Here is a 115,343-nt window from a genome sequence, read left to right as displayed (position 1 = left end):
GCCACGGGTCGCATTCGGTCCCGCCAGTCGCGGGGAGGCGGGTTCGATCCCGGCGGTGCGAGGGAGTTCCACGGGGTGCGATGCACTCCCGAGGCCCATTGGTCGGTGTCTGTGGCGGCGACGATCGCGGCTCGGGCATCGCGTATGCGCTGTGGGTCGGTCGGGTCTGCCAGCAGTCGGTCGACGTGCTGCTGGACCCGCATCGCGTGGTCGTTGCCGATCCAGGTCAACATCCGGGCGGCGCCGTTCTGGTCGATCCCGCCGAGACCCGATCCGGTCGGTGCTGGATCTCCGCTGGCCAATGCCTGCAACGCTTGGATTTTGCGTTGTGCTGGATTGGTCATGTAGTCATCGACCCATGCTCGCTGCGGGCCGCCAGGTGTGCCGCCGTCCAGCGTGACCCCGCCGGGATTGGCTCGGCGATATCGGAAGGTCGACGCTTGCAGTGTTGCCAGGTCGGCGGCTGTTTCGGTCGCGTCGCCCCGTCCGCGTGCGACCAGGTTGGCCGAATGCTGTGCGCGCTGCATTGCCGCGACGACGTGACCGAGGTGTTTGTCAGCCAGTGTTTCGTCCTCGGCGTTGGCGTCGACGATGCCCCAGGAACGCACGCCGTATCGGATGAGCCTCTGGTCGGTGAAACCGGCTCCCAGCAGTGCGCCCTGGGCGTCGGCGAGTGTCCCGCCGCGGTCTTGGACGCCTTGCAGCGCCGCGGCCACGCCTTTGATGGTGTTGAGGCCGCCATATTGTGTCGCGCCCTCGCGTGCGGCTTCGGCGAACTGCTGGCGGTTGAGGTAGGACTGGCGATACCAGCCCTGTGTACCGCCGAAGCCTGGACTGTTCCACACGTCCCAGCTGGCGAGTTGCGCTTTTCGTTCGGTCCTCGCGAATGGTCGCAGCGGTGAGCGTGTCCGTCCGGCCAGCCATTCGGTGGCCGGTGAATTGCTTATCGTGCTGAACGCGCCGAGCCCGGCCAGCAGGCCGGTCGTGAGTGATCCGTTCGCGCGTGTGGTCCCCATTCCCATGACGGCGCCGGTCATGCCGCCGCCGGGCTTATCCCCGAGTGCGGCCCCTGCCAATCGCTGCGACATCCAGTCGTGACCGCGATCCATGCCCTTGCTCAGCCGTGCCAATTGGAAGATCGCGACGACCATGACGACGGCCGCTATGAACATCACCGAGGTGACCTGTCCCGGCGCCTGCCGGAAAAGATTGCCGATGAACAACGTGTAGATGCCGACGAACACGATATAGGCGAACATTCGCACCGCACCGATCAGTGCGTCGGTCACGTCACGAATCAGGGCGATCTGGGTCGGGCCGTAGACGAAACCACCGAACGCGAATCCGAAGATGGCGCGGAATAGGTGATAAATGGTGCGCATCGTCGAGCTGAAGACCTTCCCGGCCAGATACACCGAGAACCCGAGCAGGACGACCGCGGAAACCAGCAGGATCAGTCCCGCTCCGACCTGGCCCATTCCGGGGTTCTTCGCGTGCACGTAGGCCTCCTGGTCACCGCACGCGCGCATGGCCTCCAGGACTCTGTCGCCGCTGCCCGACCGCAGTCCCGCGGTCCACCCGACGCTGCAGGCCGGCCGCTCGTCGATGACGTGCCCGAAGTTCCACACCTGCACCGGTCTACGCGCGAAATTGTCGGCGAGCGTCTCCTGCATCGTCGCCACCACCTGGTCGGGATCCGGGTTGCTGTTGCCGTTCACCCCGGCGGCGACCGCGATCCCCACATCGCGGGCCTGCGCGAAGAACCCGTCGGCCGACAGCACCTCGCCCAGCGGATCCGCGAGGAACACCGGGCCCAGCACCGCGACGATGAACATCGTCACCACCTGCACCTTCGCTTTCGCGAAAAGGCCACGGATGAGGAAGATCCCCACGACGAGGGCGCCCATGGTGACCCCGGTGAACAGCGCGGCCGTCGTCGCGACCTGGCCTGTCATCCCTTCGGCCACGCCCTGCAGCGCCACGCCCACCGTGCTCAACCAGCCGAGCCCGAGAACGAAGCCGATCATCCAGATCGCGGAGGTCACGATCGCCATATAGCCCACGAACTCCAGCTCGAGCAGGGCTGACACAACCGTTTTGCCCGGATTGAAAAGGCTGTAATCGGTCACGATCGAATAATTCGACAGGGAGACGCCCGAAGAATCGCGCACATCCATCCATGCAAGTTCCTGGTTCGCGGACGCCCCGGACTGAGCGGTGGCAACCGCCCCGACGATTCCCGGGAATACGAACAGGGCGATGAAGACGATATAGACCTTGACAGCCCGCCGACTCGTCAACGAGACCGAGAAACTGATGCCGCCGATTTTGCGTGCCTTTGGTGCGCGCTCTGATTCCGTTCGACTCCGTGAGAACCGGAGTGTCGATCTCATCACCTTATCGAACCTTGCTCGCTCGAAAGCGCTCAAACTGTGATCATGGTTTGCTCAAACATCGATGGATGGCAGAAAGTACCGGCTGGAATTATCGTCGTCGATTCAGCCGTACCGAGCGGTTCGCCATGGGTCGGATGGCGAAAAATAGCTAACGTGACCGTAGTCGCCTGGGTGGTATGCCGGAAAGCTCACGTTCCGCGCAATGCTCTACCAGTGCGGGAAGGTAGTCGCGTACTGCTGCCTTCGATAAACGATCATGAATTCGTGTCACAGTTGCTGCTACGGTCTCGAAAGGCGTTTCGGGATGACTCGCGGCGAGTCGTGTGACAACGAAATTGATCTTTGCGTGTTCGTCGTTCCGCATGGCCGTCCTCGTGCCGGGATGGAAGCACTATACCGCTGTCTAGCGGCCCGGTGGGCGACGGACCATTAAATTGTGCAAGACCGGGTCCGATACTGGTGATTTCGCCCATCCGGCGCTTCCTCCCGGCCGAAGACTGGCGATTCGCGCGGTGCGCGTGGGCGGCAGGACCTTCGACAATGTGGACGTGAGCGGGGTGATGTGGGTCGATCCGGAGCCACTGCGGGCGCGGGGTGCGGCGTTCCAGGAGGTCGGCGATCACCGCGCTGCACGATCTCGCCGCCGCGCTACAAGGTTTCGGCACACAGGTGTCCGGTGCCGCCGACAGGGTGGCGACCGTCGACTCTCACCACCGATTACCCCGCTGGTTCAGCGGATCCCGCTGCCAGTCCGGTTCCGTCGGCCGGTTCGGGAGGTGCCGACGGAGGCCGCGTGCCGGCAGACGGTAACCCGTCCGACCCCGAACCTATGACAGAGGGCGATCGGCCCGACCCCGCGGGAGAGGGGCTGGACGGTGGGCGCGGGAACGCGGCGGACGAACCGACGGACTCGGACGAGGCGCAGGGTGGTGGCGCCGGACCGAGCGGCAGAATCTACCGGGAATTTTTCGCATAGCTGGGCCGACCACTGGGATCGCTGGGTGGCGTTGCGTTTCGGGGGGCCGCGGCCGCGGGTAGGCGAAGACCGGCGGTTCCACTGATACCGCGGTGAGGCTCAGCGGCGCACACTGAGCACGCCGGATACCGACTGATCGGTTGCTCGAGTCGGATTACGGGTCCGGGCAGATTCATTCAGAGTTAGATGAGGAATTCCGAAATGGAATGTGCGCATCCGAAATCCGCTCTCGTGGCGCGTCCCTTCGATTCCGCGGCCGTGATCGGGCGCCAGGGACAGATTCTCACCCCGTGTATCACGCACAGCCGGTGTGGCACGACCAATATCTCCGCTGGGCTGGTGAACATGCCGCCGGGAAAATCGTCCAAGGCGCATTATCATGCGCGTTCGGAAATCATTGTCGTATGCACCGAGGGTCATGCGGCAACATTGATCGGACCTGACCTGGTTCCGTACTTCCACGGCCCCGGTGAATTCATGTACATCCCGGAAGGCGTGGTCCACGTCGCCGTGAACCTCAGCGCGACGCATACGCTGATCGCCGTGGAGATGAGGACGGATCCGGAATTCGATGACGACGTCGTGCTGTCGCCGGAATATGATATCCGTGCGCAGGCGATGGCTGCTGAGCTCCGTCACTCCCGTTTCGCGGCGGTGTAGGAATGGCACATCGGAGATACAGCCGGGCCGCGGCCGCGGCCCGGAGTGGACCGATCGACGAGATCTTCGCCGTGCTGGCCCGTCAGCCCGACGTTGTCTCCTTCGCGGTCGGGTCTCCGGATACGGACTTGCTGCCGGTCGACCTGATGCCCGAACTCGTGCGGAGAGCCGCCGCGAAGTTCGGGCCCGCGATCCTCCAATACGGTATGACACAGGGATTCGGCCCGCTGCTCGGGCATGCCCGAGAACTCCTCCGGAAACGCGGTATTTCCTGCTCCGGCAGAGCAATCCATATCGCAACGGGCGGGTCGGGCGCCCTGCACAACCTCTGCATGGCACTGCTCGACGAAGGTGATGTCGTCTTGGTGGAATCGCCGACCTACGGGCCCGCCGTCAAGAGCTTCCGAAGCCACGGCGCGACCGTGCGCGAGGTAGCGTGCGATGAGTTCGGCATTGTGCCCGAAGCGCTCGCGGAGGCGCTGTCGCCCGAGGTCGCCTTCCTCTATACCTTGCCGACCTTTCAGAATCCGACCGGTCGCACCGTGCCGGCCGTGCGCCGGCAGCAGATCGCGGAGATCGTTCTCCGCCGCGGCGCCCTGGTGATCGAAGACGACGTGTACGCCGACCTGCGATACCACGGTGATCCGGTTCCCGCACTGTGGTCGTACGCGCCGGAGAACGTCGTCTACCTCACCTCGTTGTCGAAGACCTTCGCGCCGGCCGTGCGGATCGGGATCGTCGTGATCCCGGAGCGGCTGTCGGACGGCACGCTGGCGCTCAAACAGAACATCGATATGCAGACCTCGACACTCTGTCAGGCCGTGGCGACGGAGTTTCTCGAGAGCGGGTACGCCGAAGCGCATCTCCGGCGAATCATCGGCACCTACTCGGCACGGCTCGATACGCTCGTCGCCGCGCTCGATCGTCATTTCTCGCCCGAGTTCCGCTGGCAGAAGCCGGACGGTGGCATGTTTCTCTGGCTGGAGGGGCCGCCGGAATTCGACGCGGATACCGCCGTGGATTCCACGCTCGAACAAGGCGTCGCCTATCTTCCCGGCAGCGTGTTCTATGCCGAGGACGGCCACCGCCATCGCCACACGATCCGTTTGAGCTTCGCCAACGTGGCCGACCGTGATATCGACCGTGGAATCAAGCAGTTGATGACGGTGTTCGAGGAGCGCGGATGATCGTGGACGAGATCATCGACCTTCGATCGGACACCGTGACCAGACCGACCGACGCCATGCGCCGGGCGATGGCCCGCGCCGACGTCGGAGACGATTGGTACGGGGACGACCCGACAGTGAACCGGTTACAGGATCGGGTCGCCGAACTCACCGGCAAGCCGGCGGCGGCCTTCCTGCCCACTGGGACCTTGTGTAATCAGATTGCCATGCACGCCTTCGTCCGATCGGGGCATTTCGTCGTCTGCGAGGCGCGGTCCCACGTCTGCGGTATGGAATCGCATTCGTCCGCGGCGCTTTCCGGTATCGCCTTCCGGCGGGTCCAGGCCCGCAGTCACGGGCAGCTCGCCCCGGAGGATCTCGACCGGTCGCTGGCGCCGGATCCCTACGACGTGGGGCATGTCGACCTGGTAGTTCTCGAGAACACACACCAACTCGGCGGTGGCTGGCCCATGCCGGTGGACTCGGTGGCCGAACTCGCCTCGGTGGCCGCCGCTCATCGCGTTCCGCTCTACCTCGATGGCGCTCGCCTGTTCAACGCGTGCGCGGCGACCGGCGCGACGGTGGCGGAGTACGCCGCACATTCCGATGCGTTGATGCTCAGCCTTTCCAAAGGCATGGGTGCCCCGATCGGTTCGATTCTCGCCGGAGACGCCGAATTCATTCGCGAGGTCCGCAGGCTGAAGATCCTGTTCGGGGCGGCTTGGCGGCAGGCGGGATCGGTCGCGGCCGCCGGGCTCGTCGCGCTGGACGAGGGCCACGACAGATTGATTTCCGATCACGAGAACGCCCAGCGGTTGGCGGCGGGTATCGCCGAGATGCTGCCCGGCGCGGTCGATCCGTCGGAGGTTCCGACGAATATCGTGTTCGCCGAGGTTTCCGGTACCGGTTGGACGCCGCGGCAGTGGGTGGCACGCCTCGAATCCCACGGAATACTGGCGACCTCGGTGCCAGGCCGTGTGCGCATGCTCACCCACCGCGACGTCACCACCGCACAGATCGACTTCGTGCTCGCCGCATGGAAGCGGCTCATTGTGGAGAACGGCTCATCGTTCGCATCACCTCGGCCGTATGGTCGTCCGCAGGGTTGAGCACATGGAGAAGGTGCAGGGGTGCGTCGACCGGCCGAAATCGCACCGAATCGAACTCCAGTGTCGCGTAATTCGGCAATTTCATTCGTACTCCAGGAGTTGCGGCCGGTTCGACGGTGTCGTGACGTTCCCAGAATGTCCGGAACTCGGGGCTCGAAGTCAGCAGCGCATCCAAGAGGCTTTCGAAATATGGATCGCCCATAAGTTTGACATGCGCGACCCTCAGGACCGCCGGCCACACCGGAGCCAAATCGTCCCAATCGGGATATTTGCTACGGCGAACGGGATCCATGAAGAAGCGCCATATGTGGTTCCGGGCAAACCGGCCCTCGTAGGCGTCGAATTCGAATACGATTTCTGCCAGATAGTTGTATGCCTCGACATCCCACGAGGGATCGACGAGGATCGCGGGGCCGGCCCGAAAGCCGCTCACGGTTTCGCGTATGGTCCGGTCGGCGACACCCGATGTTCCGGTCTCCACGCTCGTCGGCAAGTCGGCGAGGGAGAAAAGATAAGCCGTGTCGCTCGGTGTGAGACGCAGCGCCTTGGCGATCCGTCGCAAAGTTCCCGGCGACACCCGAATATCACGTCCTTGTTCGAGCCATGTGTACCAGGTAACTCCGACTCCGGCCAGCGCGGCTAATTCTTCGCGCCGCAACCCGGCAGTGCGTCGGCGCTGCCCTCCCGGCAGTCCCACCTCTTCGGGTGAAATCGCACCACGACGCGCCATGAGAAATCGGCGAATCTCCCGACGTCTGGCGAGACCGTCGTCTTCCGTGGCCTTCAACCGCACCTCTCCGCTCGGCAATACATCGATTACCTGAGCAGGGTAACGCCTACGTAAGCCGAGGTCGGGCCGCGCCGGTCGCCTGAGACCGCGCCGGTGTGATCGACGGAGGGAATGCAACCGCCTTTCTCCTCGGAGTTTGCCCGAAACGTCGCAGACTTCGGTGCGGAACCTGGAGCGAAGAAGACTAGTGATCTTACTGATTCGGCCACTGGACAACGGGATCGTCGCCGGCATCATAATTTATACGTAACCATAGGCATCATTAACCTGTGGGTAACTTATCCTGGTGTTTTTACTACCAGCATAAGTTACTGACTTGTTCCACCGGCTGGCGTTCCGCGAGTATTGGCTCGAGTATGAATCCCGAGCGCCGGAATAGCCCTTCGTCGAACTACCGATCACGACCTACGCCGAAAACCGCCGGTTCGTCTTCCGGCACACTGTACGGCCGCGACCGGGAGCGTGCGGCGTTGGCGGCCTTGATCGACCGTGCCCGGGCGGGCGAGGGCGGGGCGGCGGTGGTCTCGGGAGAACCGGGAATCGGCAAGAGCGCGCTGCTCTCCGTCGCCGCGGACAATGCGACGGACATGCGGGTACTTCGGGTGCACTGTGCCGAATCCGAAGCCGATATGGCATTCGCGACGCTCCACCAGCTACTGCTGCCCGGACTACACCTCCTGCACGAGCCGCAGTCAGAGGCGCTACGCGCCGTATTCGGACTGTGGGACGGTCCGGCCTCGGACTCGGCCTCGGTCGGTTCGGCGACACTGGCACTGCTGTCGAGAATGGCGAGTGAGCAGCCGCTGCTCTGTCTGGTGGATGACGCGCACTGGGCCGACAGCGCCTCGATCGAGGTTCTCGAATTCGTGGCACGCCGTGTGGGGGCCGCGCCCGTCGCCGTCGTGTTCGCCCTGTGTCCGGAGGAAGGCCGTCGAGCCGTCAGCAGCGCCGACGTGGAGGTGCGGCTGACCGGGTTGGACCGACGATCGGCGCGGGAACTGCTCGTGGACCATGTCGGCCAGTGGTTGACCTCGGCGCAACAGAACCGGATTGTGGCGGCCGCGGGAGGAAACCCGCTGGCGATCCGGGGACTTCCGGCGGCGATGCCACACGCGGGTCTGCCGCCGAACCCACTGCCGATCGCAGAAAGGTTGCGACAGGCATTCTTTCGCCGAGTTCGACACCACCGCGAACCGCTGCGGCAGCTGTTGCTGTTGATTGCCGCGGAAGGAAGATGCCGCTGGGACGTATTATCTTGCGCGGCAACCCTGTTCGAGCCGAATCTCCGACCGGCACGGGACTTGCTCGTGGCGCTCGACGATCTGGTTGTGACGGACGGCTCGACGGTGGCTTTCCGCCACCCGCTCGTTCGCTCGGCCGTCTACTACGGTGCCGCGTCGTCGGCTCGGAAGCGTGCGCATCGAGCTCTCGCGGATGCCGGCGGTCGCGATGCCGTGCGTCGCGCGTGGCATCTGGGGCAGGCCGCAGACGAACGGGACGAGGCTGCCGCCGAGGAATTCGAGCGAGCGGCTCCCCTCGCCGCCTGTTCGAGTTCCGCTACCGCTGCGGTGCTGCTGGCCCGCGCGGTGGATCTCGGCGAACTCCGGGCGGCCCGGCCACGGCGACTGTTCGAATCGGCGACCGCGTGGTGGCGCGTCGGAGACTTCGACCGGGCGCAGTCGGCGCTGGCGTGCGTCGACATCGCCGATCCTCTCGACGGGACGATGCGCATTCAGGTGACATGGTTGCGCGCGGCGATGGAACTGCGGCTCGGCCGACCGGCTGATGCCGTCGCGATGATACGCGCTGTTCTCGACACGGCGGTGAAAGCTCCTGTGCAGCACTCGGTTCCACTGTTGATGCTGCTGTGGGAGGCGAGTTCCGCGGTGCCTGCGGCGGTCGTATGGGACGAGTTGTCCGAAGTGGCGGAGCGGCTGTCGTTTGCCGGTTCCGGCGAAGCCGATCTCCTCGGCCGGATGGTGCGTGGCTGTTGTCGAGTCCGGGAGGGCAAAGATGCCGGATTGCATCCTGGTGATTTGGCGGCGGTCGAACGATCGACCGATCCCGGTCTGTTGTCCTGGGCGACCGGGGCGGTGTGGGAGCTGGGTGATCGTGCGCGTTCGCGGCGCCTGAGCCGGTTGGCGATTCGGCACGCACGACGCCTCGGCACGCCGGTCTACCTGGTATCGGCGTTGCGACAGGCGGCCGACAACGAGTCGGCGAGCGGGCATTTCGACTCCGCGGAGGCACTCGCCGAGGAAGGCCTTCAGGTGGCCGAGGCCACCGGACAGCGCAACGCGATTCTCGGCTTTCGTGGTTGCCTTGTCGTCCTCGCGGCGCTGCGCGGCCGAGAGCAGCAGGCCCGGTTATCGGCGCGCGAGCTGATCGCCGATGCACTCGGTCAAGGCGCGATGGATGCTGTCATCGCCGCCCGGCGGGCCCTGGGCCTGCTCGACCTGGCCGCCGGCAGGCCGGAGCAGGCGCTGGTGCATTTCGGACCTCTCTTCGACGGTTCCTCCTGTGTTTCGGCCATGGTGAATGTGCCCGATCTGGTGGAGGCGGCGGTGCAACTGGATCGGCCCGCCCTGGCCGCCGAGCCGCTGGCGCTGTTCAGCCGCTGGGCGAAGGCGATCGATGCGCAGGAGTCGAATGCCCTGGTCGGCCGGTGCCGCGCCCTGCTCAGCCCTCCCGATGACGCGACGACCGAGTTCCTTCAGGCTGTGGAACTGCACGAACGTGGAGACCAGCCGCTGGAGACGGCCAGAACACTGTTGTTGTTCGGGAGACATCTGCGGCGTAGACGCCGCCGGTCGCAGGCCCGCGCGCCGCTGTGGGCGGCACTGGAAGCGTTTCACGGCCTGGGCGCGGAGGTCTGGGCGGAGCGCGCCCGAGACGAATTGTGTGCCATGGGGGAAACCGTGCACTTCCGCGTTGCCGGACGCCTTTCGGCGCTCACTCCGCAGGAGTCACGAATTGCCACCGCCGTCTCGCAGGGGAGTACCAACCGGGATATCGCGGCGCAGCTGTTTCTGAGCCCTCGCACGGTCGATCACCATCTGCGGAAGATCTTCCGGAAGACCGGCGTCGGATCTCGCGCCGAACTCACCCGGCTCGTGCTGACCGAAAATGGAGGCGATATGCGGGGGCCGCCGGGGCTTCCTCAGCCAGGTTAATGTGCAGGTATGGAGGCGCTGGACCCGGCTCGTGGCGGGGAGGTCGAACGGGGCATCGCGGCGTCTTTGCTGGTGAATGTGTCCGGCCTCGCTGACGACATGCTGGAGTATTTGGTCGAGCGGATACCGGAGATCGGTGGGGATGCGGAGCTGCGCGGCCTGACCTTGGGATCGTGCTCGTCGAACCTCGAAGCGGTGCTTTCGATGGTTCGTCATGGGATCGATATAGCGGCTGTGGAGGCGCCGGTGACGGCGCTCGAGCACGCTCGGGCAATGGCGTCACGGGGGCACAGCGTGGATGTGATGCTGCGGTTCTACCGGTTGGGTCATGAATTCTTCACCGAAAAGCTTTCCGAATCGCTGACCGATTCGATCGCTGATCCCGCTGTCGCGTTGCGGACGTTTGTCGATCTCGAGCGGTTCGGGTTCAGATACATCGACCGCATCTCCAGTCTTGTGGCCGCCGAGTACGTAGCCGAGCTCGAGCGGCGTCAGAACCAGGCGAGGGCCGAGCGGGCCGATGTCGTGCGCGCGCTGTTGGCGGGGGAAGGTGTCGATATCGCGCGGGCCGAACGTGTGCTCGGTCATCGGCTCACTGGTCGCCAGATCGGCTTCGTGTGCTGGACCGACGACCGGGGCGTCGACCTCGAGGGATGCGCCGGGCAGGTGGGACGGTTCCTCGGGGCGGCCTACTCGCTCGTCGTGGCGGACGGTCCACTCGCGGTGTGGGGATGGGCATCGGTCACGGTGGAGCCGCGGACTTCGCTCACGGAGATGGCGTCGGAGTTCCGCGGTGACAGCAGAAACGTTCACGTCGCGGTGGGCTCGCCCCATCCGGGGGCCGCGGGATTTCGCATCTCCCACCTCGAAGCTGTCCGCACTCGCCGCGTCATCGAACTGTCCGGTCGCGCGGCGCCGACGATCACCGAGTTCGGCGATGTCGCGTTGGTGGATGCCATTTCCCGCGACCTGGATGCGGCGCGGGCCTTCGTCGCCGCTCAGCTCGGCGCACTGGCGCGCGACGACGCGAAAGAGCGCGGCGAGCGCGCCGCACTCCTGGCCGTGCTCGATGCGCAAGGGAGTCTGGCGACCGCGGCGCGCGCCTTGGGAATCCACCGGAACACGGTCCTGCAGAGGGTGCGTCGTGCCGAAGAACGCAGGGGCCGGCCCGCCACCGTCAAGACTGTCGAGCTGCACGCCGCCCTACTTGTGTGCGACGTGCTGGGGGCCTCGGTTCTGCGCGGGTCATAGCCGCGTCGACCGGAGGCTGAGCGCACGGAGATGTGCTCGCAGCACATCTAAGAGGGCTGGGAACGCCTTGTTGACCGGTCCCGGCCGCTCGTAGTTTGTGGGTATCTCATCCTGCAGCGCGAAAGAGCAGTCCGATGTCGACGACGACTCATCACTCCCCATCTCCAGCATCGGCCCCGCAGCATGCCTTGCCTGATCCGGGTGAGCGAATTCCCACGCTGTCGTGGCCGATAGTCGGCATCTGCGCAGGCGCGCTGGCGGTCTTCGGCGTCTCGACCTGGGCCGCGCTCACCGGCACCGCGCCTGCGATCGTCACCATCGCGGCGAGTTCCGCGGCAATCTTCGTCCTGTTCACGGTGTTGCACGACGCCTCGCATTACTCGATCAGCTCCCATCGCTGGGTCAACGTCGCCTTCGGCCGGGTGGCGATGTTCTTTGTCTCGCCGCTGATTTCATTCAAGTCGTTCGCGTTCATTCATATCGAGCACCACCGCAATACCAATGATGGTGAGTTCGATCCCGATCACTTCGTCAGCGCCGCGCCGTGGTGGCAGTTGCCCGTTCGTTTCCCGGCCATGGACCTGCCGTATATCAGTTTCCTGGTGCGTAACGTGCGTCGGCGACCGCGCGCCGAGGTCTTGGAAACGGCGGCGTTGATGACTTTCTCGCTGACGGTGATCGTGGCGGCCGCCTGCACCGGATACCTGTGGACGCTCGCCGTGGTCTGCCTGATTCCCGGGCGGGTGGCGATGTTCGTGCTCGCGTGGTGGTTCGACTGGCTACCCCACCACGATTTGGAGGACACCCAACGCGAGAACCGCTACCGCGCGACCCGCAACCGTGTCGGCTCCGAATGGATCCTGACTCCTCTGCTGTTGTCGCAGAACTACCACCTGGTCCACCACCTGCACCCCTCCATTCCCTTCTACCGCTATGTCGCGGCCTGGCGACGCAACGAGGCCGCCTACCTCGAACGCGACTCGGCGATAAGCACCGTCTTCGGGCAGCAGCTCGACGCTGCGCAATACCGCGAATGGAAACGCCTCAACGGCACACTCGCTGCACTGCTCGCGACCCGTATGCCACGTTCCTCTGCGGCCCGCTATATCGGTACCCACCCGATCCCCGTCAAAAGCGTCGAGCCGCTGACTCCGGACAGCGTCGAAGTTACCTTCGACGTTCCCGATCATCTGAGCGACCGATTCCGGTTCCGGGCGGGCCAGCACCTGACCGTTCGACACCGCATCGGTGGGCGGGAGGTGCGGCGAAACTACTCGATCTGCACCTCGGCCACCTCGGGAGAACTGGCGATCGGAGTGCGGCGGGTGGCGGGCGGGCTGTTCTCGAACTTCGCGGTCGACACGCTGCGGGCGGGCGACATCTTGGAGCTGATGACGCCCACGGGCAGCTTCGGCGCACCGCTCGATCCACTCGCCCGGCGCGATTATGTCGCGGTCGCGGCGGGCAGCGGGATCACGCCCATTCTGTCGATTGTTCGCACCACGATGGAGATCGAGACCGAGAGCCGCTTCACCCTCTTCTATGGCAACAGAACCGCGGAGTCGACCATGTTCGCCGCCGAAGTCGATGAACTCGAATCTCGATATGCCGACCGGTTGCGCGATGGGCTCGCGGTCGAAGCAGTGCCGGCCGAGCGGATACATCTCGAATTGTTCCGCGGCACACGACAATCCACACACGTCGACGACTACGCCGACGCCGAAGTGACCATCACCCTGGCCGGCGCGGGCCACACCGTGGACCTCGCCGCCGGTGAGACCGTGCTCGAGTCCGCGCTGAAAAACGATATCAATGCGCCGTACGCCTGCCTCGGCGGCGCATGTGGCACATGCAAAGCCAGAATCATCACGGGAGCGGTATCGATGGAGCAGAACCTCGCGCTCACCGCAGCCGAGGTCGACGCCGGTTTCATCCTGACCTGCCAATCTCACCCCAGCACCCCAACGGTCGCGATCGCCTACGACAGCTGACTCGATGGTCCACCAACGACACAGGAATGGTGGGTGTGTGAGTCAGCCCTTGCTGCCGGATGAAGTGTTCGAAGAGGGCTTCTTGAACAGCGCAATGCCGAAGCCCAGCACCGTGATCCCGAAGAAGCACAGCAGCAGGCCGCTGAACTGTGCCTCGGCGTCGGTGTCCGGGCTGCGCGCGGAGTTCGAGGAACTGGCGACGACGTCCGCCGGATCGACAATCGCCTGGATCCCGGCGGTCAACAAGACGAGCGCGACAAGGATCAAGGCGATGCTGCCGGCGACGCGCCCGGCGGTCCGGCGGGGCGGGGTGGTGTCCTGGACATGCTCCGGGACATTGGATTCGGACATGGCTTCCCAAAGTATCAGTACATGTCGTGTTCCCAGCTGCCGCGCGTGTCGACGTCGGCGGCGTCCGCCAGCGCCTCCAACTCCGAGATCTCCTCCTCGGCGAGTTGGATGCCCTGGGCTCGGATCAGCCCGTCGATGTAATTCGCCTTCGTGACCCCGATGATCGGCGTGGTCCCTTTGGCGATGGCCCAGGCGATGGCGACGTCTGCGGCGGACGCGCCTCGGTCCGCGCCGATCGCCCTCATCCTGTCGGTCAGCGCCTGCAGTTGGGGCAGGATGCCGTTGTACACCGCCGCCCGGCTGCTGCCCTCCGGCAATGGATGGGCCGGACTGTACCTGCCGGTCAGCGCCCCTTGCTCGAGGACCATGTAGGAGAAGAACCGCACGTCGTGCGCGCGGCAGTGCTCGAGAATGCCCGCGCGCTCGGAACTCCGGTACAGGAGGCTGTAGTGGTTCTGGACTGCCTCCACCCGGAAGCCGGCCTCGCCGAGTATCTGATCGGCGAGAGCGATTTCCTTCAGGTTGTGGTTCGAGACGCCGACATGCTTGATCCTGCCGCTGTGCAGCAGCGATATCAGATGCGGCGTCCAACGGGTCACGTCGGCGGGGTTGTGAATCCAATACAGATCCACATAGTCGGTGCCGATTCGGTCGAGGCTTTGTTCCAGCATGTCCGCGACCGGATCATCGCCGTCGCCCGCGATCTGCGGGGTGAACTTCGTCGACAGCTGGAACTCGTTGCGCGCGTAGCCTTTCAGCGCCCGAGCGAGGACCGTCTCCGAATGGCCCATGCCGTACACCGCCGCGGTGTCCCATAGGGTGAACCCGTTCGATTGGGCCTTCTCGACGACCTCTCGCAGGCCGGACCGGGTCAGCTGACTGCCGAAATACCCGTCGCCCACCTCGCCGCTGTCTCCCCAGGCCCATGTGCCCAGCGCCACCGCCGGCGCCGTCAGCGTCTCGCTCGTCATATCGCCTACCTCCGGTCTCAGTTTCTTGTCACCATCGTGTCGGAACGTTCCATCTCCAGGAGACCGCGATGGCCGCCGCTGGAGAAGGTCGCGTTTATAGGGGGTATGACCTCAACCCCCCTCGCGCTGTGACCAGCGGTTACCGTGAATGACATGGACCAGCAGCCCGGAAGTCGCGGCGAAATCCGGCACTTCCTTGCCAGCCGGCGCGCCAAGATCACCCCGGCGCAGGTCGGACTGCCGACCAACGCCCGTCGCCGGGTCGCCGGGCTGCGGCGCGAGGAAGTCGCCGTCCTCGCCGGCGTGAGCACGGAGTGGTACACGCGGCTGGAGAAAGGGCACATCGGCGGCGTGTCCGAAGACGTCCTCGACGCGGTCGCTCGCGCCCTGCAACTGGACGACGACGAACGCACGTACCTGTTCGACCTGGCCCGGTCGGCGCGGCTCGCGAGTCGCACGCCGTCGCGTCGGCGGGACGTCGAGGTCCCGCCCCCGGTCCAGTGGCTGCTCGATTCCATGACCATGTCCTCGGCGTTCATCCGAAACGGCCGCACGGACGTCGTCGCCGGCAACGCCCTGGCCCGAGCCCTGCACGCGCCGATGTTCGACAGCGCCACCATCGACCAGCGCGGCCGACCCAACATCGCCCGCTACGTCTTCCTCGACCCCGGCGCACGCGACTTCTTCGTCGACTGGGACGCCGCCGGCAATGCCACCGCCGCCCTGCTGCGCGCCGAGGCCGGCCGCGAGCCCCGCGACCGGGCACTGCGCGAACTCATCGGCGACCTGTCCACCCTCAGCCCCGAATTCCGCGACCTCTGGGCCGCCCACGACGTCGTGATCCGCCACGGCGGCATCAAACGGCTCCAGCACCCCGACGTCGGCGACCTCGAACTGACCTTCCGCGACCTCGAACTACCCCTGTCCGGCCGCGCCGTCCACAACCTGATCACCTACACCGCCGAGCCCGGCACCGCCTCCGAAGACCGGCTCAAACTCCTTGCCAGCTGGGCAGCTACGAAATCTCAGGCGGTAGAGCCCACCCGCCACTCTCCTCAACCCGGGCCGCCCTGATCCGTCGCGGTTCGTCGGGTCGAGGATCCGGGATCCGAACTCGACCGGCCGACGTCACCACCCAAAGTCTCTGCTGCGCAAGAAGATTCATACTGTGGACTTCGAGGTGCCGGTGGGTAGACGGCGTGGAGTTCGAAGTGGCCTGAAGCCTCTTGAAATGACGGGCCGACGCACGTGTGGGCGTCGGCCCGGCACTACTACCGCTCACACGGCCCGTCGTGGAACGAGCACCAACTGCCGCTGCCGATGGGGGCGTTCGCGATGAACTGGTGCAGGAAGCTCTCCACGCTCACCTGCCCCTGAACCGGGCTCGGCGCCGGTTCGGTTTCGGCCGCGGCCGCACCCGCGCCGGCGAGCAGCGCCGCGGCCGCCGCGACAGTCGATACGGCAATTCTGATCTGCACCACGTGCGTCCTCACTTCGTCTGGACCGAACGATCAACGATCCGGAAGACGCCACCCATCACACGGCCTCCGGGGCGCGCCTCGAAAGCGCCATACGAACGTATAGCACACAGCGCGTCGGCGGAAAGTCATTTGCCGGAACGTCGCCCGAGGTGTCACCGTCGATCGGTAGCATGCGACAGTGTTCTGCCAGGCGCACAGATCACTCGTTGGAGGTTCGGATGCCCGCTCGCTCATTCCTTTTCGCGGTACCGGTTGTGACGCTGCTGGCCGCCGTCGCGGGGCTCGCTACCGGCCGAGCGGTCGCCGAATCCGACCTCGATCGGCTGACACCTGTCGATATCGGCGAATACCGCACGGACAGTACGGAATTCGGTGGCGTGTTCTTCCGCACACCGGACGGGCGTGCGTGCGCCATCCACGGCGACAACGGACCGGCCGGGTGCGACGCTGTGCCGATGGATGCCCCCGAGGGGACGAATCAAGTCCGCGTCACCAGCACCGAGGTTGCCCGGTACGTGGTCTCCGCGGCACCGATCTTCACCTCTCCCGGCGGCGCGAAAGTGCTGCCGGAAGGACATCGCCTCACGCTGGAGAACACCACGTGCGGCGTCGGATTCCAGGGCACGGTCAGCTGCGAGGCCGGAGCGCACGGCTTCACCATCGCGGCGACCTACGGAGTGCTGCACTGAGCGTCTGATTGCGGGCGCCGCCCTGTCAGGTGATTGCGGAGCAGCACCGCGCCGGACAGCGCCGTCTCGGCGAGGGCGGCCAGGAAGGCCGCGTGCATCAGTGCGCCCGGCATCGGGGCGAGGTAGTGCAGCGTCAGCATGGCGGTGCTCATCGCCGCGGTCATGGCCCAGGCCGCGGGGGAGGGGCGGGTCCACAGATGCCAGGCGCACCACAAACAACCCAGCGACATCAACGCGGGCAGGGCGACCGACCACACTGTGGCGCAATGGGTTCCGTCGCAGGCCGCGTGCAGTGTCGCCGAGAGCAGCGCCAGCGCCGCTCCGGTCCGGCTCGTCCAGGACGTGGCCGGAGCGGGCGGGTTGATCACTGGGCCGGGTGTGCGCAGCAGTCGTGTGGCGCTTGCGTCCGCTGGCTGCCGGCTTCACCCCGGTCGATGGCGGCGGCTACCTTGTCCATCCACTCCGGCGCGGCGTCATCGACACGGGCGGCGTACTCGTCGTGCCAGTTCCACCAGGTGTACGCGGGCGTCCGCGGGTAGCCCTCGGGCGAATCCTCCCAGTCCTCCTGGCGGCCGAGGGCCGTCATATCCAGGTAGCTCCAGGTATTCCCGAAGTATTCGTCGCCCCGGCGGTTGATGAAGTAGGTGCGATACACCCGGTCGCCGTCCCGGATGAAGGCGTTGGTGCCGTGCCATTCATCGACGCCGAAGTCCTTGTCGAACTCGTCGGTGAGGGTGTACCACGGGATTCCCGACCAGCCCATCCGCGCCTGTACCCGGGCGATCTCGGGTTGCGGTGCGCGCGAGACGAAGGCGAGCGTGGTATCACGGGCGTTGAGGTGCGCGAGATTGCCGACATGGTCGGCGATCATGGAACAGCCGCGGCAGGCGTGCTCGGGCCAGCCGAGCACACCTGGCTCGAAGAACGCGCGGTAAATGATCAGCTGACGGCGGCCTCGGAAGAGGTCGAGCAGGCTCATCGGGCCGTCGGGTCCCTGGAACGAGTACTCCTTCTCGACTGCGACCCAGGGCATCCGGCGTCGTTGCGCCGCCAGCGCGTCGTGGGCCCGCATCACTTCCTTCTCTTTCGTCAGCAGCCGCAGGCGCGCTGCCTCCCAGTCGTGCTGCGAGACGATCGGCGGTGTCTTCATGGTGAAACTCCTGGTTCGGATCCGTGGATCAGGATCGGTCGAGGCTGTTCTTCAACGCGTCGAGTGGGCCGTCCCAGTCGCGCGCGAGCGCAGCGAGAAATTGTTGCGCCACCCGCATCGGCGCGGAACGCAATCGGTAGCGCACCCGGCGGCGCTCGCCCGGTTCGGCGGTCACCAGACCGGCCTCGGACAGCAGCGTCAGATGTTTGGCGATCGCCTGCCGGGTGATCGGCAGCCGGGCGGCCAGGTCGGTCGCCGTGGCGGGCCCGGCGGTCGCCAGTGCGGCGAGGATCGTGCGCCGGCTCTGGTCTGCCAGCGCCACGAAGACCTGTTCGGCAATCGCCTCCTGGTCAGGCCGCATCGAGGTAGTCGGCCAGCTCGCCGAGTTCGTTCTGCCAGCCGCGCGTATTGCCCTCGAACGCCGACTTGTAGGCATCGTCCGCGAGCTGTGCGAAACCGGACTCGACCACGGTCAGCCGGGTACCGGTCGCTACCGGCTCGAGCGTGAACTCCACGTACGTGCGGCGCGGGTCGTCGTCGGGAAGTCCGAAGATATGCCAGGTGAACCCGAACACGTGCGGTTCCTCCACCCGCTCCACCCGCAGATTCGCGGAGTGGCCCCCCTCGTTCCAGCGCATCCACGCCTTACCGCCGGGGCGCAACTCGATACCGGCCTCGTTGCCGAACCACGTGCCCAGTCCCTCGGCCGTGGTCAGCGCCGCCCAGACCTTCGCCGGCGGGTGTGCCAGCTCGATCGTCCGCTCGATGCGATCGGGAAATCCCATACCCACCTCCATTAGTAGCAACCCATTGGTTGCGATAGTATTGCAACCAATGGGTTGCGTCAATGGCTTGCGGGATTCAGAGGAACAGCCCGAGGACGACGCCGCTGACGACGAGCTTGAGGACCAGTCGGTCATGTGCACCAGGGCGGTCGGGATCGGAACGTTCTCGTGGACGATGGCGCCGGAGAGGATGGTCACGGGGATGATCGCCACGATCGCGCCCAGTGCCGCTCCGGCCCCGAGGCCGTGTCGGTCACCGGCGACGAGCAGTGCCGCCAGCACCGCGGCCGTCACCAGGCCGCGCAGCAGCACCGACGCCATCTGCACCGGCACCCCGATTCCTGGACGCGGAGTGCTCGTCCGCGACACGAGCGCGGCGACCGGCGGCGCCGCGTACAGCACCGCGCTGAGGGCGAACGAGACGATCGCCGCGACGACGACACCTGCAACAATCATGGCCGGCTCCTTAAGTACGATATAGTACTAAATTAGGCCGCATGTTCGGTACTGTCAAGTACTAAAGTGGGGCCATGAACTCCGCAGGTGGACGTCGCGGCCGACCGTCCGGGAAGACGGGCGCCGAACTGCTGGCCGTCGCCCGAGAGGTGTTCCTGGAGCGCGGTTTCGCGGGCACGACGATGGACGAGATCGCTTCGCGCGCAGGGATTTCCAAGACCTCGCTCTATCGCGAACACCCGTCGAAGGCCGGGCTGTTCGCCGCCGTCGTGGAGCACTGGACGGCCGCGGGCCGTCATGCCCTGCGGCCCGCGCTCGCGCATCTCGAGGCCGCCGAGGACATCCGCGAAGGGCTGATCGCCTGGGCGCGAACCCTTTCGGCCGGTGTTCTCTCCCCGCCCGTGGTGGAGATGCGCCGACTGGTCACCGCCGAGGCGGCCCGACAGCCCGAAGTCGGGGCGGCCTATCTCCACAAGAGCTGGATCAGGAACATCGGCGACCTCGCCACGACCCTGCGAACCCTCGACGCCCGCGGCGTACTGCGAATCCCCGACCCCGGCACTGCCGCCGAGCAACTCACCTGGCTGGTCGTCGGCGCACCACTGAACGCCCGAATGCTCGACGCCACAGCACCTCTCGCCGACACGCCCGACGCGGCGATCGACCTGTTCCTGGCCGCCTACGGCCGGGCGTAACCCCTCACCGGTTGACGACAGCCGCTCCGAGTCCATGCCGGACGCGCATCGACCAAGTGATGGGTGCGAGGCAGGTCGTCGCCGAGTAGACGGTGTCGGTGGTTGTCAGTGCGTGTGACCGTGTCGCCGGAGGAAGTCGGTGACGGTGGCGGCGTAGTCCTCGGAGCGGGTGAGTAGTAGCGAGTGTCCGCCGTCGGGGAAGGCGCGCCATTCCGCGCCGGGGTGTAGATCCTGCAGGCGCCGGGTGTGCTGGGCGGTGATGAGCGGGTCGTCGTCGGCCTTGATGAACAAAACCGGTCCCTGCCAGGCCGGGCCGGACTGCCACTCCGGGAGGCGCCGGGCGGCGTCGAGCAGCCGGAGGTAGGAATTTATTGCGCCCTGGTGACCGCCGGTGCGGGTGGCTGCGTCGACCCGGTCGATCCAGAACTCGGCCTCGGTCGCGTCGCTCCACGTGGCGCGCAGCGATTCGCGGATCGCGGCCGATGTCTTGTCCCAGGGCGTGTCCCGGGTGCGGGTGAGCGTGGCTTCCAGGCGGGTGATGTCTTCGGGGCCGTAGAGACCGGTGCCGGTGAAGGTCAGCGACCGCACCCGGTGCGGTGCGCGCCGGGAGAACACCTCGGCGAGCATGCCGCCGGCGGATTGGCCGATCACGTGCGCGGAGTCGATGTGCTCGGTGTCGAGGATCGCGAGGACACCGGCCGCGAGTTCGTCGAGAGTGACCGGTCCGGGCGGGTAGTCCACGGCGAGGGTGCGGAAGCCCGGCCGCAGGGCGGGGGTGAGGTCGAGCCAGCTGATCGCGATCCCGGCGCCCCCGGCCAGCAGCAATACCGGTGTGCCGTCACCACCGACGTAGTAGGTCCAGTCCTCGCCGCCGGTGTGCAGGGTCCGGGTGTCGTGATCGCGGTCGATCGCGGCGGCGCGCTCGAGGATGGAGGTCATCGCGGGCTCCAGAGGTCGAGTCGGTGTGTCGGATCGCGCCTGCGGGGGCACAGCCTCGAACCATATGCACACATTGCTATAAACGCAATGAATTGGCGGGTGCGGTCCGATCTTCCGGATGCTGGTCGGTCAGTGGTCGCAGCAGTCGCAGTCGTGCCCGGCCCGCTCCTGCTCGCCGGGCGCGGCGAGTGCGCCGGGCGCGGGGCAACAGGTGTCGCCTCTCCAGGCGTTGATGACCTCGCGGACGGCGATGGCGGCGATGACCAGCGCGGCGATCGGGTCGGCCCAAGTCCATCCGAACAGGCTGTTGAGTAGCAGCCCGATGAGCAGCACCGCGGAGAGATAGGTGCAGAGCAGAGTCTGTTTCGAGTCGGCGACCGCGGAGCGGGATCCGAGTTCGCGCCCGGCCCGGCGTTGCGCGGCCGAGAGTACCGGCATGATCACCAGACTTGCTGCGGCCAAACCGATTCCGATCGCCGAGTGCCGGGCTTCGCCGACGCCGAGCAGCCCGCGGATCGAGTCGACGGTGACATACAGGGCGAGGGCGAAGAAGGAGAACGCGATGACCCGCAGCGCCACCTTTTCCCGCTTTTCGGGGTCGCGACCGGCGAACTGCCACGCCACCGCCGCCGCCGAGGACACCTCGATCACCGAGTCCAGACCGAAACCGACCAGCGCGGTCGACGACACCCGCGCGCCCTCGGTCAGCGCGATGACGGCCTCGACGACGTTGTAGGAGATGGTCGCGGCGACAAACCAGCGGATTCGCCTCGCCAGCAACGCCTTTCGCGGCAGGGACGGCGGCCCCAGCAGCGCCGACATCAGCAGCACCCCGCGCTGTCCGAGTCCGGGCAGCACGCCGGATCGACCGCCAGCACCAGCCCGAGCAGATCCTCCAACGCGGCCGCGATACGCCGATCGGCCAGTTCGTAACGGCTGCGCCGCCCTTCGGGAACCGCGACGACCAGCCCGCACCCCCGCAGGCAGGCCAGATGATTCGACAGAATCTGCCGCGACACCCCGATCCGCTCGGCCATCTCCGCCGGATAGGCCGGACCGGTGCGCAGACTCAACAAGATCTGGGTGCGGGTCGGGTCCGATAACGCGTGCCCGAACCGAGCCAGCGCGTCGCGCTGCATTACTGCTTCCATAACCCCCATAATACAGATTCACGTGTATTCATCGTTATGTGAACTATCCGTCGGCTTCGCCGTAACCGATCGGCTCCGGCGGCCGATCACTGGATGACCCCTTCGAAAGGACAACGAATGAGAAAAGCGACGATCGCCGCCACGCGAGTCGCGGCCGGCGCCATGTCGGTCGTGGGATTCGCCGCCGTCATCGGGACCGGTACGGCGCACGCCGCACCGCAGGACTGCGCCGTCACGCGGGACCTGTTCGGCGCGACAGCGACATGTTCCGACGCCGACGCGCCCGCGGGCCGGGAGTACACGCTGGTCGTCGAGTGCTTCGGCCTGCACGGCGTGCCGAACGCGTTCCCGCTCATGGCCATCGGTCCGTACCGGGGCTCCTGGGGTGGTTCCTTCGCCCCCACCGGCCAGGGCGCGGCCACGTGCCTGGGACCCACCAGCCTCGGGACGACCACCAACGCGTACGTAGCGATATACCGCGACTGACCTAGCCGAAGTACATATTGCCCTGGACCCAATGGAACCCGCGGCTGCGGAGTGTGAAGCTGTCCGGATCCACTCGCTGCAAGGTGATTTCGATCGGGTGGTCGTTCAGCGTCCCGCGGAGTAGCAGCCGGTCCCGGGTGGGTCGCTCGACGGACAGTGTCGCGAATACCGGTTGCTGCCCGGCGTTTTCGCCGGTGGTGCCCGTCCCCGAGGCGAGTTCTAGTTGCCGATCGGGGCCGAACTCGGCGCGCACCGGCACCAGCTCGCCGTTCATCGCCTGATAGGCCGCTTGCTCCGGATCGTCGAAAACCAGTCGCTGCCAACGGTTCTCGTCGGTCGTCAGGGGCGGCACCGGTTGCCCGTCGAGGGCGAAGTCCCGCACGTCCCAGATGCCGTACAGCTCGGATTTGGGGCTGGCGGGGCCGTACTGCTCCTGCCAGACCACCCACCGGTCATAGCCGCTGCCGAACGCCACCCAGAGACCGAGGGTGACCTGAAACCACAGCGCGGCACGGTTTTTCCGGTTGTCGGTGAACAGCGCGGGTTGGGTCAGCGGGGCACAGGCGCGTTGCCGCACGAACACATCGGCCAGCCGCCGCAGATACGGCGCGAGCAGCACCAGGCTGATCAGCAGCAGATGCCCCGCGAGCAGCTTCTCCGGAATATCGAACGTCATGTTCAGCAGGAGGACCTGAGCCATGCTCGCCAGGCTCACCGCCGCGCCCAGCACCGCGGTCCGGGGCACGAACAACAGCAGCCCCGCCACGACTTCCGCCCCGCCGAGGGCCATCTCGTACGGATAGGAGCTGCCGACCTGCAACCACAGCACCGAGGCCGGGCTCATCTCGCCGTACGGCCGCAACAGTTGCGCCAGCGAGGGCGCGGGCATCTGCGTGGGGATCAGCTTGGCCATCCCGAACCCCAGCATCTGCCCACCCAGGCACAGCCGCAGAAACAAGGCGAACCAGGCCCGCAGGCGAGGATGGGCGGAGCGGCGGTCCACGATCGTCCACACGGCGGTGACCACCACGGCGACGACCAGAACGCAGAACACCAGCACCCAGATGGCCGCCTGATCCCCGGCTCCGGAATTCTCGTTCAGCACCGCGTCGACCCCGAACACTGTCCTGCCCACCCAGCCGGTGACGGGATCGATCGGGAGCATGGGCCACGGCCCGACGTATCGGCGGATCCAGCGACCGAGAATGCCCAGCAGCGTGAACGGGATCAGCGTGAGCAGTAGGCAGAACAGGCCGAAGTAGACGACGCAGAAGCGAAACGCGATCTGCGACAGCGGATTCCGGACGGACGGCGGGGTGACGATTCCGGCGGCGGGTGCGTCGGTGCTCACTGCTGCATCCTCGGGTCCTCGGTGGGATCGGCGTACTCGGCGGGGCAACCGCGCTCATCGGCTCGGGGCCGCAGTTCGAAATGCCAGGGTTCGTTGGCGTAGACCTGGCACAGCCCGTACCCGGCGCCGTGCCTGGCCAACCAGGCCGCGGCCTCGGTAGGCCCGATGTCGACCGCCTCGCCCGAGACGTGCGCGGACTTGTCGGGCGCGGCCACCCAGCGCGCGGCTTCCTCCGCCGAGCCGTACTTCGAGACCGCCTCGCGCAACAGGCGTCCCTGGGCTTGCGCGGAACGCCAGCCGCTGTTGACGACGAACGTGACCCCGTCGTCCGCGGCATCGGTTGCGGCCCAGCGCAGCGCGGCGAGCAGATCGGCGTCGAGGTTGGCCACGGCAGGGTCTTCGTCGTCGAAGACCGACACGCCCGGAGAACTGTCGCCCGATCCCGCGGTCGAGAAGGGTAGGTACTGATAGACGAGGACACCGGCAAGCACCGCGCCGACGGCCACCAGGGTGGCGAAGGTGGCCGATCCGGTCCGCCGAGCCACCGTTCGTGCTGGTCCACTGTGGTTCATGGCTTCAGTCAAGACAGCGTGGCGTTGCCGGCACGTATGTGGTTTTCGATACGCCGGCGATATTCCCCGGCTGGAAGAATCGAGAGGCTATGCGCGTACTGATCGTCGAGGACGAACCCTATCTGGCCGAAGCGGTCCGCGACGGCCTGCGCCTGGAGGCGATCGCGGCCGACATCGCCGGTGACGGCGACACCGCTCTGGAGCTGTTGAGCGTCAACGCTTACGACATCGCGATCCTCGACCGTGACATCCCGGGGCCTTCCGGCGACGAGATCGCGAAACGTATCGTCGCCTCCGGCAGCGGCATGCCGATTCTCATGCTCACCGCCGCCGACCGGCTCGACGACAAGGCGACCGGGTTCGGGCTCGGCGCCGACGACTACCTCACCAAACCCTTCGAACTCCGAGAACTCGTGCTCCGGCTCCGAGCGCTCGACCGCAGGCGAGCGCACAACAGACCACCCGTGCGGGAGATCGCGGGCCTGCGCCTGGATCCGTTCCGCCGCGAGGTCTACCGCGACGGCCGCTACATCGCGCTGACCCGCAAGCAATTCGCGGTACTCGAAGTTCTCGTCGCTGCCGAAGGCGGCGTCGTCAGCGCCGAGGAACTACTGGAACGGGCGTGGGACGAGAATGCCGACCCGTTCACCAATGCCGTGCGCATCACGGTCTCGGCGCTGCGCAAACGTCTCGGCGAACCGTGGGTCATCGCGACCGTGCCCGGCGTCGGCTACCACATCGGCATTCGGCCGGATACCGGGCGGGACGGAGGCGACCGTGGATAGAGCGCCCGGGGTGAGCGTTCGGCTGAAACTCACTCTCAGCTATGCCGGATTCCTCATGCTCGCAGGCACTTTGCTGCTCGCGGCCGTGTTGGTCTTCTATCTGTACTTCTTGCCCGTCGGTTGGATCCACACCACCGGCAATTTCTGGATCAACCGCTCGCTCCTGATCCGCGCCTTCGCTCCGTTCATGGCTTTCGTGCTCGCCTGCCTGCTGATCTTCGGCCTCGTCGGCGGGTGGGTGCTCGCCGGGCGGATGCTCACCCCGCTGGCCCGCATCACCGACGCCACCCGCATGGCCACGGACGGATCGCTCTCCCACCGCATCCGGCTACCGGGCCGCCAAGACGAGTTCCGCGAACTCGCCGACGCCTTCGACACCATGCTCGCGCGGCTCGAAGCACACGTCGCCGAACAGCAGAGGTTCGCCGCCAACGCCTCTCACGAACTGCGCACGCCGCTGGCGATCACGCAGACGCTGCTCGATGTGGCCCGCAACGATCCGCAGCGCGACACCGGCGAACTGGTGGCGTTGCTCCACGCGGTCAACACCCGCGCGATCAACCTCACCGAGGCCCTGCTCCTGCTCAGCCGCGCCGACCGGATGACCTTCGCCCGAGATCGCGTCGACCTGTCCCTCATCGCGGAAGAAGCCACCGAGACACTGCTTCCGCTCGCGGAGAAACGCGGCCTCACCATCGAGACCTCCGGCGACATCACGCCCGCGATCGGCTCACACGCACTCCTGCTGCAGATGACGACGAACCTGGTGCACAACGCGATCGTCCACAATCTGCCCGAACACGGCACCGTGTGGGTCACCACCGGCGCTCACCGTGAGACCGCGGTGCTGACCGTCGAGAACACCGGCGACACGCTCACCCCCCACATCGTTTCCACACTGGTCGAGCCGTTTCAGCGCGGCACCCAACGCGTCCGCACCGATCACGCGGGCGTCGGCCTCGGCCTGGCGATCGTCAAGAGCATCATCCGTGCGCATTCCGGCACCCTCACCCTCACCCCCCGACCTGCCGGAGGTCTTCGTGTCACCGTGCAACTACCGGCCCACGCCTGAGCGATCGCTGCCGACACATGCGCCAGAATGTTGGGTCGTGTTGTGCGGGAATCGTTTTCGTAGACCCAGGGAGACGTAGACGAGGGCGACGAGGACGGGTACTTCGATGAGGGGGCCGACGACTCCGGCGAGGGCTTGGCCGGAGGTGGCGCCGTAGGTGGCGATCGCGACGGCGATCGCGAGTTCGAAGTTGTTGCCCGCCGCGGTGAACGCCATCGTGGTCGTGCGCTCGTAGCCCAGGCGCAGCACGGCGCCGAGAAGGTAGCCGCCGCCCCACATGACCGCGAAATAGATCAGCAGCGGGACCGCGATACGCACGACGTCGAGGGGCCGGGCGGTGATCTGATCGCCTTGCAGGGCGAACAGGACGACGATGGTGAATAGCAGCCCGTACAGCGCCCACGGGCCGAGCCGGGGCAGCACCGCCGTCTCGTACCAGGTTCGGCCCCTTGCCTTTTCGCCGATGCGGCGGGTGGCGTACCCGGCCAGCAGCGGGATACCGAGGAAGACCAGCACCGATCGGGCGATCTGCCAGGGCGAGGCGTCGACGGTGGTCTGCGGCAGGCCCAGCAGGCCGGGCAGCACCGAGAGGTAGAACCAGCCCAGCACCGCGAACATGACGACCTGGAACAGCGAGTTGAGCGCGACGAGCACGGCGGCGGCTTCGCGGTCACCGCACGCGAGGTCGTTCCAGATGATCACCATCGCGATGCAGCGGGCCAGGCCGACGATGATCAGCCCGGTCCGGTATTCGGGCAGGTCCGGGAGCAGCAGCCAGGCCAGGGCGAACATCAGCGCCGGTCCGAGGATCCAGTTCGATACCAGCGATCCGGCCAGCAGACGGCGGTCGCGGGTGACCGAGCCGAGCCGGTCGTAGCGGACCTTCGCCAATACCGGGTACATCATCACCAGCAGTCCGGCGGCGATCGGCAGCGAGATCCCATCGACATGCACCGCCGACAAGCCGTCGCCCAGGCCGGGAATCAGACGGCCCAGCAGCAAACCGGCGACCATGGCCACGCCGATCCACACCGGCAACAACCTGTCGAGCGTGGAAAGCTTTCCGGCCACCGGTTCGGGGGCGGTCGTTGTCACGCGATCACCGACCCGGCCTCGATCGCCAGCAGATCCGAAACCCGTTGCAGCGCTTCGGGAACAACGCGGTAGTACACCCAGGACGCGCGACGCTCACTGGTGAGCAGTCCCGCTTCGCGCAGCACCTTCAGGTGGTGGGAGACGGTGGGCTGGGAGACGTCGAGACCGTCGGACACGTCGCATACGCACGCCTCCTGCCCGGCCCGGGAGGCGATCGCCGACAGCAGCCGCAGCCGCACCGGATCCGACAACGCCTTGAACACTGCTGCCACCCGAACCGCGGTCTGCGCGTCCAGCGGTGGACGGGTGTACGGCGTGCCCGAGCATTTCGACATCCATCGATATTGATGGATGTCGAAATGAAAGGCAAATCCGGTGCCTGCTCACCTCACGATGCAGCCCGACGACGAGTCGCCCGAACTGGAGTAGTCAGGCCAGTGCCTTGTGCTTGAGCCGGTCGAATTCCTGCGGGGAAATCGCGCCGTCGTCGAGGAGTTTCTTGGCGTCGGCGATCTGTGCCGCGGAATTGGTGCCCGCGGCCGACCGGATGTAGTCCTTCTCCGCGGCCCGGGTGGACTCGATGGCGGCCGCGCTGCGCTCCGCCATGCCACGGCCTCGGACCAGGAGATACACGAGCGAGGTGAGAAGCGGCACGACGAACAGGAACACGATCCAGACGGCCTTGACCCAGCCCGAGGTTTCCCGGTCTCGGAACAGGTCGCCGATGATGTAGAACAGCATGAGCAGGTAGGCCACGAAGGCGAAACTCATCACCAACAGCCACAGCACTTCCCACACCGACATGGTTCACCTCGCGTACTCGGTCGAAATCCGCCGCAGAGTTGCGACGATGGCGGCAACGCTAGGGACCGAAGCACTGCCGAGGATCACCCGGCGAGGGTGAAATGTGTCGTGCCGGCCGATGTCACCGCAGCAGTTGCGCCTTCGCGACGGCGAATTCCTCGTCGGACAGCGCTCCCGACGCGTGTAACTCGCCGAGGCGTTGCAGCTTGCCGACCAAATCGTCATCGGGCGGCGGGACATCCGGCGCCTGTTGCTGCGGGTATGGCTGCTGTTCGGCGGCGCGCTGCTGGGCGCGGCGGTTGACGGCGTTGGCGGTGGCGCTGGCGGTTCCGGTCACGACGGCGGTTCGCGCGACGGCCCCGAGCAGACCGGGACGGCCGATGCGTCCGGCTCGAAACACCATGGGGTGGTTCCTTTCTCAGGAGGCGGCGAGCGCCGCGTCGACGGCGTCGCGGGGAATCTGGACCTGCAGCACGAGTTCGCCGCCGACGTCGGCGATGGTGGTGGCCAGCCGCCGAGCCCAGGTTTGCTCGTACACGACGACGAGCGCCGAGGTGGCCGGTTCCATGGTGTCCCGGATCAGTGCGAGGTCCTCGTCGCTCACCAGACCGCGGGGTTCGACGGCCAGGTCCGCGAGCCCGGTGTCGTGCAGCGGTTCGTCCACTTCGATCTGGTCGACGCGGCCGCTGTCGTCCTTCGTCAGATAGACCAGGTCGATGATGGTCGCGTCGCCGCGATCGACCACCGCGCGCAGCGCATCGACGACCGGGGGCGCCGCCCGCCTGCCGGGGAAGGTGAGGACCGCCAGTTCCACGGGACCGAGACCGTTGTCTGCCATGCCACGATCGTGCGGCGCGGCGGCGATGCTCGCCTCATCCGATTCGGGTGAACCGCGCCGCGTCACGGCGGGGCATGGGGCGGTTTCACCCTGACGGTGTGACGAGCCGCGGCGCCTGCGCTCATAGCGTGTCGCGCATGGGCACAGTCATCGGTGGACCGCGACGACCGGCGGCGGGTGTGGTGATTTCGCCCGGCAAGTCCGTGTCGGCGGCGTGTAAGTCGTTGGGCGGGTGGTGAAGTCGATGGCGGCGCGCTGGCCGGTGTTCCTTTCCCTGCAGGGTTATCAGCGCGGTTGGTTGCGTTCCGATGTCCTTGCGGGGCTGACGGTTTGGGCGGTGCTGGTGCCGGAGGCGCTCGCCTACGCCTCGATCGCCGGGGTGCCGCCGGTCACCGGGCTCTACGCGGCCGTCCCGGCGCTGATCCTGTACGCGCTGGCGGGCAGTTCGCGGCATCTGGTGGTGGGGCCGATGTCGGCCACGGCGGCGTTGTCGGCGGCGATCGTGACGCCGCTGGCCGGCGCCGACGGCGGCCGCTACCTCGGGTTGTCGACCGTGCTCGCGCTCGCGACCGGAGTGGCCGGGTTGCTGGCAGGGCTGGCCCGGCTCGGGTTCGTGGCCGCCTTCATCTCCGAGCCGGTGCTCAAAGGGTTCATCGTCGGGCTGGCGTTCACGATCATCATCGGGCAGGTTCCCAAGCTGCTCGGCATCGACAAACATGCGGGCAATTTCTTCGAGCAAGCCTGGGGTGTGCTGTCCGGACTGGGTGAAACACAATGGCGCACGGCAGTTTTGGGTGTATCGAGTCTGGCGGTGGTGCTGGGGTTGAAAAGGTGGCTGCCCCTGGTGCCGGGTTCCCTGCTGGCCGTGCTGCTGGGCATTGTCGCGGTGGGCGTGTTCGGGCTGGACGACAAGGGGGTCGATATCGTCGGGCACATCGATGCGGGGCTGCCGTCGGTCGGGCTGCCCGGCGGTGTCGACTTCCACGACTATCTCGATCTGCTCGGGCCGGCGGTCGGCGTGCTGCTGATCGGGTTCGCCGAGGGCCTCGGTGCGGCGAAAACCTATGCGGCCAAGGCCGGTTACCGCGTGGACGCCAACCGGGAACTGCTCGGGCTCGGCGCCGCCAACCTCGGGTCCGGGCTGGCGTCCGGCATGGTCGTCAACGGCAGTCTGTCCAAGACCGCCGTCAACGGCTCGGCTGGAGCGAAGACGCAGGTCAGTGGGCTGGTGGTGGCGGCGTTGACGGTACTGACGCTGCTGTTGCTCACCGGACTGTTCGAGCGGCTGCCCGAGGCGACGCTCGCGGGCGTGGTCATCGCCGCGGTCATCGAGCTGGTCGACATCGCCGCGTTGCGACGGCTGTACCGGGTGTGGACCGATCGGCTGGGCGCCATCTACGGGCGGTCGGCGCGCGCCGATTTCCTGGCCGCGCTGGCGGCCATGGCCGGGGTGCTGCTGTTCGACACGCTGCCCGGCCTGTTGATCGGCATCGGCGTCTCGATGCTGCTGCTGGTCTATCGCACGTCCCGGCCGCACGTCGCCCCGCTGGTGAAGCAGGGCACGCTGTGGCTCGACGCCGACCGGCATCCGCAGCCGGGGCAACGTCCCGACCTGCTCGTGGTCCGCGTCGAGTCCGGGCTGTACTTCGCCAACGCCGACCACGTCCGCGACCGCATCGAGCACCTGTGCACCGCGCGCACCACCCTGGTCGTCCTCGACGCCGAGACCTCGCCGACCATCGACGTCACCGCCGCGGCCATGCTCACCGACCTGCGCGACACCCTCGCCCGCCGCCGCGTCGACTTCCGCATCGCCCGCTCCATCGGCCAATTCGGCGACGAACTGGGCGCGGCGAAATCAGGCACCCCCCCCGGCGTATATCCCACCGTCACCGCGGCCGTCGCCGACCTACCAGGCGATCCGGCGCAAGGCAACTGACCCCAGCGCCTCACCCACCCGGTATGAGCTTTGGCGATCCTGGCTCTTCACCCTCGAAAGCTCTGCGCTTCTACCCCGGCCGCTGATATCCGTCGGACCGGCGGGGCGCGCGATGCCGTATCGCGTTGTCGACAGCTCGGTTACTCGATGAGTTTGTCGGTCAGGAGGAGGAGGGAGACTATGCCGGCGGCTATCAGGATTCCGTAGTGGCCTGCGGATTGGCTGTAGTCGAGGGTTGACAGGGCGATGATGATGGCGATCAGTAGGAACAGTAGGCGCTTCATCGAGGCTCCTCGGACTTGATCCTTCACCGTATGAGGCATGGGTTCGGTTGCGCCACAGAGGGTTAGGGCACTGGCAGCGGAGGGGCGACGGCAGGGCGGGGGTGGGGCCGGTGAGCTGTGGGCAGTTTCAGGGATGGGGTGCGAGGTCGATGCGTAGTTCGTCGCTCGCGTTGATGACGAATACGCGGTCGCCGTGTCGTGCGCTCCAATTGTGTGGCACGAGAATGTATTTGTCGTTGGAGCGGGCGAGCAGGAGCAGGCCGCTGTACTGGAAGCGGTACTTGTCGCCCGGGGTGGTGATCGCGTCGACCCGGGCGTCGCCGCCTCCGATGGCGAGCCGGTCGACGCTGAATATCACCGCGACCGGCTGGCCGGGCAGGCCGCCTTCCTCCGCCGCCCGTGCGTCTCGCCCGGCCTGCTCGGCGGCGTACGACCCGATAGCCCAGAAGGTTCCGAGGAAGCCGAGGATCAGCAACGCCAGAATGAGGACCCAGGACGTCGGTGGCGGTCGGCGGCGGCGACCGCGATGCAGCAGGGCGCGGTAACCGGTCTCCAGATGCAGGCGATACCCGATCAACCCCACGCTCATGAGCAGCATCACCGGCAGACCGAGGCTCATGCCGTGCGGCAGGTGGCTGCGGACGAGCACTCCGACCGCCACCGCCGCACCGAGCGCGGTTCCGGCGACGGCGACGCTGCCCGCCCAGATTCGCAATACCCGCCGCGGCCGCCGGACCCGGGCGGCGACCACGATCGGCACCCGCTGTGCCGCGACGAGACCCGAGACGATCAGCAGCGCGACAACGACGGGAAAGAACGCGCCGTTGAGGCTTCTGACCACGTAGTCCTGCGCGCTGAGATCCAGGAATCGCGCGTCGACACCGAAATGCGCGTACCACGACCGGGTGTAGGTGAGCCCGAAGAAGTACAGGACGGTGGCGGTCAGCGTGGCCTGCGAGACCGCGACCGCAACCGAGACGGCCCGTTGAAAAGGCGCCGAATCGCCCGGTCGCTCGGAGATCATGGCGACGGTGTGGTTCCCGTGCCGGGCGCCGGTCGCGGAATGCTGGACGGTGGCGGCTCGGCGCTGCGCGGCCGCGGGGGTAGCGGCGTCACGGAGGTCGGAATGCCCGCGCCGGTAACGGGTTTGCCCGGCGAGATAACCGCCGTGGGCGGCAGCTCGTCACCGCCGCCGGGCGCGGGCCGCTCGGCGGGCACGCCCGATCCGGACGCGGGCGGACCGAAACCCGGACTGTTCGGCCGGGCCGGTCGTGAACTCTGCACTGTCGCAAGGGGACTGGCCGGGACCACCGTCGCCACGGAATTCGTCGTCGGCACCGTTGTCACACCGGGCCCACTATCGCCCGACTTGCAGGCGACCAGACAGCACACCGAGATCGCAAGCAGGACCGGCACGATGCGCATAGTTACCCCTCGGGCAAGAGAACCCTGGACGGTAAGTGTGACACAACTGGCCGGCGCTCATGGGGTCCACACCGGAAGGATGATGTGCGAGGCGTGCGGCCCCTCGTGGGAGATCTCCTGGCGAGCGGCGCGGATGGTGGCGGCCGTGTCCGCGGGTTCGCCGGTGCCCGGATTGCGCGCGTAGCGCGGATGCGCTCCGGAACTCACCTGCACCCCGATGCGGTGACCGGCCGCGAAGCGATGGAACGCCGGCCACAGCGCGACCTCGACCACTCGGAACCCGTCGTCGTCGGGCGGCGGATCGGTGGCGGCGGAACCGATCGAGCCGATGCGGCGGATGCCGTCGCAGACGGTGACCGAGCGGCCGTCGGGATGGACGTCGGTGAGGCGGACGAAGACGTCGAAGCTCGGCGCGGAGGAACGTATTCGGATGGCGGCGAGCGGTTCTCCGGCGATGTCGAGCGGTGCGCCGAACGGCTCCGACCGGAACACCGCGACGTCCGGGCGGCGCTCGTGCGCGGCGTTGTCCATCGGCAGCGTCTGCGGAGTCAGGCTCGGCCCGCCCACGGCGGGTGTGGGATCGGCGGGATCGTAGGTGTAGCGAGTGACACCGGCGGGCCCGGCGGCCGTCGCCAGTCCACCGCCGGTGTGCAGCAGCCAGTCTCGCGCGGCCGAGCCCGCCGGGGGCCACACCTCGAGATCGTGCCACTGCCGCGCGCCGGTCTGGTAGGCGCGCACCGGCGCCGCCCGCCCGGAGGGCGTACCGGCGAACACCTCCTTCAAGAAGGCGACCGAATCCCGGTGCGCGGGACCGGCTTTGCCGCGAGACAGGTGCCCCCACGGACCGATGGTCAGCCGCGGCGGATTGCCCGCCTCGACCAGACGCCGGTAGGTTCGTAGCTGCCAGGGGGTGAAGATGTCGTACCAGCCGGTGACCATCAGCACCGGCGCGGTGACATCGGAGACCGACTCGGTGTGGGACTGCCGGGTCCAGTACTCGTCGGTGAGCCGCTCGTGCCGGACCCAGTCTTGATACCAGTGGATGGGATGCCCGACCGCGGCGGTGTCGCCTGCGCTCAACGGCAGCACGTCGAACGCCTTGTGCAACTGACGATCAGCGAACGGGATGGTGATCAGACCGCGCGGCCCGCGGCCCATGCGGTCCATGAGGTTGCTCCAGCCGAGGGCGTTGCGCAGCGCGAAAGCCCCGTTGTCCCAGGTGATCTCGCCGAAATCGGGCATCGTGATCTGCAGGATCAGGGCCTCGGGCGCGATGTCCGGATCCTCGCGGCACATCTTTCCGGCGACGGCCCACTGGGTGTAGCCCATGTAGCTTTCGCCGAAGGTCGCCAGCCGCCCGGTGAACCACGGCTGGCGGCGGACCCAGCGGTGGGTGGCGATGCCGTCGCGCTGTTCATCGATCTGCGGGGTGAACCGGCCGCCCGAACCCCAAGTGCCGCGGGAACTCTGGAAGAACACCGGGAAACCCTCGTAGGCGAGGGCGCGTGCGGCCCCGCCGATGATGCCGCGCCGGCCGTAGGGGCCGCGGATGACGACGGTCGGCAACGCGGGGTCGGCGCCGAGGGGACGGTAGAGATCGCCGAGCAGTTCCACCCCGTCGTCCATGGGCACGCGCAGATCCCGGTCGACGGTCACGTGATAGGGACCGAGTGCGGTGTTCCCGCGAGCGCGGGCATCGAGCGCGCGGGTCAGCCGCTGTCGCAGCGTGGTCATTCCGCCTCCTCGCGGGACTGGGACAGGTGCGGGCGGAACTAGTTTTGTCACAAACATATCTCGGGTCAAGGCCCGGCTCCGGCTCGAGGGGATCGTGATCATCCGGTGATCGGCGGCGAGAGACGAGATCGCTTGTCCCCCAGTATGGTTTTCAGATGGGCATCGGCGCCCGCATTCTTGCTGACCCCCGGGGAGCGAGGGGCGACCGCACCGCGTGTGGTGAGCCCTGGATCGCGCAATGGGTTGGAAAGGTCGGGAAGAATGCTTCGATACACCTTGGTCAAGGCGAGCTGCGTGGTGTCGGTCGTGGCCGCGCCGTTGATCGCGGCGACCGTATTCGCCGGTGGCGCCGCCGCGGACACGGGCCGGACCGCCGGTCCCATCGCCGGAATTCCGCTGCAGAGCGAGGATGTCGCGACCAACCCCGACGCCATGATCCCCGATCCGGTGCTGAACGGCGCCTCCGCGGGCGGCTCGATCGGCTCGGCCGTCGGCTCGGCGGTCGGCCTGGCTACCGGCTCGGTGACCGGTTCCGCCGGTTCCCTGATCGGCACGGTGATCGGCGCCTTGGTCGGCGCGACGAACCCGGGCGTGGTTCCGCAAGTGCTGCCCTGACGCCGGTCACACGGCGGTATCGCCGCACAGGTGCACCTCGACGCCCAGCCGGTCGAACATCGCCGCCTTCGCCAGCAGGGCGTCGTCGGCGGTGACGGCGTCGGGGGCATAGGCGATCTGGACGTGGTTGGCCTTGTGGCGGGCCATGAACTGATCGCGGGTGATGCCGTGCAGCACGACGTGCGCGATGGGCCACTCCGGGTTCGTCGCGGCACGGCGACGCGCGGTCTCCGCGGCGGGCAGCGACACCACGGTGGCGCGCCCGATGTCCAGATGCAGTGCGGCACCGGCGATGTAGAGCCTCGACCAGACGATCTCACCGGGCTTGGACACGCCGGACAGGGTGCCGCCGCCCGCGGGGAAGAACACCGGGCCCTGCCGCAGGCTGGTCGCCCCGGCGTACCCGCCGTCGAGGTGCGAGGCGGGTACCGAGCCGGAGATCTCGTACACCCACACGAACTCCTCTCTGCCGTCCACGACGTACGTGTCGCCCCAGCGGACGTCGTGCAGGGTCGTGGCCGGGTCCAGATTCATGGCCGTCCAGATCCGGTTGGTGACGAGTGCGTCGACCGCGACGCCCTCGTCGGCCTCGTTGAAATGCGGCAGCGGCGCACCGGCGTAGAGTTCGCGGCTGCCGTCGCGGCTGCGCACCGGCGGGCGCGCCACATTGTTGAGCAGGCCCTCGGGGAGATCGGACGCGGGGGTGAGGTCCTTGAGACCCTGCTGGTACTGGATTCCTATTGCGGCACAGCCGAAGTCGTCGGCGATACGCAGCGCCGCGATGTACATCTTCAGCTGCTCGTGCACCTGCCGCTCGGTCAGTTCGGTGGCCTCGTCGGTACCGAACTCGAAGCGCAGGCCCGCGTCGTCGAGCCAGCGACGCACGGCCGCGGCCTCCGCGTCGGGCACCTTCAGCATCTCGGCGTACAACGCACTCTGCGACAGCCTTTCCTTGTACACGCCGAGGGGATTGAGCAATTCGTCATCGATGATCGCGTTGTACATGCCCATGCAGCCCTCGTCGAACACGCCGATGACGGCCTTGTCCGCGCGCAGCTGATCCGCCAGCGCCACACCGAGATCGCGGGCGGGACCGGCGGGCAGCGGCGGCAGCGGGCGCACATGCGAGTCGTCGTGGGTGATCGTGCCGGTCTCGACCCAGCTCCCGATCCCGTCGAGGAAGAACTCGTCGGTGAACTCCGCGGACCAGATCGTCGAGTACGCCCGCCCCATCTTCGTCAGCCCGGCGTTGAGACCGAGCAGGCCCACCAGACCGGGCCAGGTGCCGTCGAAATTCGCGACGGTGAGGATCGGCCCCCGATGCGAGCGCAACCCGGCCAGCACGTGATGGCTGTACTGCCACACCGCTTCCGCCACCACGACGGGCGCGTCCTTGGGCACCGCCCGGAAGACCTCGATGCCGTAGCGCTGACTGTCGATGAACCCGTGTCCCTTCACCGGATCCACCTCGTGCGCGCGCACCAGCGTCCAGCCGAGCCCGGCGAACGCGTCGTGCAGCGACTTCTCCAGGAGCTGCTGGGTCGGCCAGCCCGCGAGATTGGCGGAGGGGCGCAGGTCGCCGCTCGCCACGAGATACGCGGTCTGTGGCGGCGCGACGGGTTCCGGGGCGAGGGTCGGGATCCGGTAGTCGGTCATGTCGGCTCCAGTACGTCGTCGGGCAGCGGTCGGGGTGCGGCGGGACGACTTTCAGGATGAGGCATGCGAGCGCCGGAGCGGCCCATTTCGGGCAGCTACAGGTCGATCGTGCCCCCGCCGCCCAGCGGCGGCATCGGGGTGCGCCACAGGGTGCCGATGAACTCGAGCATGCGATTGCGCACATCGTTGCCGTAGGACGGGTTGTTGCCCGCGATGGCGACGGCGACGAAATAGGCCGAGCCGCGGGCGGTTCCGCGCAGCACGGCCGGGCTGCTCGACATCGGCAGGTAGTGCTTGCCCGCGATGTTGTTGTGCCCGCGGATGGCGACCGCCTGGATGGTGACGGACTGGAACAGCTCGTTCCAGTCGGCGTTGGTGGACGCGGTGGCGAAATCGTCGTCGGTGGCGAGGGTGACGCCCTGGACGGCGAGGGTGGTCGCGAGGTTCTGCCACCGCTGCTTGACGGTGGTGATGTGGGTGTCGTCGCCGGTGTAGGCCCGCACGAACTGCACGATCGGCAGATAGGCCACGCGGCCGGTGGATTGGATCGCACCGCGCCCGCGGAACTTGTAGAAGTCGGCCTCCTGGAGGAACGCGGTCGCGGCGCCGTCGGGGTCCGTCGACACGCCCGCGGGCCAGGTGGTGCCCTTCCATTCGTTGCGGTCGCGCACGGCCTGCGCGGTCGGCTGTAGCGTGCCGAACGCGGCCAGGTAGATCGGGTCGTGGAAGCAGGTGAAGGCGGTGTGGTTGCCGCTCAGCGTGTTGTAGGAACCCTTGGTGAACGCGTTCTCACCGGGCCGCTGGATGACGAACGAGTCGAACGCGTACGACAGACCCGGATGGCCGTAACCACCGACGCCCTCCGCGCCGCGGAATTGCAGCCGCCCGCCGGTCTCGTGCAGGAATTTGGCCATCAGGGTGGCGAATTCGGGCAGCGAGATGCCGGGCAGGCCCGCGCCGCGATCGGTGCCCAGGATGGGCGGGAAGGCGTTCCAGGTCTCTGCGAACCGGATCAGGGTGTCGGTGTCCATCGACATCGACAGTGGCCCCCAGCTGCCGCGCCCGGCCAGCGTGGCGCTGAACCAGCCCGCGAAGGTCTTGCCGGTGACATCGAGGAGGTAGTTGTCGACGTCGGTGGCGTTGAAGAACTCCACGGCGGCGGCCTGGGCGAGCTGGGTGTCGGTGGCCGGGGTGACCGCGACCGTCGTTCCGCCCGGCCGCTGCGTGCCGACCTGGACGAACTCGGGATCGTAGGCGCCCTGCAAGGCCTTGGTGTAGGCCGACTTCGCGTCCTCCGGCGAGATCAGGTTCTTGGCCTGCGCGTTACCGAGCACGTGCTGCAGGTCCTGCAGATCCTGGTTGGTGGTGGAGGAACGATCGCTGGGCGAGGTGCGGCCCGCACCCAGTCCGGTGGACGGTGTGGCGGCGCCCGTCCCGCCGCCCGCGCTCGCCGACCCGCCGTACTTCGCCTGGATCTCGCGGGCCCGGTTGGCGGCCTCGGCGATCGAGATGGTGTTGTCCGACAGCTTCTTCAGCAGATCGGCGACCTCGGCGCGGCCGGACATATCGCGGAAGATGTTCGGCGTGCCGAGCAGTTGCAGCGCCGCGGCCAGGCCCGCGGGATCGGGTGCGGGACTGGGGGATACGACGTTGACCAGCGATTGCGGGAACGCCGTCGGCGTCGGGTTGGTCGGTGTCGGGTTCGGGGTGGTGGGCGTGGTGGGCGCGATCTCCGGCGCCTGGATCGGGATGGGATGCTCCTCCCACTTCCAGAACCGGGTGTTGTCGATCTCCTCCGCGACATTGCAGTGGCCCAGCTTGCCCTCGGCGAACACGCCGCGGGTGGGCATGGTGATCAGCCGCTCGGTCTGCGCCTCCGGCGGCGGATCGCTCACTGCCACACCGGCGCCCGTGAGCGGATAGGCGACGTGGTTGCCGAACACCTCGAGCGGGTTCGGCGTCGCGACATCGGCCAGCACCTTGCCGTCGGCCCAGGGCAGCGTCTCGAAGGCGACGCTGATGTCGGCGGTCCGGGTGGCCAGCATGATCGCCCGGTTGTAGTAGGCCTTGTTGCTGTTGACGTGGTCGATCAGGCGCTGTGCGGACTGATACTCCTCGGGGGCAAGGGATTTCGCGGGCGACCAGGTCGGCGGGAGGTCGGCCGGGCGCGGGCCGGGCTTGCGGATGAAGGTGACGGTGTTGGACGCGCCGTTGAGCGGGAAATAGTAGTCGACGTCGGTGTCGTCGAGCAGGGCCACCGCGCCGCCGGCGTGGAAGCCGCGGATGGCCAGGCGGTCCATGCGCCACTCGTCGTCATCGTGCAGGACGAATTCGAAACCCACCAGGTCATGCCAGGGTACCGGCCCGACCGGCGCCTTGGGCTTGGCGATGAACCAGCCCATCGCCGTATCGTTGAAACGCTCACCGACATCGGCGTTGTCGGTCTCTCCGCCCTTCTCCCACTCCACCAGCAGCGGCCGGGAGATGGTCGAATTGCCGTCCACCACAATCAGATTGATCATGACCAGCTCGTCGGTCTTGTCGCGCAGGCCCTCGGCGGTCTTGATGCCGAACTCGAACAGCGCGAAGCGGAGATCGCCCTCCCAGAACTGCGGGATCGGCTTGTCCAGCGCGCCGGCCGGAATGTTGTGCAGCGCTTGATTCTTGGCCACTTGATCCTGTTCGGCCAGGGCCGCGAAGCCGGGCGCGAGGGCCGGATCGAGCAGGACCGGCTCCAGTACCGCCCGGTGGCGCAGCAGCTCGGCCAAGTCGAACGTGTTGAGCGGCGGCGGGTACTGCACCAGCACCGCGGGACGGCGGCGGAGGAACCGCACCGTGACCCGATAGTGCCGCAGCACCTCGTAGTACAGGATGGTCAGCGTGTGGGCGTGGTTGTAGTTGGAGAAGGTGCGGGTCTGGATGGCCTCCTTCTCCTCTTGGCGTGCCTGGATGACGACGGTCGAATTGAGTTCGCGCGCAGCGGAACTGGCCTGGGTGAAGCTGTCGCTGAGCACCTGTACGTTCTCTGCGGTGAGATCGCGGCTGCCGTCGCTGGTCGCGGTGGACCCGCCCATGCTCCAGGCGTTGCCGACCGCCGCCCCGAGGCCGACCACGCCGACATTGCCGCTGCCGCTGCCGCCCGCCGAAGACGCGACGCCGCCCATGAAGGTGGAGCCGTGCTGCAGTTCGCGGAGTCCGGCCTGCACGGTTTCGGTGATGGTGCGATCACGGTGGGTCTGATGCAAGATCTCCTCGGTGAGCTTGGTGTTCTCGTCGCGCCGTACGAGGCTGTCCCAGGACCAGTCGAGCACCGCCAGCTTCACCGACTCGCCCGGCGCCAGCGGCAGGCTGTAGAGGATCTCGCCGAGCGAGTGCCCCAGCGCGCTCCAGGTGACCTTGTACTCATCGACGTAGGCGGGCCGGTACGGCGCCGGGATGGGCGGTCCGGGCGGGCTGTCGCTGAGCCGGACCACCTGCCGGGTGACGAACTCGTGCAGGGAAAGCGTTGCGGGATAGAGGTTTTCACACCCGTCCTCGCCGACCAGCTGCGTGGGGTTGGTGGCGAAGGACGACGGTGACAGCTGCCAGTCGGTGAGGCTGGGATTCTGCATCGAGGCCATGCCCGCCTCGTAGTGCGGCGGGTGCACGTCCGGTCGCGGCACGACGAGGCGTCCGACCACCGCGCCGTCGGTGAAGCGGGCCTGCACCAGCACATTGATCCAGGAGGTCGCGCCATAGGGCAGGGCCCGGATGGTGATGCGCTCCGGCGAGCCGCCGTCACCGTCCTCGCCGTCCTCGGCCGCGCGGCGGACCGCCTGCCCGAACCGCCGCACCGCGACCTCGGCGTCGAGCCGGTGGCTCACCGGCGCGGGCATGCGGGTCAGATCGTAGGAGACGTAGCCGACGTGATCGGTCCAGAGCACGCCCAGCGGTGCGGCCCACTTCACCGACCGTTCGCAGTCGGCCGCGTCGTCGTCGCCGTCGCGTTCCCCGTCCTGCTCGCAGCCGGGGTCGTAGTGGACCACGACCTCGGCGAAGACGGGATGCCGGACGATCGGTCCGCCGGTGTCCTTGTCGATCAGGTACAGGCCGAGATGGGTGAAGGAGTCCAGGGCGTCCATGGTCGGATCCGTTCGCGTGGGCGATGGGGGGTTTCGAACGGTAGCCGCCTGCTATATCTGCACGCCCGCGTAGTGCGCTACGCGCAATTCGGGATGCGGGCCACGCACTGCGGGCTGCACCACTCGTACCGGAACGACCCTGATCGGCCGTTGCCGAACCCCCGCGGTTTTGCGAGACTCGTCCCATTGAGAGAGTGTCTCTCACTTATAGAGTTCCTATCTTCGAGGAGGGCCCATGTTGCGGGTTGTCCAGTGGGCCACCGGTGGGGTCGGCAAGGCGGCGATTCAGGCCGTGCGCTCGCATCCCGAGCTGGAGTTGGTGGGGTGCTACGTGCATTCGGAAGCCAAGCGCGGCAAGGATGTCGGCGACCTCCTCGGGTCCGAGAAGCTGGGTGTGATCGCGACCGACGACGTCGAGGAGATCCTGGCGTTGTCCGCGGACGCGGTGGTGTACGCGCCGCTGATCCCGAATTCCGGTGAGGTGGAACGCATTCTGCGGTCGGGCAAGAATGTGGTCACGCCGGTCGGCTGGTTCTATCCGGGCGAACGCGATGCCGCCCTGGCGCGCGCCTGCCTCGACGGCGGCGTCACCCTGCACGGCATCGGCATAAACCCCGGCGGGACAACCGATGTGCATCCGCTGGTGCTCTCGGCGATGACGTCGGCGGTCACCTTCGTGCGTACCGAGGAATTCTCCGATATGCGGACCTACGACGCGCCCGACGTGCTGCGCTGGGTGATGGGCTTCGGCGGCACCCCCGAGCAGGCGCGCGAGTCCCCGATGCTCGGCCTGCTGACCGGCGGGTTCACCCAGTCGGCGCGAATGTGTGTGGACACACTGGGTTTCGCCGAGGCCACGATGCGCACGACGCACGAGATCGCGGTCGCGACGGCGCCCATCGAGTCGCCGATGGGGATCATCGAGCCGGGACAGGTCGCCGGGCAGCGCTTCCAGTGGGATGCCGTCGTGGGCGATCGGCCGGTGGTCCGGATCGCGGTCAATTGGCTGATGGGAGAGGAGCATCTGGCACCGGCCTGGGAATTCGGGCCCGAGGGGGAGCGCTACGAGATCGAGATCAAGGGCGATCCCGACACCTTCGTGGTCATCCGGGGCTGGCAACCGGCGAGCATCGCGGAAGGGCTGAAACGCAATCCCGGCATCGTGGCGACCGCGAACCACTGCGTCAATTCCGTGCCGTACGTCTGCGCGGCCGCGCCCGGCATCAAATCCGCCGTGGACCTGCCCGTCGTCGCCGGGCGCGCACATCCGGACCTGGGGCCCGCGGGTGGCTGAGTCGCTGCGCGACCGGCAGAAGGCGCTGGTCCGGCAGGAGATCCAGCGAGCCGCGCTGCGGTTGTTCGCCGAGCGCGGTTTCGACGCCGTCACGACCGAGGAGATCGCGGCGGCCGCGGGCATCGGGCACAGCACCTACTTCCGCTACGTCGCCACCAAGGAGGATCTGCTGCTCGGGACGCTGCGCAGGGCGGGCGCGGCGATTGTCGACAATCTGCGGGCGCGGCCCGCCGACGAATCGGCCGAAGACGCGCTCTGCCGGGCGAGCCTGCGGTGGAGCCGAGCCTTCCGCGCCGACGAGGAGGCACTCGGCAACTGGCGCACCGCGATTCGGGCCGCACCGCACCTGCTCGACCGCGTCGCCCTGATCGGACCCGACGACCGGGCGCGGCTGGTCGACCTCCTCGCCGACCGGATGGGTGCGCGGTCGGCCGACGACATCCGGCCCGGCCTGCTCGTCCACACGATAATGGCCGCCGCCGAATTCGCCTTCCTGCGCTGGCTCGAGCACGACGACCCGCGCGGTCCCACGCTGCACCGGCTCACCGAGCAGGCCTTCGAGGGGACCCGCACCCAATGCTGGAAGGAGCCGCGCCGCGGATGAGTACCGGGCATGAGTAATCCGGCGGACGCGGCCCGCGCCCGCCCGCTCCTACGCTGAGCCGATCACCCGCCGGCACGAGGAGACAGGAACCGCTCATGCCCTACATCCACATCACCCGCAGTCCCGGCGTCGGACTGCGGGAGTACCGGACCGTGCACCAGGCGCTCGGTCCCGAGCCGATCGCCGGGAACCTGCTCAGCATCGTCGGCGAGAGCGACGGCGCGCTGCACGTGGTCGACCTGTGGGAATCCGCCGCGGCCGCAGATCGTTTCGCGGCCGAGCGGCTGTTCCCGGCATTCGCCCGGACCGGCATCCGGCCCGGCCCGGGGGAGACCGTGACCGCTTTCGACGCGGAGGTCGTCATCGAGCACCGACGCGGGTAGCGTCTAGCGTCGGCGAGACGGAGGTGACCGGTGCCGGCGGCGTTGATCGGGCGCGAACGCGAACTCGCCGACCTGCTGGGCCGGTTGGAGCCGGCGCTCGGCGGGTCGGCGCAGCTGGTCGTGTGCGCGGGCGAAGCGGGCATCGGAAAGACCAGGCTGGCAGCGGAACTCGCCGAGCGGGCGCGCGTGCGGGGTGTGCGCTCGCTGTGGGCGCGGGCCTCCGAGCTGCCGGATGTGCCGCCGTTCTGGCTGTGGCGGCAACTCGTCGACATCGACGACCTCGACACCGGCGACCAGATCTCGGGCCGGGTGGCGCTGTTCGATCGTTTCGCCGATCGGCTCGACCCGTCCGGCGCCGGCGTGCTGCTCGTCGTCGACGACATCCACTGGGCCGACGAACCCTCGCTGCTGGCGCTGCTGCACGTGGTGCGACACCTGCGCGATCGCCCGATCATGGTGTGCGCCACCGCCCGTGACACGCCCATCGATGCCGCGCCCGGCTGGCGGTCGATCGAACCGAAACTGCTGAGCGAGCCGAATGCCCGCCTGCTCACCCTGACCGGGCTGTCGCCCCGGGACTCGGCGGCGTGCCTGCGCGGCGCGGCCGACCGCCCGATCCCCGACTCGCTCGCGGCCCAGGCACACGCGATGACCTCCGGAAATCCTTTCTATCTGCGGGAATTGGGTCGTTCGCTGGGCACCGCGGTCACCGCCGAGCTGGTGGTGCCCGCCACGCTGCGTGCGGTGGTCGACGGCCGGATGGCGATGCTGTCGCCCCGCGCGCGCGAACTGCTGCGCGCGGCGTCGATACTGGGCGGCGAATTCGCGATCGCGGTGGCCGCCCGGCTGGTGGATCGCCCCGCCTCGGACTGCTTGGCCGCCGTCGACGAGGCCGTGAGCGCGGGGCTGCTCGAACTCGCCGCCGCGGCGGGCGCCGTGCGGTTCGGGCACTCCCTGGTGCGGGCGGCGCTGCAGGACGGAATGCCACTGCGGCAGCGAATCCTGTTGCACACCAAGGCCGCCCACGCGATCGAGGAACTGTATCCCGAGGCGCCGGCGGCGCATGCCGCCGCCCTGGCCCGCCATTACGCGCAGGCGGCGGTGGTCGGGCAGCGCGAGCCGGCGGTGCGGTGGGCGCGACGGGCCGCGGAGACCGCGCTGCGCGAGTCGGCGTTCGAGGAGGCCGTACGGCTCTACGGCCTGGCTCTGGACAACGCCGCCGACCTGGGCCCGGCCGAGCGCGGCCGACTCCGGCTGGCCCGAGCGGACGCGCTGCTGCGCGCGGGCGACCGCACGGCGGCGCGGGCCGACTGTCTCGCCGCTGCCGCTCTCGCGCGGCGGTCGGGAGACGCCGGGCTGCTGGCCGAGAGCGCGCTGGTGCTCGAACCGGTCGGAGATCTGGTGTGGGACCGTGACATTCACGAAGAGTGTGCCGAGGCGCTGGCCGCACCGGGCCTGTCCGACGGGCTGCGGGCGCGACTGCTGGCCCGCTCGACGGAGGCCGCGCTGTACCTGGGCCGCCTCGACGGCATCGAGCAGAGCAGCGCGCGGGCGCTGGAACTGGCCGAGCGGGCCGCCGAACCGCACATCGTGGTCGCCGCGCTGCGAGCCCGCCAATTGGCCTGCACCGCACCGGAACACCGACAGACGCGCGCCGAACTGGCGGCTACCATGATCGCGACCGGAGCCCGGACGCACAGCCCGGCCACCGAGATGTGGGGCCGGCTCTGGGCCATCGACAGCCTGTTCGAGCACGGGCGGCTCGGCGCGGTGGCCGCGGAGCTTTCGCGGCTACGCTGGTGTGTCGAGCGCACCGGCGGACCGGTCCCGAAATGGCACCTGCTGGTCGCCGAGGCCGCTCGCGCCCAGGCGGTCGGAGAATTCCACGAGTCGTTGCGGCTGGCCGGGCTGGCGCGGGAGATCGCCGAGGGACTGTCGATGCCCGCCGGATTCGGCGCCTACCGGTCGCTGCTGACCATGGTGGGCCACCACGTCGGCCATTTTCCGGAGACCCTGGTGCTGCCGCCCGCCCACACTCGCGGCGAGGTGCGTAACCGGCTGTTCTCCGGGCTGGGCACCGCGATGCCGCTGGCCGAATCGGGGCGCCGGGACGAAGCGGCGGCCGTGTACCGCGGCCTCGGGCCGCCCGCGCAGTGGGACGTCCCACCGTATTTCGCCACCATCGTGCTCGCGACGGGCGCCATGATCGCGACCCGGGTCGGGGCGATCGAGGATGTGCGCTATTTCGCCGATCGGCTCGCCGAGCGCCGCGGTGAGCACGTGTCGGGCAGCGGCGGAACCGCCCACTACCATGGACCGGCCGTGCTGTGGCTGGGGAAATGCTCTGCGGCACTGGGTGATTCGAAGGCGGCGCGGACGCAGTTGGCCGAGGCGGCGGCCGTCTGTGACGACGTCGGGGCGGCGGGATTCGCCGTCGAGGCCCGTTGCGAACTGGCGGAGGTGCTGCTCGCCGACGGTGACCTGGACGGGGCCGCGGCGTCGGCGAAGTCCGCGCTGCCGAATGCGCGAGCGCTGGGGATGCGGCCGTGGGTGGAGCGGCTCGAGCGGGTCACGGGCGCCACGGACACGCGCGGCGTGCTGTCGCCGCGCGAACGGGAGGTCGCCGACCTGGTGGCCGAGGGGCTGAGCAACCGCGAGATCGCCGCCGCGCTGGTGCTTTCCGAGCGCACCGCGCAGAACCACGTGCAGCACATCCTCACCAAACTCGGCTTCGCCAAGCGTGCTCAGATCGCTGCCTGGGTGCAGCGCACCCGCACCTGAGTAACGCCGATGAGTAGTTCGGCGGATTCGGCGGTCACCGGTCGCCCGATACCGTGATCTCGTCGGCCGAACTTGTCGAACTCGCAGTGCGACAACACATTCGGTGCTCGGCCGGAATCCGATCTGCCGAAAGGAACTACCATGTCGCTCGTTTCTCGCGCCCGGACGCCGTTCGTCACCGCCGCGCTCGCGGTGGGCACGGCCGCCGCCGTCACGCTCCTGCCCGCCGCCACCGCCTCGGCGTATCCCGGGTACGCCTGCCCGGGTGGGACGTTCTGCGGCTGGGACGGCCCGAACGGAACCGGTCCCATGATCGTGCAGGTGGAGTCGGACTGCGCGCTGTACGACATCGGCAACGGCGGTGTCGGCGACCGGCTGACCTCGTACTGGAATCGCACGGGCGGATCCGTCGGGATCTACAACTGGACCGGCCAGGAGTGGCAGTTGCTCGCCGCCACCGCGGACAACGATCGCGGCACGTTGCCGCCCGAGGCCGACAACCTCGCCGACGCGGTGTGGGTCTGCCGCTGAGGCCGATCTCGGGGCGGCCCTACCCAAAGTAGAACGTGTTCCTATAACGTCGGGCGTGTGCAGAAAGAACAACGCCCCGCCGTGGCCGACTGGTTCACTGCGGACGACGGCACGGTGCGCCTGCAGGGAAGCCGCTGTACCGCCTGCGGCACGCCGTACTTCCCGCGGAACACGCTCGCCTGCCGCAACCCGCAGTGCACGGCCCCGAAAGACGGCTCCGAGCTGGCCGAGTATTTGTTTTCCACGCGCGGCCGGATCTGGTCCTACGCGGACGCACGCTACAAACCACCCCCGCCGTACATCTCGCCCGATCCGTTCGAGCCGTACATCGTCGCGGCGGTGGAACTCGAGGTCGAGCAGATGGTGATCCTCGGGCAGGTCGTGCGCGGTCTCACCGTGGACGACCTGTCCGTCGGCATGCCGGTCGAACTGACCGTCGGCGTGCTGTACGAGGACGAGGACGCGGAGCACACCGTGTGGATGTGGAGGCCGGTCGATGCCTGACACGAACGAGCGCGATATCGCCGTCCTCGGTGCGGGCATGCACCAGTGGGGCAAATGGGGCCGCAATTTCGTCGAATACGGACTGGTCGCGGCGCGTGCGGCGCTGGCCGACGCGGGGGTGGACCATCGCGACGTCGGCTATATCGCCGGCGCGGACACGATCCGCAACGGCTATCCGGGTTTCGTCTCGGGCGCGACGTTCGCCCAGGCGCTGGGCTGGTCCGGTGCGCGGATCTCGAGCAGTTACGCCGCCTGCGCCTCCGGCGCCCAGGCCATTGCCAACGCGCGCGCCCAGATTCTGGCCGGGCTGACCGATGTGGCGCTGGTGATCGGCGCGGACGCCGCGCCGAAGGGCTTCTTCCAGCCGGTCGGCGGGGAACGCCGCGATGATCCGGACTGGTTGCGGTTCCATCTGCTCGGCGCGACCAATCCGATCTATTTCGCGCTGTACGCCCGCCGCCGGATGGCGCTGCACGGGGCCACGCTGGACGATTTCGCCGCGGTCAAGGTGAAGAACGCCAGGCACGGACTGAACAACCCGTATGCCCGGTATCGCAAGGAGGTGTCGGCCGCGGAGGTCGCCGCGTCGGCGGTGGTCTCGGATCCGTTGCGGCTGCTGGACATCTGCGCGACCAGTGACGGCGGCGCGGCCCTGGTGCTGACGTCGATGGAGTACGCGCGCCGGCACGGCACCGTCGATCCCGTTCGTATCCGGGCGCTGTCGACGGTCACGCCGACCTTCCCGAAGACGGTGCTCGATCTGCCGGATTTCGCGACCGACTCCGCCGTGGCCGTCGAGGCGCCGTCGCGCACGTTCCGCTCCGCCATCGCGCACGCCGCGTACGAGGAGGCCGGGCTCGGACCCGCCGATCTGTCCTTCGCGGAGGTCTACGATCTGTCCACCGCGCTCGAACTGGACTGGTACGAGGACATCGGGCTCTGCGAGACCGGCGGCGCAGAGGCGCTGTTGCGCAGCGGCGCAACGACATTGGGTGGCCGCGTGCCGGTGAATCCGAGCGGCGGGCTGGCCTGCTTCGGTGAGGCGATCCCCGCACAGGCGATCGCCCAGGTCTGCGAGCTGACGTGGCAGTTGCGGGGTCAGGCCGAGGGCCGTCAGGTGGATGACCCGCTCGCCGGAATCGCGGTGAACCAGGGCCTGTTCGGGCACGGCTCGGCGATCATCGCCACGCGCTGACCCGGTCCGACGCGGGCGGGGCACGGATCCGGCCGCAAGCCTGAACTCGCGGTTGCCGTCTCGCGCCACGGCGCGCGGTAGCCGGTCCCGGGCCGCCCGCATTGGTAGAGTCGGGACGCTGATCGGTCGGCAATACATGAGGAGACTTAGGGATGGCTGAGGTCGTGGTCGCCGAGGTTCGGTCGGATAGCCAGCCCCGCTCCGGGCAGAAGGGCCGATCGAGCGTGAACTTCTCGCTCGCCGAGGTGCCCGACGGGGCGCGAGAACTGGTGTGGCGGACCGAACCCGACACCGCGGCGATCAGATTCAGTGTGCTGGCGGATGTCCGGGCGAATTACGACCAGCCCGTCCTGTCGAACATCGTCTCCGGGTCGCGGACGCCCATTCCGCGTGAGCGGCAGTCGTTGTCGCGCCGCGGTTTCTACATCGCCCACCCGTCCGGCGCGCCGGAAACCGGCTTCGTCGTGCGGGTCTACGCCCTGCTGCCCTGATCCAGCGGTTCGACGCGCGCCAATGTCCGTGCGCTGCCGTCGACTTCGAGTTGCACGTGCAGTGCCGAGTCATCGCGCCAGGCGCGAATCGAGACATCGTCACCGGCCATCACGGCGCCGGCGTGCTCGACGATCACCCGGTGCGCCACCGCGCCGATGCCGGGGAACCGCGCCAGCGCCTCCTCGACCGCTTCCCAGTGCACGGCATTGTTGACGTGCCCGTAGCGGTCGACATCGGTGACGCGCAACGGAAACGGCCACACCTCGGCGTCGACGCCGGTCTCTTCGCGCAGCGCGGCGCGCCACCGCAACCGGTGCTCGGTGGTCGCCGCGAGCATCGGCGCCATGAAGCGGTCGCTCATCCGGGCCGGACGCGCGCCCTCGATGTCCACGTGAATGAGGAACATCTCGGCCTCGATCAGCCCGCCGTTCTCGCTGCGCACTTGAATCCGCATGTTGCACCAGCGATTCGACAACGCCGACGGCCACCGGCGCAGGTGCACGTGGTCGCCGAACTCGATCGGCCGCAGCACGTCGATCACGGTGCGGCGCACGATCCAACCCGGATGCAGATCACCCTCCTCGACCACCTGCAGATGGTCGTATCCGATGTCCTGGAGATACCGAGCCACCGCATCGAGCCGCAGCCGCTCGTCGCCATCGGTGTCGCCCAGCCGTACCGGCCACTGTTCGTGGAAGGCCCGGCTCTCGTCCGGGCACGGCGGCAGCGGAAACGCGATCTGTGCCGAACGGTCGGCGGTGCTGACGGCGCCCATGCACGCTCCTTTCGCGGGTTCCGCGCGAGCGTACCCATCGGACCCCGCGGCGACACGATCCGACACGGTGCGGGACCGGACAGCCGCCGGGTTGTCGGTGGTCGTGGTTAGGCTGCGGTCATGGTGAGATCCGATACGGCGGTACGCCGCTTGCTGCGTGAGATGGGGAAGTTGCTGCAGCCGTACGGGTTCGAAGGCGCCGAGCCGAGGTGGGTGCGGATCGAGCCCGGCGGCGTCGCGACGGTGGGCCGTACCAGGGTCTCGCGGACGTGGACCGGCGGGCGGCAGGTGATCGCGTTCGGGCTGGAGTCGAGCGCGACGCCGATCGCGTGGTGGGAGTTCTGCGCTTGGCGCAACGCGCGGCTCGGGTTGCCGTCCGTCCCGCTCGCGGAGGCGAGCGGTCCCGGCCTGCTCGGCGCGGAGACGTTGCCGGCGGAGCTGACCACGATGTGGTCGCTGCGACTGGACGCGGACCAACCGGGTCAGCATGTGCTGCAAGCCGATATCGAGGCCGTCCGCGCCGAACTGCCGCGTCGGGTCCACGCCTACGCGCGCCGGGCACTGCGGCTGCTGGAGCCGGAGAGCTATCTCGACGAGTTGTCGGCCCGGCCCGTCGCGGGCAGCCGGTACCGGGAGGCGATGGTCGTCCTGCTCGCCGAGCGGGGTCCCGGCGCGCGACTGGACGCCGAATGCGAGGAACTGCGCGGGTGTTTCACGGAGGCAGACGCCCGGGCCTACGCGGAGGAGGTCATCGGTTACGCCCGCGCCCGCGCCCGCGCGGCGTTACACAACGACGCCGTACCGGCGGGGTGATGCGTTCGAGGACTGGCGATTTCGCCGATACAGCGCGGAATCCCGGCCGATACCGTGGTCACGGTGATGCAACCACAGCATTCCGGCATCGGGAATCCGCCGTCGTTCCGGTCGCTCCGCGGGCTGGCGTACGCGATCCTCGCCGCCGTCACGGTGGTCCTGGTCTTCCGTCTCGTCGAGTGGGGTATCCACGTGCGCAACTACCTGTTGCACGTGGATTTCGAGAACGGTGAGCTGGAGCGCGCGCAGTACCTGACCGATCTGGAAGCCTCCCGGTCCTGGCTCGGCATCACTACCGTGGCGGTGCTCGCTCAAGCGGTCGCCGGTGTGCTGTTCGTCGTGTGGTTGTATCGGGCGCGGAGCAACGCCGACGTGCTCTCGCCCGCGCGGCACCGGCTGCCGCGGGTGTGGGCGGTGCTCGGTTTCCTCCCGTTCTTGAACCTCGTGTTACCGCCGATCGTGCTCGACGACGTGCAACGCGCCGTGTACCCGGAGACGCCCGCCGCGCCGGTGCGGCCGCGCGGCAACGCGACCACGGCCTTGGTCACGCTCTGGTGGCTGTCGTTCGTCGTCGGTTCGTTGCTGCTGGCCATCCTGTCCCTGGCGATGTCGTTGGTCGGCACCGAACCCGCCGACGCGGGGCGCATCGGCGGCGCCGTACTGGTCTTCCTCGCCGGTACCGTCCTCATCGGCGCGGCCGCCGTCCTGCTGGCCGTGCTGCTGCGGCGAGTGGAGCGCTGGGAGACCGCCCGCGCTTCCGCGGCCTAGCGGTGAGTTGCGTAGCGGCGGTCGGCACATCGGAAAACGTACGAAACGGACATTCGGCGGGACGCGTATCGCGAAGCATGCCGTGGCGGCACCCCGGACGTTAGGGTTGTCGGCATGTCAGCGGGGTATTCCGGCACGGCCGAGAGCGCTGAGCGGGCGGATGATTTCATCGGACGTGAGCGGGAACTGGACGCACTCGTCGCATTACTCGTGCGCGGCACCCGCCTGGTGACACTGATCGGACCGGGCGGCATCGGCAAGACCAGGCTGGCGGCCCAGGCGTGCCGACGGCTGGAACAGTCGCGGCGCATCGGCGTGCACTGGTGCCGCCTGGCGCGGCTGCCCACGGGTAGTCCGGTGGCGGTCGTCGAGGAGGAGATCGCCAGATCCGTTGTGTCGGCGGACTATTCGGGCCGCTCCGCGTGGGAGGCGTCGGTCAGCACGCTGTCGGGCGCGGCGGCCCGGCCGGTCCTGGTGGTGGACAACTGCGAGCATGTGCTGGCGAGCGCCGGCGCGGTGATCGCGCGGCTGCTCGAGGCGGTCCCGGCGTTGTGCGTGGTGGCGACCAGTCGCGAGGCCGTCGGCTGGGTGGACGAGTACCGGTTCACGGTGCCGCCGCTGTCGCCGGAGCAGGCGCTGGCCCTGTTCCGTCACCGCGCCGAGATGACCGGGCACCCGGTCGTCGGGGCCGACCAGGCGGCCGTCGCCGCCCGGATCTGCCGCCACATGGACGGGCACCCGCTGTTCGTGCGCCTGGCCGCCGGATGCCTGGTCCGCCGGCCGCTCGCGACGATCCTCCAGCAGCTGGGGGACGACCCCGAGACCGACCGCCGACTGGACTGGCCGCCGGGTCCGGCGCTCGGCGGCGAGCCGCGGCACCGCACCATCGGCGAGGTCATCGGCTGGTCCTACGGCTTGTGCGGGGAGCAGGAGAAGCTTCTCTTCGATCGGCTGTCGGTGTTCGCCGGCGGCTACGACACCGGCCCGCCCGCCGCGGCCGCCGGACCCGCCGCGGTCGGCGCCGAGCTGGAGGCGATCCAGGCCATCTGCGCGGATCCCGACGACGCGCCTCGGGACGAGCGGAAACCCCTCGCCCGCAACGAGATCGAGCCGCTGCTCGAACGCCTGGCGGAGCAGTCACTGGTGACCCGGCACATCAGCACCACCGCCGTGCGGTACTCGCTGTCGGAGAATCTGCGGGTCTTCGCCCGGCAGCGACTGAGCGAGCGGACCGCGGACGGCACGGACGAGTCGACGCGACCGGCCGCCCGGCACCGCGACTACTACCGCGACAAGGTGCTGTCCGCGGCGGCCGGATGCTTCGGCCCGGCCGAACGTGACCTGATGGCCTGGGCATCCGGCTCGTGGAACGACATCGTGACCGCGCTCGAACGAAGTCTCGCCGCGGGCGACGGCGCCCACGGTCTGGAGATCTGCGTCGGGCTGCTGACGCTGCGGCTGCCGTTCGTCCAGGGCTCGCTGCGCGAGATGCGGGCGTGGACCGAACGCGCGCTCGCGGTCACCGGCAACGCGGCGCCGGACGAACTGCGGATCACCGCTCGTGCGCTGTTGATCTGGATCGTGCTGTGCCAGGGCGAGATTCGCGACGCCGAGGCCATGCTCGACGAGTGTGTCCGGGCCTGCGCGCCCGGCCTCGGGCCCGACTGGCGGCAGGATCCCCGGACGGACGCGGGATTGCCCCCGGCCGTCGATTTCGCGTGGGGCGTGGAACTCATGCTGGCCCGCAGGGATCCGGTGGCCGTCACCGTCCTCGAACGCGCCCGCGACAAATTCGATCGGGCCGGGAACGTCTCCGGATCGATTCCCAGCGAACAGTTCGCGGCGCTCGCGGCGGCGCTGCTCGGCCCGCCGGAGCAGGCGCGGCAGCTGGCCCGGCGCTATCTGGACCGGACGACCGCCGCGGGCATGTCGTGGACCCGGTCGTGGGCGCAGCTGACCTGGTCCATCGCGTTGACCAGGCTGGGCAAACCGGGCGAGGCGCTGGCCGTGCAGCGCGCGGTGCTGCAGGCCCTGACGCCGTCGCGCGAGCAGTGGGGCGCGTTGTGGGCGGTCGAATTCCGGACCTGGTCGCTGGCCCGACTGCTCGTCGATCCGCCGCCGGGCCCGGCGGGTGAGCGGCGCACACCGGCCGCGCTGGCGACCGAGATCGCGCTGCTGGCGGGCGGCACCCGGCGCCTGCGCGACCGGCTGGGCGTCGACATCGAGCAGCTGGGCCCCTTCGCCGATTTCAGTCGCGAGGCGGTGCGCGCGGCCGAAAAGGTGCTCGGCACAAGGGCTTTCGGAGCGGCCGTGTCCCGCGGAGCGGAACTGCGGCCCGAGTCGAGCGAGGTGCAGCGGCTGGCGATGGGCACCCTCAGCCTCGCCGAGCGGCCCGGCCCGACCGGGCGCGGCGAGGATCCCTCGCCGCGCTGGCGCGCGCTCACGGCCGCCGAACAGGAGGTCGCCGCCCTGGCCGCCGCCGGCTGGACGAACGCGGAAATCGCCGCGCGCCGCGGACGTTCGCGCCGGACCGTCGACGCACAGGTGGCGGCGATCCTGCAGAAGCTCCAGATCACCTCGCGCTCCGCCATCACCCGCTTCGTGCCGGCCTCCTATGCGGGTCCTGAGGCTTCCGGCGGGCCGACGGCGGTGCACCGCTAGCCGGGATACCGATCGCGGCACCGATGCCGAAACCCCTACCTAGGTAATCATCCTGGGCTCGGCGGCCACCCGCGGTGGGCGGCCGTGTCGGCCGGGTGGTGAGCCAGTGGGAGGCGTGAGCGCGGTGGTGTGCTGTGTGGTGCTCGGTGGTCTGATGCTGTTCGGCCCGCGGATGATGTGGCTGTGGCGGTCGCTGCGACGGCGGGACGGCATGGTCGCGCGCCCGGCCGCGCCCGGTGAGATCGCCACGTCCCGGCATCTGGTGCTGTCCACCGAACCGGAGTGGGCTCGATGACCGCGGCGACCGATTCCGTTCCGGCGGTACGGATGCGGGGCCCGATGACGGCGCGCTGGTTCGCCCGGACGGCGGCCGTCGTGCTCGTGGTCTGGGTGGTCGCGGCGGCCGGGCCTGTGCTCGCCGGGCTGCCGCTGCCGTGGCGGGCCTTCGGCGCCGGATTGATCGTTCCCGGCGCCGGTCTCATCGTGGCGGTGCCGCCCCTGCACCACCACTTCGACACGGCCATGGTCGTCGGTCACGCGGTGATCGTCGCCGCCGAGGCGGCCGTCCTCGGCTGGGCGTTGCGCAGATTCCGCCTCGGCGTGGTGCTGGCGAGCTCGGCCGTACTGGCCGCGCTGGTCACCGGGGTTCTGGTCGCCCCGGCAGCGGTGGTGCTGACCGGCCATATCGCGGGGTTCGCCGGTGTCCTCATCGCGTCCGGCTGGGCCTACGCGTTCCGCTGTATCGCCCGCTCGGACTATGTGACGCTGCCGGTCATCGTGCTCGTCGCGGCGGCGGCCGGTGCGGGCCTGGCGGCGTACCACGGCGCGATGCCCGGACCGTTCACGTGGTTCTCCTGGGTCGCGCTCGGCGTGGCGGTGGCCGGCGCCGGGATCGCGATGACACGCGATCTGTTCCGGCACCGTGCCGCGGTGCGACTCGGCGCCGAGCGTGCCCGATATCTCACCGAGCGGCGGGCGGCGGCGCGGACGAATCCCGTTCCGCTGCAACGCTCCACCGCGTCCCCGCCGGTGACCGAGGCGACCGCCGACCAGCTCGCGCTGCTACGCCATCTGTTGCGCGTCGCCCTGCGGCCGCCCGGCGACTGGACCGGATTCGACGGCGAGGGCCCGGGTCCGTTGCAGCAGTACCGATATCAGGTCAACGCGCTCGGCTGGGCGCTGTCGATGTACGCCTACTCGCACACCCCCGCGCTGCGTGGCCCGGTGCACGCCGCGCAGACGATGCTGCTCGACCGGCTCCAGGATCCCGCGGTCTGGCAGTACTGGTATTGGGAGAACCTGCTGGGCAACTGGGACTTCCGCAAGCGCCGGACGGACCCGATCGACGTACGGCAGAACATCATGTTCACCGGATACCTGAACCTGCAACTCGGCATGTTCGAACAGGCGACCGGCGACGCCCGCTTCCGCGCGCCGGGCGCGCTCGAATTCCATTCGCTGCTGGGACAATCCGCGATCTACGACCACGACGCGATCAACGCGATCGTGGTCCGCAATTTCGACAGCGACCTGTGCCTGTGGCCGTGCGAACCGCTGCCGATCGGGCGGTCGCGGACCCGGGGCCTGGTGTTCCCCTACTGCAACGCGGTGAGTGCCGCGGGCGTCGCGGTCACCGACGCGCTGCGCGGCACCGGCGCGGCCGCCGAGATCACGCCGCGACTGCGGCACGCGCTGGAAACCGAATTCACCGCCGCCGACGGCGATCTGGTGACCTTCCTCGCGTCCGGGCTGGGCCTCACCGCGCGCGGCTTCCGCGGTCCGACGACCACGGCGGGCATCGTCGCCTTCCTGGCGCCGCTGTTGCCGGAGACCGCGTGGCGCGCGTGGGAAGTCCTGCGCCGCGAGTGGCTCGAAACCGGGCAGTACCTGCTGCCCGGGACGGGTGGCTCCGAATCGCCCACCGCGGCGGATTGGGGTTCGCAGGCGGCGACCAACGCCGAACCGCTGGCGGCCGCCATGCTGCTCGCGCAGGAATGCGGTGCGCGGGAGTGGCATTCGTCGCTGTGGCGCGCGGCGGTCGAGCAACTGGAGTTCGGTGAGCACGGGAACCGCACGAGCGCACGAGGTTTCACCGGGGCGTCGGTGCACGCCAACGGCATGCTGGGACTGGGCAGCCTGGGACGGCCGTGCGCGCTCACCGACATGATGTCGCGGCCGCGCCCGGCTGCCTGGGAGCACGGCCCGCGCATCGCCGAACTGCCGCACCCGGATGTGTTGGTGGCCAGGGCAGTCGGGGACGGCGCCGGTCTGGACGCCGTCTTCCGGGCGGGCGTGGCGCCCGGCCGTTACGCCGTGGTGCTGGACCGGCTCCGGCCCGCACATACCTATCACGCGCACGGCGCCACCGACGCCGTCGTTCATGCCGACGCCCGCGGCACCGCCCGCATCACCATCGACCTGCACGACCGCACCGTGATCGAACTGAGGCCCGCATGACCAGCTCACCGATCGATACCGACGGCCCCCGGGTGGCCCTGTACGCGCCGGAATTCGCGACCGAACCGCACCGCGCCTACCGGCGGATGCGGGAGCGCTACGGCTCGATGGTGCCCGTCGAGCTCGCTCCGGGAGTGCCCGCGACGTTGGTGATCGGCTACCGGACCGCGGTGCGCATCCTGCACGATCCCGACCACTTCCCCGCCGACCCGCGCGGCTGGCAGCAGCACATCCCCGCGGAGTGCCCGGTGAAGCCCATGCTGGAGTGGCGGCCCAACGCGATCCGCTCGGCCGGCGCCGAACACGCGCGGTACCGGGAGGCCAATGTCGCGGCGATCACCGCGGTCGACCTGCACGGCCTGCACAGCATCGTGGAGCGGATCGCCGTGCCGCTGATCAACGGCTTCTGCGAGACCGGGTCGGCCGACCTGATCGCCCAGTACGCGACCCCGCTCGCGTTCGAAGCCATCAACGCAATGCTCGGCTGCCCGCCGGACATCGGTCGCCGCGTCGCCGCGGGAATCATGGCGATGTTCGAGGGAAGCGATGCGGCGCAAGGCAATTCGATGCTCATCGAGGCGCTGATGGAGCTGGTCGCGCAGAAGCACGCCGACGCCGGTGACGACATCACGACGAGGCTGCTGCAGCATCCGGCCGGGTTGAGCGATGAGGAGGTCGTCGAGCAACTGGTCCCGCTCTACGGCGCCGGAGTCGAGCCGGTGCTGAACCTGATCACGAACACCATGCTGTCGGTGCTCACCAGTGACGGATTCGCCGGTAACGTCCTCGGCGGCAGCCTGCAGACGCGAGACGCGTTGGACGAGGTGCTCTTTCGCGATCCGCCCATGGCGAATTTCTGCATGAGCTATCCGCGGCATCCGATCCTGATCGACGATGTCTGGTTACCGGCCCACCAGCCGGTGGTGATCAGCATCGCGGCCTGCAACAACGATCCGATTGTCAGCGCGGGCGACCACACCGGCAACCGGTCACATCTGGCGTGGGGCGCTGGGCCGCACGCCTGTCCCGCCCAGCAGGCCGCCTACCTGATCGCGCAGGACGGGGTGGACCAGCTCATCGATGCCCTGCCGGACATGACCTTGGCCGTCCGCCCCGAGGCCCTGACCTGGCGCCCCGGCCCGTTCCACCGTGCCCTGACCGCGCTGCCGGTCACCTTCCCGCCCTCGCCCCCGTTCCCCGTCGAATAACCACGGCCCCGCGGAATCACCCGCCCGTCTACGCGATGTACCGATGACCGGGAGATACTGAAGCAATCAGACTGGTAAGGCCCGGTATGCCCTGCTGGGCGGTATGCGGCACAAGCGAACGCCAAGATTTCCGCAAGGACCGGCGGTGAAGGTTGGCGAGCGTCGCCGCGGCGCTCACTGTCCCTGCTACCGGAACGGGTCCCCATCGTTGGCAATATCGACTTGCGCCGGCACCGGCGCGGCGAAATCGTCATGTCGACGGCATGTGTGCTGGTGACGAACAGATCGAGGCTATCCAGGGGAATGTCCATGAACTTCGCGTGGAGTGTGCGGCACGCCGGTGAGCCGGCGCCTTCGACGATCGCGTCGCCGGGCTGCGGAGGATGGCGTGGCCGGCGCGAGTGAGGCCGAGCAGCTGGTCGCGGAGATCGCCGCCGGGCTGGCGGAATTCGTGCCGGCGGGGTGGCAGCGGTTGGAGGCGTGGTTCGCGATGACCGTCGTCAGCGAGTCGGCGTGGTTGCTGGCCGACGACGGCACGCGAACCGTCCGGTGCCGGGTGCCGGAGACGGTGTGGGCGGCGGTGCGGCGGCATCGTGCGGTCTCGGCCGGGTCCGGTGACGGGCCGTGGTGGCGACTGCTGGTGCGCGTGGATTCCGATGGCGCCGAGGTCTTGCCCGACCATGGCGCGGAGCCGTTCCCGGGAGAGCAGTTGTTCGCGCCCGAGGCCTATCTCGCCGACCTGGAAGTTCATCCGCGGGAACGCCTGCCGGTGTGGCTGGCGGCGTACATCGGGCGGGTGGCATCGGCGTCGAGGCCGCCGCGGGAGGCGGCGGTGGCGGCGCGTGCGGATCGTGCGGCGGGGGTGCGGGCGGTGCCGGTCGACGGCGAATTGCCGGACCTGACGGTGCTGTGGGCGCGATGGACGGTGCTGGCGGCGGTGTTCGTGGCGGCCGGGTCGCGGCGCGGACCGCGAGTCGGGCCGTCGACGGGGGTGTTCGAGAGCGCGGGCCGCAGCGGCTCGACGCTGACCCTGCTGCCCGGTGACCGGGCGGTGCTCTCGGGTGGCGTGTGGGAGTCGCCGGTGCTGGACGCCGTCTACAACTCCGGTGCGGCGGTGCCGAAATTCTTTGCGGGAAGCCGGGGTGGGTGACGGACCCGGTGCTGAACCCGCGTGCGCTCACCGGTTTGCTGTCGTTCTGCTACTGGTGGGAGGCCGGACGCTGGTATCGAGGCGAGTCGGCCGCGATGGCGGAGTGCGCGCCGGCGATGCCGGCGGTGTGGACGGTCGGCAGCGTGGCCGGTGTGGCCGCGCAGCTGGCGTCCGGGCACGCGGGCGCGGCGGAGGCGGCCGCGGAGTTGGTGGCCGCGGCGCAATCGGGTGCGGTGACCCGGGCGGGGCTCGCGCGCGTGTTCGGTCACGACGACGGCATCGACCTCGACGGAGCCATGTTCCAATTCGTGGCCGCGGGCCTGGCCGCGGACGAGCCGGACGGCGTCGCCGAGCCCGAGGCGGTCGCCCTGGTGCGTGCGCATATTCTCCGGCAGGGCTACGACACCGAGGGATATTCGCTGTCCGGCTTGCACGCCGAGCGGCTGGGCGTGGGGTGGCTCGTGAGTTCGCCGGCGCCGGCGGGTGAGACGACGCTGGATCGCGCGGTGTTCTACGTGGCCGACGACGGCGTGGTGGAGCGGTCGACGTCGTCGGTGCCGCGGGTGGGATTCGTGGCCGGGTTCGAGCGGCGATTCCGGTGGCGGCGGGACCACCGTGGCGCGGCGGGGGAGTCGGCGTGAGCGACGAGCTTCGGCTGGATCCCGACACCCTGCGGAACGACGGCGCGCGCCTGGCCGACCTCGGCGAGCGCGTCGGCCGCACCTACGCCGACCTGCGACGCGGTTTGGCCGCCGCCCAAGGAGCCTGGGGCGACGACGATCTCGGCGAGGCGTTCGCCAAGGACTTCACCCCGCACGCCGATCAGCTGCTGGCCGGTCTGCGGGCGATGGAGGAGAGCCTGCGCGGGACGGCCCGGCAGGTCGCGAACGCGGCCGAGGACTTCCAGACCCAGGACCTCGGCGGGGCGCGGCTACTCGCAGGCGGAGGCGAGCCGTCGGGTCCGGGCTGGAACTACGCGGGCGGGGTGCAACCCGCCGCCCCCGCTTCCTGGCAGTCGCCGGAGAACGGCACTGTCCCAACAGGTTCCGGGTTTGCGGATGGCGCACAGCCCCCTTCCGTGCCCGGCACGGTCCCGCCGGCGTCCGGCACCTCGCCCGGCGCTTCCACCGGGCCGTCCTCGCCCAACGGCCGATCGTCGCCGAACGGTCCGCAGTCGCCGGAGGGCCCGCAGTCGCAGGATCCTTCAGGCGCACCGGGTGGCCGAAACGGCCCGCAGTCTGGCGCGGACCCGAGCCGCCGGCCTCCTGCCGCGGGTGTTTCACCGCCCACCGGTGCCTCGCCACCGGCGACCGGACGGGAAGTGCCCCGCAAGCCGGCCACCGCCGGTCCCGGGCCGACCTCCTCGCGGAATAGGGGCTCCGCTGCCGCCGCGAGACCGGAAACGCCGTGGTCCGGGCCGTCTTCGGGGGCGCCACGCGGTGCCACCGCCGACCAGAATCCTTCGAGTCCCCGCTCGAACACCCCGCCGCGCCCGCCGAGAGCGGCCGAGGACAAGAAGGATCGAGCACGCGAGACGCAACGGCCGGCGGCCGAACCCGGCACCTCCCCACTGTTCGCCTGGCTGGCGCGGACGTTGGCCGACCGACACGGTGTCAGGGTCGTCGGGTTCGATCTGCCGGGCCTGCACGAGGTTCCGGTGCGCCAGTTCGCGGCGGCGGTCGATCGGGTGCTCTCCGACTATCCGGCGATCGAACTCGACGTCGTCGCGGTCGCGGAGTTGGACGACGACGCCGAAGGGGTGCGGTGGCACAGCGAGCCCGGTGACCCGGCCACGGTCCGATCGATCACGCTCGATCAGCGGGTCGCGGGCGATCCGGGCACGGGCGCCGAAACATCGGAAGCCGCAGCGGATTCCGATGATCAATTGATCTACGAGGCGACGGTGCGGGAGCTCGGTCTCGCGTTGAACAGCGCGGGGGACGACGCCGCCCGCAGGGCCGCCCAGCGCATCCTGATCGTCGAGTACATGCGGGTGGCGGCGGGGCGGTACACCACGTTCGGCGAACTGCTGCGCGGGTACCGGGACTGGCGTGCCGAATTGCCCGGCGGCACAGGCGAAACCGGGTTCGACGCACGCCGCGCGGTGGCCGCCGCGTTCGCCGAGGTCGTGCTGCGCCGCGAGCGGGCCGCCGCGCCCGCCAAGGCGCTGCACGCCGCGCTGGTCGACGCGGCGGCGGGGTAGGCGGCGCCGATGGGAGACGGGATAGCGCTGAACCCCGTGGAGCAGGCGCGGCAGGTGTTCGAGAGCCTGCCCGACCCGGCGCGGGGGGTGGTCGAAGCCGTGGTGTTCGGCGGCAACCTGCCGCGCACCGAGATCACCCGGATGCGGGAGCTGGCCGATGGACTGCGGGCGCGGGCCGGTGCGCTGGGCGAGCACGCGCAGGACGCGGGAAGCATACTGGCGCAGCAGGATTCGGTGGGCGCGTTCGCCGACGGATTGCGTGAGATGCTGCGATCGCACGAGGACGGCGCGGGCAAGCTGAGCGAGCAGGCGCTTACCCTGGCCGACCAGGCGGACGGCGCCGCCAACGAAGCCGAGAAGACGATCTGCGTGATGTTCGCGTTCGGCGTCGAATTGGTCTTCCGGATCATCCGGATGCTGGCAGCCGCCTCCGCCGCCGGTCCCGCCGGGCAGATGGCGGCCCTGCCGGCCGTGGAGGCGACCCTGGTGGAGGGCCGAGCCGAGGCCCAGCTCATGCGCGCGGGGCTGAAGGAGGCCTACGGTCGGCTGGCGGCGAAGACGACGGCCGCACTGTCGGCGATGGGACCGGTTCGCTTCGCGGTGACGGCGATACAGAGCGCCGCGCTGCCGATGATCGTCGACGGTGGTGTGCAGGTCCTGCAGGTCGCGGCCGGAGACCGGAATTTCGACCCGATCGGCGACGAGCGGGAGAACCCGACCGGATTCGACGTCACCTCGATCCTCGTCGCGGGGGCCGCCGGGGCCGGCGGTGCGGCGGGCGGCACACTGGCCGCCAAGGTGGGGCCGAAGATGATTCCCCGCATGGAGACCAGCCGCACCCTGGCCGGACTGGTGCACGGAACCGCGGGCGCGGCCGCCGGTCTCACCGCCGCGGCCATGATCACCGGGTGGCCGGAGGACTACCAGCACATCCTGGCGCCGATGCTCAACGGCGCCTTCGCCGGAACCGTCCACGCGCAACCCGGCGCGCACTCCCGGCCCGGCCCGGCCGCCGGCCCGGTGGTCGACGGCGGTGGCATGTTCACCCCGCCCGACTCGTTCTCGGCCGGGCCGCCGATAAAGATCTCGGCGGAGTCCAGGCAGGCGTGGGAGACCGCGCGCGCGGCGTGGAAGGCGCAGCCCGCCAACACGACTGCGGGCGGGGCGGGGGATCCCGGAGCGGTGGCCGCGGGGCCCGGTGCCGCGCCGGTGCCGTCCGTGGCGACCGCGCCGTCGGTCCTGGCCGCTGCGGCGCTGGCGCCCGTCGCCGCCGCGGCCCACCCGAGCGGGACGACGCCGGCGTCGTCCGGCGCGGTGGCGTCCGCTCCCGCCGCCGCGCAGCGCGCGCCGGGCGGTGACGAGGTTGCCCGCGGTGCGGCGCCGGCCGGGCCGCGCGTGACGTCCGGCGCGGAAACCGCTGCCCCGCCGAAGGTTCCGACGTCGACCACGACGCGCGCGGGCGATGACGCGGTCCCCGTCCCCGCACAGCCCCGGGACGGCGAAGGTCAGGGCTCCGCCGCGGCACACGATGCGCGGGCCGGAGAGCATGCGCGCGGCGAAGGCGAGAACTCCACCGCGCCCGGCGGCGAAGGGGAAGGCACGGCCACGTCCGCGCGGCGTCCGGGCGAGGGCGAGCAAGGTGACGCCGACGGCGGCACGCGGAGCGAGCAGCGTGGGGAAGACTCCGTCGCGAATGACGATGCGGCGTCCGGGCACCCTCGCGGGAGCAAAGGAGAGGATTCGGTCCCCGCGCGACGTGCGGCAGACGAGGGGGAGGGCGCCGTCGCGGAGGACGGTGTGGCGACCGGGCAGCCGCGCGGCACTGCGGAGCCGAATTCCGTTGCGGAAGAGGGTGTTCGGACCGAGCAGCGGCAGGGCAGCGAGGAGCCTGGGCCCGATGCCGAGCACGGGGCGCGGGACGAGCAGCGTGCGGAGGGCGAGGATGCCACCACGCAGGACGGTGCGCACAGTGGGCAGCGCGGGGAAGGCGCGCAGCCTGCCGACGGATCCGAGGACGGCGCGGCGGGCGGGCAGCGGCCGGGCAACGAGAACCCCGGTGCCACAGCCGAAGACGGCGCGCCGGCGGCCGAGGCCGGGAAGCGGGCCGGAACGTCCGGCGACGAAGGGGCGGGTTCTCGCGATCGAGCCGACGAGGTGCTGGCCGATTTCCATGCGCGGTCCGGGGAGGACGTTCCCGAGGCGCTGAAGTTGTCGAATATGCCGGACGAGGTGTTGCAGGCCGGGCTGTTCCACGAGGACGCGCACGAATCGCTCATCGCCGGAATGGAAATCATCCGGCGGCACACGACCGACGAAACGCTCGGCGGGATGGTGCTGCGGACGACGCAGTTGGAGGGCAGGTTCGAAATGGACCGGCGCCTGGTGGAGATGCCGCCAGGGCAGGGCAAGACATTGATGTTCATGTCGTATTCGCTGCATCAGGCGGTCCGGCACGGTTCGACACTGCTGGTGACAACCGTCGACGGGCTGGCGCATCGGGAATTCACCGAATATAAGCGGATACTCAGCCGCTACGGAATCGACGCGCTGCGGGCCGATCAGAACACGGGATTCGGTCGTGTGACACCGGGCCGCCCTGCGATCGTGGTGGCCACCGGGGAGACGGTCGGACATCTGTGCAACGCCGGTCACACGCCGCCGCGCCGGGTGGTGATCGATGAGATAGACGCGATCTTCGACCGGGGGAGAAGACGTACATCCAATCCGAAGGCGTACAGGGAAAGGCGCCGGAGGCCACGGCTCAGGAGGTGTTCGCCGCCCACGACTTCCTCGCCGACGCGCTCGCGAAAGGCCAACTGTCTCACGAGGATTTCGGCCTGAAACAGCTCGCTGAAGAAGTCGACGTGCGATTGCCCGACGGCTCTCTCGAGGTGGGAACGGAGTACTGGTACGACGGTCAGGCGGCACTGACACCGGCGGGACAGGCGAAGGTCGAGGCGCTCCCAGGCGGCGAGCAGTGGCTCACGCGCAGAGGGTCGTCGCGGCTCGACATGGCCGCCGCGGCGGAGTTCACTACGCGCAACAAAACCCACTATGTGATGGATCAGGGCAAGATCGTCATCATCGACCAGGGCGAGCACGGTCTGCAACGCAATCCGAAGACGACGAGCGAATCACGGTGGAGCGCCGAGCCTGGCAAAGCGAGTCTGGCGCAAGCAGTGGAGGCTAAAGAGATTCGGGCGGCCGAGGCTCTCGGGATGCAAGCCGAGCAACATGGGATCGCGGTGCGCGCCGATCCTGACTCGGCAAAGTCCATCACCGCGGCCGAGATCTACGGCAGCGACCGGTTTTTCGATCATGTCACCGGCGCCTCGGGAACACTGACCGATCTCGGCCACGTCCTGAAGACGGTATACGGGCTGGAAGCGCCGCACGCGATCGAACCGTTCAACCCGTCGCGGTTGATAGAGGGCCAGCCCGATGTGCATGAGAACACCCGGGCCAAACTGAACGCGCTGGCCGGCTACGCCCACGACATGTGGGACGGCGGGCAGGGCCGGTTCCAGGAAATCCTGTGCCACCGTAACGATCTGGTCGAAAAGCAGGTCAACGCGCTGCTGAGGGCGGGGATACCCCGAGACGCGATCGAGGCGGTCGACGCCGATCGGATCGCGAAGTGGGGCGTGGAGTGGGAAACCAAGCTGCAGGAGATCTTCGACGCCGCTGGTGAGCAAGGCAAGATCCTGGTGATCAACCGGCAGGGCCAGCGTGGGGTGGACATCTCGGTGTCCGACGCGGTCGAGGCCAAGGGCGGCATGCACGTGTGGATGACCGAGGTCCCCGAACACGAGTACATCTACGACCAGGCAAAGAACCGTACCGCCCGCAACGGCAAATCCGGGACGGCACAGGCGTTGATGTCGCCGCAGGACGCACTGATCCGCCAGGCCATGCACCTGCGCGGGGTCCGCGAGGCGGTCGTCACCTACCAGGACGCCGTCACGGCCCACCGTGCCGACCCCACATCCGCCACCCACGACAAGCTGGTCGAGGCCGGCGAGAAGCTCGGCTCGCTGGTGCCCGGGCTGCAACAACGTGCCCACCACCTCGCCACCGAGGCCTTCATCCGGACCTACGCGCCGATCACCAATCCGTTTGCGATCCTCGACCCGACGCCGTCCTCGGCACCGAGCGATTCCGGCCAACTCGACAACCTCACCGACCGCTCCGCGCGGCTCGCCACCCTGCTCGGCATTCACCGCTCGACGGCGACCGCCCTCGCCACAGCGCTCGACCAGGACGACGCGCAGAGCCGCGATACCGCGCCCGATCAGCGCGGCCGGGACGACACAAGCGGCCGAACCGATGCGCTGGACCGAGACTCCGCTCCCACCCGGGACCGAGCCCGAAGCGCCGCACTCGACGGGAACGAAGCGACCGCTCACCACAACGGCGACGCCCTGCCGAGATCTCTCGCGCAGGCGAACCTCCCGGCCTCCGCCGTCGAGACATTGCGCCAGTACCTCGACGCGACCGCGCCCGGAAAGGCACTGCAGCAGGCACTGTTCACCGACGAGCAGGCACGAGCGCACCTCACGCCGCTGCGCGACCGGCTGGCCGGAACGCTCGGCTGGGATCCGGCGGACATCGAGGGCGCGGAGGGAATGCGTCATCTCGGCGCCGCGGTGTCGGCCGCTCAGGTCGAGCTGGCCCGTGCCCTCGGCGACGACGCGACCCGGGACCCGGCTGTGCCGCTCTCCGACATCACACCGGCCAAGGCCCGGGATGTGCTGGGCGAGGCCATATCTCGGAATCTGCTCGTAGACGGCAGTGTCCCACTCGCCGACTCCGATGACGTCGTCGCCGCGGCATCGCTCTACCTGGCCACCACCGCCCTGCTCGATCTGGTGACCGAATTACACCGGCGCAGCCCCAACAGTTGCGTCAACAACGGTGTGACCGCGATGCGCGTGCTGTGCAAGGCCAACGCCGACCAATTCACCATGCCGCCCGGCGGCATCCCGCTGCGTGGCCACAACTGGGCCACCGTCCGAGGGTCGTTCCGCGGCGGCTCGGCGAAGTACTCCCGAACGCTGGACGAGGCCGTCGAATCGTTGAAGAACCGCCCCGGCGGCGCGCAGGTCCTGGTCTACAAATGGAAGAACACCGAGAGACAAGGCAGCGGTGACGCCGACAACCACTTGGTGGTGCTGGTCAACGACAGTAAACCCGGCGAAGAACCGAACCTGGTGGTGGTGGACCTCGCGGCGTCCCGCGACGGCAGAACCGACGACGATTTCGACGCGACGGACCTGGCGGACCGCCGCACCTTGCTCAACAAGGCCGTCGAGTTCGAGAAATGGCGGAGCGAACAGCAGAAGTTCATCGGCCGGCTGCCTGAGTCCGAACGCCTCTTCCGGACAATCGATTTCGACGAGCACGGGGATCTGGTCACCGATACGGCCGTCCGTGACATCCCTCCCGAGGAAACACTGGATCAACCGGTGCCGGTGGACGAAGGTTTGTGGCGTCAGGTCGACGAGGCGTACGAGGACATGCTCGAACTCGCATCCACCGGCAGTCACCCATCGGGCACCCCGGACTCCGACGACGCCGCTTCCGGTGTACCGCGAATGCAGAAGGAATTGCGCGACGCTCTCAGCTATATAACGCCGACCGACCGCGACCCGGCGGTCATGCGTGACGCGCGAAAATTCGTCATCGGATGCTATTGGGAGTACCAGCGGCGAGGACAGACCGAGTCGTCTGCGGCGCGCAGCGCGCGCCAGGTCACTGTCAATATCCGGCGGCTCGCCAAGAAACGTGACGTCGTTTTTCCTGACCTGCTGGCCGACCTGTATAGGGCGGGAGCGACCGCGGCGACATGGAAGGCGGTCTGGGCCGACTGGCGAGTCAAGGGCTCAGACAGCATCGGCAGCCGGCCGCCCGCGGACACCGAAAGCCTCGACGCCGACGTCGGTCTCGAGGGCACCGTCGGCAGTAGTCCCTTGAGCGAATTGGATTACGCCGCACTCGCGCCCATGGTTCACGGAGACCAGTGGTCCACCGACCCCGCGCTCGGCGAAATCTGCAAGCAGCGCGGATTCGACGGGTTGCCGGTCGTCGCCGGGGCGGCCGAACTCGACGCGCTGATCGCCGCGGGCGGTCGCGAATTCTTCCGCGGAGTGAGTGCGGCCGAGCATGTGGAGCTGTTCCGCAGCGGCCCGTATTTCCCCGGACGATGGCAAGGCGCCGACCACGGCAACGGCACCTACGTCACCACCAGCAGGAAATCCGCGCTGGAGTACGCCGACGACCGCCCGGACCGCGTGCTGCGCATGGTGATGAGGCCCGAATCGCTCGCCCGGGCCGTGGATTACAGCCGGGTGCGCGCCGAACAGCGCGCCGAACTCGACGCCATCGATGCCGAACTGGAAGACCTGGCCGCACGTCCGCGACGGCCCGAGGTGCTCGCCCGCCAGGAGTACCTCGGGCACCGCCGGGCCGTGCTCGCGGACACGGGCCGGTTTGCGGCCGCGATGGGCTACCCCGGCTACCACGCCGTCGATCCGGGCGGACACTACGGTGAGGTCTGGGTGATTCTGGACCGGACGTCGGTCACCGTGGACGAGGTTCCGCACGTTCCCGCTCCGGCCCCGCGTCCGACCGCTCCCAAGGTGACCGAGCCCCTGATGCGCGCACCGGGCGAGATCGCGAGGATCATCGCAGGTCTGAGCGGTCCGCAAACGCCGAAGTCGGACTCCGCCGAACAGGAGCGCGACGAGACTCCGAACGCGCCGATCCGACCGGACCCGGCGCGCGCGACGCGAGAGGAGCTGAGGCTCTGGGCAACTCGTCTCTCGGACGACGCCCTGAGGACCCACCTCGCCGATACGCACACCGAGACTTCGGCACGCCTCGTCGCCGTGCGGCGTGGACACCCACCGGCCCGCGCGGCGACCGTCGCCACGGCTCGGGTGCAAACCGCACTGGCCGCCGAACAATGGCGTCGGATCGCCGGCGGCGGTTCGGGATCGGCGACGGCGGTGGCGGCGGCCGCCGCCGATGTCTTCGAGATCATCGGAGCTCTCCAGACGGACGAACGGCATTCCGCACCAGACGATCTCGATATGTTGACCCGATTCCCGGAACGAGTGCTCGCCGCGGTCGAACTCAACATCGGACGTATCGTCGACGCCGCGGACTGGGCGAGGCTCGCCGACGACAACCTGCTCGCGCAGGGGGACGGCGACGACTGGGAACCGGAACTGATGCGCGCGCTGCGCGAGTTGCCCTCGCGGGCGGCCGGATTCGCCGCGGCCCGTACCGGCTCGGAGCAGGCTTTCGGTGAAGCGGCGCGGCGATACATCCCCGATGCCTACCGGGCGGCGCTGTATTTCCTGACCCGCACCCGCGATACCGAGCGGGCGGTCGCGCTGCTTCGCGACCTGGACCACGCTGTGGCGATGGCGGCGGACCGTCTCGGACCGGCCACCCCCGCCCCGGCCGATCGCTTCGGGCCCGCCGCGCCTGCCGTCGCGGCGGGACTGTCGCTGTATCAGCTGCGCATGGACATCCATCAGGCGATCGCGGCTGCGGGCGGCGCGACCGCTTCCGCCATGCGCACCGCCGCGCGGCGGGGTCTCGCGGAGAATGTCCTGCTGCCGCGGATGGTCCAACGAACCGTGGACGATCTCGGCGTCCTGGCCTGGTACGGCTCCGAGACGCCGAGCGCCATCCGGCCGTACTACACAGCGCACCGTGTCGCACCCGAAGGTCTCTTCGACGACCGCTCCGCGCGACTCCCCACTCGCCGAACGCTGGCCATCGGCGTGTACGCCGGGCATTTCGTCGCGGCGAGCGGCTCGAAGACAGAGCATCTGACCACCGGCTCGGGCGGCATCTCGTTCGTGATGGATCGGTGGGGACGCATGATGGCCGGTGACGACCATGACGCCCTGCTCCGGCTGATGTCGGTCATGGGGGACGAGCTGGCCGGATGGGGCACGCTGGCCACCGACGACTACGGGCGACCGGACGGGCCGGTTCACTCCTACCGGGCCCGCGAGCTCTTCGATCCCATGGGCACCGCCCAATTGCGTGATGTGTTGGCGCGCGGCGGAATTCGCCTCGACGACAGCACCTTCGACAACGAAAGCCAAGGCCGATTCTGGCGAGGCGACCCGCCGCCGATACCGCAGCTGTTCGACATGGACGCGGTCGGTTTCCACAACAGCATCGAGGCGCTGTTCGCGGGTTACGGCGAACACTTCTGGGTGAAGGCCGATCGTGACACTATTGCGCTGAGCCGCAACGAAATACGAATACCGCTGACCCTCGCCCCGCTGCGCCGCGAACCCGGCCACCTCGAAGTCGTCGCGCAGCGGCAGGGCACACGCACCATCCTCCGCTATCGCGATCCGCACCCGGGCGCCGAACCCGAACAGGTCGCCCCGGTCTTCGCCGAACTACACCGGCGAATGACCCGCTGGGCAGCCGAATCCGGCACTGTCGACTGGCACCCGGACACCGCCGAGGTGGTCCGCACCTTCGCACAGCACCTCGACCGCGCGCGGCCGGAGCAGGACGGCACCCACATCGGCAGCCGTCCCACCGATTCCACACCGGAGCTGGAAGCGTTGGGCGCCACGGCAAGAGTCACCGACGCGTTCATGCGCCGGTTCTATCCCGACACCGTTTCGGAAAGTTCGCCGGACGACGACAATCCGTCCGGTCTCATCGGCAACCGCCCGGACGAACAGTCGGACCATCCCTTCCGAATCCTCGACGATCCCGGAATGTCCGGCGACCGTGAGGTCGAGCCCGGGTACTGGGGGCACTACGGGGCGGCGGGGGTGCTGGTCCGGACCTTCGACGAGGACGGCGAAGAGGTTTTCCTCGTCTGCCGCTCGAAAGTCGGATTCTCCCAAGGTAATTTCCAGCTGCCCGGTGGCGCACTGTGTGCGCGGGAGACGCCGGCCCAAGGGGCCGCCCGCGAAATGAACGAGGAACTCGGCGCGGACGCGGAATACCTGGCCGGATTGGCGCATCGGGGGACTCATGTAATCGGCGGGCCGCGCGGATGGAAGTACCACGTCCTCGTCGCGGACGCGCCGCAGCGGTTCGACCCGGTGGCGGACGGCACGGAAACCGCCGAGGCCCGCTGGGTCACGCGCGCGGAACTGGCGGCGATGGCCCGGCGCGGTGAGGTGCACTCGGCCCTGACCAGGCACCTGCCGCGCGTGCTGGGCTTGTTCGATCCCGAGGCGGACGTGCCGGACGTGCCGACGGCCGCCGAACCGGAGACCGCCGCTGTCGAACGGCCCGATCGTCCCGCGTATCGCGTCCTGGACCGGGAGCTGTTCGACAACTACGTGCAACTGAAGATTTTCGGTAGTGCGACTTTCGACGATCCGTCGCGCCTGCTCGAGGTTCAGCAGCGAAACGAGCAGTTCTTCGCGAGATACCCGCAGGCACGCGAGCTGGCGATATCCGGCCAGTTGGTGCAGTACGAACGCGTGCATCAGTACACGGCCGAGCTGGCACGCGAGCTCGGCCTGAGCGTCGGCGCGCTGAGCGAAACGCTGACTCGCGAACTCACCGACCTGGTCGAAGGCAAACCTCTCGCCATCCGCATGCGGCAGGAGGCACTGTTCGGGCTGCTCGCCGACGGCCGGTTCAAGACCCAGTTCGAGGGCATGCTGGGCGGTGGCCGCGCCGGCGAGGTGGCGCGGATGGAGGACCGGTGGTTCGGCAACCCCGAGGACATGGACCCGCGGCTGCGCCCGGTCTACGGACTCGTGCTGGTCGACGGCGAGCGCCCGGCCGGGCTGTCCGACGCGGCCACCTCGGCCGGGCTGGCCGACATCCGCACCACGCTGTACACCGAGAAGGCGGCGATGTACGGCCGGATCGAAGTGGTGCTGAAAGACGATGTCCGGCAACGGGCCACGTTCTGCGTCGGCGATTCGCTCGTCTACTCGGGCAGCCAGTTCGACGGCAAACCGGCGCGGACCATGCCCTCGCCGTTGCTCGACCCGCGCCCGGAGTCGTTCGGCGTCGTCCCGCTGTCCGCGAATGTGGCCGTGGACGATCACGCATTGCGCGGAATCGAGCGCGACTACTCCGGCGCACTCTTCCGCCGGCACCAGTTCGTCGAGTCTCACATCCACGGCGGTGTCACCCTCTCCGACATCGACCACATCAATCTTCCCGAACCGCCCGACCCGGAACTGCGCGCCGTACTCGACGACGCGGGTATCCCGTGGCGCGTCCTGGACAGCCACGCCGTCGCCCGCAGCGGCGACGCCGAAGCCATTGCGCGGGAACGACGTCGACTCACGGAAGACCGCGCGATGGTCGAGGCCAGGGTCGACGACCTCCGCCGGGAAATCGACGCTGCCGGGTGGCCGGGCGCGCCGCGCCAGGTCCGGGAGCGGGTCGAGACCGTCCGGGTCGAACTCCGCAACGCCGAAGCCATGCGGGACCGAATCGACGACATGCTCGCGTCCCTCGACCCCGACTCCTCGGAACGCATCGGCAGCAGACCCTTTGACGGTGCGGCCGACGGCACAGGCCCGGAGGCGGCTTCGCGGTACGACCTGCCCGACGGACTGTCGCTCACTCGCGGCGAGACCGAGATATTCACGCTGGCGCGAAACGGGTTGACGCACAGCGACATCGCGGCGACTCTCGGCATGCCGGAGCGCGCGGTGTCGGCCGCCCTGTCCACGGTCCGGCGCAAGCTCGCGCAGCGGCGGGCGCAGTTGGTGGCGGAGAGCCGTCTCGCCGACCCGTCCGTGACCTCCGAGTCCGGCCGTTTTCGCAGCGCCATGTACGCCGCACTGGTCGGCGCCGACCAGCCGGATCCGCGCCGGCTGATCGCGGAGGCGAGCGCGGAGCAACTGGAACGTCTGGTGAGCCCGGTGCGCTCCGCTCGCGAGAAGACGCGCGGCGCCATGATTCGCACCATGACGTTGCTCGCCGCGCAGCGTTCCGTGCAGGCGCTCGCGGACGAATACCACCGGACCCAGATGGAATCGGCCGCGGCGTTGGCACAGGCGAGTCCGGCCGACCTGCAAGCGGCGTTGGACGAACTGGACCCGGTCGAACGGCGGATCGTCATCAATCAGTTCGGACCTGAGACCTCGCCCGCCACCTTCGAACCCGAGGGCTCCGTACGCGGCTCCCGCGCGGTCGATATCGTGCGCCGGCTCGCCGCCTCGATCGCAGACCGTGCGGGAACCTCCGCCGAAGGCCCGGCGAGCGACCTGCTCACCGCGGTGCGGAAGACGAATCACGCTATCGCTCAGACATATACGACGAACGAATGTCTGACGGCGGTCGCGGAACTGGGAGATCTGCGGGACTCGGGCCGTACGCCGGAGAACGAGTCCGCCAGCTGGAAGCTCGCTGCCGGTGGACCATGGTTTCGACGAGGAACAGCGGCGAATTGCCGACGAGGCACTGCGCGCGGGCGGCTTCGACCACGCGGGCGGCCTGCAACGCTGGCACAATCGCCGCCACACGGCGTCCGCACAACGCCGTGCGACCGAGAACGGGGAGTGGTGGGACTCGCTGCGCGATCCCGCCGCACCCGGCGGGCTGAGCGCTACGCAGCGGGCGCTCATCCAGGTGTACCCGCACGAGATAGGCAACGCCGACGGCCTGCCCGCTGTCATCCGAGACCACGCCAACCGGCTGTCGATCCGCCGCCAACTCGACGAGTTCGTCGCGCGCAAGCCGGTCGGCACGGGAATGCTCGACTGGGTCCGGAACGCGCTCACGGTCGCCGAGCGCAAGCGGTTCGACAACCTGGTGCACATCCGGAATCACCTGCGGCAGATGGACCGTCAGGCCGCGGAGACGCCGGGCGGGCCGCCGCTGCACCTGCTGTCCTTCGACGCGGGCGCCTTCGGCGGCAAGGGCAAGGCCGTCGCCGCGCTCGGCAATGTCGACACCGCGCACACGGTGAATTGGCATGTGCCGGGCACGAATACGACCTCCGCTTCGCTGGCGTACCAGTTCGAGCCGCTGCACAACCTGTACAAGGAGACACTGCGCGTCGAACCGTCGCTCGAATTGGCCTCGATCATCTGGATCGGCTACGACGCGCCGGCCGGGCCGGTGAAAACCGGCTTCGTGAAGGCCGCTTTCCGGCGCCGCGCCCGGGTCGGCGGCGACCGGCTGGCGTGTGACATCGCCGCGCTGCACTCCACCCGGCGCCGCGCCGGAATCGCCGACCCCGATCAGCTCGTCAACCGGCTCTACGGGCACAGCTACGGTTCGGTCACCTTGTCGTACGCGGGCCGCGACGGCAGGCTCGCCGGTCTGATCGACTCGGTCATCCTCGCGGGATCGCCGGGCACGGGCCCGATCCACCATGCCGAGGAATTCGGCATCGGCGCGGACAACGTCTACATCTTCGCGTCGTGGCGGGACGTCGTCACCAAGTTCGGCGCGGATGAGCCCGGCGCGCACAGCCGCCTCCATCCCCGCCTCGGCCACGGTATAGATCCCGCCACCGAGGCTTTCGGCGGGGTGCGGCTCGGCGCCGAGTTCCCGTCGGACTGGGTCGGCGTCGAGACCGTGCATCAGGGCTACCTGCACTACGACGAGTCGACCGGGCTCCCCCACGAAGCCTTGGTCCATGCCGCGCACATCACCGCCGGGCGGGGCGCCACCCGCGAACGGGTGCCTCACCGCACAGCCGGGTCCCGGACATTCGGGGGGGTCAGCGACCCCGAGAACGGGCGTTACACCGAGCTCGTGCCCTCCGCTCGAAGTCCCGAGGAATCCGGGCCCGACGAGACGGATCCGGCCGCACGGCTGGCGGTCGCCCACCACGCCACCGAGCGCCGCGCGGAACTGCTGCGGGAACTGTCCGAACTGCTCGCGCCCGAGGGCATCGATCCCGAGGAACTGCTGCGGACCGGCTCGCCCACCTGGGAGACGTGGTTCGCCAGGTACCGGGAGGTGCGCCGCGACCTGGCCGGCATGCTCGAGATCGGCCGCGGCGCGGCGGTGGACGACCAGTGGCTCCGCCACGTGCTGGACGACTGGCGCGAACAAGACTGTGCGACACCGGAAATCCTCGCGGCCGGACGAGAGTTCGACCGGATGCTGCCGGTCGCGAAGCTGGTCGACGATATCCAGCGCCTGGACACCTGGGCCCGCACGGTCGAGGCGGTGGAGACCGAACTGGCCCGGCGCGGGGCGGAACTGTCCGGCCTGATCGGCCGGGCGCACGGACTGCTGCGGGCGGCCACCGACTTCCGGGCGCACGGAGACCTCGTCGGGGTCCTCGGCGCGACACTCGCGACGGCGGACCGGCTGGCCGCGGAGTGGCAACGCCTCGAGCGGCACGCGCGCGCACTCTTCGCGCTGGGGACCGCCGTAGCCGAGGACGAACGGACGTCGTTCGAGTCGTGGAACCGGCGGATCCTGGAGGCGGCCCGGCGCTATCGGGTGTCGTCCCTCGATTCGTGGCACGGGATGACGCTGCTGCACGCCCGGCTGCGCTCGCTCGAGGCGGAAGCCCGGGACCCCGAGCACGAGTTGTCGGCCGACATCGAGGAGCTGCGCCTGCTCGCTGAACGCGCGAAGGCGGCGGTCGAACGCTATGACACGACCCACCTGCTGAACGCCGATCTGGACGCGGCACTCGAGCTGGCGAATCGGGCACTGACCGGGGTGCCCGCCGCGACGGACGGGGCCACGTGGCAGCTGTCCCAGTTCCCCGATCGTGCGCCGTTCGTCGACACCCTGGCTGCCGTGCGGGACGATGTCGCGCACCGGCGGCAACGGACCGTCGTCGCGCTGCGGGACGATCCGCGCGGCGAGGACGAAATCGCCCGTGCGAGCGAGCGACTCGGCCGCATCGACACTGTGACGGCGGCGTTCGACGAGGCCGCGCACCAGAGCACGCTGGGCCGCGTGCGGCTCATCCGCCGGATGCACGAGCACCTGCGCCGGTATCCGCTGGACCGGCGGATGAATCAGGGAGCACTCGAGCCGGATTTGGCGACGATTCTCGCGGCGGCCCGCATCAGCGCGGCCGCGCTACCCGGCGACGAGTGGGCGGAGTGGACCCCCGCGCAGGTGCGCCGGCAGGTGGACGAGTGGCGGCGCGACGGTAAGCCGGCGCAGCAGGTGCAGCAGGGCGAGCGCTACCTCAGCCTACGGCTGCTGGCGGAGGCGTTCGAAGACGACAATCCGTGGAATCGCTGGTACCTGCGGCTCATCGAGCACGCGACCGCGCTCACACAGCTGATTCACGGCCGGCTCACGGCCGAGGACGAGCGCGCCACGGCCTACTCGCGCCTGCGCGAACTCGCCGCGTCCGGCGAGGTGGACCTGAGCCGGTGGCGTTCCCTGCCGGAACTGCGGGAAGCGTTGGACCGCATGGTGAAAGAGGAACTGCGCTGGCTGGGGTCGGTACTGGGTGCGGAGACCCCGGACCCGCTGCGCCGGCTGATCGAGGCTCCGGGGGACCCGGCCCCCGTCTCCGCCGTCCAGGCCGCTGTCGTCGAGGTCTTCCCGCTCCTCGCCGCGCGCCGGCCGGAAGACCTCGCGGTACGCGACCGCGCCGACCACTGCCTGGTGCTCACCACCATGGTGCAGGCCGCCGAGCAGATCGACGACGGGACAACCGAACTCGACAAGTTCGACGCCGATCTGGACGACTGGCTGGACGAGGTGATGGACACCGTCGGCCGCGCGGGTGGCCCGGCGATCGAGCCCGACGAATCGGACGGCACCATCGGCGCTCGCCCCTCCGACTCGGAACACGGTGCGCCCGGGGCGTTCTCGCCCGCCATGTCCGCCGCCGAGGTGCGCGCAGCTGTCGCGGGCACGTGGACCGACCCCCAGGGCGCACCGGCTGACCTTCCGCCGGAATTGACGAATGTCGCCGCGCTGCTGGTCGATTACGCGCTGCAAGTCTCCGGTAAGGACGGCGTGCGGATCACGTCGACGACGACTTCGACCGGCCTTGCGTACACCGTCCGCGGGTCCGTCGAAGGACTCTATGTCCCCGCGTCGTACAAGCCGCTGGTGGACAACTGGGGCGGCGAATTGTTCGGTGATTTCGAATGGACCGACCCGGGTGACGGCTCGGCCCCCACGTGGTCCGCGCGGCTGTGGGGAGACCGCAAGCGCTTCCAGCGACTGTCCGCGACCCTGCCCGCGCAATTGGCCGAATCGATACCGGGTTTCACTGCGCAGCAGACGGTTTCGGTGCTCGCCGAGGCGTTGCAGGTGGCCGCGAGCCGCAAGGGAGTCGGACGCGGCGGCGGCCTGGGTCTCGAATCAGGGGAAGGCCGTCTGCGGGTGCGGGTGGGCGACGGTGCCGCGTTCCTCATGGGAACGCCCGGCGTTTACACGCGGACGATCGACCCGGACGGCTCACAGGGCCCCTCGGATTTCATCGGCAGCAGACCACATGACCCGGCGATCCCCCCGATCGATCGGATCGAGCAGTTGGAAGGACGTCCGGGAGTAACGATCGAGCGGCTGACTTTCGCAGACGGCTACCAGACCATCCGCGAGACCTACGACGACGTGTGGGAAGCCATTGCGAAATGGACCGATACGTTGATCGCCCGCTCGGTCGGAGCGCCGGCCGGCGAAATGCGGATGGAACCGCCCCAGTACCACGTTCTCTACCGAGACTGGTCTGCCATCAGGCTGCGCGCTGTCCCCGATGCAGTCGATCGGCTCGCAATTTACGAGGCCATTACCGGACAGCGGACCGGCCTCGCCGAGGTTTTCGTGCGCGGTGCGGGCCGGCGCACGGTATGGCGGGACCATCACATTCCCCGGCAGACCATCGTCGACATCGGCCGGCATGTGAGCGCGCTCGGGGACATGCTGTGGCAGTTGCCCTTCCCCGACGCTGTCGTCAACGCGGCGCTGAAGATGCAGGGGGAGGCGATGGATGCGCTGCGCGAGATCGCGGAGCACGCCGGGAATCCGCTGTTCGCGGCCGGGCTCGACGACGCGGCGAAAGCCAAGACCCGGCTGGTCGAAACGTTCAAGCTGAAGCATCCCTACGTCGAAGTCGCCGGGTTCGACACGCCCTACGTCATGGAGACCGCGGTAGAGCAAATCCTCGGAAAACTGGACGAGCTCCTCGACAAGTACCGATACGCTCCCGGCCTCCGGAGACTCATGACGAATATCCGTGCGCTACGGATAGATTTTCTCCCTTCGGCGCGTGCCGAAGCCAGCGGTCGGCGAGACAAGAAAACGGATCCCCTCGAGGGCACGGAAATAACGTTCAGCCTGAGGTGGGCCGGCGACCGAAGACTGGGCGAGGAGGGCGCCCGCGATAAAGCATATTGGAGAGCGAAGACGATCGACGGACAGCCGTACGCGGACACCGCCCTCCACGAATTTGTGCACGCGATCGACCAAGCGTCGAATTACGAACTCAGCGACAATCTGCTCACTGTGCTGCGCGACGCGCACTGGAAACTGAGACAGCAGGGCCTGATCGAGAGTTTCGACGAATGGCTCGGCCGCCTGCCCGGCAATGCTTACTACCCGCATCTCACCGATGTGCGGGCTCGGCAGGAGGCGCTCGCCGTCGGGTTCGCCGACGCGGAAATCGGCGGGACCGAAGTCGGCACCCCGCAGTGGGTGATCCACGAGTACGTCACCAATCTCCAACCACCGGAAATCAACTGGAATACCCGCATCGGCGCCGAGGTCGACTACTCCGACTCCGTCGGCAGCCGTCCGGCGGATTCCCCTGACGACCTGATCGGCGCCCGCCCCGCGGATTCCGAACCGCCCGGCACGCCGCGGCAGCTCGAGCACACCCACTCCTGGTGGACCGACCTGCCCGACGATGTGCTGCCGCCGAATCAGGAGGTAGCCGATTTCGCCGCGCGGCACGGATATACGTGGTCGCAGGCGACGATGGTGTGGGAGTACCGCGATGAGCTGGGCACGCTTCCCGGCATTCCGACGGCGGCCCGCCGACAGGCGAACGAGTGGGCGGCGCAGTCGGCGACGAGTCCCGATGCACGTCTCATCGCGGCGCTGACGGGCATTCCGGAGTCCGGCGTCCCGGCTCCCGCACAAACGTTACGGCACGCCGAATTCGACACCGGCGAATACGAATTCGTCCTCGGTGAGGATCCCGAGTGGGCGGACAAGGTCGTATATCTCGCACTCGACCGTGCCGCCGACCCCGCCGCCGAGTATTTCGTCACCGCCGCCGAGCTGGCTCGGCGTGTCCGGCAGCTCACCCCGGACCTGCGTGTCTCCGTCGTGGCCTGGCGGCGCGGGCCCGAGGGCGATGACGCGGAGTCGCAGCGCACGCGCGGACTGCTGCTCCGCCGACAGATCCTGGCGGACAACCACTATCGACGCCTGGTGAACCCGACGCCGGCCGACGTCACGGTGGTGGCGGCGGGCACCGGCTGTCTCGCCGCGACCGCCACCGGCTTGTCTCCCGCGGACGGGGTGCACGCGGTGGTGCTGGCCGACCCGCGCCCCGGCGTCGGCTCCCGCGCAGAGTCGAATGCCGGTGCGCCGGTGCGTATTCTGTCGTCCGAACCGACCGGCGAATGGCTCTCCGCCGGTGCGGCGGCCGCCTTGTTCCGCGCCGCGTCGCCGGGTGAGTCGAGTGCGCAGGCGCGCGAACGAGGTAGGGCCAACAGCGCCGTCGCCAGCGAATTCGTCCACCCGGACGGGGATTCGGCCGACTGGGCGCAGCTGCCCGAGCTGCTCGGCGATGTCGACGGCATGCCCGCGAATGTGCGTTCCGGCATCAACGACGCGAAGATCTCGCGCGCCATGAGGTCGGAGGGGCCGGACTCGGTCGCGACCCTGGTCGCGGATGCGGTGACGATGTCTCGGACGTGGGCCGACGAACACGACATCGTGTTGCCGCACACCTACTCCGCCGCCATAGCCGACCCGGACCGCGCCGACGTGACACTGTCCTTCGGTGACCTCGGCACGCAGCTGCCGCTGTCCGCGGAACTCGCCGACCTGTTGCCATCCGGGAGACCGGCACGGAAGGTGCTGACCTTCGTGTTCGACGTGACCGATGACCCGGCGACGCTCGCCGCCCAGGCGGTGGCCGCCGCCGCCCGATTCGCCTGGGCGCGGCACAGATACGGCGATCACCAGGTCGCGATGCTGGCTCACCTGCGATTCCGCCGCTCCGGCGCCGAGGACACGGAGTCGTCCGAAGAGCTGGCGCGCCGACTCGTCCGAGGGCTGGATGCCCTGCAAGGGGCGCGGAAGCGACCGGCCACACTGTGGGTCGAGGGGAGCGGACAGACCGGTCCGATCGTCGCCGAGATGATCCGTGCCGACGCGGACGAGCCGGCCGGGGAGGCCGTGGTCGCGGCGGCGCACGACGACTCCGGCGTTTCCGACGACCCCGGCGCGCGCATGGCGGAGGTGCTGCCCGAACTGTGGCAGTGGGAACTCCGGTACCGCGAGGCGGCCGAACGACTCGATCGGGAACTCGCGGGAGACATCGTCGCCGCCCGGCGGGACGCGCTCCGGCAGCGCCGCGACCACATGAGCGACTTGGCGCGCGGAATCGCCGCGGCGGTGACCCGATACGTCGAGGCGCAGCAGCTGCACGAAGCCGCGAAATCGCGCACGCCGGCCGAATCGCTCTCCGGCGCAACCGGCCCGGCCGATCTCACGCGGCACAACGCGCGCGTCACCGAATTGATCCGGGCGAGCCGACAGCACCACAACCTGGCCTACAGGCTCCTGGTGCTGCACCAGGCGCACACCGACTTGGCAGCGCTGGAATCCTTCCACGACCACCGCCTGCCCACCGATCCGCTACTCTCGCTTGATTGTTCGGACCCCGAGATCCACGCGATGGCCGCCGCCCCGGACCCGGTACACGACGATCGGACGCGGCCGGAGCCGGAACGCCTCGACCGGGCGTTCGGCGAACCGGATACCTCGGGGCTGTTCCCGCTCCCGTTCGGCCTCGCCGAAGACCCGGCGCACGGCCACCCTGACCGCATGCGGTGGCTGCGCATGCGGCAATTCCTCACCGACCTCCGCGTCGGTGAGTACGGCCTGTCCGAAGACGCCCTGTTCGCTCACGTCGAGGCCCACCACACTGCCCTCCGCCAACTCCGAACCGTTCTCCGTGACCATTTCGGCTACCCCGCCGCACCCGGCGGTCCCGAAGACCTGATCGGCAGCCGCCCGGCGGAGGACCACGAACTCTCGTGGCGTGCGGAGATGCTGCTGGCCGCCGGCGCGCTGGGCGTCGACCCCGGGTTCGCGGCGCCGGATACCGACGGACGGCGTCAGCTGGAGCAGCTTCGAGACGGTGAGCTGCTCGAGTTCAGCCGTGAGCGACGGGCGGCGGGCGATCCTCGGCTGGCCGGTGATCCCGATGCGGTCCTGACCACCGAGGAGATGGAAAGCACGCTCGCGCACTTGGATTCGGATCCGCTCGCCACCGGGCAGCAACATGCCGTCGGCCGCCGCTGGCGGAACGCGCACCGATTGCTCACCGCGACAGACGAACTCGACCGGCCGACGGGGATCGCACCGCCGGATGAGGGCGTCCTGGATCGGTTGGCGACGGCGATCGAGCTGTGGCGCACGGCCACCGGCGCAGAGTCCTACCGGGAAGCCAACAGCGCCGCCTACTACCCGGAGTACGTCGCGACCTCATTGGGTGAGGTGGACGCGAACACCTGCCGCGCGGTGCTGCACCGCTACGACGAGGTCGACAGAGCGTTGCAGGCCCTCGGGTACGCGTGGAACGAGCGGCGGGACGGGAGCGGGTCGGCCGCCGTCCTCGACGCCTTCACCGGAGGCGTGTGGCAGCACGTCTTCACCGAGCTCGAACCGGCGACCCTGCACACGCTGCCGGCGGCGATCGATACGGTCGCCGCCGCGGTGCGCCCGTTCGTCTACGGTCTCGACGAACTGCCGATGGCGATGCTCCGCGCGTACGCCCTGCTGGATCTCGAGCGCCGCTTCCTGTACAAGCTGGTACCGAGCCTGCGTGCCAGAGCCGACCGTCCCGACGACAGTCCGGCGCCGACCGACCACATCGGCAGCACACCGTCCTCGGACGACCACGGCAGCATCGGCGCACGGCCGTGGCCCGAGCGCGTCGCGGCGGGCTGGCATCCGAGCGATGATCGGGGCACCGGACCGCGGGGTCGGGGTGGCGCCCCCGACGTCGGCTGGCTCACCTCCGTATTGGGCCCTCTCGCAAGGTATTTCGATGTCTCCGGGGATCGGGCCGCACTCGCCGACCGGGCCGAGGACACCCTCGCGACCGACTTGTTGCCGCTGTGGCACCACCTCGGCGCGCTCGCCGCCGAATTCGAGAACCGGGGCCTGGGGCAGTGGTACGAGCGGACCATGCTGGATCTGACCGGCCGGATTGTCTCAACGCCGGTCGGGCGGTACCGGAATCTGTACGCGGCCGCACCGGGCGACATGGACGACAGGTATTACCCCGTCGGCGCCCGCGGCGAGGTCGATCTGTCCGGAAAGCTGCTCAGTGTCTTCATGACCGGGCCGGGCACGCCGTCCGGCGGCGCGATGTTCGAGGACGTGTGGCGCGAACTCGGCGACATCGTGCACGGAATCACGGACTATTGGGCCCGGGAACGCTTCGGGCTCACCGACAATCTCGACTCGTTCAACGCCGCCGTACGCAGCGGACTGTCACCCGAGGACGCGGCGCGCACCGCGACCTTCACCGGCAAGATGGCGCACCGGCGCGGGTTCACCGAGGTCGTCATCGACGTCCTCGAGGGCGAACCCGGTAACTACTACAGAGTCGAGCTGACCTACGTCCGGCCCAGCCGACTGCGCGAAGTGCGCTGCCACACCCTGGGCCACCAGGCCGGAGTCCGGCACCCCGAACTGCTGAACCGGGCGGGTTGGACCGCCGAGATCGCCCGCCTGCGCGAGCACGCCGCCCGGGAATTGCGCGCCAAACGCCGGGTGGCGGCCGGCGCGGGGCTCGGCGCCGAGGCCTGGGCGAGTGCCGCGGCCGCGACGGAGGCGAGGATCGGCATCATCGAGCGGCTCGCCGAGGAGACCGCGCGCTGGTGGGCCGAACAGGACGCCCGCGACCACGCCGCTGTCGCCACGGTCGCCGCCGACCTGCTGCGCCGCCGGCCCGGCACCGTGCGCGTGGCGCCCGGCGTCGTCCTGCTCCCCGGCCACACCGTCGCGGTGATCGCGGAAGAAGGCCACCACGACGACGCCCTCACCGACATGCTCCTTCGTAATCCGGCCCTGCGCGCCGGTCTCCGGTCCGCGGGCTACGACGTACTCAGGTTGAAACCGGTTGTACAGCAAGACAACTGGGGGAACACCCATGTGTGGGCGGAAGAACTGGGCACGACCCGGGCCGGGAACGGCTCGGTGGGACTCATCGGCGAGCGCGGGCGGCCGACGCCGTGGACCAGGCGGCAGGCGGGGTCCGAGTCGCGGCCGGTGTCCAGGGAAAGCGAGAACGGGGAGGGACACATCGGGAGTCGGCCGGTGCCGAATGCGACGCCGTGGTCGGCCGCCGTGAACGACGAGGCAATCGGTGCCCGGCCGCATGATGCGACGGATAGTTCTGGGCGGGAGGCGGTTCCGCACCCGCATGGGTACGACCGTGGCGAGGATTGGTTGGGTGCGCTGCGTGTCGCGCTTCCCCATCTGCGCGAAGAGATAGACGCGATCCTCGAATTCCCCACGGGGGCCTCGAACGCGATCGGCGAGTTGCGTGCCCTGATGCGGCGGGAGCCGGCGGTCCGGCGGCTGTACTCGGCGCTGGCGCAGCACTTCTTTCCCGCGCTCGCGACCGTGCGCGGGCCGGTCGTCGGCGCGGGGCTGCGGTTCTTCCGGGAGCAGGCCGGTTTCCGGCCCGGCGGGTTCGCCCATCGGCTCGGCGTGCTGGAAGTGACTGTCGCCCACCGGGAATCGTCGGAACGGCTGCCTCCCGCCACCACGGCGTGGCAGGCGCATCTGCGGGCGCTGACGGCCGGAACCGGTCCCGTCGACGACAGCGTGGAGGTCGGCGCCTGCCTCGGGGTGCTGCGGGCGCGAGTGGGCCTGCCGGTGCGGTTCGTCGCCGAGAAGATCGGCGTTCCCGCGGAGGACGTCGCGGACATCGAGGCGGGCCGCCGACGGCCGGAGCGAGCCGACGCGGAGGCGTACCTGCGCGCCCTGACGCCCGGCAAGCCGCGTTTCCCCGAGGGCTACCGGCACACCGGCGAATTCCTCAGGTTCCTGCGCGACGACGCGGGTGTGTCGCTCGCGGAGGCCGCCCGGCGCGCGGGCATGTCGAAAGCCATGGTGGTCAATCGCGAGTCGAGACGGGTGCTTCCCGCACCGGAGTTCGTGGAGCTGTACCTGCGGGAGTACGGGCAGGGTGCGGTGTCGTCGGCCGAGATCGCGGAATTGTCCGGCGCCCCGACGCCTGCCCCGCCGCCTCGCACGGGGGTGGCGCCGCTCGAGTGGATTTTCCCGAGCGTGGCCGGCACCAGGTCGCTGGGGGAGTACATGGCGGTTTTCCAGCGGGAGAACGGGCTCACGACCGGGGTCACGAACGACCTGTTCGGGTATCACCGCGTCCGGCAGGACGAGTCACGAGCCGTCCGCGAGGTGACGGCCCTGAGTGCCTACGACCGCTTCCTGTTCCAGGCCGGTCCGTGGAACAGTTTCGCCGAAGCGTGGGGATACACCTACCGCATGGACCCGGAGGGCGAGCACTCGCCGTAGACCTCGCCGAGTCCACGGCCCCGCGGAATCACCGCGGGGCCGTGCTCGCCTCGCGTCAGTGCACGCTGCGCGGCTGCGGTCGGTCGGCCAGCGGGCCCTGGGACGATCCCGAGGCGGGCTGCGATTGCTGGTTCTGCACAGAGTCCGGCACGGATTGTGACTGGTCGCTCTGGCTGGAGTTCTGGGAGGACTGTGATTGGTCGCTCTGTACGGAGTTCGGGGAGGATTGTGACTGCCCGCTCTGGCCGGAGTTCTGGGAGGACTGTGATTGGTCGCTCTGCACGGAGCTCGGGGCGGATTGCGACTGCCCGCTCTGGCCGGAGTTCTGGGAGGACTGGGACTGGTCGCTCTGTACGGAGTTCGGCGAGGACTGTGACTGCCCACTCCGCCCGACAGCGTCGGCGCCGCCTTCCGGTTCGTCGCTGCCGTCGTCCTGCACCTGGACCAGCGGGATCGCTGCCGGCGCGGCCATGGTGGGCGCTGCGACCGCCAGCCCGGCGGGAACAGCGAGTGCGGCCAATGACGCGGCCGCGGCAGTGCGGATCTTCATGTGTAACCCCTTCTGTCGATGGGAAGTGGTACCCGTTCAGATCGAGCAGACCGGACTCTAAAGGCGCAGGCGGGCAGCGGTGGGAGGCTCGGTCACCTCGGCGATTGACCGTTATGTCCGGCTCGCGGCCGCGACGGACCGGGCGTCATCCGCAGGTATGACGCCCCGGCGACGACGTCGTGCTGTGGTCGCACGCGGAACCCACGTGCGGGGCGATGCGCCGGTGTACCCCGGCGGGGGAGGATCGTGACGCCGGATCGAGCAACGGAGGTCGTGCGTGAACCAAGCCCTGCGGGCGGAGCCGTCGGCGGCACCCGTCCCGGCCTTCGCCGGTCGAGCCGTACTGCTGGTTGCCGGTGTCGTGGCGCTTGCCCACTTCGTGTGCAGCCTCCGCGGCGGCTACTGGTTCGACGAGGCCTACATGCTGGCGATCGGCCGTCATCACCTGGACTGGGGCGCCGCCGATCAGCCGCCGCTCGCACCGCTGCTGGCCGCCGGGCTGGATCGGCTCGCGCCGGGATCGCTCGCCGTCCTCCGGATTCCGGCGATCCTCGCGACCGCGGGCGCGGTCGTCGTCGCGGCCCTCATCGCCAGGGAGTTCGGCGGCGATCGGCGAGCACAGCTGCTCACGGCTGTCGCGCAGGCGACCGCGTTGTGGATCACCATGGCCGGGCATTGGCTCACCCCCTACGCACTGGAACCGGTGCAGTGGCTGCTCCTGATCTGGCTGCTGGTGCGCTGGCTCCGGGTGCGTGACGACCGGCTGCTGCTCGCGAGTGGCGTGGTCGCCGGAGTCGCGGCCGAGACCAAGTTCCAGGTACTGCTGCTGGGTGCGGTATTGCTGTGCGCGGCAGCGATTTTCGGGCCGCGCGAGTTGCTGCGCCGGCCGCTGCTGTGGGCGGGCGCGGCGATTGGGCTGCTGCTCGCGCTGCCGACGCTGCTGTGGCAGGCCGGAAACGGCTGGCCGCAGTTGCACATGGGTTCGGTGGTGCTCGCGGAGGCCGACGCGCTCTACGGCGGCAGGCCCGGTGTGGCCGTGGCGCTCGTCATGATGGCCGGTGTCGCGGGAACCGTGCTGGCGCTGTACGGATTGTGGCGACTGCTGCGTGCCGAGGAACTGCGCGACTATCGCTTCCTGGGGGTGACCGCGGTGGTGCTGTACGTCTTCTTCGTCGTCGCGGTCGGGCGGCCCTACTATCTCGGCGGCCTCTACGGAGTCCTGTTCGCGGCCGGTGCGGTCGGATTCCAGCGGCGCCGCCTCGCCGGTGGCCGCTACGGCTGGGTGGCCTGGCCGGCGGTGGCGCTGAGCATCGCCGCGGCTGCGGGCATGCTGGGCGTCGCCGCGGTCTCCGCCGATTCCGCCGTCGGGGAGTCGATCGCCCGGCGCACCGCCGCGGCCTATCGCGAACTGCCCGCGGCGGAGCGCGCGAACACGATCATCATGGGCCAGTCCTACATCGTCGCCGCCTACCTGGATGTGTACGCGCCCGACCTGCCCACCGCCTACAGCACCAACCGCAGCTACGGATACTTCGACCCGCCACCGGAATCGGCGCGCAGCGTGCTCTACGTCGGCGAGGCCCCGGATGAACTCCGGGACCATTTCGCCTCCTGCCGCAAACTGTTCGACGACGATGAGGAACAGAACCAGTGGCTGTGCGGCGACCGGCGCGAGCCGTGGCGAGAACTCTGGCCGCGGCTCCGGCACCTCGATCTGGCCTGAGGCGCCCCGGCCGCCGCCCTAGCGCAGTTCTTCGATCACCTTCGCCAGAGCCGTCATTCGCGGCTCGGCGACGGAGTAGTGGGTGACTCCGTAGGCGTCGCGGTAGTGCCGCAGCGTGTCGGCGATCTCTCGCGCGGATCCGTGCAGGAAGCCGGGCAGATAGCGCAGCTGATCGTTGGACAGGGTCCGGTTGAACATGCGGGCCAACGACAGATCGGGCTCGTCGTAACCCCGCACATCCACCCCCTGCACGGTGAGCCCCAGCTCCAGCCCGGCGAAGCGCTCCCCGGCGGCGGCGCGGACGAACTCGACGCGGCGGGCGAGCGCGGCGGTACCGGCGTCCTCAGAGCCGATGTCGTCGCCGACGGGTACCCCGGCGAGCGCCACGGTGTCGGCGTGTTGGGCCGCCACCCGCACCAGGCGGTCCCCGCGCCCGGCGACCAGCACCGGAATCGCGCGGCGCACCGGCGGCTGATGGTCGTTCGCCAACAGACCGCGAATCTCGCCGATGGTCTCACGCAGGTTGTCGATCCGCTGCCGCCCGCCCGGGAAGGGCAGCCCGGCCACCTCGAACTCGGGTTTCGCGAAATCCGGCCCCGCGCCGATCCCGAAATCCAAGCGCCCGTCGGTGAGCTGGTCCACGGTGGCGACGTCGCGGGCCAGCAGTGCCGGCCGGTAGAACCCGGCGTTGAGCACCATGGTGCCGACCCGCACCCGCGTGGTCGCCTCGGCCATGGCGACCAGCGTCGGGAACGGCGAGGTCATTCCAGATGGTCGGGCACCTGGACCACGTCGTAGCCCAGATCCTCTGCGCGCTGTGCCTTTTCCCGCCACTCGCCCCGCGAACCGGCGGCGGAGAACCCGACGGCGAACCGAAAAGGACGCGATGTCATGTCGTTTCGATCATGCTCCACCCTCGCACGGTAGCCGATCCGCAGCCCGCGGCGTCCGCCGAAGGTCCTCACCCATGGCCGTTCGTTCTCGGCTGTCGGGAGGCGAATCTCACAGTGGCCCTCGAAGGAGGGTGAAGTCACATGCGCGCCAAAGGGAACGGGGCCGCGTTTCTGTTACGGTGATTAACCGGAGAGACGCTCCGTTTCAACTGGTGGAGGATCCCTGACCCATGGCGCGTGTGAAGTCTCGCCCGCACTACAACGTCGTCTTCGCGGTACTGCTGCTCGGGATCTCCGCGTACGCGCTGCTGCAGTCGATGGTCGTGCCGGTGCTCTCGGTGCTGATTCCCGCCCTGCACACCACGCAGAGCACGGCGACCTGGCTGATGACCGGCTACCTGCTGTCGGCCTCGGTCGCGACGCCGATTCTCGGGCGGATCGGCGACAAGGTCGGCAAGGAGCGGATGCTCGTCGTCACGCTGGTCGCGCTGACGATCGGTTCGCTGATCGCCGCGCTGACCGATTCCATCGGCGTGATGATCGTCGCGCGGGTGATCCAGGGCCTCGGCGGCGGCGTGATTCCCTTGGCGTTCGGCATCATTCGTGACGAGTTCCCCGCGCGCAAGCTGCACGGCGCGGTCGGAATCGCCTCGTCGCTGATCGCCGTCGGTTCCGGGGTGGGCCTGGTGCTGGCCGGGCCGATCGTCGACCATCTGGACTACCACTGGTTGTTCTGGGTGCCGATGATCATCACCGCGGTGGCCGCCGTGGCGGCGGTGCTGTTCGTGCCCGAATCGCCGGTGCGCAGTCCGGGCCGGATCAATTGGGGTGCCGCGCTGCTGCTTTCGGCCTGGCTGGTGGCTCTGCTGCTGGCGGTCAGCAAGGGACCGGCGTGGGGCTGGGGCTCGGGCCTGACGCTCGGCCTGTTCGCGCTGGCGGTGGTGACGGCGGCCGCGTGGATCGTCGTCGAACTGAAATCGCGGACGCCGCTGATCGATATGCGGACCATGCGCATCCCGGCGGTGTGGACCACCAACCTGGTGGCCGTGCTGACCGGTGCGGGCATGTACGCGATGATGACCTTCCTGCCCCAGCTGCTCCAGACGCCGAAATCCGTTGCGGGGTACGGCCTGAGCGCGAGCATCACCCAGTCGGGCCTCTACATGCTGCCGCTGTCGGCGGCCATGTTTGTCATCGGCCTCACCATCGGCCCGCTCTCGGCGCGGATCAGTCCGAAGTTCATCGTGCTGATCGGCAGTCTCATCACCGTCCCGGCGTTCGTGATGCTGGCGATCGGCCACGATCACAGCTGGGAGATCTACGCGGCCGGTGCCTTGATCGGCGTCGGTATCGGACTGGCGTTCTCTTCGATGCCCGCCATCATCGTCGCGGCGGTGCCGCCCGCCCAGACCGGCGCGGCCACCGGCATGAACGCCAATGTGCGCACCGTCGGCGGCGCGATCGGAAGCGCGATCTCCTCGGTGATCCTGACCTCGGGCGCGCAGACCGCGCACGGACTGCCCGCCGATTCGGGCTACTCCATGGTCTTCTGGTTCCTGGCCGGTGTGTCGGTGCTGGCGGCGGGCGCCGCGGTGATCGTGCCGTCGGTCCGGGCGCACGAACCGCACAGCGCGCAGGTGAGCGGCGCGGAACCGCGCTCGGCGGTGGCCGATCGGATTCCGGACGAGACGTTGCTCGCGGCCGCGAGATCGGCCCCGGAACCCGCGGTCTCGGCGGCGGTGGCGTCCGGTCTGGACAGCGAGACCCGGTTCATCGCCGGGCACGTGCGCCGCGAGAACGGCGAGCCGGTGCCGAACGTGGCGCTGACCCTGATAGATCAACGCGGGCACCAGGTTTCGCGGACGACGGGCGGCGCGGACGGCGGCTATCACCTCGAGGTGCCGGAGGCGGGTGACTACGTCCTGATCGGCGCCGCGAACGGACACCGGCCGGTGGCGGTCAATGTCGCCGTGGCCGCGCGGCCGCTGCCGGTGGATCTGACCCTGCCGAGCTCCGGACAGCTGTCGGGCACCGTGCGCCGGGCCGGCGCGGGTGAGCCGGTGGCCGGGGCGGCCGTCACGCTCACCGATACCCGGGGCGAGGTCGTCGGTGCGGCGGTCACCGGCGGGGACGGCGGCTACGTCTGCCGCGGCGTGCCGTCGGGAACGCACACGGTGGTCGTCGTCGCGCCCGGCACGCGGCCACACGCGGCGACGCTGACCGTGCCCGAGAGCGGTCTGCTGCGCTACGACGCGGAACTGGCCCCGATCGTGACATTGGCCGGTGCGGTGCGAGCCGGGGACCGCACGGTGCCCGACGCGCAGGTGACCGTGCTCGACGCGACCGGCGAGCCGATCGCCACGGCCCGCACCGACGACGAGGGCCGCTACCTGGTCCCCGACCTTCCCGCCGGTGAGTACGCGGTCGTGACTCGCGGTTATCCGTCGGTGGTCAGCAATGTCACGGTGGCCGGGGAGAGCACCCACGATGTTGAGCTGAGCTACGACCAGCAGCAGGCGCCGGTGCGGTAGTCGGCAACGGCGACCGGCGCCGCGACAGGCGCCGGTCGCCATGGGTCTTGACGGGAAGCCCGGGGCGGACGTACTTTTTGACAAAACAACAAAAACTGTCAAGAGGTCAAGAATGACGGTCGACGAGGTCGAGCGCGAACAGACCATCCTCGACGCGGCGGAAGATCTGCTGCTGCGGCTGGGGTACAACAAGCTGACGGTCGGCGATGTCGCCGATGCCACCGGCCTGCACCGAGGGCTGGTGTATCTGCGCTTCAAGTCCAAGGACAGCGTGGTCGAGGCGGTGGTCCGGCGTGAACTGGACCGGTACGCGCAACGCTGGAGCGAGCACCTGCGGACTGATCCGCAGGGCGGCAGCGTGGCCAGCGTGTATCGGGCCATGGCCGGGGCATTGGCGCAGCTGCCGCTGGCGGCGGCGATCGTCGCCCGCGACGAGCCCACCTTCGGCAAATATCTCCGCAAACCCGGCAGCTTCTTCGACCGCGCCGAAAGCCTCGGCACGAGCGAGTTCCTGTCGGACATGCAGGCGGCCGGGGTGGTCCGGCCCGAGGTGGACGTGCACGCCGCGGGATACATCCTCGATGCCCTGACACCGGCGCTGCGGCAGACATTTTCGACGCAGCGCGCACAGGCGGCTGCCCCGGACGTGCCCACCACCGGCGCCATGGTCGACGTGCTCGCCGAGTGGCTCGAGCTGGGCCTCACCCCGCCCGCCGACGCCGACCTCGAGGCCGGCCGCACCGTTCTGCTGGAAGGGCTTTCGCGGGCCCGCCGCAACCTGTCCGCCTGAATCCGGCGTAGAGAATCGAGAAGCATATGAACAGCTCTGTCCCGCAGGATGATTCGTACACGCTGCCGCTCGCGGACCCCGCCGCGACCCTCGACCGGGCCGGTGGCAAGGGCAGTTCCCTCGCCCGGATGGCCGCCGCGCGGCTGCCGGTGCCGCCCGGTTTCCACGTGACCACTACGGCCTACCGGCGATTCGTCGCCGCGGCGGGTCTGCACGACCGGATCCTCGCGGTGGCCGCGCGGGTGGCCGCGGACCAGCCCGAAACCTGGGCGGAGGCGGCGGCCGAGATCGCCGAACTGATTGCCGCGCAAGAGTTTCCGGACGAGGTCGCCGAGGAGATCGGCGCGGCCTACAAGCACCTGGGCGAGGTGGCCGTGGCGGTGCGCTCCTCCGCCACCGCCGAGGACCTGCCCGAGATGTCGTTCGCGGGGCAGCAGGAGACCTACCTCAACATCCATGGCGCCGACGCGGTGCTGGCTGCGGTCCGGCGCTGCTGGGCCTCGCTGTGGACCGACCGGGCCATCGGCTACCGGGCCCGCAACGACATCGATTCCGGCGAGGTCGCCCTCGCCGTCGTCGTGCAGGAACTGGTGCCCGCCGACGCGGCCGGGATCGCGTTCACCGCCGATCCATTGACCGGTGCGCGGGACGAGGTGCTGATCAATGCCGCCTGGGGACTGGGAGAGGCGGTCGTCGGCGGCCAGGTCACGCCCGACACCTTCGTGGTCGCCAAGGCGAGCGGTGCGATCGTGCGCGAGGAGATCGCCGACAAGCAGATCATGACGATCCGCACCCCGGACGGCACCCGCGAGGAACCGGTGCCCGCGGACCGGCGCGAGCGTCCGGCGCTGCGGCCCGAACAGGCGGCCGAGCTGGCGCGTATCGCGGTCCGGATCGAGACGTTCTACGGGCAGCCGATGGATATCGAGTGGGTGCTGCACGAGCAGCGGCTGTTCGTGGTGCAGGCCCGGCCGATCACGGCGCTGCCCGAGGCGCCCGGCGACGCGCAGTGGGAATTGCCCGATCCCAAGGGCAAATACACGCGGGGCAGCGTGATGGAACTGCTGCCGGAGCCGCTGTCGCCGCTGTTCGCGACGCTTGCGATACCCGCCTGGGAGCGGGCGACGCTCGCGCACTACCGCGAGATCGCGCTGCCGTACTTCGACCGGCCGCTGGCGGTCATCAACGGCTACGGGTACTACAACGTCAACTACACACCCGCGCTCTTGGCGCGAATGATGGTGGCGCAGCCGCGATTTCTCGCCCGCACGCTGCCCCGGTACCTGCGCACCGCCCCCGAGCGATGGCAGGCGGCGCGGCGGCGGTATCGCGACACGGCCGCGCGCCTGACGGCCCTGGACCGCACCGCCGTCCCCGCTGCCCGGCTGCTGGACGGCGTCCGCGAGATCGTGGCCGAGGCCGCGGACTACTACCTCGTCATCCAGGGCGGAGCGCTGCCGGCGGCGTACCTGAGCGAGTCGCTGTTCACCAAGGTGTACAACACGATCAAGCGGGCCGATGACCCGCCCGCCACGACCTTCCTGCTGGGTTTCGACAGCAAACCGATCCTGGCGGAGCAAGCGCTGTACGACCTGGCGCAGTGGGTCCGCACCCAGCCCGGACTGGCCGACCGGATCGAGGGCTGGTCCGCCGAGTCGCTCACGCACGCGCCGGACGAAGGCACGGGCGACGCCGCCGAGGCAGAATTCCGCGAGCGCTTCCGGGCGCACCTGGAGACCTACGGCGACATGGTCTACGACCTCGATTTCGCCAAGCCGCTGCCCGCCGACGACCCGGCAGCCCTGATACAGACCCTGCGCTATTTCCTCCGTGACGAGGCCGCCGATCCGGCCGCGCGCCGGTCGGCCGCCGGGCGCAGGCGCGCGGAGGCGGTCGGCACTCTCGAAGCGAGACGGCCGGGTCCGCGCCACGCGCTGGCGCTGCGCCTGCTGCACTGGGCACAGGCCGCGGCGCCGCTGCGGGAGAACGCGCTCGCCGATGTGGGCGCGGGCTGGCCGGCGGCGCGGCGATTGCTGTCCGAACTCGGCCGCCGATTGACCGCCGCTGGTGCCGTCACGACCGTGGACGACGTGTACTGGCTGGAGGCGGCCGAACTCGAGGCCGCGGTCGCGGCGCTGGATGCGACTGCGGCGCCGCAGGATTCGCGGTCGGCCGTCGCCGAGCGCCGGGCCGTCTGGCGGCGCCAGCGCACGCAGCGCCCGCCGGTTGCGCTACCGGTCCAGGGCGGCAACCGGATCCTGGGCATCGAATTCACCCGGGACCACGCACCCGAGGGGGATGCCGATTCCGGCGACACGATCAAGGGCACTCCGGGCAGTCCGGGCAAAGTCACCGCTCCGGCGCGAATCATCCACGGCCCGAGCGAGTTCGACCGAATGCGACCGGGTGACGTGCTGGTCGCGCCCATGACCACACCGGCCTGGACGCCGCTGTTCGCGCTCGCCTCGGCGATCGTCACCGACGTCGGCGGCGCGCTCAGCCACAGCTCGATCGTCGCCCGCGAGTACCACATTCCCGCCGTGCTCGGCACCGGCACCGCGACCGAACGCCTGCAAACCGGCCGGTTGATCGTCGTCGACGGCGACACCGGCGTGATCACCGTCCCCGAATCATGAATCATCCAGGAGGACATATGCGATCGGCATCCGCGGCCGAACTCGTCCCGTTGGCGGCGGACGATCCCGCACCGGGGCTGGACCCTACGCCCTACGGACAGCACACGGTGCTCCCGGAGGTGCAGGGCAATCACAACCTGGGCATGATCCGCAACGTCACCCGCCCGGCGCTGGCGGTGCACCGGCCCACCGGGGACCGAGCCACCGGCACCGGCGTGATCGTCTGTCCCGGCGGCAGTTTCGTGACCCTCACCGACACGGGCACGGCGATCGCGGAACGCCTTGCCGCCCAGGGCATCACCGCCTTCGTGCTGCGTTACCGGGTGCTGCCCACGCCCGTCGCCGACGAAGACTTCCTCGGTCGGTGGGAGACCGCGCACACCATGGACGACATCCGGCGGCAGTCCCATGTGGCCGTCGAGGACGCCGGGCGGGCGGTCCGCTTCGTCCGCGAGCACGCCGGGCGCTGGGGGATCGACCCCCGGCGCATCGGAATCCTGGGCACCTCCGCCGGGGGATTGCTCGCGCTCGCTGCGGCGACCTCGTACACCGGCGCGGACGACCGCCCGGACTTCGCGGCGCCGATCTACCCGCCCACCTGGCACGAGTACCGGGTCCCCGCCGATGCGCCGCCGCTGTTCCTCTGTTTCGCCGCCGACGATCCGGGTGACGGTGTGCTCGAGGGCAATCTCGCCCTCCACCGCGCCTGGCTGGCCGCTGACGCGCCCGTGGAGCTGCATGCCTACGAACGCGGCGGGCACGGGTTCGCCGAGCGGGCAATGGGTTTGCCGTGCGACACGTGGATGGACCGATATCTCGACTGGGTGCGTATGCACGGATTCTGATCGGCGGTACCCGGCCGGGTGGTCAATGGCGGCGGCCGGATGGTTCCATCGCGTGCAGCGCGGCGACCAGGTCGGTGACATCGGCGTGGTCGGGCCGGTAGCCGGGGAAATAGCAGCAGAGGTCGGAGGCGTAGTCGCCGTAGCGTTCTCGCAGTTGCTCCGCGCACTCCTCCGGCGTGCCGACGGCGCCGAGCGCGCGCACCATCGACTCGGTGATCAAGGCCCGCATCTCGGCGTACCGGCCCTGTTTGGACAGGCCGTTCAGCTCGGGTTGCAGGTCCGCCCAGCCCTCGGCCGCGAGGGTCGGGCGGTACGGCGGCGTCGATCCGTAGAAGGCGATCAGGCGGGCGACACCGTCGACGGCGGCCGTCAGCGCCGCCTCGGTGCGGCCGACCGCCACCATGGCCTGGGCGATCACCTCGAATTCGCCGAGACCGCGATTCGACCGCCGCAGGCCCTCCTTCATCGCGGGCACGGTGTGCTCGGTGAAGTGCTTGGTGCTGTTGAACGGCATGACCAAAAGGCCGTCGGCGAACTCGGCGGCCGTGCGGGTCATGATCGGCCCGAGGGCGCCCATGAGCACCGGCGGCGGTCCGAACGGGTTGGGGCCCGGGTCGAACGTGGGCGGCATCAGCGTGTGGGTGAAGAATTCGCCGCGAAAGTCCAACGGGGCCTTGCCCTCCCACGCGGCGAAGATGGCCCGGACGGCGGCCACCGATTCCGCCGTGCGCCGGGCCGGTCGGCCCCACTGGCTGCCGTAGCGCTTCTCGATGTGCACGCGCACCTGTGAACCGAGCCCGAGCCGGAACCGTCCCCGGCTGTACACCTGCAGATCGTAGGCGGCGTGGGCGAGGTGCAGTGGGCTGCGCGGCCCGGCGATCGCCACGTTGGTCATCAGTTCCAGATCGGTCTCGCCCGCGGCGACCACCAGGGGGAAGAAGATGTCGTGCGGCCCTTCGAAGGAGAAGATCCCGTCGGCCCCCGCCGCGGCGATGGCACGGGCGCTGTCGCGCACCTCGGCCGGCGAACCCTCGATCTGGAGATGCACTTTCACACGATGTCCTCACGGTCCGGCAGGCAACTGCCGTAGCAGTATGACGCCGGGCGCTCACGAACGGGGACTGCACGCTCCCGGCTGCGGCAGATCGCCGCAGGGTGTGTCGCCGTGGGAGCGCACGATGTCCTTGCCCGCTCGGTCGGTGAGGTAGCGGAGGAAGGCCGCCGCCAGCGAGTCGTAGGGGAGTTCGCCCTTGCTGTAGGCGTATTCGACACCCCAGAAGGGATAGTCGCCGGTGGCGGCAGCGTCGCGGCCGGGGCGGTGCGCATCGAGCGCGACCGGGACCACGCCGGGCGCGGCACCGGCCTCGGCGTACGAGGCGTAGCCGATCGCGCCGGGGATGCGGGCCACCGCCTCGAGCATGTCGCGGGTGAGCGGCACTTCGCAGGCGGCGGCTCCGGGCGGATCGGCGACCTGGACGGCACGGCAGCCGAACTGCGGCAGAGTGACCGGACCGCCCGCGAGCAGCCGTTGCTGAAAGATCTCCCGCGTGCCGGAGCCGAGCGCCCGGTTGATCAGGCGCACCGGCTGGTCCGGGCCGCCGAGCTGTTGCCAATTGTCGACCCGGCCCTGATACAGATCGCGAATCTGGCCGGTGGTCAGGCCGGGCATGCCGAGCCCGGCATGCACGATCACCGCGAACACGGCCATCGCCAGCGGACGCGGCACCAGATCGGGATAGCCGACGCCCTTCGGTCCATCGGTGACGGCGAGCAAACCGGAGTTCCCGCGGCCCTCCTCGTCCACCCGGGGCAGCCCGCGCTCGCTGCCGTCGAAGGCGAACGTGAAACGCGCTGCGGGGCAACCCTTGTGGTATGCGGCCGCGGCGTCACGGACCACCGGTTCGAACGCCGACGAGCCGACGAGCGTGAGTGCGCCCGAAACACAGTCCGGCGCAGGCGGATCGTCGCCGAGCAGGGCCACGGCGAACTGCGCCACGATCACGACGACCAGGAATGTCATGAATCCCAGCACCGTCCGGGAAAGCCCGGTGCGGCTGCGGGTTTCGGCGACCCGGCCGCCGGTGAGCTTGCCCCGCAGCACCGGAGCCGGGGATTCGCCCTCGCCCGCCGTGCGCTGGAGGATCGCGAAGATCTTGTAGTGGTCGTGCCGGTTCATCGGCACCTTGGGCAAGTCGATGATGCCGATGCCGTGACCGGAATCCACCCGGGCGCCGATACCGCGACCGGGTTCGAGATGGTCGCCGAGCGTCGGCTCGCTCAATTCGGTGACCGCCATGCCGACCACCCGGCGCTGCGGAAACTGCAGGTGCAGCCCGACCGGCCCGTCGGGCATCGCGTAATCGGTCCGGTCGATATCGGTGACGCCGTTGTTCTCGATCCGGACCAGCACGACCGACAGGTCCTTGAGTTCCGCGCCCGCCCGGCTGTCCTCCGGTCGTATCTGGGTCAGCACGCCCGGATAGACCGATTCGATCTCACCGGTCACGGGAGTGTCCATCTGCACCCGATAGCCGAGTTGTTTGCGGCGGATGACCACGAATTCCCACAGGAACGCGACCATCGACACCGCGAGCGCGACGAGCGGTAGTCCGATCTGGACCAGATAGTTGTCCACCTGGCTGTATTCCCCCCGAATGCGTTGTTTGCCAACCATGTTCGGCCTGCGCACGCGCCCCGGCCAGGTCCGACATGCGATGTTGGGCAACATTTCACCGGTTCGACAGCGACGGCCCCGTGCCTACGTCAGCGAATACTCCACGCGGGAGGCCGAATTCGCCCGCCGCCGGTCACGAATCCGTGGGGCGGGATCGGGGATCTCGCCGGGGCGGTAATTGGGGAGCCGTGCCGCGGGAACGACGGCCGTGGCGCTGACCGCGGCCAGCAGCAGCAGGCCGACCGCGGAGGCGAGATTCTGCGTGGTCCCGCGCAGCGACCCGACATCACCGGCGGCGGACTTCGGCGCGGCGGTGACCAGCACGTTGAACACCAGCGTGACCAACGCGCCCTGGCCGATCCCGAAGACGATCAGTCCCGCGATCGTCGGCAGCGTCTCCCAATTGTTGGTGACGACGTAGGCCAGCCACACCAGCGCGGTGGTGGTCAGCACGAACGAGAACACGCCGATGGCCCGGGGACTGTAGCGGCGGTAGAAGCGCACGATGAGCGTCGCGGTGAGGAAGACCGTCAGATTGAACGGCATCATCGCCAGGGACGTGTCGAACGGCGTGCGCCCCTGCACGATCTGGATGTAGAGCGGCACGGTGAAGTTCAGCGCCGCCTCCAGCGACACGACGACGAACATGGCGTAGACGGCGGCCCGCTCGCTGGACCGGCGCAGCACCGACAGGTCCACCAGGGGCACCCGTCCCGCGCGCGTGCGGCGGCGCGTCCACAGGAAGAAGGCCTGTCCGAGCACGACGCCGAGCAGGATCAGGATCGGGGCGGGGGAGACGCCGAGCACCTGGAAGGGAGCATCGTCGTCGGCGAAGAAGTCGAGCTGACCCGGTGGGGGCGACCTGGAAATCGTCGACCATGCCGCCCAGCGAGACGGGCAGCGCCGCCACATTGAACGACATCAGCACCTGCGCCACGAACAGGCTCACCATCGGCAGCCAGGACTCGCGCGATGCGGCGGGCGGTGCGGTCACGGGTCCGGTCGTCATGCGGTGACGCTCCTTCCGGTCGGCGAGTGCGCGGCGGAGGCGAAGATGTTCAGTCCCAGCGCGCGTGACAGGTACGCGATCGCCCGCTGGCCGCGTACGCTGTTGCCCGCGGAATCCAGTGGCGCGGAGAATGTTCCGATCGCGCCCTTGCCCGGCGCGACCGCGACGATGCCGCCCGCCACGCCCGATTTGGCCGGTAGCCCGATCTCGAACAACCAATCACCGGACCGCTCGTACATGCCGTTGGCGGCGAGTACGGACAGCGTGTCGCGGCAGACCTCCGGCGATACCGCGCGCTCGCCGGTGGCCGGGTTGACGCCGCCGTCGGCGAGGGTCGCGCCCATGACGGCGAGGTCGCGGGCGCTGACCCGCAGCGAACATTGCCGTGTGTAGACGTCGACGACCTGCAGCGGATCGAGGTCGATCCGCCCGTAACTCTCCAGCAATCGCGCGATGGCCCGGTTGCGCTGATTGGTCAGGCTCTCCGAGTGATACACCGCGCCGTCGAGCGGGAGCTGGTGTCCGGCGAATCGGGACAGGCCGGTGCGGATCCGCTCCCACTGCTCGGCCGGGGTGGCGCCGGGCACCAGCGCCGTCGTCGCCAGCGCGCCCGCGTTCACCATGGGGTTCATCGGGTGCCCGGCGTTGAGTTCGATGGCTATCACGGAATCGAAGCCGAGGCCGGTGTTGTCCACGCCCACCCGGTCGCGCACCACCTCGTGCCCGAGTTCGTCGCAGACCAGCGCGTAGACAAAGGCCTTCGAGATCGACTGGATGGTGAACTCGGTGTCCGCCGCGCCGGCGCGGTGCACGCCGCCGTCGACCTCGGCTACCGACAGGCCGAAGATTCCCGGGTCCGCGGCGGCCAGGATCGGGATGTAGTCGGCCACGGCGCCGCCCGTGTGCGGCAGGTACCGTTCGTACGCGGCGCCGATAAGCGTCTCGACCCGATCCCAGCCGGGGAGTCGGCCGGTCGACACAGCCTGCTCGACATCTGCGACATCGGTCTCCACAAGGCCCTCCAGGTGCGGTGGCGCTCAGCTGTAGCAAACAACAGGCTACGCATAGTCGGCCGGGTACCACCAGCATTCCGCCCGGCGTTGTTTCCGGCCTCGGGGTGCGGTCTTGCTCGGCGCGTCGGGGCCGTTTCCTGTGTCGAGACACCGGTCGGTACGAAACATTATGTGTCCCAAGTGTTTCGGAGTACGCGGGTGGGGAAGGCTAATGGCGAACGGCGTCCAGGGGTGGGCGTAGTGCAGAGCCGTCCCAGCGCGCGGATGCCGTACAAGAGTGAGTCGCCGATGTTCGAGAACGACCAGATATTCGACAATCCGGGCCGCAGCGCGGTGGTGCGCGGAGAGCAGTTCGCCGGTTGGTCACAGCGGGACGTGAACGAATTCGTCATCGCCTGTGACCGCTTGGTGCGGCACCTGTTCACCGCCGGACTGCGATTACGCTTGCGACGCAACGGCTCCGAGGCCGCCGCCGACGACCTGACCGTGGTCCTCGATGATTTGGACGCGCTGATCCGCGACACGGGAATGGCCATGCTCCCGCTGGTGGAATTCTTCGGCAGCTTCGCCGCCGAGCCGCCCCGCCACCGGGAGCGGTGAGGTCGCTCAGCCGATCCGCGCGGACAGCACGCCGTCGAGTTTGCGAATGAATCGCGGCATATGCGGGTCGGTGGCGGGCAGGCGGTGCGGGTCCAGATCCCACCAGCGGCCCTCGTCGAATTCGGCCGGATCCAGCGGATACTCGCCGCTCCGGTCGCCGCGGACGACATGCCACAGGCTCACGTCGACGTGGGGACTGTGGCCGACTGTCGTCGTGACGGTCAGCAACAGCGGCTGCTCGCCGACCACGGTGAATTCGGCCTCCAGCCCGAGCTCCTCGTACGCCTCGCGCCGCGCCGCGGCCAACGGGTGCTCGCCCGGGTCGACGTGCCCGCCTATCGGAAGGTCGAGTCCCGATTTGCGGTGGCGGCCGAGGTATACGGCCCGCCGGTCGGGATCGACCAGGACGACGTAGCTGACCAGGTGCCGCGGCGGCGTATCGGGTTTGACGCGCCGGAAGATGTCGTCGGTAGCGGCGAGCCATGCCAGCGTGTCGTCGCGATGCGCGCGTTCCAGATCGTCGGTGGGCGCGATGCTCGCCACGATCTCGGCGACTGTCGCGGTGGCCTGCTGCATGAGTCGAACCATAGCGTCGGGCACCGACAAACTGCCGCGCCTCGGCTCACTCGGGGTTCGCCCGATAGGCCCGCGTTTTCCGGGTATGCCGTGGAGCGAAGCCACCGAGCCGACGCACGTCGAAGGAAAACCGATGCGCCACATCTCGATTGCCCTGCTCACCTGTATGGCCGCACTACTGCCGACGGCCTGCGACCGCAACACCGAAGACCTCGATCCCGCACCGGACACCACCAGCTCTACATCGGCGTCACCGGCCACCACCGCGCCGAATGCCATTCTCCCGCCACAAGGTTCACGCTCGGTATCGGTCCCCTCCGGCAGCACCCCCGACGAAATCCGCCGCCGCACTTGCGAAGAACTTTCCCCCGAAGTGAAAAGAGCGCGCGCCGAGTCCGGCCAGGCAGGCGTCGATCACGCAGTGGCCGAGGCCATCGCGAACCTCCCCTCCACCCCGGACTGGCAGGTCTTCAGCGAAGACCAACGCCAGGCCGTGATAGCCGGCACACACGCCGCAGCCACCGGCAACTGCCGGTGAGTGCGGCGTACTGGACCCCGAGCCCCGCTAGCTGGGTGTCGGCTTCGGCGGTCTGAGCATCCCGCGGTGATTTCCTGCCTGAGCGGCCGGAAGGAATTATCGTCTCGGTGGCCGAGCACAGCGAGAATCGAGGGGCATCATGGGTACGGCAGTGACCGACGAGGAGATTGCGGCGCTGGCTGCGACCGCGAAACCTTTCAGCCTGGCGTTGTTGCGGTGGGGGCCGGAGCGGGCGAGGGACGGGGCGGGCGCGATCGAACTCGAGCATCAGCGGCGCATGGTCGCGTTGCGGGCCGACGGGGTGATCGCGGTGCTGTGCCCGGTCGCTTCCGATACCGTTGCCGGTGTCGCCATCATGACCGTGCCCGCCGAGGAAGGCGCGCGGATCATGGCCGCGGATCCCTGTGTGCGGGCCGGGATGATGACCTGCGAGGTCCTTCCCTGCCACGGCTTCCCCGGAGACTCCCTTCCTGGATGAACGGCCACCTCGGTCGAGCGGCTGCGCGGTCGGTCGACTGGAGGTTCTCGATGTGCGAATCACCCTGGTCAGGGGGCAAATCCGCACCGGGAGATGCCGGAGCATCGGTGAGAACAGCTGAGGCGCAGTCGATCTGAGTGGCATGGGGCTGATGAAGGCTGTGTGCTGCGAGTGCGCGGCTACGGGGTGGCGGTGCGGGCGTTCGGGTCGAAACCGCCGGGTACCTCATAGATCGCGCCGGTGAAGGTGGCGCCGAACAAGCGTCCTGCGGCGAAACCACTGTCGCCGCGCCCATAGCTGACGACGCTGGTTTGCGGGCCGCCGGTGCCGAGCAGGCAGTACTGACCCGGAGCGTCGATGCGGACGATCTGGCCGGAGGGGTTGAAGGGCACTACCGGCCGGTCCAGTGAGTCCAGGGTCAGGCCGTCCGGTGCGGCGAGCGTATCGGGACCGCCGAGGTCCAGCAGCGATTGCGGGGCAGCGGGATTCGCGACCGGTATCCGGCTCACCCCCGGATTGACGAAAGTGCGTGAGACATAGAGGTATTCGTCATCGGAACCCAGGACCGCGCCGTTCGCGCTGGGCAGCCTGGCCCAGTCCGCCTGCACCCCGCCGCCGGGGGCGACGCGGCCGACGAGGGTGCCGAAGTCGTTGGTGGCGAAGACGGTTCCGTCGGCGACGACATCCATGCCGTTGGCCGCGCTCAGCCCGGCGGCGAACGGCGCCACGGCTCCGGTGTCGGGGTCGAGTGCCACGATGCCCGCGTGGCGGAGCACGTCGCCCGCCACGACACGCGGATCTGCGCCGTACCCGACCAGGAGCTTGTTGTCCGGCGTCCACGCCAGCGCCCCCGCGCCGCCGCCCGGCACCGTGGCGATCGGGATCGCGGGTGCGCCGGGGGCATCGATGCGGAATACTCGGCCGCTCAGCAGATCGGTCGTGTAGGCGCGGCCGCGGGCATCGACCGTGAGCCCTTCCAGCGCCGCGCCCGGCACAGCCGCCACCGGTACGGTGCCCTGCCCGGCGCCCGGACACACCGGAGCCGCGCTCGCCGCGGGAGCCGTCGCCGTGACCGCGCCCGCGAAGGCCAGTGCCACCAGGCCGATCGCCGTCTTGTGCTTGCCGCCCATCTCACACCTCGCTGTTCGTCTCGCCGGTCGGGTTGTTCGTGTCGTTCGCGATTCTCGTCCATCCGCCGCGACGTGGGGTGTATTTCTTCGGCTCGGTCGACAGCGAGTGCGGGCGCGCTCGAGCTCGCGGGGATGCGTCGATCAGGTTCTGGCGGTTGGCCGAGGGGTTGGCACAACCGGCCTGAGCGGACACAAATGGCCGATTCGAAGCCGGATTCTGCCGTCACAGGGCGTTTTGTGTCCGCTCAGGCCGGGGGCGAATCCTCCCAAGATCATGATGTCCGGGTGGTAGCGCCGAGTTGCATCCTGTACCTGGGTACAGGCTTACCGTGAAAATATGATGATTTCGCCTGATGAGGGGGACTGGGTGCCCGATGCGTGCACCCTGCCGACAGTGGAGCAACCGATCCGGGTCGCCGAGTTCGACCGGTTGTTCGCCGAGTCGGTGCAGCGCACCCACCGGCCGGGCCCGACCGTCCTGGAGCTGATGCTGTCCGGCGACGCCGAAACGGTCGCTCGCGATCTCGCGGCACGGGAAACCGGCTGCTGTTCGTTCTTCGATTTCGGCTTCACCTCGACCGAGACCGGTGTGACGATGCGGGTCGCGGTTCCCGACGCCTACGCCGAGGTGCTGGATGCCTTCGCCGCGCGGGCGGAGGCCGCGATCGGTGAGACCCGATGACCGGCCCGCACCCTCGACGAAGTCGCCGACCTCCTGGCCGCGGCCCACTTCCGCAGCCATCACCGGAAGGCGGGGTTGCCCGTGCGAGCGGCGGCGAAGCTGGCCGAGGTCGACGCCGAACTCACGGAGCTGACCGCGATCCGCGACACCCTTCGTGCCACGGTGGAGGCCGGCTGCGACGACCTGATCGCGTGTAGCGAGAACCCCGCGTGCCCGATGCCGTTCACAGCCCACCCGGATGGGCGGACATGATGACGAACTCGGGCTCCTAGACTCGCTACCCATGACTTTCGCGCGTTCGATCCTGCTGTTCGTCTTGGCCGCCGTCGCCGAGATCGGCGGGGCCTGGCTGATCTGGCAGGGCGTGCGTGAACACCGCGGCTGGGCCTGGATCGGCGCCGGCGTCATCGCCCTCGGCGTCTACGGGTTCGTCGCGACCTTGCAGCCGGACGCCAACTTCGGGCGCATCCTCGCCGCTTACGGCGGTGTCTTCGTCGCCGGATCACTGCTCTGGGGCATGGCATTCGACGGGTTCCGGCCCGACCGCTTCGACATCACCGGCGTCCTCATCTGCCTGGCCGGCGTCGCCGTCATCATGTACGCGCCACGCGCTGCCTGAGCCCGGGCCGTCGCCCTCGTTCCATGCGCAGTGGATCGTGGCCCGCAGCGGGTCTGATGCCTTGCGGCTCAGGCGAACTGGGCGTACAGCTCCGGGAGGAACTGGGCGAGATGATTCATCTCCTGCCCGCAATGCAGCAGCAGATCACGGGCTAGGGGGAGGTCCAGGACGAGGTCCCGGGGATCGAGGGCGGCGCCGCGCTGGACCGCGTTCGCGGCCTGCTCGGCATCGGGCACGTGCATCCCATACATGTCCAGGTAGAAGCGGCTGCGCATCTCGCTGCCGCCGGGGACCGGGCGGACCTGGTGCGCCAGCCAGCCGAGATCTATCGGCGCGACCGCGCTGCCCACGCGGGCGAAGACGAGGGTGTGGTCGTCGGGCACGTCGAGCCCGTGCGCGCGTGGATCCTGGAACGCGATGGCCAACTGCTGCAACTTGGGCCCGATGTACTCGTCGACATAGGACACCGTGCCGATGTACGCCGGGCGGCCTGGGATTCGGTCTGCGGCATTGCCTACCGTCGTCGCGGCGAACATGTGGGCATCGGGATGCCAGAGCTTGTAGCGGGCCGACTCGATGCTGTGCCAGCCGAACCACCAGTCCCACATGGCCGCGGTGACCCGGGGCATCGGCGTATGGACGGCCACCCACAGCGCGCCGGAACGTGTTCGCCCGTAACCGGTTTCGACCACGGAGTAGCCGGACGCGGCGAGATCCTCGCTGAGCAGCGGGAATTCGGGGATCAGGTCCGCGGCGGTCGGCGGACCGTCGTGAGCAGTGGAGACGGTGACCGGCGCGGGGAGGGTGTGCTCGGTCATGAAGCGCGAGTACGGCTGCGACCAGTCGGCGGCGGAGTAGCCGGGGTAGCGGCCGGTTGCGACGGCGTGCCCCTGCGCGGCCGTTCCCAGTATCAGCGCTCCCGCGCCGGCGGCCGAGAAGAATGTCCGGCGTGACAGCGCACCATCTCTCACCATGCATCGACATTATGTTCCGGTATGTGCGAACGACCGGATGTCACCGGTTTCTGTGACAACGCACAAGTGTCGCAGCGAATGTGCGGGGTAGCAGGCCGATCGCTGCCGCGCCGTAGCTTCGAGCGCCAACAGAGCCGGACTAACCGGGTGTGGGGCTTTCGCCTCCAGTCCACACCCGCACCGCGCGATGCGCCTTGACCAGCGCGGGCGGTGGTTCGGTGGAATAGCCCAGGGCGCGGGCGATTTCGGGGTCCATGGTCATCGGAACCAGTTCGACGGGGCCGACGCCCTGCATCAGCACGTCATCCAGCTCGGGGCCGAAGTCGGCGCGCGGATCGATGTCGCCCTCGTACAGGATCACCATCTTGCCGGGGGCGTTGGGGGAGACGCAGCGATACAGCGTGCCGCCGTCGTCCATGATCGGGACGAGCCGTTTCTCCGGGATGAAATCTTCGCCGCCCCAGGCGTCTTCCCACTCCGGTAGGCCCTCGGGTGCGCCGTGGTAGGCGCCGAACGTGTCCATGTACCGCGGTGGGAGCAGACCGCAGGCGCCGGGGTAATCGGGTCGGCTGAAACCGGCGTGCACGGTGCGCAGGAATTCCCGCACCGGTGCGGGGAAGGCATCCCACAGTGGCGGCTCGGTGTCACCGAAGGTCGCGGGATCCCATCCCGCCCAGAGCGCGTAGGGTTCGCCCACACCCGGAGCCAGGACGTACAGCAACACCCACGCGTCGTCCAGCTTGCAGACCCGGACGTCGGCGAGCTTGTCGCGCAATGCCGCGGCGAAACGCGGCAGCATGTCGAGAAACGATCGGTTCCACAGTGCCAACGCCGCCGCACATCTGTCCTGCGGTCGCGCCGAGACCGAGATCGGCCGCCACTGCGAAGGCAGGTCCGGCGGCGGTGTCACACCAGGCGCCACGAACATCGCGGTCGCCTCACCGAGCCCGGGATCGATTGCCTCCAGCGATATCTCGTCCAACCCGCTCCAATCGCCCCTTGTCCGCTCCCCATCGAACAGGAAGTCTCCCACGCCGCCAACTTGCGGGCCGCGTCCCTGGAGAACCAATCTTGCCCGTTGCCCGTTGCCCGTTGCCCGTTGCCCGTTGCCCGTTGCCCGTTGCCCGTTGCCCGTTGCCCACCAATGCGGCCGTGTCCGCGCTGCGCTGTTGAGGCTGCTGCGCTGCCAGCGTAATCTTCAGGCAGGGGAACGGCGGTCCGCATCGGTTACGTCGTGGCGGCCCGGCCTGTCCTTCGGCCCGCGCGCACGCCGACCACCACGATGACGGCGAGAGTCGCCAGATAGGGTGCGGCGTCGCCGAATTGCATTGGCAGGCCGATGGTTTGCAGGCGGAAGCCGAGGGACTGGGCGTAGGCGTAGACGGCGAGGGTGCCCAGCATCGGGCGCAGGCGGCCCCCGGTCAGCAGCAGGACCAGCACGATGATCCAGCCTCGCCCGGCGGACATGTTCTCGGTGAACAGCGCCACCGAACCGAGCGACAGCTCCGCACCGGCGAGACCACCGAGCGCACCCGAAGCCAGCAGCGCCGCGAACCGGTACCGGTCCGGCCGCACGCCCAGCGACTGCGCCGCCTCGGCGTGAATCCCTATGCCGCGCAGGCGCATTCCAGCAACCGTGCGGTGCAGGAAGGCGGAGGTGGCGGGCACCGACAGCAGCGCGAGCAGTCCGAGCGGGCTCAGCGCGGCGAGCGTCGGGCCGATCCAGGGCAGCGCGTGTTCGGCGGCGGCGAACCAGTGCGGCAACCTGGCGAGATCGGGCCGATGATAGGTGCCCCGGACATGGAACACCGCCTGTAGCGCGAAGGTGGTGAGACCGGCGGCGATCACATTGATCGCGGTGCCGAGAATCAGCGGATTGCCGTGGCGTGAAACGGTTCCCACGGCCAGTAGGTACGCCGTCCCGACACCGGCGGCGACCGCGGTGGCCACCCCCACGACCGCGCTGCCCGACAGCGCGCTCCCGGCGACGGCGGCGAAACAGCCGATCAGTAACAGACCCTCCAGCGCGACATTGAATACCCCGGCCTGATGGCAGATCAACCCGCCGAGTCCGAGTAGCAGCAGCGGTATCCCGCTGCGCACCGTCGCGGCCACGATGTCCGCGGACAGAAACAGGTCGACAGAGATCATCGGCGAACTCCCCAGCGCCGCGCCAGAGCCCGCGGCGTCGGCTTGATCGTGACCAGGAAGACGACCATGGCCTGCACGACCGTCGAAACATAAGCGGACAGGCCGAATTCGCGCTCGATCTCCTGCCCGCCCACCCCCAGCGCCGTGAACAGGAAACCGACCACCAGCACCGCCCCGGGGCGGCTGCGGGCGAGCAGCGCGACCAGCAGCGCCGTGATCGGGTAGCCGCTGCCGTCCAGCGCGCCGTCGATGAGCCGGTAGTGCGAACCGAGCACGACCAGTACACCCATCAGCCCCGCGATCGCGCCACCGGTAGCCATATTGATGACGATGGCCCGCGGCGTGCGGATGCCGACTGCCTCGGCCAGATGTGGATTGAGCCCGATGATCCGGGTTTCGAAGCCGATCGGCAGCCGCGTACCGACGAACACACAGCCCGCGAACACCGCGGCCACCGCCAGCAGCGACCAGTTCACCCCGGCGCCCAGCAGCGTCAGGATGTGGGTGCGGCCGAACCAGTTCTCCAGCAGGCGTCCGGGAGGCGAATCCGGTCCGGCGATCGCGCCCACCCGCCGCTCGCGCGGGACGGCTCGGGAGGCGTCGCGGGATGTCGACGGGTCCTTCAGCACGACCTTGATGAGGTAGGAAGTGATCGACACGACGGGATAATTCAACAGCAGTGACGTCGCGAAAACCGGTGCGCCCAAACGCGTATACAGCACGGCCGAGGTGCTCGACAGCAGCGCGCCGGCCAATGCCGCCACCGTCAGTGCGGCGAGCACCGCCACCGGCGCGGGCCCCGGCAGCGCCAGCACGACGGCCGTGCCCGCCAGCCCACCCGCGACGAACTGCCCGGCCCCGCCCAGGTTGAACTGCCCCGCCCGGAACGAGAACGACAGCGCCAGCGCCAGCCCGATCACCGGAATCGCCTGCTGCACAGTCGTTACCAACCCCGCCCCGGTCAGCGCGCCCCGCACCATGCTGCCGTACACCCGCAGTGGATCGTGGCCGGTGGCGGCGAACAGGACCGTGGTCGCCAGCCCGGTGAGCAGCACCGCGGCCACGACGTCGGCAACCTGCACCCGATCCACCCGACCGGACCGCACCCGCGCCGTGAACCGTTGCGGCAGACCCCTCTTCGCCCCGACCTCGCCGGACTCCCGCCCCCGCGTAGTCGCGACCTTCAGCCTGTGGTCACTCATACCACTGTCCGTGCGGTCGCACGCCTAGCCCGAGATGCGCTGCACATGCCGACTTCTCCTGTGATCGCGCTGGCCCGGACTGATGCTCATGCCCGCCTTCGGCGTGATCGCTTGCCGCGGCCTGGTGGTCATGTTCATGCCCGCTTTCGGTATGTTCGCTTGGCGCGGCTTGGTGGTCTTGCTCGCGCTCGACTTCGGTGTGTTCGCCTGCCGCGGCCTGGACGTCTTGCTCATGCCCGCCTTCAGTGCGTTCGCTTGCCCGCACGCCCTCGGGGCGGTCTGAACCGTCCTGGATCCGGTAGAGACTCGGGTTCAGGCCGCCTCGGTCGAGATGGTCTGTTGATGGTAGAGGTGTTCGTATTCGACCGGCGGTAGGTATCCGATCGCAGAGTGCAGGCGCCCGGTGTTGTACCAATGCACCCACGAGGCTGTTTCCCGTTCGAGTTCGGCTCGGCTGGTGAAGGCGGGGTGGCGGTCGATCAACTCGGTTTTGTAGAGCCCGATCGCCGATTCCATGAGCGCGTTATCGAGGGCGTCGCCGACGCTGCCGATGGACCCGGTGATTCCGGAATCCTGTAATGCTTCGGTGAAGGCCAGTGAGGTGTATTGAGCTCCGGCATCGGAATGATGTATCAATCCTGTTGCCGTGAAACGGAAATCGGTCCTGCGGCGAGTGAACAGAGCTTGCTCGAGCACTGAGGTCACCAACGGCGTCGCCTTCGAGGTCATCACACGCCAGCCCAGGATCCGCCGCGAGTACACGTCCACGCAGAACGCGGTGTAGCAGAACCCGGCCAGCGTCCAGCAGTAGGTGAAATCGGCGACCCACCACTGATCCGGACGCGTCGGCCGCGACCAGGCCCGCCCGATCAGATCCGGGTGCCGCGCGGGTCGGTCACGGCCGCGGTCGGTTGTGACCGTGGTGCGCCGCCCACGCACCACCCCGTCGACCCCGACCAGCCGCATCAAGCGCGCGACCTGATCACGGCCGAGAATGTGGCCGGCTCGGCGTGCGGCGAGCCAGAGTTTGCGCACACCGTAGACACCCCGGTTGGCCGTCCACAGGTCCAACAAGACGTTCGCGGTGTGCGCGTCGGCCCACACCGCGGCGCTGATACCGCGCTTGCGTGCGGCGTAGTAGGTGGACGGGGCGATCGCCACGCCGTGCTCGGTCAACACGCGGCAGATCGGGTCGACCCCGAACCGGTTCTTGTGAGCGTCGATGTAGTCGACGATCACCGCAGTCGGCGGTCGACCTCCGCCGCCGCGAAAAACGCGCTCGCCGTCCGCAGAATGTCGTTGGCCCTTCGCAATTCGGAGACCTCGCGACGCAGCGCCTTCAACTCCTCGGACTCCGAAACCGACACCGGATCCCGGTCGGCGGCCGGTCGTTCGGACTTCTCGACCCAGTTCCGCAGCGTCGCCGGCTTGATATCCAGCAACGCGCCCACATGCCGTCGCGCCGCGGCCATCGACTCGCCGTGCTCGCGGATCCGGTCCTCATACATCCGAACCGCCCGAGCACGGGTCTCCTCGTCGAACTTCCGTGGTGCACCCATGAATGCAGTCTCCCTTGCAAAAACGGGAGTCTCCAACCAACCCAGGACGGTTCAGTCACGCTGCGCTCGGCTCTGGGGCCGGGGCGCCGCCGGACATGAGCGCGCCGATCTGCTCGGCGTCGGCCTGTGCGCCGTCGAATTCACCGGCCAGGCGGCCGTCGGCGAGGACGAGGATTCGGTCGGCGAGGGTCAGTAGTTCGGTCAGTTCGGTGGAGATCAAGAGGATGGCGCCGCCCTCGGCGCGGTACTCGTCCAACCGCTCGTAGATGAATTCGATCGCGCCCAGATCGACGCCGCGGGTGGGTTGTTCGGCCAGCAGCAGTGCCGCGCCGTGCGCGAGTTCCCTTGCCACGACCAATTTTTGGGTATTCCCGCCGGACAGCGTGCGGACCGGTGTGGTCGGATCGGGGATCCGGATGCCGAATCGATCGATCAGTTCCCGGGCGTGCGCGCGCATCGCCCGCGGGCGCAGTAGTCCGCGCAGCGCCAGTGGCGGAGCGCGATGGAAACCGGCGGCGAGATTGGTGACGGCGTCGGCCTCGTGGGCGACGCCGCTGCGGTTGCGGTCCTCCGGGATGTGCGCCAGACCGTGGGCGCGGCGCTCGGAGTGCCCGGCGGCGGTGACGTCGGATCCGGCCAGAGTGATGGCGCCGTCGACGCAGGTACGGTGTCCCGCCACCACGGCCGCGAGCGTCTCCTGCCCATTACCCGCGACCCCCGCGATACCGACGATCTCACCGGCCCGCACGGTCAGCGACACATCGTGCAGGGCGCCGCGCCGGTCGCCGGTGCTCACCCGATCGAGAGTGAGTACCGGCGCATCCGCGGGCCGGGTGGCCCGCCGCGGCCGCAGATCGATCTGCCGCCCGGTCAGGTGCCGCGCCAGATCGGCGGTCGTGGTGTCCGCCACCGCCGACGCGAACACCCGCCGCCCGTCACGCAGCACCACGACCCGGTCGGCGACGGCGGTCACCTCGTCGAGTTTGTGGGTGATGAGGATGACGGCCCGGCCGTCGTCGGCGAACGCCCGCAGGACCCGGAACAGGTCGCGGGTCTCGCCGGGTGTCAGCACGCCGGTCGGCTCGTCCAGGATGAGCAGCTCGGCCCCCCGATACAGCGCCTTCAGGATCTCGATGCGCTGTAGCACCCCGACCGGCAGGTCGGCCACCGTCGCTTCGACCGGCACCTCGAGACCGTATTCCGCGGCGAGGGCGGTGACCCGCCGGATCGCGTCGCGCCGGTCCCACAGGCCCCAGCGGCCCGGTTCGGCGCCGTAGACGATGTTCTCGACGGCCGTCAGCTGCTCGAAGAGTTGGAAATGCTGGAACACCATGCCGAGCCCGTGCGCGATAGCCGTTGCGGGAGAGGTGAATTCGACCGCACGGCCGTCGATCAGGATGCGGCCGGAGTCCGGGCCCAGCATGCCGTACAGGATCGACATGAGGGTGGACTTGCCCGCCCCGTTCTCCCCGACCAGGGCGAGGACCTCACCGCGCGCGACGGTCAGGGAGATGGCGTCGTTGGCGAGTACGGTCCCGAACCGTTTGGTGATCGCGTCGAGTTCCAGCGTATCCATCGAGCGGCCTAGTTGTCGGCGTGCGGGATGGTGACGCGGCCCGCCACGATCTGGTCCCTGGCCTCGCGCACGCGCTGCAGGACCTCGGGATGGCGCAGCACCACGCAGCCGCCGGCATCGGCGTCGGCGGTCAGGCTCGTCACGGTCGAACCGTCCTCGGCGAGACCGAATTCGGTGGCCGTGCCGCCCGGCGTGCCCTGCCGGACCTGGGTGAGCAGGTCGAGCACCACCTTGTCGATGCGTTTGATCGCGTTGTCCACCACGACGCCCGGCGCCTGCGGGCACTGGTTGACGTCGACGCCGTACGCCAGCACGTCCCGGCTCTGCGCGGCCGCCTCGAACACGCCGCCGTTGCCGCCGCCGGTCACCGCGTACACCTGGTCGGCTCCGGTGTGAATGGTGGTGAGCGCCAGCTCTTTCGAGCGCGCCGGGTCGCCGACCGCGTTCTCGCCACCGACGAACAATTGCGACTCGATCACCTGCGGGTTCACGCTGCGTGCGCCCAATGCGAAGGCGTCGGACCAGCGGTGGAAGAACGGGGAGTCCTTGGCGGCCACGGTGCCGATGCGCCCGGTGCGGGTGAGCAGGCCCGCCTCCACGCCGAGCAGATACGACGACTCGTACTCCTTGAACTTGCCGCATCGCAGGTTCTCCGGCACCCTCGGCGGGCACGAATCGACCAGCACGAACTGCTGATCGGGGTGCTGCTCGGCCAATTCCGCGGCGAGATCGTTGAATTCGTAGGTGATCAGGACGATCGCCAGGGGACGCCGGGCGATCGCCGCTTCCAGATTCGCGCGACGGGACTGCTCGTCGGTGCTCTCGAAGGTGCGCGCGCTCGCGCCCAGCGCCGCGGCCGCCTGCTCGGTCCCGGTCTTGCCGAGCGCGAGGAACTGGTTCTGACCGATCGGGGCATTCGTCACATAGATGATCTCCGCGGCTCCGTCTTCGGCGGAACTACCTCCGCCACAGGCGGTTACGGCGGTGAGCAGGAATGCCGCGACGGCCGCGCCCAGCACACGCAGGGCGCGCCGGGCGCGGGGAGAGCGTCGAATGCGGCCATGGGCTACCTCGTTGTCGTGCTGTTCCGGCGGTGGGCGAGCACACACCTATTGCTGGCGAAATTAACGCCGCAACAAGGTATTTGACGGAAGACATTCGCTCACCCTGGTCGCAACGATGGGCAGCGGGTACGTGCCGGGCGCACAATGGGCGGCGTCCTGCGCGTTCATCGCGTCCGGCCGGACAATGCCGCCAGCCAGAGGCCGACCGTGGGGCGGAGATCGTCCCCGCCGTGGCCCGGCAGGGAACGGGCGCCGTGCAGGCGGTCGAACAACAGACCCTCCAGCAGGCTGACGAGATCCCGTGCGGCGCGGGCGGAGTCGGCGGACCCGAGCGAATCCATCAGCCGTTCGGCGGCGGGAGTGGAGAACAAGCACACCGCCAGCGCGGCCCGCAGACTCTCGTTCCCGACCGCGTCCGGCACCAGGGCATAGCGGGCCAGCGCGTCGCGCCGACGGTCGCCGAGCAGCCGATCCAGTTGCCCGGCAATGAGTCCGGCGGCGTGCGTGAGTGCGTCGGTGCGATCCAGCGGGGCGGTGTGGTCGAGGAATTCGGTGCGGTGCGGCGCGTTGGTCCTGGGAGGCGCTTCGGGGCCGTCGGCCGGAACATCCAACGCGATGTGGAATGCCTCGCGGGAAGCTTCGGTCAGCCTTGTGATGGCCGCTTCCAGGAGGTCTTGCCGGGTGCGGTAGTAGTAGGAGGTCGACCCGCGGGCGATGCCGAGGCGGGCGTCGACGGCGTGATGGGTGACCGCCCGGTTGCCGCCGGTGGCCGCGAGGTCGAGCGCGGCCTCGCAGATCGCCCGGCGGCGCGGGGACAGTCCTGCCGGACGGTCGCCGCTACCCATCGCGACGTGACGTGGACTCGCAGTCCTTCGGCGAAGGTGCGCGCCGCTCCCAACGCCCCGTGTCGCCGTGCGACACCGAAACGCACACGATCATCGCCTCCATGACGGCACCCCTTTCCCGGCCGCCCCCAGTCTGGACGAACGCCTCGCGCCGATCGCGACGGGGTCCCGGACCCGCGGGCTGGAATCGCGCTGAGTCGAACCCTTCTGCGAACACCGCCCCGGCCCTACGCTCGCTCGGCGAGTCGATGCCGAAGGAAGGGCCACCATGTCGTTGCTGGACACCGCATCGGCGGACGAGCGACGCGCCGCGCGGGAACCGGAACAACGGCTCGGCGCCTCGGACACCCGCACGGCGATCGTGGCGAGCCTGATCGGCACGACCGTGGAGTGGTACGACTTCTTCCTCTACTCCACCGCGGCGGGCATCGTCTTCGACAAGTTGTTCTTCCCGAACACCAGCGCGTTCGTCGGCACGATGCTGTCGTTCGCGACCTTCGCGGTGGGTTTCGTGATGCGCCCGGTCGGCGGGCTGGTCTTCGGACATATCGGCGACCGCATCGGCCGCAAGCGCACGCTCGCGCTGACGATGGCGATCATGGGCGGCTCCACGGCGTTGATGGGTGTGCTGCCCAGCAGCGCCGCGATCGGTATCGCCGCGCCGATCCTGTTGCTGGCGTTACGGATGCTGCAAGGCTTCGCCCTCGGCGGTGAATGGGCCGGTGCGGTGCTGCTGGCCGTCGAGTACAGCCCTCGCCGCAAGGTCGGGCTGTTCGGCAGTTATCCGCAGGTCGGGCTGGCGCTGGGCCTGGCTTTGGGCACCGGCGTCTTCGCGCTGTTGCGGACGGTGCTGAGCGAATCGGCGTTCCTCGATTTCGGCTGGCGGATCGCGTTCGGGGCCAGCGTGGTGCTCGTCGTGATCGGTCTGGTCGTCCGGTTGAAGATCGATGAAACGCCCGCGTTCCGCGAGATCGACCGGCTCAACCGGATCTCGAAAGTGCCTGTGCTGGAGCTGTTCCGGAATCTGCGGACCCGCCGCAACACCGTGCTGGGTCTGCTGTCGCGGTGGGGCGAGGGCGCGGCGTTCAACACCTGGGGTGTGTTCGCGATCAGCTTCGCCACCGGGCACCTCGGGTTCCGGCAGGTCCCGGTGCTGACCTCGGTGACCATCGCCGCGCTGGTGATGGCGGCGCTCATTCCGGTGTCGGGACGGCTGACCGATCGTTATGGTCCGCGCCGCGTGTACACAGCCGGGATCGCCGCGTACGGGCTGCTGGTGTTCCCGGTGTTCGCACTGTTCGAAGTCGGCAATATCGTGGTCTTCACCCTCGCGATCATCGCGGTGTTCGGGGTGGCGCACGCGCTGTTCTACGGTGCGCAGGGCACCCTGTACGCGGGCCTGTATCCGCCCGAAGTGCGGTACACCGGACTGTCTTTCGTGTATCAGGTCTCGGGCATCTACGCCTCGGGCATCACGCCGATGATCGTCACCGCGCTCATCGCGGCAGCGGGCGGAACACCGTGGCTGGCATGCGGATACCTCGTCGCGACGGCGGTGGTCAGTGTCGTCGCCACCCTGTTCATCAGCGAAGACGACCGTCTCACCAGCTGATCCGTGTCAACGCCAGCTGGGGAGCCAGAGATGGTTCTGCCAGTCTCCGGGCGTGATGGGGAAGGCGGTGAGGATCGGCCACAGCCAGACGAAATTCGCCACTACTATGCCTAGGTAGAGGGACACCGTCAGGAGGGTGAGGGTTCGTCTTTCACTGGGGAGCAGGAACTTTCGGCCGTCGGCGGTGCGGGTGAAGGGTGCGGGGCCGAGGATGTCGCCGAGGAGCAGCGCCAGGCCCATGACCAGGAACGGGGCCATGGGGACGGCGTAGAAGTAATACATCTGGCGGTCCAGGTCCAGGAACCACGGGAGGATTCCGGCGCAGTAGCCGACCAGCACGGCGGCATAGCGCCCGTCGCGGCGGGTTACGCTGCGCCACAACGCCCACGACAGCATGGGTAACGACAGCCACCACAGTGCGGGCGTGCCGATCAGCATCACGGCCTTCACACACGCGGGCTGACCACAGTTGCCGGTCGCGCTGTCGGAATAGTGGAAAAGCATGGGGCGCAGGCCCATCGGCCACGACCAGGGTTTGGATTCCCAGGCGTGATGGTTGCCCGCCGAATTCGTCAGGCTCTTGTGGAAATCCAGGGATTCGCCGTGGTTGTGCCACAGCGAACGCAAGGCATCCGGCATCCACGACCAGCCGCCGCCGAGGCCGATGGCGCCCTTTCCGGCGGCGGGATTGCCGACCGAATACCGGTCGTAGCCATCCTCGCTCGCGAACCACGCGCCGTAGCTCGCCAGATAAACCAGCAGCGGAACCCCGACGAGCGCATACAGCGCGGGACCGATATCGCGCACGACGGTGCCCGCCCACGGCCGCGGCACCCCGTAGGCGCGGCGCGCGGCGACATCGAACAGGACCGACAGCAGACCGAACGCCGCGATGAAATACAGCCCGGACCACTTTGTCCCGCACGCCAATCCGAGCAGCACCCCGCCGCCGAACCGCCACCACCGCACACCCAGCCGAGGACCGAACGCGCTCACCGCGATTCGCCCATCGGCGTCGGCGCACGCCAATCGGGCCCGGACCTCATCGCGATCCACGACCAGGCAGCCGAACGCGGCGGTGACGAACACCGCCTGGAAGATGTCGAGCATGCCGATGCGGGAGGCGACGAAGGCGGTGCCGTCACAGATCAGCAGCAGGCCCGCGATCGCGCCGATCATCGTGGAGCGCGTCAACCGGCGGGTGATGCGAATTACCAGCAGTACCAACACCGTTCCGAAGATCGCCGCGGTGAAGCGCCAGCCCCAGGGGGTGTAGCCGAACACCACCTCGCCCAGCGCGATCAGCTGCTTGCCGACCGGCGGGTGCACGATCACCCCGTACGCCGGATTGTCCTCGACCCCACTGCCTGTGAGCATCTCCCAGGCCTGGTGGGCATAGTATTTCTCGTCGAATGTCGGTGTGCCGCCGTCGGTGGGATAGCCCAGATTCAGCAGCCGGGTGACCGCGGCCATCGTGGTGAGGACCACGGTGACCAGCCAGCCGCGCAACCTGTCCGCCGGGCCGAAATCGGGAGCGGGCCGCAGCGGCGCCGGACTGGACGGGGCCGGGCCGGTGGCCGCTCGCGCGTCGGTCAG

91 protein-coding genes, 2 pseudogenes and 1 other annotated feature (2 of these 94 running past the window's edge) are annotated in these 115,343 nt (G+C 69.1%); of the genes and pseudogenes, 47 read left to right on the top strand and 46 right to left on the bottom strand.

From position 1 onward, the window contains the following. Both ACFMRZ_RS09515 and ACFMRZ_RS09510 read right to left on the bottom strand, forming a co-directional pair. Positions 1–2,129, bottom strand: partial view of a hypothetical protein gene (locus tag ACFMRZ_RS09515; RefSeq protein WP_400178782.1) — the 5' portion only. 16 nt of this gene lie to the left of the window's left edge; only the first 2,129 of its 2,145 coding nucleotides appear in the window; it begins with the start codon at positions 2,127–2,129; its stop codon lies beyond the left edge, outside the window. 415 nt (positions 2,130–2,544) lie between these two features. Beyond that, positions 2,545–2,760, bottom strand: coding sequence for a three-helix bundle dimerization domain-containing protein (locus ACFMRZ_RS09510; protein WP_400178781.1), 216 nt, complete (start codon positions 2,758–2,760; stop codon positions 2,545–2,547). 798 nt (positions 2,761–3,558) lie between these two features. Here ACFMRZ_RS09510 and ACFMRZ_RS09505 point away from each other — a divergent pair. Genes ACFMRZ_RS09505 through ACFMRZ_RS09495 form a run of 3 tightly spaced genes read left to right on the top strand, consistent with a single transcriptional unit; the run spans position 3,559 to position 6,307 of the window. Continuing rightward, the gene (locus ACFMRZ_RS09505) at positions 3,559–4,032 is read left to right on the top strand and encodes a cupin domain-containing protein (RefSeq protein WP_400178780.1); all 474 of its coding nucleotides are present in this window, start codon (positions 3,559–3,561) and stop codon (positions 4,030–4,032) included. 2 nt (positions 4,033–4,034) lie between these two features. Next, entirely contained in the window at positions 4,035–5,219 is a 1,185-nt protein-coding gene (locus ACFMRZ_RS09500; RefSeq protein WP_400178779.1) for a PLP-dependent aminotransferase family protein, read from the top strand. Further along, positions 5,216–6,307 carry a threonine aldolase family protein gene (locus tag ACFMRZ_RS09495; protein ID WP_400178778.1) on the top strand — a complete coding sequence of 364 codons (1,092 nt, stop codon included), beginning with the start codon at positions 5,216–5,218 and terminating at the stop codon, positions 6,305–6,307. Before ACFMRZ_RS09500 ends, ACFMRZ_RS09495 begins: the two co-directional genes overlap by 4 nt. On the opposite strand, the gene ACFMRZ_RS09490 is transcribed toward ACFMRZ_RS09495, so the two are convergent. Continuing rightward, on the bottom strand, positions 6,246–7,094 hold the full coding sequence (locus ACFMRZ_RS09490; protein ID WP_400178776.1) for a helix-turn-helix transcriptional regulator: 849 nt from the start codon (positions 7,092–7,094) through the stop codon (positions 6,246–6,248). The two genes, ACFMRZ_RS09495 and ACFMRZ_RS09490, sit on opposite strands and share 62 nt — an antisense overlap. Before the next feature lie 359 nt (positions 7,095–7,453). Between ACFMRZ_RS09490 and ACFMRZ_RS09485 the strand changes: the two genes are divergently transcribed. Together ACFMRZ_RS09485 and ACFMRZ_RS09480 are read left to right on the top strand one after the other, a co-directional pair. Continuing rightward, positions 7,454–10,270, top strand: a complete 2,817-nt coding sequence (locus tag ACFMRZ_RS09485; protein ID WP_400178775.1) for an AAA family ATPase — start codon at positions 7,454–7,456, stop codon at positions 10,268–10,270. A 9-nt stretch (positions 10,271–10,279) separates the two neighbouring features. Continuing rightward, entirely contained in the window at positions 10,280–11,521 is a 1,242-nt protein-coding gene (locus ACFMRZ_RS09480) for a PucR family transcriptional regulator (protein WP_400178774.1), read from the top strand. A gap of 151 nt (positions 11,522–11,672) precedes the next feature. On the opposite strand, the gene ACFMRZ_RS09475 is transcribed toward ACFMRZ_RS09480, so the two are convergent. Further along, a complete protein-coding gene (locus ACFMRZ_RS09475; RefSeq protein WP_400178773.1) occupies positions 11,673–11,876 on the bottom strand; it encodes a hypothetical protein in 204 nt (67 codons plus the stop codon). Position 11,877: 1 nt separating this feature from the next. On the opposite strand from ACFMRZ_RS09475, the gene ACFMRZ_RS09470 reads away from it, so the two are divergent. Then, positions 11,878–13,512: a fatty acid desaturase gene (locus ACFMRZ_RS09470; protein ID WP_400178772.1), complete on the top strand. Its 1,635-nt coding sequence runs from the start codon at positions 11,878–11,880 to the stop codon at positions 13,510–13,512. A 42-nt stretch (positions 13,513–13,554) separates the two neighbouring features. Here ACFMRZ_RS09470 and ACFMRZ_RS09465 read toward each other — a convergent pair whose 3' ends face one another. Further along, the gene (locus tag ACFMRZ_RS09465; protein ID WP_400178771.1) at positions 13,555–13,863 is read right to left on the bottom strand and encodes a hypothetical protein; all 309 of its coding nucleotides are present in this window, start codon (positions 13,861–13,863) and stop codon (positions 13,555–13,557) included. Between the two features lie 14 nt (positions 13,864–13,877). After that, on the bottom strand, positions 13,878–14,834 hold the full coding sequence (locus ACFMRZ_RS09460) for an aldo/keto reductase (RefSeq protein ID WP_400178770.1): 957 nt from the start codon (positions 14,832–14,834) through the stop codon (positions 13,878–13,880). A 153-nt stretch (positions 14,835–14,987) separates the two neighbouring features. Here ACFMRZ_RS09460 and ACFMRZ_RS09455 point away from each other — a divergent pair, with 153 nt between their 5' ends. Then, positions 14,988–15,908 carry a helix-turn-helix transcriptional regulator gene (locus tag ACFMRZ_RS09455; RefSeq protein ID WP_400178768.1) on the top strand — a complete coding sequence of 307 codons (921 nt, stop codon included), beginning with the start codon at positions 14,988–14,990 and terminating at the stop codon, positions 15,906–15,908. Positions 15,909–16,105: 197 nt separating this feature from the next. Here ACFMRZ_RS09455 and ACFMRZ_RS09450 read toward each other — a convergent pair whose 3' ends face one another. After that, entirely contained in the window at positions 16,106–16,312 is a 207-nt protein-coding gene (locus ACFMRZ_RS09450) for a hypothetical protein (protein ID WP_400178767.1), read from the bottom strand. Positions 16,313–16,533: 221 nt separating this feature from the next. Here ACFMRZ_RS09450 and ACFMRZ_RS09445 point away from each other — a divergent pair, with 221 nt between their 5' ends. After that, positions 16,534–17,004 carry a hypothetical protein gene (locus tag ACFMRZ_RS09445; protein ID WP_400178766.1) on the top strand — a complete coding sequence of 157 codons (471 nt, stop codon included), beginning with the start codon at positions 16,534–16,536 and terminating at the stop codon, positions 17,002–17,004. Here the strand turns inward: ACFMRZ_RS09445 and ACFMRZ_RS09440 are convergent. The 4 genes from ACFMRZ_RS09440 to ACFMRZ_RS09425 are packed head-to-tail and all read right to left on the bottom strand — an operon-like array spanning position 16,986 to position 19,395. Then, the gene (locus tag ACFMRZ_RS09440) at positions 16,986–17,372 is read right to left on the bottom strand and encodes a hypothetical protein (protein WP_400178765.1); all 387 of its coding nucleotides are present in this window, start codon (positions 17,370–17,372) and stop codon (positions 16,986–16,988) included. The two genes, ACFMRZ_RS09445 and ACFMRZ_RS09440, sit on opposite strands and share 19 nt — an antisense overlap. Continuing rightward, positions 17,369–18,154, bottom strand: a complete 786-nt coding sequence (locus ACFMRZ_RS09435; RefSeq protein WP_400178763.1) for a DUF899 domain-containing protein — start codon at positions 18,152–18,154, stop codon at positions 17,369–17,371. The genes ACFMRZ_RS09440 and ACFMRZ_RS09435 overlap by 4 nt, the downstream gene beginning before the upstream one ends. A 28-nt stretch (positions 18,155–18,182) precedes the next feature. Continuing rightward, positions 18,183–18,515: a metalloregulator ArsR/SmtB family transcription factor gene (locus ACFMRZ_RS09430; RefSeq protein WP_280361587.1), complete on the bottom strand. Its 333-nt coding sequence runs from the start codon at positions 18,513–18,515 to the stop codon at positions 18,183–18,185. Then, complete coding sequence (locus tag ACFMRZ_RS09425; protein WP_400178762.1) at positions 18,505–19,395, bottom strand: SRPBCC family protein; 891 nt, start codon at positions 19,393–19,395, stop codon at positions 18,505–18,507. Before ACFMRZ_RS09425 ends, ACFMRZ_RS09430 begins: the two co-directional genes overlap by 11 nt. A gap of 74 nt (positions 19,396–19,469) precedes the next feature. Here ACFMRZ_RS09425 and ACFMRZ_RS09420 point away from each other — a divergent pair, with 74 nt between their 5' ends. Further along, positions 19,470–20,090, top strand: a complete 621-nt coding sequence (locus ACFMRZ_RS09420; RefSeq protein WP_400178761.1) for a TetR/AcrR family transcriptional regulator — start codon at positions 19,470–19,472, stop codon at positions 20,088–20,090. Between the two features lie 105 nt (positions 20,091–20,195). Here the strand turns inward: ACFMRZ_RS09420 and ACFMRZ_RS09415 are convergent, their stop codons facing one another. From ACFMRZ_RS09415 to ACFMRZ_RS09405, 3 genes are all read right to left on the bottom strand, one after another. Continuing rightward, positions 20,196–21,029 (bottom strand): alpha/beta fold hydrolase, encoded by an 834-nt coding sequence (locus ACFMRZ_RS09415; protein ID WP_400178760.1) that lies wholly within the window; start codon positions 21,027–21,029, stop codon positions 20,196–20,198. A gap of 129 nt (positions 21,030–21,158) precedes the next feature. Beyond that, entirely contained in the window at positions 21,159–21,851 is a 693-nt protein-coding gene (locus ACFMRZ_RS09410) for a cation transporter (RefSeq protein ID WP_400182813.1), read from the bottom strand. Next, positions 21,851–22,180 (bottom strand): ArsR/SmtB family transcription factor, encoded by a 330-nt coding sequence (locus ACFMRZ_RS09405; RefSeq protein ID WP_400178759.1) that lies wholly within the window; start codon positions 22,178–22,180, stop codon positions 21,851–21,853. Before ACFMRZ_RS09405 ends, ACFMRZ_RS09410 begins: the two co-directional genes overlap by 1 nt. 117 nt (positions 22,181–22,297) lie before the next feature. Here ACFMRZ_RS09405 and ACFMRZ_RS09400 point away from each other — a divergent pair, with 117 nt between their 5' ends. Beyond that, positions 22,298–22,666 carry a hypothetical protein gene (locus tag ACFMRZ_RS09400; RefSeq protein ID WP_400178758.1) on the top strand — a complete coding sequence of 123 codons (369 nt, stop codon included), beginning with the start codon at positions 22,298–22,300 and terminating at the stop codon, positions 22,664–22,666. A 1-nt stretch (position 22,667) separates the two neighbouring features. Here the strand turns inward: ACFMRZ_RS09400 and ACFMRZ_RS09395 are convergent, their stop codons facing one another. Then, positions 22,668–23,990, bottom strand: coding sequence for a DoxX family protein (locus tag ACFMRZ_RS09395; protein WP_400182812.1), 1,323 nt, complete (start codon positions 23,988–23,990; stop codon positions 22,668–22,670). 23 nt (positions 23,991–24,013) lie between these two features. Beyond that, positions 24,014–24,589 (bottom strand): M15 family metallopeptidase, encoded by a 576-nt coding sequence (locus ACFMRZ_RS09390; protein ID WP_400178757.1) that lies wholly within the window; start codon positions 24,587–24,589, stop codon positions 24,014–24,016. A gap of 89 nt (positions 24,590–24,678) precedes the next feature. On the opposite strand from ACFMRZ_RS09390, the gene ACFMRZ_RS09385 reads away from it, so the two are divergent. Next, positions 24,679–25,374 carry a response regulator transcription factor gene (locus ACFMRZ_RS09385; RefSeq protein ID WP_400178756.1) on the top strand — a complete coding sequence of 232 codons (696 nt, stop codon included), beginning with the start codon at positions 24,679–24,681 and terminating at the stop codon, positions 25,372–25,374. Between the two features lie 10 nt (positions 25,375–25,384). Beyond that, positions 25,385–26,446 (top strand): sensor histidine kinase, encoded by a 1,062-nt coding sequence (locus ACFMRZ_RS09380; RefSeq protein WP_400178755.1) that lies wholly within the window; start codon positions 25,385–25,387, stop codon positions 26,444–26,446. Here ACFMRZ_RS09380 and arsB read toward each other — a convergent pair. The 5 genes from arsB to ACFMRZ_RS09355 all read right to left on the bottom strand — a co-directional run bounded on the left by arsB (position 26,429) and on the right by ACFMRZ_RS09355 (position 29,183). Then, entirely contained in the window at positions 26,429–27,541 is a 1,113-nt protein-coding gene (gene arsB, locus ACFMRZ_RS09375) for an ACR3 family arsenite efflux transporter (RefSeq protein ID WP_400178754.1), read from the bottom strand. The genes ACFMRZ_RS09380 and arsB overlap by 18 nt on opposite strands. Then, the gene (locus ACFMRZ_RS09370; RefSeq protein ID WP_400178753.1) at positions 27,538–27,876 is read right to left on the bottom strand and encodes an ArsR/SmtB family transcription factor; all 339 of its coding nucleotides are present in this window, start codon (positions 27,874–27,876) and stop codon (positions 27,538–27,540) included. Before ACFMRZ_RS09370 ends, arsB begins: the two co-directional genes overlap by 4 nt. A gap of 94 nt (positions 27,877–27,970) precedes the next feature. After that, positions 27,971–28,345, bottom strand: coding sequence for an SHOCT domain-containing protein (locus ACFMRZ_RS09365; RefSeq protein ID WP_280276372.1), 375 nt, complete (start codon positions 28,343–28,345; stop codon positions 27,971–27,973). Positions 28,346–28,466: 121 nt separating this feature from the next. Further along, positions 28,467–28,748, bottom strand: coding sequence for an SHOCT domain-containing protein (locus ACFMRZ_RS09360; protein WP_400178752.1), 282 nt, complete (start codon positions 28,746–28,748; stop codon positions 28,467–28,469). Positions 28,749–28,763: 15 nt separating this feature from the next. Continuing rightward, positions 28,764–29,183 (bottom strand): DUF6325 family protein, encoded by a 420-nt coding sequence (locus ACFMRZ_RS09355; protein WP_400178751.1) that lies wholly within the window; start codon positions 29,181–29,183, stop codon positions 28,764–28,766. Between the two features lie 244 nt (positions 29,184–29,427). Here ACFMRZ_RS09355 and ACFMRZ_RS09350 point away from each other — a divergent pair, with 244 nt between their 5' ends. Then, positions 29,428–31,122 carry a SulP family inorganic anion transporter gene (locus ACFMRZ_RS09350; protein ID WP_400178750.1) on the top strand — a complete coding sequence of 565 codons (1,695 nt, stop codon included), beginning with the start codon at positions 29,428–29,430 and terminating at the stop codon, positions 31,120–31,122. A 140-nt stretch (positions 31,123–31,262) separates the two neighbouring features. Here the strand turns inward: ACFMRZ_RS09350 and ACFMRZ_RS09345 are convergent, their stop codons facing one another. The 4 genes from ACFMRZ_RS09345 to ACFMRZ_RS09330 all read right to left on the bottom strand — a co-directional run bounded on the left by ACFMRZ_RS09345 (position 31,263) and on the right by ACFMRZ_RS09330 (position 34,565). Further along, positions 31,263–31,406: a hypothetical protein gene (locus ACFMRZ_RS09345; protein WP_280367637.1), complete on the bottom strand. Its 144-nt coding sequence runs from the start codon at positions 31,404–31,406 to the stop codon at positions 31,263–31,265. A 127-nt stretch (positions 31,407–31,533) separates the two neighbouring features. After that, positions 31,534–32,430, bottom strand: coding sequence for a hypothetical protein (locus tag ACFMRZ_RS09340; RefSeq protein ID WP_400178749.1), 897 nt, complete (start codon positions 32,428–32,430; stop codon positions 31,534–31,536). Beyond that, positions 32,427–32,822 carry a hypothetical protein gene (locus ACFMRZ_RS09335; protein ID WP_400178748.1) on the bottom strand — a complete coding sequence of 132 codons (396 nt, stop codon included), beginning with the start codon at positions 32,820–32,822 and terminating at the stop codon, positions 32,427–32,429. The genes ACFMRZ_RS09340 and ACFMRZ_RS09335 overlap by 4 nt, the downstream gene beginning before the upstream one ends. A 66-nt stretch (positions 32,823–32,888) precedes the next feature. After that, complete coding sequence (locus tag ACFMRZ_RS09330; RefSeq protein WP_400178746.1) at positions 32,889–34,565, bottom strand: CocE/NonD family hydrolase; 1,677 nt, start codon at positions 34,563–34,565, stop codon at positions 32,889–32,891. 261 nt (positions 34,566–34,826) lie between these two features. On the opposite strand from ACFMRZ_RS09330, the gene ACFMRZ_RS09325 reads away from it, so the two are divergent. Then, positions 34,827–35,180 carry a glycine zipper domain-containing protein gene (locus ACFMRZ_RS09325; RefSeq protein WP_400178745.1) on the top strand — a complete coding sequence of 118 codons (354 nt, stop codon included), beginning with the start codon at positions 34,827–34,829 and terminating at the stop codon, positions 35,178–35,180. Positions 35,181–35,186: 6 nt separating this feature from the next. On the opposite strand, the gene ACFMRZ_RS09320 is transcribed toward ACFMRZ_RS09325, so the two are convergent. Together ACFMRZ_RS09320 and ACFMRZ_RS09315 are read right to left on the bottom strand one after the other, a co-directional pair. Beyond that, positions 35,187–36,836: a hypothetical protein gene (locus ACFMRZ_RS09320; protein WP_400178744.1), complete on the bottom strand. Its 1,650-nt coding sequence runs from the start codon at positions 36,834–36,836 to the stop codon at positions 35,187–35,189. A 95-nt stretch (positions 36,837–36,931) separates the two neighbouring features. Beyond that, entirely contained in the window at positions 36,932–40,957 is a 4,026-nt protein-coding gene (locus tag ACFMRZ_RS09315; RefSeq protein WP_400178743.1) for a hypothetical protein, read from the bottom strand. 235 nt (positions 40,958–41,192) lie between these two features. On the opposite strand from ACFMRZ_RS09315, the gene ACFMRZ_RS09310 reads away from it, so the two are divergent. The 8 genes from ACFMRZ_RS09310 to ACFMRZ_RS09275 all read left to right on the top strand — a co-directional run bounded on the left by ACFMRZ_RS09310 (position 41,193) and on the right by ACFMRZ_RS09275 (position 48,740). Then, the gene (locus ACFMRZ_RS09310) at positions 41,193–42,251 is read left to right on the top strand and encodes a dihydrodipicolinate reductase (RefSeq protein ID WP_400178742.1); all 1,059 of its coding nucleotides are present in this window, start codon (positions 41,193–41,195) and stop codon (positions 42,249–42,251) included. Further along, a complete protein-coding gene (locus tag ACFMRZ_RS09305; protein ID WP_400178741.1) occupies positions 42,244–42,855 on the top strand; it encodes a TetR family transcriptional regulator in 612 nt (203 codons plus the stop codon). Before ACFMRZ_RS09310 ends, ACFMRZ_RS09305 begins: the two co-directional genes overlap by 8 nt. A 95-nt stretch (positions 42,856–42,950) precedes the next feature. Continuing rightward, positions 42,951–43,238, top strand: coding sequence for a hypothetical protein (locus ACFMRZ_RS09300; RefSeq protein WP_280276357.1), 288 nt, complete (start codon positions 42,951–42,953; stop codon positions 43,236–43,238). A 30-nt stretch (positions 43,239–43,268) separates the two neighbouring features. Further along, complete coding sequence (locus tag ACFMRZ_RS09295; RefSeq protein ID WP_400178740.1) at positions 43,269–46,019, top strand: helix-turn-helix transcriptional regulator; 2,751 nt, start codon at positions 43,269–43,271, stop codon at positions 46,017–46,019. Positions 46,020–46,160: 141 nt separating this feature from the next. Then, positions 46,161–46,550, top strand: a complete 390-nt coding sequence (locus ACFMRZ_RS09290; protein ID WP_280367613.1) for a peptidase inhibitor family I36 protein — start codon at positions 46,161–46,163, stop codon at positions 46,548–46,550. Between the two features lie 81 nt (positions 46,551–46,631). Continuing rightward, positions 46,632–47,054: a Zn-ribbon domain-containing OB-fold protein gene (locus ACFMRZ_RS09285; protein ID WP_400182811.1), complete on the top strand. Its 423-nt coding sequence runs from the start codon at positions 46,632–46,634 to the stop codon at positions 47,052–47,054. Continuing rightward, complete coding sequence (locus ACFMRZ_RS09280; RefSeq protein ID WP_400178739.1) at positions 47,047–48,249, top strand: lipid-transfer protein; 1,203 nt, start codon at positions 47,047–47,049, stop codon at positions 48,247–48,249. Before ACFMRZ_RS09285 ends, ACFMRZ_RS09280 begins: the two co-directional genes overlap by 8 nt. Positions 48,250–48,401: 152 nt before the next feature. Then, positions 48,402–48,740, top strand: coding sequence for a hypothetical protein (locus ACFMRZ_RS09275; RefSeq protein ID WP_280276349.1), 339 nt, complete (start codon positions 48,402–48,404; stop codon positions 48,738–48,740). Here ACFMRZ_RS09275 and ACFMRZ_RS09270 read toward each other — a convergent pair. Then, positions 48,722–49,516: an acyl-[acyl-carrier-protein] thioesterase gene (locus ACFMRZ_RS09270; RefSeq protein WP_400178738.1), complete on the bottom strand. Its 795-nt coding sequence runs from the start codon at positions 49,514–49,516 to the stop codon at positions 48,722–48,724. The genes ACFMRZ_RS09275 and ACFMRZ_RS09270 overlap by 19 nt on opposite strands. A gap of 120 nt (positions 49,517–49,636) precedes the next feature. On the opposite strand from ACFMRZ_RS09270, the gene ACFMRZ_RS09265 reads away from it, so the two are divergent. From ACFMRZ_RS09265 to ACFMRZ_RS09210, 12 genes and pseudogenes are all read left to right on the top strand, one after another. Then, positions 49,637–50,329, top strand: a complete 693-nt coding sequence (locus ACFMRZ_RS09265; RefSeq protein WP_400178737.1) for a hypothetical protein — start codon at positions 49,637–49,639, stop codon at positions 50,327–50,329. A gap of 66 nt (positions 50,330–50,395) precedes the next feature. Beyond that, a complete protein-coding gene (locus ACFMRZ_RS09260; protein ID WP_400182810.1) occupies positions 50,396–51,097 on the top strand; it encodes a DUF4328 domain-containing protein in 702 nt (233 codons plus the stop codon). A gap of 114 nt (positions 51,098–51,211) precedes the next feature. Next, positions 51,212–53,758 carry an ATP-binding protein gene (locus ACFMRZ_RS09255; protein ID WP_400178736.1) on the top strand — a complete coding sequence of 849 codons (2,547 nt, stop codon included), beginning with the start codon at positions 51,212–51,214 and terminating at the stop codon, positions 53,756–53,758. A 106-nt stretch (positions 53,759–53,864) separates the two neighbouring features. Next, complete coding sequence (locus ACFMRZ_RS09250) at positions 53,865–54,053, top strand: hypothetical protein (RefSeq protein WP_400178735.1); 189 nt, start codon at positions 53,865–53,867, stop codon at positions 54,051–54,053. Beyond that, positions 54,050–56,215 carry a hypothetical protein gene (locus ACFMRZ_RS09245; protein WP_400178734.1) on the top strand — a complete coding sequence of 722 codons (2,166 nt, stop codon included), beginning with the start codon at positions 54,050–54,052 and terminating at the stop codon, positions 56,213–56,215. Before ACFMRZ_RS09250 ends, ACFMRZ_RS09245 begins: the two co-directional genes overlap by 4 nt. Beyond that, positions 56,212–57,423 (top strand): cytochrome P450, encoded by a 1,212-nt coding sequence (locus ACFMRZ_RS09240; RefSeq protein ID WP_400178733.1) that lies wholly within the window; start codon positions 56,212–56,214, stop codon positions 57,421–57,423. The genes ACFMRZ_RS09245 and ACFMRZ_RS09240 overlap by 4 nt, the downstream gene beginning before the upstream one ends. A 388-nt stretch (positions 57,424–57,811) precedes the next feature. Further along, positions 57,812–58,573, top strand: a complete 762-nt coding sequence (locus ACFMRZ_RS09235) for a hypothetical protein (protein WP_400178732.1) — start codon at positions 57,812–57,814, stop codon at positions 58,571–58,573. Further along, positions 58,570–59,214 carry a hypothetical protein gene (locus tag ACFMRZ_RS09230; protein ID WP_400178731.1) on the top strand — a complete coding sequence of 215 codons (645 nt, stop codon included), beginning with the start codon at positions 58,570–58,572 and terminating at the stop codon, positions 59,212–59,214. The genes ACFMRZ_RS09235 and ACFMRZ_RS09230 overlap by 4 nt, the downstream gene beginning before the upstream one ends. Further along, entirely contained in the window at positions 59,211–60,776 is a 1,566-nt protein-coding gene (locus ACFMRZ_RS09225; RefSeq protein WP_400178729.1) for a hypothetical protein, read from the top strand. Before ACFMRZ_RS09230 ends, ACFMRZ_RS09225 begins: the two co-directional genes overlap by 4 nt. Before the next feature lie 9 nt (positions 60,777–60,785). Continuing rightward, on the top strand, positions 60,786–63,617 hold the full coding sequence (locus ACFMRZ_RS09220) for a DEAD/DEAH box helicase (RefSeq protein ID WP_400178728.1): 2,832 nt from the start codon (positions 60,786–60,788) through the stop codon (positions 63,615–63,617). A gap of 170 nt (positions 63,618–63,787) precedes the next feature. Then, positions 63,788–69,925: pseudogene (locus tag ACFMRZ_RS09215) on the top strand (NUDIX domain-containing protein); the annotation flags it as partial. Positions 69,926–72,155: 2,230 nt separating this feature from the next. After that, the gene (locus ACFMRZ_RS09210) at positions 72,156–83,477 is read left to right on the top strand and encodes an alpha/beta hydrolase (RefSeq protein ID WP_400178727.1); all 11,322 of its coding nucleotides are present in this window, start codon (positions 72,156–72,158) and stop codon (positions 83,475–83,477) included. A 55-nt stretch (positions 83,478–83,532) separates the two neighbouring features. On the opposite strand, the gene ACFMRZ_RS09205 is transcribed toward ACFMRZ_RS09210, so the two are convergent. Beyond that, positions 83,533–84,027 carry a hypothetical protein gene (locus ACFMRZ_RS09205; protein ID WP_400178726.1) on the bottom strand — a complete coding sequence of 165 codons (495 nt, stop codon included), beginning with the start codon at positions 84,025–84,027 and terminating at the stop codon, positions 83,533–83,535. A gap of 277 nt (positions 84,028–84,304) precedes the next feature. Here ACFMRZ_RS09205 and ACFMRZ_RS09200 point away from each other — a divergent pair, with 277 nt between their 5' ends. Then, positions 84,305–85,750 (top strand): glycosyltransferase family 39 protein, encoded by a 1,446-nt coding sequence (locus ACFMRZ_RS09200; protein ID WP_400178725.1) that lies wholly within the window; start codon positions 84,305–84,307, stop codon positions 85,748–85,750. Positions 85,751–85,768: 18 nt separating this feature from the next. Here ACFMRZ_RS09200 and ACFMRZ_RS09195 read toward each other — a convergent pair whose 3' ends face one another. Continuing rightward, complete coding sequence (locus ACFMRZ_RS09195; protein ID WP_400178724.1) at positions 85,769–86,515, bottom strand: TIGR03621 family F420-dependent LLM class oxidoreductase; 747 nt, start codon at positions 86,513–86,515, stop codon at positions 85,769–85,771. Next, positions 86,512–86,643, bottom strand: coding sequence for a hypothetical protein (locus tag ACFMRZ_RS09190; protein ID WP_400178723.1), 132 nt, complete (start codon positions 86,641–86,643; stop codon positions 86,512–86,514). The genes ACFMRZ_RS09195 and ACFMRZ_RS09190 overlap by 4 nt, the downstream gene beginning before the upstream one ends. Before the next feature lie 230 nt (positions 86,644–86,873). On the opposite strand from ACFMRZ_RS09190, the gene ACFMRZ_RS09185 reads away from it, so the two are divergent. The 4 genes from ACFMRZ_RS09185 (at position 86,874) to ACFMRZ_RS09170 (ending at position 93,445) form a co-directional block, all read left to right on the top strand. Beyond that, complete coding sequence (locus tag ACFMRZ_RS09185; RefSeq protein WP_400178722.1) at positions 86,874–89,174, top strand: MFS transporter; 2,301 nt, start codon at positions 86,874–86,876, stop codon at positions 89,172–89,174. Between the two features lie 112 nt (positions 89,175–89,286). Continuing rightward, complete coding sequence (locus tag ACFMRZ_RS09180; RefSeq protein ID WP_400178721.1) at positions 89,287–89,964, top strand: TetR/AcrR family transcriptional regulator; 678 nt, start codon at positions 89,287–89,289, stop codon at positions 89,962–89,964. Positions 89,965–89,990: 26 nt separating this feature from the next. Beyond that, positions 89,991–92,600: a PEP/pyruvate-binding domain-containing protein gene (locus tag ACFMRZ_RS09175; protein ID WP_400178720.1), complete on the top strand. Its 2,610-nt coding sequence runs from the start codon at positions 89,991–89,993 to the stop codon at positions 92,598–92,600. Positions 92,601–92,617: 17 nt separating this feature from the next. Continuing rightward, positions 92,618–93,445, top strand: a complete 828-nt coding sequence (locus ACFMRZ_RS09170; protein ID WP_400178719.1) for an alpha/beta hydrolase — start codon at positions 92,618–92,620, stop codon at positions 93,443–93,445. Positions 93,446–93,467: 22 nt separating this feature from the next. Here the strand turns inward: ACFMRZ_RS09170 and ACFMRZ_RS09165 are convergent, their stop codons facing one another. The 4 genes from ACFMRZ_RS09165 to glsA form a co-directional block, all read right to left on the bottom strand. Next, a complete protein-coding gene (locus ACFMRZ_RS09165; protein WP_400178718.1) occupies positions 93,468–94,499 on the bottom strand; it encodes a TIGR03617 family F420-dependent LLM class oxidoreductase in 1,032 nt (343 codons plus the stop codon). Positions 94,500–94,553: 54 nt separating this feature from the next. Further along, on the bottom strand, positions 94,554–96,119 hold the full coding sequence (locus tag ACFMRZ_RS09160; RefSeq protein ID WP_400178717.1) for a substrate-binding domain-containing protein: 1,566 nt from the start codon (positions 96,117–96,119) through the stop codon (positions 94,554–94,556). 84 nt (positions 96,120–96,203) lie between these two features. Further along, positions 96,204–97,031 (bottom strand): MFS transporter, encoded by an 828-nt coding sequence (locus tag ACFMRZ_RS09155; RefSeq protein WP_400178716.1) that lies wholly within the window; start codon positions 97,029–97,031, stop codon positions 96,204–96,206. Between the two features lie 93 nt (positions 97,032–97,124). After that, the gene (glsA, locus tag ACFMRZ_RS09150; protein WP_400178715.1) at positions 97,125–98,141 is read right to left on the bottom strand and encodes a glutaminase A; all 1,017 of its coding nucleotides are present in this window, start codon (positions 98,139–98,141) and stop codon (positions 97,125–97,127) included. A gap of 288 nt (positions 98,142–98,429) precedes the next feature. On the opposite strand from glsA, the gene ACFMRZ_RS09145 reads away from it, so the two are divergent. Beyond that, positions 98,430–98,741 (top strand): hypothetical protein, encoded by a 312-nt coding sequence (locus tag ACFMRZ_RS09145; protein ID WP_400178714.1) that lies wholly within the window; start codon positions 98,430–98,432, stop codon positions 98,739–98,741. 6 nt (positions 98,742–98,747) lie between these two features. On the opposite strand, the gene ACFMRZ_RS09140 is transcribed toward ACFMRZ_RS09145, so the two are convergent. Further along, entirely contained in the window at positions 98,748–99,317 is a 570-nt protein-coding gene (locus ACFMRZ_RS09140) for an NUDIX hydrolase (protein ID WP_400178713.1), read from the bottom strand. A gap of 133 nt (positions 99,318–99,450) precedes the next feature. Here ACFMRZ_RS09140 and ACFMRZ_RS09135 point away from each other — a divergent pair, with 133 nt between their 5' ends. Beyond that, the gene (locus ACFMRZ_RS09135) at positions 99,451–99,855 is read left to right on the top strand and encodes a hypothetical protein (RefSeq protein WP_400178712.1); all 405 of its coding nucleotides are present in this window, start codon (positions 99,451–99,453) and stop codon (positions 99,853–99,855) included. A gap of 139 nt (positions 99,856–99,994) precedes the next feature. Beyond that, complete coding sequence (locus tag ACFMRZ_RS09130) at positions 99,995–100,333, top strand: hypothetical protein (protein ID WP_400178711.1); 339 nt, start codon at positions 99,995–99,997, stop codon at positions 100,331–100,333. Positions 100,334–100,512: 179 nt separating this feature from the next. Here the strand turns inward: ACFMRZ_RS09130 and ACFMRZ_RS09125 are convergent, their stop codons facing one another. Next, positions 100,513–101,463: an SMP-30/gluconolactonase/LRE family protein gene (locus ACFMRZ_RS09125; protein ID WP_400178710.1), complete on the bottom strand. Its 951-nt coding sequence runs from the start codon at positions 101,461–101,463 to the stop codon at positions 100,513–100,515. Between the two features lie 337 nt (positions 101,464–101,800). Here ACFMRZ_RS09125 and ACFMRZ_RS09120 point away from each other — a divergent pair, with 337 nt between their 5' ends. The 3 genes and pseudogenes from ACFMRZ_RS09120 (at position 101,801) to ACFMRZ_RS09110 (ending at position 102,764) form a co-directional block, all read left to right on the top strand. Further along, positions 101,801–102,145 (top strand): hypothetical protein, encoded by a 345-nt coding sequence (locus tag ACFMRZ_RS09120; RefSeq protein WP_400178709.1) that lies wholly within the window; start codon positions 101,801–101,803, stop codon positions 102,143–102,145. A gap of 21 nt (positions 102,146–102,166) precedes the next feature. Further along, positions 102,167–102,397, top strand: a pseudogene (locus ACFMRZ_RS09115) (MerR family transcriptional regulator); the annotation flags it as partial. Between the two features lie 31 nt (positions 102,398–102,428). Further along, on the top strand, positions 102,429–102,764 hold the full coding sequence (locus ACFMRZ_RS09110; protein WP_400178708.1) for a YnfA family protein: 336 nt from the start codon (positions 102,429–102,431) through the stop codon (positions 102,762–102,764). A 68-nt stretch (positions 102,765–102,832) separates the two neighbouring features. Here ACFMRZ_RS09110 and ACFMRZ_RS09105 read toward each other — a convergent pair whose 3' ends face one another. The 4 genes from ACFMRZ_RS09105 to ACFMRZ_RS09090 all read right to left on the bottom strand — a co-directional run bounded on the left by ACFMRZ_RS09105 (position 102,833) and on the right by ACFMRZ_RS09090 (position 107,091). After that, positions 102,833–103,738, bottom strand: coding sequence for a DAPG hydrolase family protein (locus tag ACFMRZ_RS09105; protein WP_400178707.1), 906 nt, complete (start codon positions 103,736–103,738; stop codon positions 102,833–102,835). A gap of 139 nt (positions 103,739–103,877) precedes the next feature. Continuing rightward, a complete protein-coding gene (locus ACFMRZ_RS09100) occupies positions 103,878–104,771 on the bottom strand; it encodes a hypothetical protein (RefSeq protein ID WP_400178706.1) in 894 nt (297 codons plus the stop codon). Between the two features lie 194 nt (positions 104,772–104,965). Then, the gene (locus ACFMRZ_RS09095) at positions 104,966–105,889 is read right to left on the bottom strand and encodes an ABC transporter permease (RefSeq protein WP_400178705.1); all 924 of its coding nucleotides are present in this window, start codon (positions 105,887–105,889) and stop codon (positions 104,966–104,968) included. Continuing rightward, complete coding sequence (locus ACFMRZ_RS09090; protein ID WP_400178703.1) at positions 105,886–107,091, bottom strand: ABC transporter permease; 1,206 nt, start codon at positions 107,089–107,091, stop codon at positions 105,886–105,888. Before ACFMRZ_RS09090 ends, ACFMRZ_RS09095 begins: the two co-directional genes overlap by 4 nt. Positions 107,092–107,179: 88 nt before the next feature. Between ACFMRZ_RS09090 and ACFMRZ_RS09085 the strand changes: the two genes are divergently transcribed. Next, entirely contained in the window at positions 107,180–107,374 is a 195-nt protein-coding gene (locus tag ACFMRZ_RS09085; RefSeq protein WP_400178702.1) for a hypothetical protein, read from the top strand. Positions 107,375–107,403: 29 nt separating this feature from the next. On the opposite strand, the gene ACFMRZ_RS09080 is transcribed toward ACFMRZ_RS09085, so the two are convergent. The 4 genes from ACFMRZ_RS09080 to ACFMRZ_RS09065 form a co-directional block, all read right to left on the bottom strand. Next, a protein-coding gene (locus ACFMRZ_RS09080) for an IS3 family transposase (RefSeq protein WP_400177736.1) occupies positions 107,404–108,650 on the bottom strand; the annotation gives its coding sequence in 2 pieces (ribosomal slippage) (positions 107,404–108,356 and positions 108,356–108,650; 1,248 coding nt in all). Next, positions 108,238–108,369: a sequence feature (AL1L pseudoknot), on the bottom strand. It overlaps the preceding gene by 132 nt. Before the next feature lie 55 nt (positions 108,651–108,705). Beyond that, positions 108,706–110,226 carry an ABC transporter ATP-binding protein gene (locus tag ACFMRZ_RS09075; RefSeq protein WP_400178701.1) on the bottom strand — a complete coding sequence of 507 codons (1,521 nt, stop codon included), beginning with the start codon at positions 110,224–110,226 and terminating at the stop codon, positions 108,706–108,708. Between the two features lie 8 nt (positions 110,227–110,234). Further along, complete coding sequence (locus tag ACFMRZ_RS09070; protein WP_400178700.1) at positions 110,235–111,335, bottom strand: BMP family ABC transporter substrate-binding protein; 1,101 nt, start codon at positions 111,333–111,335, stop codon at positions 110,235–110,237. A gap of 119 nt (positions 111,336–111,454) precedes the next feature. Next, a complete protein-coding gene (locus ACFMRZ_RS09065; protein ID WP_400178699.1) occupies positions 111,455–112,135 on the bottom strand; it encodes a TetR/AcrR family transcriptional regulator in 681 nt (226 codons plus the stop codon). Between the two features lie 268 nt (positions 112,136–112,403). On the opposite strand from ACFMRZ_RS09065, the gene ACFMRZ_RS09060 reads away from it, so the two are divergent. Further along, positions 112,404–113,747, top strand: a complete 1,344-nt coding sequence (locus tag ACFMRZ_RS09060) for an MFS transporter (RefSeq protein WP_400178698.1) — start codon at positions 112,404–112,406, stop codon at positions 113,745–113,747. A gap of 6 nt (positions 113,748–113,753) precedes the next feature. Here the strand turns inward: ACFMRZ_RS09060 and ACFMRZ_RS09055 are convergent, their stop codons facing one another. Further along, positions 113,754–115,343, bottom strand: partial view of a dolichyl-phosphate-mannose--protein mannosyltransferase gene (locus ACFMRZ_RS09055; RefSeq protein ID WP_400178697.1) — the 3' portion only. 9 nt of this gene lie beyond the right edge of the window; only the last 1,590 of its 1,599 coding nucleotides appear in the window; the start codon falls outside the window, past its right edge; the stop codon is at positions 113,754–113,756.

This window comes from Nocardia sp. N2S4-5 (assembly GCF_044628355.1).
Lineage (GTDB): Bacteria > Actinomycetota > Actinomycetes > Mycobacteriales > Mycobacteriaceae > Nocardia > Nocardia wallacei_B.
Note: the sequence above shows the minus strand (reverse complement) of the source record. Positions and strands in the feature narration are given on the sequence as shown.

Bases quoted from the DNA above. Each gene is read 5' to 3' on its own strand.
- ACFMRZ_RS09410 (WP_400182813.1), bottom strand. From the start codon at position 21,851: ATGTCGGCGCTGCTGGGGCCGCCGTCCCTGCCGCGAAAGGCGTTGCTG.
- ACFMRZ_RS09390 (WP_400178757.1), bottom strand. From the start codon at position 24,589: ATGAACCACAGTGGACCAGCACGAACGGTGGCTCGGCGGACCGGATCG.
- ACFMRZ_RS09260 (WP_400182810.1), top strand. From the start codon at position 50,396: ATGCAACCACAGCATTCCGGCATCGGGAATCCGCCGTCGTTCCGGTCG.
- ACFMRZ_RS09105 (WP_400178707.1), bottom strand. From the start codon at position 103,738: ATGGTGAGAGATGGTGCGCTGTCACGCCGGACATTCTTCTCGGCCGCC.
- ACFMRZ_RS09220 (WP_400178728.1), top strand. From the start codon at position 60,786: ATGGGAGACGGGATAGCGCTGAACCCCGTGGAGCAGGCGCGGCAGGTG.
- ACFMRZ_RS09505 (WP_400178780.1), top strand. From the start codon at position 3,559: ATGAGGAATTCCGAAATGGAATGTGCGCATCCGAAATCCGCTCTCGTG.
- ACFMRZ_RS09445 (WP_400178766.1), top strand. From the start codon at position 16,534: ATGCCCGCTCGCTCATTCCTTTTCGCGGTACCGGTTGTGACGCTGCTG.
- ACFMRZ_RS09370 (WP_400178753.1), bottom strand. From the start codon at position 27,876: ATGTCGAAATGCTCGGGCACGCCGTACACCCGTCCACCGCTGGACGCG.
- ACFMRZ_RS09425 (WP_400178762.1), bottom strand. From the start codon at position 19,395: ATGATTGTTGCAGGTGTCGTCGTCGCGGCGATCGTCTCGTTCGCCCTC.
- ACFMRZ_RS09465 (WP_400178771.1), bottom strand. From the start codon at position 13,863: ATGTCCGAATCCAATGTCCCGGAGCATGTCCAGGACACCACCCCGCCC.
- ACFMRZ_RS09120 (WP_400178709.1), top strand. From the start codon at position 101,801: ATGATGATTTCGCCTGATGAGGGGGACTGGGTGCCCGATGCGTGCACC.
- ACFMRZ_RS09125 (WP_400178710.1), bottom strand. From the start codon at position 101,463: ATGGGCGGCAAGCACAAGACGGCGATCGGCCTGGTGGCACTGGCCTTC.
- ACFMRZ_RS09315 (WP_400178743.1), bottom strand. From the start codon at position 40,957: ATGGACGCCCTGGACTCCTTCACCCATCTCGGCCTGTACCTGATCGAC.
- ACFMRZ_RS09355 (WP_400178751.1), bottom strand. From the start codon at position 29,183: ATGGCAGACAACGGTCTCGGTCCCGTGGAACTGGCGGTCCTCACCTTC.
- ACFMRZ_RS09405 (WP_400178759.1), bottom strand. From the start codon at position 22,180: ATGGAAGCAGTAATGCAGCGCGACGCGCTGGCTCGGTTCGGGCACGCG.
- ACFMRZ_RS09280 (WP_400178739.1), top strand. From the start codon at position 47,047: ATGCCTGACACGAACGAGCGCGATATCGCCGTCCTCGGTGCGGGCATG.
- ACFMRZ_RS09190 (WP_400178723.1), bottom strand. From the start codon at position 86,643: ATGACATCGCGTCCTTTTCGGTTCGCCGTCGGGTTCTCCGCCGCCGGT.
- ACFMRZ_RS09175 (WP_400178720.1), top strand. From the start codon at position 89,991: ATGAACAGCTCTGTCCCGCAGGATGATTCGTACACGCTGCCGCTCGCG.
- ACFMRZ_RS09330 (WP_400178746.1), bottom strand. From the start codon at position 34,565: ATGACCACGCTGCGACAGCGGCTGACCCGCGCGCTCGATGCCCGCGCT.
- ACFMRZ_RS09350 (WP_400178750.1), top strand. From the start codon at position 29,428: ATGGCGGCGCGCTGGCCGGTGTTCCTTTCCCTGCAGGGTTATCAGCGC.
- ACFMRZ_RS09110 (WP_400178708.1), top strand. From the start codon at position 102,429: ATGACTTTCGCGCGTTCGATCCTGCTGTTCGTCTTGGCCGCCGTCGCC.
- ACFMRZ_RS09090 (WP_400178703.1), bottom strand. From the start codon at position 107,091: ATGAGTGACCACAGGCTGAAGGTCGCGACTACGCGGGGGCGGGAGTCC.
- ACFMRZ_RS09155 (WP_400178716.1), bottom strand. From the start codon at position 97,031: ATGTGGCGGCGCTGCCCGTCTCGCTGGGCGGCATGGTCGACGATTTCC.
- ACFMRZ_RS09325 (WP_400178745.1), top strand. From the start codon at position 34,827: ATGCTTCGATACACCTTGGTCAAGGCGAGCTGCGTGGTGTCGGTCGTG.
- ACFMRZ_RS09265 (WP_400178737.1), top strand. From the start codon at position 49,637: ATGGTGAGATCCGATACGGCGGTACGCCGCTTGCTGCGTGAGATGGGG.
- ACFMRZ_RS09140 (WP_400178713.1), bottom strand. From the start codon at position 99,317: ATGCAGCAGGCCACCGCGACAGTCGCCGAGATCGTGGCGAGCATCGCG.
- ACFMRZ_RS09255 (WP_400178736.1), top strand. From the start codon at position 51,212: ATGTCAGCGGGGTATTCCGGCACGGCCGAGAGCGCTGAGCGGGCGGAT.
- ACFMRZ_RS09430 (WP_280361587.1), bottom strand. From the start codon at position 18,515: ATGCGGCCTGACCAGGAGGCGATTGCCGAACAGGTCTTCGTGGCGCTG.
- ACFMRZ_RS09245 (WP_400178734.1), top strand. From the start codon at position 54,050: ATGACCGCGGCGACCGATTCCGTTCCGGCGGTACGGATGCGGGGCCCG.
- ACFMRZ_RS09415 (WP_400178760.1), bottom strand. From the start codon at position 21,029: ATGACCTCCATCCTCGAGCGCGCCGCCGCGATCGACCGCGATCACGAC.
- ACFMRZ_RS09240 (WP_400178733.1), top strand. From the start codon at position 56,212: ATGACCAGCTCACCGATCGATACCGACGGCCCCCGGGTGGCCCTGTAC.
- ACFMRZ_RS09185 (WP_400178722.1), top strand. From the start codon at position 86,874: ATGGCGCGTGTGAAGTCTCGCCCGCACTACAACGTCGTCTTCGCGGTA.
- ACFMRZ_RS09500 (WP_400178779.1), top strand. From the start codon at position 4,035: ATGGCACATCGGAGATACAGCCGGGCCGCGGCCGCGGCCCGGAGTGGA.
- ACFMRZ_RS09485 (WP_400178775.1), top strand. From the start codon at position 7,454: ATGAATCCCGAGCGCCGGAATAGCCCTTCGTCGAACTACCGATCACGA.
- ACFMRZ_RS09130 (WP_400178711.1), top strand. From the start codon at position 99,995: ATGGGTACGGCAGTGACCGACGAGGAGATTGCGGCGCTGGCTGCGACC.
- ACFMRZ_RS09075 (WP_400178701.1), bottom strand. From the start codon at position 110,226: ATGGATACGCTGGAACTCGACGCGATCACCAAACGGTTCGGGACCGTA.
- ACFMRZ_RS09170 (WP_400178719.1), top strand. From the start codon at position 92,618: ATGCGATCGGCATCCGCGGCCGAACTCGTCCCGTTGGCGGCGGACGAT.
- ACFMRZ_RS09180 (WP_400178721.1), top strand. From the start codon at position 89,287: ATGACGGTCGACGAGGTCGAGCGCGAACAGACCATCCTCGACGCGGCG.
- ACFMRZ_RS09340 (WP_400178749.1), bottom strand. From the start codon at position 32,430: ATGATCTCCGAGCGACCGGGCGATTCGGCGCCTTTTCAACGGGCCGTC.
- ACFMRZ_RS09205 (WP_400178726.1), bottom strand. From the start codon at position 84,027: ATGAAGATCCGCACTGCCGCGGCCGCGTCATTGGCCGCACTCGCTGTT.
- ACFMRZ_RS09300 (WP_280276357.1), top strand. From the start codon at position 42,951: ATGCCCTACATCCACATCACCCGCAGTCCCGGCGTCGGACTGCGGGAG.
- ACFMRZ_RS09365 (WP_280276372.1), bottom strand. From the start codon at position 28,345: ATGTCGGTGTGGGAAGTGCTGTGGCTGTTGGTGATGAGTTTCGCCTTC.
- ACFMRZ_RS09435 (WP_400178763.1), bottom strand. From the start codon at position 18,154: ATGAAGACACCGCCGATCGTCTCGCAGCACGACTGGGAGGCAGCGCGC.
- ACFMRZ_RS09060 (WP_400178698.1), top strand. From the start codon at position 112,404: ATGTCGTTGCTGGACACCGCATCGGCGGACGAGCGACGCGCCGCGCGG.
- ACFMRZ_RS09385 (WP_400178756.1), top strand. From the start codon at position 24,679: ATGCGCGTACTGATCGTCGAGGACGAACCCTATCTGGCCGAAGCGGTC.
- ACFMRZ_RS09360 (WP_400178752.1), bottom strand. From the start codon at position 28,748: ATGGTGTTTCGAGCCGGACGCATCGGCCGTCCCGGTCTGCTCGGGGCC.
- ACFMRZ_RS09510 (WP_400178781.1), bottom strand. From the start codon at position 2,760: ATGCGGAACGACGAACACGCAAAGATCAATTTCGTTGTCACACGACTC.
- ACFMRZ_RS09095 (WP_400178705.1), bottom strand. From the start codon at position 105,889: ATGATCTCTGTCGACCTGTTTCTGTCCGCGGACATCGTGGCCGCGACG.
- ACFMRZ_RS09065 (WP_400178699.1), bottom strand. From the start codon at position 112,135: ATGGGTAGCGGCGACCGTCCGGCAGGACTGTCCCCGCGCCGCCGGGCG.
- ACFMRZ_RS09495 (WP_400178778.1), top strand. From the start codon at position 5,216: ATGATCGTGGACGAGATCATCGACCTTCGATCGGACACCGTGACCAGA.
- ACFMRZ_RS09420 (WP_400178761.1), top strand. From the start codon at position 19,470: ATGAACTCCGCAGGTGGACGTCGCGGCCGACCGTCCGGGAAGACGGGC.
- ACFMRZ_RS09275 (WP_280276349.1), top strand. From the start codon at position 48,402: ATGGCTGAGGTCGTGGTCGCCGAGGTTCGGTCGGATAGCCAGCCCCGC.
- ACFMRZ_RS09290 (WP_280367613.1), top strand. From the start codon at position 46,161: ATGTCGCTCGTTTCTCGCGCCCGGACGCCGTTCGTCACCGCCGCGCTC.
- ACFMRZ_RS09085 (WP_400178702.1), top strand. From the start codon at position 107,180: ATGCCCGCCTTCGGCGTGATCGCTTGCCGCGGCCTGGTGGTCATGTTC.
- ACFMRZ_RS09345 (WP_280367637.1), bottom strand. From the start codon at position 31,406: ATGAAGCGCCTACTGTTCCTACTGATCGCCATCATCATCGCCCTGTCA.
- ACFMRZ_RS09320 (WP_400178744.1), bottom strand. From the start codon at position 36,836: ATGACCGACTACCGGATCCCGACCCTCGCCCCGGAACCCGTCGCGCCG.
- ACFMRZ_RS09160 (WP_400178717.1), bottom strand. From the start codon at position 96,119: ATGGTTGGCAAACAACGCATTCGGGGGGAATACAGCCAGGTGGACAAC.
- ACFMRZ_RS09195 (WP_400178724.1), bottom strand. From the start codon at position 86,515: ATGACCTCGCCGTTCCCGACGCTGGTCGCCATGGCCGAGGCGACCACG.
- ACFMRZ_RS09310 (WP_400178742.1), top strand. From the start codon at position 41,193: ATGTTGCGGGTTGTCCAGTGGGCCACCGGTGGGGTCGGCAAGGCGGCG.
- ACFMRZ_RS09480 (WP_400178774.1), top strand. From the start codon at position 10,280: ATGGAGGCGCTGGACCCGGCTCGTGGCGGGGAGGTCGAACGGGGCATC.
- ACFMRZ_RS09135 (WP_400178712.1), top strand. From the start codon at position 99,451: ATGCGCCACATCTCGATTGCCCTGCTCACCTGTATGGCCGCACTACTG.
- ACFMRZ_RS09455 (WP_400178768.1), top strand. From the start codon at position 14,988: ATGGACCAGCAGCCCGGAAGTCGCGGCGAAATCCGGCACTTCCTTGCC.
- ACFMRZ_RS09460 (WP_400178770.1), bottom strand. From the start codon at position 14,834: ATGACGAGCGAGACGCTGACGGCGCCGGCGGTGGCGCTGGGCACATGG.
- ACFMRZ_RS09145 (WP_400178714.1), top strand. From the start codon at position 98,430: ATGTTCGAGAACGACCAGATATTCGACAATCCGGGCCGCAGCGCGGTG.
- ACFMRZ_RS09400 (WP_400178758.1), top strand. From the start codon at position 22,298: ATGAGAAAAGCGACGATCGCCGCCACGCGAGTCGCGGCCGGCGCCATG.
- ACFMRZ_RS09270 (WP_400178738.1), bottom strand. From the start codon at position 49,516: ATGGGCGCCGTCAGCACCGCCGACCGTTCGGCACAGATCGCGTTTCCG.